This window comes from Agrobacterium sp. CG674, from assembly GCF_053521645.1.
In genome coordinates, this window is sequence record NZ_JBNWDZ010000003.1 from 568,072 (window position 1) to 658,001 (window position 89,930).

Here is an 89,930-nt window from a genome sequence, read left to right on the forward strand (position 1 = left end):
AAAACGCCACGATGGCGCTTAACGAACTCAACAAACGATTCATGGCTGCGATGCTCCAAATTGATGGTCGGGAACAACGCCCCGCCATTGCCCAGGTTGCACGTTCATCTCTCACATTACTGTGCCCATCATTGCCGAAATGTTGCGATGGTTCGTCCGTCAGGATATTCCGCCGGTCCCTTGATTTCCAGCATGTTGCCGAAGGGGTCGTGTATATAGAAGGAGTGGCCCATTCCCCGCGCACCGCCATGCATGGCCTCGCGGTCGATTTTCACACCGTGGTTTTCCAGATGCGTGCGCAGCGCCTTGTGTTCGAATGGCCCCGTGGCAATGCAGATGTGATCGACATTGCGCCCACCTGCGACAGGCGGTGCCGCCTTGTGCCCGCCCGGATGGGTAGTATCCCATAAAACGATGAGTGATGCCCCGCACCAGACCTGCTCCATGCCCAGTGACGGATAGGAATATCCCGGCCTGCACCCCATAACCTCGTGATAGAAGTGCAAGGCCTTGTCCATGTCATCCACCAGCAAAACGACGTGATCTATGCCGACAAGGGAAAATGGTACGCTCACGGACAGCTCCTCCCGATTCTTCACGGAGCAAGCTTCAGCGAATGGGGCAAACAATCAACCCCGAGAGATGATGGAAAAGTTCATCGTCCACAAAACACACGTGTTTCGATGCGTGGTTTAAGCTATATTCAATCATGTGGGGAGGTAAATACACACAAGTGGTACGCCCTAGGGGAGTCGAACCCCTCTTTACAGAATGAAAATCTGTCGTCCTAACCGATAGACGAAGGGCGCGTACACTTGTCGTGTGGCGCCCTTATAGTCAGAGGTTTTCGATATCGCAAGCGAGAAAATGCGTCTTTTGACAAAAAAATGACAGGCCGCGCCAGAAGCCCTGCAAAATAAGGATTTCCTATTCAAAACAGGGGCTTATTTTTTCTGAATGGCGGCATTGATAAGACTGTGAACGACGGATCAGGTGGAAATGGCTGCACGACAGGCACAATGATTGCGCACCACAACACCGATTCAAAGGCCGCTTTGACCCTTGGTCAGACCAAGCGGTTGCGCCATCAGACTATTGGGATCATCTCAACTATTTTGCGCAGAAAGCTGATCCAATCACCGTTCTCTTCGCGTTTTGACACTTTGACTTGTGCAAAGTGCGAGCAAACCGCAAAAACATGATGCAAGCCACGGAATTGCTTCTTTTCGTTGTGTTAGCTTGCGCTGCTATAAAGTGCCCGTCGCCCATAACGAGACAAGGTGAAGAATGCCGACTGAGAAACGACCCTTGATGCCAGCCTTTCGACAATCCCTTATTGCGAAGATTTTCGTCGTTTCGTTTCTGAGCGTTCACGTTCCTCTGATTGCCTTGATCCTCTTTCTCCTGTTCGGACTGGATACGGGCCCTGTGCCGGTTTTCACCCTGATCCTGGTCGCAACCCTTCTGGGCACGGCGTTTTGCCTCTATGCGCTCTGGCGCTTCATTCGTCCGCTGCATCATCTGGCGGGCGCGCTGGAGAGATATCCAGCCGATAAGAGCCTGCTGAAACTGAAATCGGTGGGCAAGGACGAGATTTCCATCGTTACACAAGCCACCCAATCCATGCTGATCCAGGTCGAGGAACTGACCAAACAGCTCAAGCATCAGGCCACAACGGATTTTCTGACCGGGCTTGCAAACCGCCGCTGGCTGACCGAGCAGGTCCCTGCCATCCAGGCCCATGCGGAACGTGCACATGAGCCCATGTCCATCGTTCTGTTCGACCTCGATAATTTTAAGCTCATCAATGATGATTACGGCCATGATGTCGGAGACAAGGTGCTGATGATCGTGGGGGAAATCGTCAAGGATTCGCTGCGGCCCTATGATCTGGCCTCCCGCATCGGCGGAGAGGAATTCTGCATCGTCCTGCCCCGCACATCAGGCACGGATGCCGTGGCCATTGCAGAGCGGTTACGCACAGCCTTTGAATCGTGCCTTCTCGATCCACTGGCCCGAGGCCGCATCACCTGCAGCTTCGGCGTGGTGGAAGCAGGCCCCGGCGAGCGCCTGCAACAGTTGCTCCGCCGCGCAGATAGCGCGCTCTATCGCGCCAAGGATGCCGGTCGCAACCGCGTCATCGGCACCTTTCTTGGCAGCAATGGCTGAGAATTCTCTTTTATGTTCAGGCGGCTTTGAGAGAAAGCGGTTGAAGGCAGATGCGATGTGCTTGCATTTCAGGCTTTCTTCCCGCTATTAGCCAAAGCCATCAACAATTTTGACCAGATGGTAGACGCCCCATGTCCCTTCCCGATAAAGCCTTTCCCGTCTCATGGGATCAATTTCACCGTGATGCCCGTGCTCTGGCCTGGCGTCTTGCCGGTCTGAACCAGGAGTTCAGCGCCATTGTCTGCATCACGCGCGGTGGCCTCGTACCGGCCGCCATCATTTCGCGTGAGCTTAACATCCGCCTCATCGATACCGTCTGCATCGCCACGCGCCATGATTATGTCAATCAGGGCGAGACGATGCTGCTCAAGGGCATCTCTCCCGAACTGCTGGAAAAGGGTGGCGAAGGCATTCTCGTCGTCGATGATCTGACCGATACGGGCAAGACCGCCATCGAAGTGCGTGAAATGCTGCCCAAGGCACATTTCGCCTGCGTGTACGCAAAGCCCAAGGGTGTGCCAACAATCGACACCTTCATCACTGAGGTCAGCCAGGATACGTGGATCTATTTCCCCTGGGATCTCGGCTTCACCTATCAGGAACCGATTGCAAAGGGCTCGCGCGGCTAAGGCCGCCCCCTCTGCCGATTGCTCCATCAAAGCCGCCTCCGGGCGGCTTTTTTGCGTCTACTGCGCAGCGTTTGCGGCCCGTCAAGACCAAAGTGGGAAAGTGGGAAAGTGTGGAAATCACCCCCCTGTTGCTTGTACACAACACCGGAATTTTGCGCATAAAAACTAAAAAGTCGCATTCCGCAACGTAAGGAAGGCGGTTCGGGTATGGTTAAAATCGATCCAAGTTACTGAATTTTATAATGCCTTTTTCTTTCCCCGTTTTCCACAGGAGCCCCACACAATATCTTGTGGTTAACAAAGCCCTTCAAACTAGGCCTTGACGGAATCACCTCATATCCCGCAATGTAAGGTCATGTTGCGGCGGCAATGGAATCGGGTTTCTCACCACAGGTTCTTTCCAGTTTCAGTTCACGCGTTTGCCTTGCGTTCCGACCACAAGGGGGTGGAGCGCAATCGGCTGTTTGTGAGCGGAAACGTGTTGCCAAAACAAAATGCGGGATAAGTGGCGACAGCAAACTGTTAATACTATATATAGTATGCTTGCAGCCGAAATCACCACGATGTAGAGGAACGGCATCCAAGGATGAACGTTTCACCTGAGAGCCATTAACCGGCGGCGCGTACGAGGCGCGACGCTGGAGAGAATTTCTGCGCCCTGGCCAAGGGCGCCCCAAGACGAGGATTAAGACATGCGCATCGAACGCCGCTTCACCAAGCCCGGCCAGTCTCCCTATGCAGAGATTGAATTCCGAAAGGCGGTCAGCGAGATCAAGAACCCGGATGGCTCCATTGTATTCCGTCTGGCGGATATCGACGTTCCTGCGCAGTTCTCCCAGGTTGCGACGGACGTTCTGGCGCAGAAATATTTCCGCAAGGCCGGTGTCCCTGCGCGCCTGAAGAAGGTTGAGGAAAACGACGTTCCTTCCTTCCTCTGGCGCTCTGTTGCCGATGAAAAGGCCATGAAGGATATTCCGGAAGGCGAGCGTTACGGCTCTGAAATCGATGCACGTCAGGTTTTCGACCGTCTGGCTGGCACATGGGCTTACTGGGGCTGGAAGGGCAAGTATTTCTCTTCCGAAGAAGATGCGTCCGCCTTCAAGGATGAGCTGGCTTACATGCTGGCCACCCAGCGCGTTGCGCCAAACTCTCCACAGTGGTTCAACACCGGTCTGCATTGGGCCTATGGCATTGATGGTCCCGGCCAGGGCCACTTCTATGTCGACCCCTTCACCGGCAAGCTGACCAAGTCCAAATCGTCTTACGAACACCCGCAGCCGCATGCCTGCTTCATCCAGTCCGTTGAAGACGATCTGGTCAATGAAGGCGGCATCATGGATCTTTGGGTGCGTGAAGCGCGCCTGTTCAAATACGGCTCCGGCACTGGCTCCAACTTCTCCTACCTGCGTGGCGAAGGCGAAAAGCTGTCTGGCGGCGGTCGCTCCTCCGGCCTCATGAGCTTCCTCAAGATCGGCGACCGCGCAGCTGGCGCCATCAAGTCCGGCGGCACCACCCGTCGTGCAGCCAAGATGGTCGTGGTTGATGCCGATCACCCAGATATCGAAGCCTACATCGACTGGAAGGTGAACGAAGAGCAGAAGGTTGCTGCCCTCGTGACCGGTTCCAAGATCGTTGCCAAGCACCTCAAGGCCATCATGAAGGCCTGCGTCAATTGCGAAGCTGGCTCTGAAGCCACGCGTGGAGATTGCTTCGACCCTGCCAAGAACCCTGCTTTGAAGCGCGAAATCCGCGCTGCCAAGAAGGACATGGTTCCTGAGAACTACGTCAAGCGCGTCATCCAGTTCGCCCAGCAGGGCTACAAGGAAATCGAATTCAAGACCTACGACACCGATTGGGATTCGGAAGCCTACCTCACGGTTTCGGGCCAGAACTCCAACAACTCCGTGTCCCTGAAGGATGACTTCCTGCGCGCCGTGGAAGATGATGGCGACTGGAATCTAACCGCCCGTAAGGACGGCAAGGTCATGAAGACGCTGAAGGCACGCGCCCTCTGGGAAAAGATTTCCCATGCTGCATGGGCATCGGCTGACCCAGGCCTGCACTTCAACACCACCATGAACGACTGGCACACATCGCCAGCCGCTGGCCCCATCCGCGCATCCAACCCTTGCTCGGAATACATGTTCCTGGATGACACAGCCTGCAACCTTGCTTCGCTGAACCTGCTTCAGTTCAAGGACGCCAAGACCAAGAACATCGATATCGCCGATTACGAACACGCTGTCCGCCTGTGGACTGTCGTTCTCGAAGTCTCGGTCATGATGGCGCAGTTCCCATCCAAGGAAATTGCCGAACGCTCTTACGAATACCGCACACTCGGCCTCGGCTACGCCAACATCGGCGGCCTCTTGATGTCGTCGGGCATTCCTTACGATAGCGATGAAGGCCGTGCGATTGCCGGTGCTCTCACCGCCATCATGACGGGCGTTTCCTACGCAACATCCGCCGAAATGGCTGGCGAGCTTGGCCCCTTCCCCGGCTTTGCACCAAACCGTGACAACATGCTGCGCGTCATGCGCAACCATCAGCGCGCAGCTCAAGGTCTGGCCTATGGTTATGAAGGCCTGTCGGTAAACCCTGTTCCGCTCATCCATGCAGATTGCACGGATCAGGACCTCATCACCCACGCGGTTGCCGCATGGGAGAAGGCGCTGGAGCTTGGCGAGAAGAACGGCTACCGCAACGCCCAGACCACCGTTATCGCGCCAACAGGCACAATCGGCCTCGTCATGGATTGCGATACAACGGGCATCGAGCCAGACTTCGCACTGGTGAAGTTCAAGAAGCTGGCCGGTGGCGGCTACTTCAAGATCATCAACCGCGCTGTTCCTGAATCGCTGCGTTCGCTCGGCTATTCGGAAAGCCAGATTGCCGAAATCGAAGCTTACGCAATCGGCCACAGCAATCTCAACCAGGCACCGGCGGTCAACCCATCCACGTTGAAGGCCAAGGGCTTCACCGATGAGAAGATCGAAACTGTCAACGCCGCGCTGAAGTCGGCATTCGACATCAAGTTCGTGTTCAACCAGTGGACACTTGGCGCAGACTTTCTCAAGGAAACCCTGAAGGTTTCCGACGAGCAGCTCTCCGACATGAGCTTCAACCTGCTTGAGCATCTCGGCTTCGCCAAGAAGGACATCGAAGCGGCCAACGTGCATGTTTGCGGCGCGATGACGCTGGAAGGCGCACCGTTCCTCAAGGACGAGCATCTGCCTGTCTTCGATTGCGCCAACCCATGCGGCAAGATCGGCAAGCGTTACCTCTCGGTTGAAAGCCACATCCGCATGATGGCGGCAGCGCAGCCCTTCATCTCGGGTGCGATTTCCAAGACCATCAACATGCCGAATGATGCAACGGTGGAAGATTGCGGCGCAGCCTACATGCTGTCCTGGAAGCTGGCGCTGAAGGCCAACGCCCTTTACCGCGATGGTTCCAAGCTGTCTCAGCCTCTCAACGCCTCGCTCGTCGAAGACGACAATGATGAGGATGCGCTGGAAGATCTGATCGCCCAGCCACAGGCAGCCCAGGCCGTCACCATCACTGAAAAGATCATCGAGCGTGTGGTCGAGCGTGTCAGCCGCGAGCGTGAAAAGCTTCCGAACCGCCGTCAGGGTTACACCCAGAAGGCAGCCGTCGGTGGCCACAAGGTTTACCTGCGCACCGGCGAATTCGGTGATGGCCGCATCGGCGAAATCTTCATCGATATGCACAAGGAAGGCGCCGCTTTCCGTGCGATGATGAACAACTTCGCCATCGCCATCTCGCTTGGCCTGCAATATGGCGTGCCACTGGAAGAATATGTGGAGGCCTTCACCTTCACCAAGTTCGAGCCAGCCGGCATGGTCATCGGCAACGATGCGATCAAGAACGCAACCTCGATCCTCGACTACGTGTTCCGCGAACTCGCCGTCTCCTACCTTGGCCGTCACGATCTGGCCCATGTGGATACGTCGGACTTCTCGCAGACTGCACTCGGCAAGGGCATTGAAGAAGGCAAGACAAACCTCGTTTCCACCGGCTGGACACGCGGTTACAAGCCAACTCTGGTCTCCAACACCCCCGATCGCACTGCTTCCGAGCCGAAGGGTTCGGCCACGGCAGCCCCTGCCCGCGCCTCCGGCACTGTCACGCAGATCTCCGGCAACACGGTCCGCAAGGTAGAGCCAACCGTCGCGATCTCCACCTCGGAAGTCGTCGCTTTCAAGCGCGAATATGAAGAGCGTGCCAAGGAAGCAGTCGAAATCGTCGAAGAAGGTCTGGCCACAGAATCCGAACAGGCCGCAACCGCCCTCTTCTCCGACAAGGCAGCAGCCGACGCCGCATCTGCCAAGACGGAAGCGAAAAAGAAGGAAGCCGAACGCCGCATCCGCTCGATTGCTCAAGGGTATACCGGCAACATGTGCGGCGAGTGCCAGAACTTCACCATGGTTCGGAATGGAACATGTGAGAAGTGCGACACTTGCGGCGCGACAAGCGGTTGCAGCTGATTTAGGCCGCACAATGTCGTCGTAGCGACAGACAGATAACACAACGCCGCCCGAAGTCATTCGGGCGGCGTTTCTCGTTTCGGAGATCGCCTTTCCTCACAAGGAACCATCCGGTATCGATCTCGCTTACCCCACCACTGAAGTTCCAGAGGAAGGCAGCAATCCAGTGGCCAGAGCCAGAATACGCGTCATCGATCTCGAAACGGGCGGCAACGGCCCAAATGATGTATGCGAGATTGGCTGGCAGGATGTGGTTCTGAATGAGAACGGCAGGTGGCAAGTCATCGAAGAGCGCGGAGCCCTCTTCGTCAACCCTGGCCGCCCCATCTCACCAGACACCATGGCCATTCATCACATTCTCGATTCCCAGGTCGCGGATGCACCATACTGGAAAGAAATCGCATCGACCGTTCTTCGCCCACCCTTCCAGATTGATGCCTTGGCAGCGCACCGGGCAGCGTTTGAGCAAAGGTACTGCACGCCGCGGTTTACGGGTGGAACGCCATGGATCTGCACATGGAAATGCGCCCTGCGCGTCTGGCCGCAACTTCCCCGGTTTTCCAATCAGATGCTGCGCTATCAGCGAATGCCGGAAGGGCTGGTGCATGAAACCGGGTTGCCGGCGCACCGAGCCATGCCAGACGCCTATGTCACGGCCCATCACCTCCGCGATATGTTGAACGAGATATCGCTTGCGGATTGCCTCGCATGGAGCAAAGAACCGGGCCTTCTGCCGCGCGTGCCAGCCGGACCAGACCGAGGCAAGTCTTGGGACCGCCTTGGCATCGACATGCTCAACACGTTGATCGCGGACAGGGATGTCGACATACGCTTCAGTGCGCAGACAGAACTCGCCCGTCGCCATCAGGACAAACCGTCGGAAGCCACTGAGCCAGCCCAACGAACGCTCGGGTTCGAATGAGCGACACATATCCCAACACGCCCGATGGCCGCTACTTCGTCGTCAGGGGCAGGCTCTGGCGTCGAAGCAATCCAGACCTCGATGAGATCACGCGAGCGGCGCTGGTGCAGGAGTTGATGGCCGCCCGGAGGGCCGTCCGGAAAGCAAAGAATCCGTCGGAAGAGATGGCGCAGGCCCGCAAAAGAGTGGACGCAGCCAAGGTCGCACTGGGTGAACGGGGTGCCGTCTGGTGGGATGATGGCGCGCCGGATTTCAATCGATATCTCGCCAAGAACACGCCATACGCGGCGTGGTTTACGTCATTGGATGAGACATAACCTGCCACAATCGCCTCATATTGCCACGAAAACGTCAAACTTCATTCAGCACCGGTTCACGACGAGGAACGCTAAATTACGTCACCCTAAACGGAGTGATTTGAGATGCGCAAAATAATCCTAAGCGCGGGAATAGTTCTAGCCAGTCTGGTAGCCAATGTCGCAAACGCGATGCCATCGGCCCAGCCGTCCGTCCCAACGGCATCCCTTGTGCAGAAGGTGGATTACGCGTGCGGCCGTGGTTTTCATCTGTCTCCACGGGGCTACTGCCGTCCAAACGGCCCACCACGCGAATATCGTGATCGGTGGGACAGACGTGATCGCTGGGAAGCCAGACGTGAGTGGCGCGAAAGACAGGAACGTCGTGAATGGCGCGCCCGCCGCGATTTCCACGATCAGCGCGATTGGCGTGGACCGCGTGACTATCGCTGGTAACCCTTTTGCCTAGCAGCCGGGAACCCGAAGCCCTTTGATCCCGTTACCTCTTCATACAACAAGGAGAAAACCAATGGATCATACAAACCATGTTCGCCTGTCGTCAGCGGAACTGACCTCGGAGATTTTGGAGGGTGCAACCGTTTACGGCGCAGATGACCATAAGGTTGGCAAGGTGGATCACGTCCATGGTGCGGGCGCTGGCGGCCAGGTCATCATCGATGTCGGCGGCTTTCTCGGAATTGGCGCCAAGCCAGTCGCGGTCTCCGTCAGTGATCTGGACTTCATGCGAAATGAAGACGGCGATGTTCACGCCGTAACGTCCTGGACGAAAGATCAGCTCAAAGAAATGCCAGAACACCATCACTAAATAGCAAGGGCCCGGTTGAAAACCGGGCCCTTCTTTTGTGGTAAAGCTATTACCTCATTCACTCGGTCGAGACTGATCAGCCGCTGGCCAGTCATTTGCAGGTTCTTCAATAGCCACATCATCTGCCGGATCTGGATCACGCTCACCGGTGTTTTTGAGATTGCCAGCCGCCTCCACCACGGCGTCACAAGCATCGCCATGGCTGATGCCTCTCACCGCAAATTCATCAATGAGCGCTTCGAGCTTGCCTTGAAGTTCGCCTCTCCAATTGTCGGTCATCCGTTTCTCCTTTGTTTGATGGGTTTGTCGCCAAGTTCAATCCACACCGGTGCGTGGTCGCTTGTGTGGTCCCAGCCGCGCACATGCTTATCGACATGTGCCGCCGTCAGCTTTTCTGCGAGGTCAGGGCTGAGCAGGAAATGGTCGAGCCTCAGGCCCGCATCTCGGGCAAAGGCATTTCGAAAATAGGCCCAGAAGGTGTAAATGCGTTCATCCGGGTGCAGCTTGCGCACGGCATCGGTCCAACCTTGGGCCACGAGGTCAGCGTAAGCCGCCCTCACTTCTGGCCGAAACAGGGCATCGTCCAACCAGCGCTCCGGCTTATAGACATCAAGCTCGGTCGGCATGACGTTGAAATCACCCACAAGCGCAATAGGCACGTCTAGCTCCAGCAACTCTGCAGCATAGGATTGCAGCCGCTGGAACCAGTCCAGCTTGTACTGAAACTTTGGCCCCGGCACCGGGTTGCCATTGGGCAGATAAAGGCAGCCAATGATGATGCCATCAACAACGGCTTCAATATAGCGGCTCTGGCTGTCATCCGCGTCGCCGGGCAGTCCGCGCCTCGTCTCCAGCGGCTCGCGACCCCGTGCAAGAATGGCCACACCATTCCATGATTTTTGGCCGTGCCAGATGGCACCGTATCCCGCTCGCTCCAGCTCCTTGCGAGGAAATTTGTTGGACGGTGCCTTCAACTCCTGAAGGCACACCACATCGGGTCTAGCCTCCTCAAGCCAGCGAAGTAGAATGTCGAGGCGGCCATTGATGCCGTTGACATTATAGGTCGCGAGCTTCACCAAAGATGCTCCATTCAACCAACCGCCTTACGGGCCTTGTTCAACCGCTGGATCGCCTCGTTCAATGGCCGGTGGCCCTCAGCGTAATCCTGCCAGGCAGTGCTCTTTTTCAAAAGCTGAGGCACGGTTCTGACAGTGAAACGTGTCGGGTCGAGCTCAGCCTTCACCTGCGTCCAGTTCAGCGGCATCGAGACTGTCGCGCCCGGACGCGCTCGCGGCGATAGCGGCGCGACCGCCGTTGCCATCCGGTCATTGCGCAGGTAGTCGAGAAAAATCCGCCCTTCTCGCTGGTTCTTCGCCATTTTGATGAGGTAAAGGTCTGGATTATCCCGCGCCATATCCTCGCACACATCATGTGCGAAGCTTTTCGCCTCGTCCCAGTTCAGTTTCTTTCCCTTGGGTACGGCAAGTGGTGTCACCACATGGAGACCCTTGCCGCCGGTGGTCTTGCAGAAACTCACAAGACCCAGTTCCTCCAGCCGGTCGCGTATCTCCCGGGCTGCTGTAACAACGGCTGAAAACTCGACCTCCGGCCCGGGATCAAGGTCGAACACCAACCGGCCCGGCACATCTGGCTGGTCCGGCGCACAGTTCCACGGGTGAAGCTCTATCCCGCCAATCTGGGCAATGGCGGCAAGGCCCTCGACGCGGTCGATCTGGAGATAGGGTTTCTTGTCGCCAGAGACCGTCACCAGTTCCAGCAGGTTCGATGTTCCCGGCATGGCGTGGCGTTGGAAGAATTGCTCGCCGCCAATGCCATCGGGGTTGCGAAGAATGGAACATGGACGGCCCTTGATATGCTCGATCAGCCACGGTCCGACAGCTTCGTGGTAGTGCGCAAGGTCAGCCTTGGTCACGGGTTTTCCGTCACCCGCATCCGGCCAGAGCGCCTTGTCTGGGCTGGAAATCATCACGCCCATAACCTCTTCTTTCGCACCCTTGCGAGCGCGCTTTGCAGGCGGCTTGTCCGTTTCGGGGTCGGGAACATCTGCATCATCAGGTGCGGCAGGCTCTTCGGCCTCCACCTCCGCCGCGGGTTTATCTTCGCGCAGACCCTTGAACGCGCCCTGCCGCACCTGCCCGTCAACGGTCCATCCGGCAAACTCGATTTCCGCCACAAGCTCCGGCTTCAGCCAGACAATATCATCAGACGCCTTCGGCGCGCCAATCCCCGTGAAGGGAGATTTGGACGTTTCCATTTCCTCAAGCTTCGGCATCAGTTTCTCGACGGTCTTGGCGCCATATCCGGTGCCAACCCGCCCGACATAAACGAAATGCTTGCCGCTGAAGACACCGACCAGCAGAGACCGGAAATTGCCATTCGTCGTGGCATAAGCGCCGATCACAACCTCATGGCCAGCGCGGCATTTGGATTTCGCCCAGGTCTTGCTGCGGCCAGAATCATAGGGCGCATCTACCTTCTTGGAGACGATACCCTCCAGCGAAAGCCGACAAGCGGATTTCAACACGGCGTCGCCACCGGTCTCGAAATGCTCGACAAACCGCAGGCGCGTATCCTCGCCCGCATCAGACATCAGCGCTTGCAGACGGGACTTGCGCTCCGCAAGCGGAAGCTCTCTCAAATCCTCATCACCGGCAAACAACAGATCAAAGGCAAAATAGACCAGATCGTCTGTCGTCCCCTCAGACAATGCGGCCTGAAGCGCAGCAAAATCAGGCGCGCCCTGCTCGTCAAGCGCACATATTTCACCATCGATGATACAGTCAGGCAGCGCAGACGCCGCCTCCGCGATTGCGGGCCATTTGGTCGTCCAGTCCAGCCCCTTGCGGGTCTTCAGCGTTACCTCGCCGCCCTCAACGCGCAGCTGAACCCGGTAGCCATCGAATTTGATCTCATGAATCCAGCCTTTGCCTGCCGGTGGTCGCGTCAGGCTCTCGCAGAGCTGCGGCGCGATGAAGCCCGGCATCGGAGACGCCGTGCTCGCGGATTTCGTTGGCTTTGTTCGCGTGGTCTTTGCCTTCGCCGGGGTTTTCGTCCCGGCCTTGCGTTCCTCGGCGGCCAGCCCCTCATTGCTGTCCCACACGGCATCCGCCTTAACTGTGTCGCCCTCAGTCATGAACGGCTTCGGTTTCTTGCCCTTGCCAGCGGCAATGGCCTCCATGGTTCGGCCTGAAGCCACGGATGTCTCGTTATCGTCCAGCACTGCGGCACCGTTCTCATCGACGGCATCATCATCCCGGTGCTTGATAAGCAGCCAGTTCGTCCGCCTGCCGCCATCGCGGTCATTGCGCATCCGCACCAGAACGAAACTTCCATGCAGACGCTCGCCTTCCAGCGTAAACTTGAAGTCACCCTTTTTCAGCGCTTCCTCGGGCGTCTTGTTGCCCTCTGGCTCCCAGTAACCGCGATCCCACAGCATGACCGTGCCACCGCCATATTGCCCCTTGGGTATCGTGCCTTCAAAGTCGCCGTAATCCAGCGGATGGTCCTCCACCTCCACAGCAAGCCGCTTGTCGTGTGGATCAAGCGATGGACCCTTCGTCACCGCCCAGGATTTGAACACGCCATCAAGCTCAAGCCGCAGATCATAATGCAGCCGTGTCGCGTCGTGTTTCTGAATCACGAAGCGGCGGCGGTTGGATGCCTTGACCTCAACCTCTCCACTCGGCTCAAGCGTCTGCTTAAAATCGCGTTTGGATCGGTATTTGCTCAGATGGTCGGCCATGGCATCTTTCCTTACTCGCCGCGATCAGCCTCAGGCAGCGCCAGACACACGAAGCGCCCCGGCCTCGCCCAGGCTGCGCTGCACTAGAGCAATCTTGGAAGACGGAATATCTGCGGATACCTCAATCTCCCCTTCAAGCGGAGCATCGGTGCGCACCGCGCCGGTTTTGGAAACATCCCCGCCAGACGCCACCGACCCTGCCGTGTTCTCATCCGTGGCAGACTGAATAAAGATATCCGGCCGCGGGATGCCATGCTGCTGAACAAGATGCTCAACCGCCAGATCAGCCGCCGCGCGCGTATCGAATGTTGCCTTGATGGTGTTGGTGCTGTCGTCAGCCATGGTGTCTCTCCTCATTCGCTGCAGTTACCAACCAAACTCCCTGCTGCGCGGTTTGTTTCCAACAAAATGCCTTCGGCGGCCCGCTTGAGACCGCCAAAGGCAAATATGCTGGTTATCTTGAGGAAAGCGCTGTTAGCTCAAGGCTCATTAAAGGCTGACACACGCAGAGTGATCCGGCCTGTAGGATCATTCTTGAAAATCAGGCCTGCCCGAGCCTTGGATTTGCCCGGAACATAATCCAGCACCGTGCTGGCTTTCTCAACGACATTGGCGCCATCGAGTATTTCACCATCAACCGTGACCTGCGATGCCGTAGCACTTGCGCCATTCGACACTTCGAACGAAACCTGAAACCCGTTGCTGCGCTGTTCAGTCATCAAAACGGTTACGGCAAGGTCGGGTGATGTGTCCTGATCTATAAGGGCATCTTTCGCGATCCAGCCGATCACCGCCAGCACAATCACGGCGGATACCAGTCCGGTCAGCCACTCCACCCAGTGCGGATTTTTTGCCTCGAGATTTTTGTCGCCAATCGTTTTGGTCATGAAACCCTCAGAGGATAAGTCGAGCGGCGGATGCGCCGATAGCGCCGGGAAAACTCAAGATAACAATCGCCATCAACACCTGCGTGGACCCCAGATCGTCGACCCGGTGGAATGTCCACAGGCAGTATGCGCTGATGGAGCCCGCAATCACATAGCCCGGCAGGGTAAAGCGCACAAATGCATGCCAGCTTGGCGTGCCTTCCGCGAGATCGTGGCTCCCATGAAATGACAGGGCGTAGACGAACCCATGCATGACGATCAGCGACGCCGCGATAATGGCGAGGCCATGCCAGGGCGTCATCTTGAAGGATAGCAAGATCATTTCCTCGGTGGGTGCCACATTCAGATTCAAAAACAGCGCACCAACCGCCATCAGAAAAAGCTCGCCGGCATAGGTCGTCTCACGGTTTTGAACCGGGTCCTCGTCACCCTCACCGTCTTCATCGTCGTCAGACTTGCCCCCCAGCTGGCTACGGCCCAGCATGGCACCAATGCTCGCCGGAACCGCCAGTAGAGCAATCATCCCCACCATTTCATGCGGCGTTTGGTCAGCCCGCAGCACGCCAATGGCTGAGAGAATAAGCGCGCTGGCAACCATGCCAAGGGCGTAAGCGATAATGGCATCGCGCACAGATTGCCGCCAACCCGTGGTCTGCTCAAACCCTATGCGGTGAGACAAAACAATCAACAAAGGCAGGTTGATGATGAGCAGAAGCAAAAGCCGCGTGCGATCCATGTAGAAGCCCAGCTCCCACATCTCCATCGTCATGAACATGGGCAGGGCAAACAACAGCGCACCCCCGCCTCCACGTGCTATCCCCGCGAGGAACCTTGGTGTATCGAACCCACGACGCGCGCTGTTTCCCGCTGCCAATTTCGTCCTCCACAGAATGTCGCTCCGCCCACGCGCAGCGGCACCGTCATTCCAATCATCATTCAACCCGCATATCAATCAAGATGCGTCATTGCTCAAGGTGCGCAGTTCGCTAAGCGCGGTGGTTACATAAATAAGTGCGATAGGACCGGTGGAGGACTGAACATCGCGCAGCGCGTGGTCCACGTCGGCGGCAACGAATTCCACAGCAGTCTTCACCGATAATGTCGACGTGGAAAGGTTCTGGAAATCGGCAAGCATCGCTCTCACAGCAAGAAGCGTCTGCTCAGTCTGAAGGATCTGGTTGTCCAGAGTACGAATCTGGCCGAAAACCTCGTTGACCCTGTCATTGGCCTGCGAAAGCAGCACACCCATGGCAATCAGGCCTGGAATGCCAGCCAGCCCTAGAAAACCGTAATATTTCATCTTGTCCTTGATGCTGTCCACCTCACTTTGTGCGGATTGCAACTGCCCCTGCAAACCGGCGCGCTGCGCATCGAGACTGGCCGAAACGGCCGCCAGCGTCTGGCTGCCCGCAGTCACCTTCGTGTAATACTCCGTCGTTGATGCGTCGGCAGCAGCCGTAATCGGCCCGAGATACTTGAGTTCAGCCTGCACGTTGTTCAGCGTCTGAACAATTCCGTCACGGGTCGTTGGGTCTGGATGTCCGTTGCTAGTCACCAGCTTGGCCTGCACATCGGTCATGGCAATGGTCGCAGCGGCTGAAATCGACAGCACCTTGTTCTGCATATCAACAAGTTGCGGCTTCAGGTTCGTTTTGAAATCGATAGCGAGGCTTTTAAGGGCGTTGGCCTCAGGAGGAAGGTTCGTAAGCCCCAGTATGTGGTCGGCAGTGGCCGAGGCCGCATTGATGGTTTGGGTAAGCGGTCCGTTGCTCATGCGAAACATCTCTCCTGCTGAAATGGGTGTGATCGTTCATGGGAAAAGCCCACTGCCCCGCCATCTGCGGAAGGGCAGCGAGCATCCTGGGCCGTTAGGCTGCGTTCTGGCGGGCGACTTCCATGAGGAAGGGGCCGATATTGGTGTTGGCAGGAGCAACCAGATTGATGACGCCGGTCATCTGGCTCTTGATAACGCTGGTATCCTGCAGCACGGTCTGCACGTCACCCTGCGCTTGCGTCAGGAATATCTGGCGCAGCATGCCGGTGTTGATGATGCCCTTTTCAAGGTCCTCGGCCAGATGCCCCAGATCTGCAGACAGGAAGCTCCAGGCATTCTCCATGTCCGATGCCGCCTGCACGGCGCTGCTGGCCTTCGTCTGCAGACCACCAATGGCGCCGCTAATGCCGGCGGTCACCTTGACCTCGTTTTGCAGGTTGACCTTCTGGGTCAGCAACTCGCCCTTGCTGTTGTTCAGATTGGAAAGAATGATCGCTGATGCAACTTCGCCGCCAATACCAGCGGCCATGATGCCGATGCCAGCAGCAACCAGCGGCGTTGAGGTTCCGGCAGTAACAAAGCCTGCAACGCCACCAACAGCTGCCACGAAGGCACCGCCCACAATCGCGATACCGCTGATCACGATACCGGCGATGGCACCATCGATCTTGGACTGGATACTGTCGAGCTGGTTGTCGAGGTCGGCCAAAACGCCTTTGTCACCGCCAACGACCGCGTTCAAACTTGTGGTGGCAGCACTGAAATTGCCCGCATCCATCCCCACCGCCGTGTGGAATTTGGTCAGCGCGGCAACCACATCCTTGGCCTGTTTCTGGTACTCAATGGTTTGATCTTTCATCCCGTTAAGGGTGTCCAGCCATTCCTTTTCCGTGGCAGATGGCGGCATCACAGTCGCAACAGCCTGATACAGATTATAGTAGCTGGAAATATTGGTGATGTTGGTAATGATTTGCGGCTGAATAATCTTGATGTAACTGACCGCATTGTCACGCGCCGAACCGAGATAGCCGTTGATCTGCGTTTCGTTCGGCTTCAACTTGGTCAGCGTGCCGAAATCCACATTGGGCTGCTGCAGAACGCTGTTGCAATAGTTCAGCACGGTCAGCCCTTGCGCGGACTGCTTCTGGTTGGCCTCATTGGCACTGGTATTGTTCGCTTTCAAAGCGGCCAGAAGTGGAAGGTTCTTGGGCGAGGCATATAACATGGAATCATCTCCTATTTTCCCAGGTTTGTTGAGGCAGAATGCGAACAGATCAGGCGATGATCATCTTCTTCATCTCTTGAAGTTCGCTGTTAAGGGCATCCCACAGCGGCTCGGCTCTCAGAGCCTGCTTGGCCAGTGCGGCGGCGGCGGCAGCGTCGGTCACGCTGACAATGGATGCCGAGAAGCCAGTGAGGTTGGCTTCAACCGACAGGTAGGAAATACTGATGTCCTGGCTGGCCGTGGCCGAAAGCGGCACCATGGCGGCAAACAGGTCATTCTGAACTTCAACGGCCTTGGCTACGGCCAGCACAGCCTCGTCCTGCGCCAGTTTTTGATAGGCTGCAGCCAGTTTTTCGTTGTTGGCGTTCAGGTCCTTTTCCGCCTGCGAAAGCTTGGAAGCACCGCTCGCCACCGCCTTGATGGCTAGCACGGCGAATGTGTCGTCATTTGCCGAAGCCTTCAGGACTGGCCCATCCTTCTTCGCGTCCGCCTCATCCTTATTCGGCTCGGGCTCATCCTTTTTCGAGTCAGGATCGTCTTTCTTCGGATCTGGCGCGACGGTAAGCTTGGTGATCTCGGTCAGCATGCCCACCACGAGATTTGTCACCCCACCACCGATTTCCTGCCCACCGGCAACGATGTCGGCGATGTTCTGGTTGATGGCCTTGCGCAACGCATCGATGTCTTCGAGCGTCTTCTTGGCGGCTGCCGTCAGATCGGATTCGACCTGTTTCAAAGCCTCGCGATAGCTGGTCACATATTGCGCCAGCGAGTGGTCGAGCGAGGCGGCCTTGGTCGCCAGTGTCGCCGTTGCGACGGACTGACTATAGGCCTGATCGGAAAGCATGGCGTAGGCTGAGGTTGCAGAAGACCGGGCCTTGTCGTTGGTGGCCGCCAACTCAATCTCACCAGCAGTGACCTTGATGGTAACTGAGGCCAGAGCGCACATGTGGTAGCCGCCAGCAATTGCGGAAATATAACCGTAGCCGCCATTGATGATCTGGTCGTAAAAATACGCGGCCTGCCGTTTCATCCGGCTCTGGAACTCGATGATCTGCGTTTCCAGACCCCTGTCCACGCCACTGAAGTGAAGCGTTTCCTGCATCATCACGGTTTCAGCGTAGAGTTGTCCACGCACGAATTGATCCGTGGCAGCCGTATAGACAGTCTGTAGATTTCCCGCACCAACCGGGTTCACATCGGCATGTCGCGCCGACCTCACAAGTTTCGCTAATCCCACCATGATGCAGCCTTTCCCTGGCAAAAATAAAGAACATCGAAGCAAGCCGCGTCGCCGCGTGGAAAAAGGATGAAAACATCCTAAGGTTGCTTATTTCGTGGAGTGCTCTCTATACGAGCGCGGCAAAGGGCGCAAGTGATTTTCAATTATTTGATGTGGTGGGTTAATAAAATATGCAACCTGTGAGCAAGTCAGGAATAGGGAAAATGGCCGTTCCATTGGTGGCTATTGCGATGTTGCAAGCCGCGTGTCCGACTGCCGGAAGAGAGATATTTCACGTCAATTCAATGGGATAAACCGTAGTGGGTAACGTCGTGGCAATGCTGCCCCCAACATCAAGCCTGAAAAACTTTCATTCAAAATCAGTTACTTACCTAAAAAATGCAAAAACTCGCGAAAAATCGATCCACACTTTCTCAATGGTCCCAAAACTGGGCGCACACTGTGTCCGTTCCGCCCTCGGATACACCGCAAGGCGTTGCGGCGAGGCGGAACCGGCGCTGGTGGTGAAAGGCTACGCAACCTTTCATTATCGGGGTCCGGCAGCGAATCCCCCCGGCGGCAACGGGTGGCGGGCAACACCGGTTTCGGACCGGCTGGTGTTACCCTCCCGAAGTTCGAACCGGATTGACGTGCCTGCCTTGAATGCCCTTGCGGGGTTCGAGATCCAGGTCATGGCAATCCTGTTTGTCCGCCGCCGGGTGTACCGACAGCTCATCGGCACTGGTCGAACGCGACCATCAGGTGCTTGAAGCGAAAGTCAGGCGGTACACAGGAACACGCTGCATCTGCCCCGCGCCAAAAATGGCGCGGACAGATCGATCCTTCAGCCCTGCCGGTGGTGGGGCGGAAGAGTATCGAAGGCAGGTGCGGTTGAACTGGCGGCGGCATTCTTTCAACGGAATGCCGCAACCCGGAGGGTTAAGGGTTGGGCCTTGAAAAAGTCCGACCGTTTCTGCGGCAAGATTTCAACCTTTGCCATCCGGGATTGCCAGCCGTGGCAAGAGGATCGTGGGCGGACATAAACCGCTGAACGGGGCGCTGAAAGGTGCCAATACTAAACTACCCAACGAGGCAACTTCCAGCGCCCCGTCCGAAATACCCATGGCCGCAAAAGGCGATGGTCAGAAAGAAAAGATCAAGCCACGGGCAGATGCTGCCGCGTGAACGGCGAAGCTTGGCCAGAGAGTCGCCGTGTTTTTTGACAGTATGGATGAAGAAACCGGATGAGCAGTGAAGCGCAACCTACCCTCACTCACCTCACCAGAAACGCCCTGAAGTCATTCACATTCGTCCCCGTAGCCCCCGGCACGAACAAATCTCCCGCAAGATCGAAGGCAGACCATGCGTCATGGCCAGACAGAAATGCTCTGGCGTCACCGCCCGCGGCAAGAATACGGGCAACGCTCCTTCCATCGGCAAAAGCCCCCGCATTGTCCTGAGACCCATCAATACCATCGGTATCTGCCGCAAGCGCAGTGAAGCCCTCGAACCCCTGCAGATCGAGCGCGGCAGACAGCAGAAATTCACTGTTGCGCCCGCCCTTGCCATAACCACCGCTCCCGATCGTCACGGTCGTTTCACCGCCGGAAAGCAACACAATCGGCTTTTCAAACGCAGCGTTGCCAGCAAATTCCCGGACCAATGCCGCATGCATGCGGCCAATGTCCCTCGCCTCACCCTCGATGCTGTCGGAAAGGATCAGCGGATTCACACCGTGGCTGCAGGCAAGGTTTGCGGCTGCTTCCAGCGACACCCGGGCCGAGGCTATGACATGGACCTCGTGACCATTAAAGACGGCATCACCGGGCTTTGGAGCCTGCGCACCGCCGATACTTTCAACAATGCGCTGAGGAAGGTCAATGCGGTAATCGCGGATCGCCCGCAGTGCCTCTTGCGCTCCGCTTTCATCCGGCACCGTCGGGCCAGAGGCCACGAAGGCAGGGTTATCACCAGGCACATCCGATACGACGAGGGACACGACACGCGCCGGATAAGCCAGTGCGGCAAGCCTTCCACCCTTGATGCGGGAAAAATGCTTGCGCACCACATTCATGGCCGAGATCGGTGCGCCGGAGGCCAGCAGCGCTTCATTGAGCGCGATCTCATCGGCAAGAGAAAAACCTTCAGGCGGCGCTGGCAACAGCGCCGATCCCCCGCCGGAAATCAGCGCGATCACCAGATCGTCGGCGGTCAGTCCGCTGACTTTGGCCATCAGCGCCTGCGCGGCCACAATCCCGGCTTCATCCGGCACCGGGTGGGCAGATTGCAGAATGGTGGTGCGCTCGCAAGCTGCAATGCTTCCATGGCGCGCCACGACAAGCCCGTCGAACGGGTGCTGCCATGCGCGCTCAAACGCCTGCGCCATCTGGCTTGCTGCCTTGCCCGCACCGATGACCAAGGTCCGGCCTTTCGGCTTCTCGGGCAAATGCCGCAGGATCGCCTCGTAAGGATCAGCCGCCTTCACGGCCTCGGAAAAAAGCGCCTCCAAAAACGCACGCGGATCAGCAATCACCTCGGTCCTCCCCTCGGAATCATCAGGCACAGAATGGGCCGCGCCTTTGCCATCTGCAAGTCGGCAAGTGCCACGCCGGTTCGGTTCGCGTCGGGATTGAACTTCTGCCCGGGTCAAACGTTCGCCAATAGATCCAGAAAAGACATCGGAGGCAACCATGACAAACACCGACAATCTCGGACCGGAATATCACAACAACCCGGATAAGGACCGCTTGAAGGGCCCCCGCTTTGTCTGGTCCCGCAAAAAGTCCAAGCCATGGAGTTTCACCATGTTCGCCATTCTGGCGCTGATCATCGCAGCAGGCGCCATGGCAGTCAGCTATCTTGTGTTGTCGCATCCCGGCAAGCCGGAGCCGAATGTCGGTATCGAAGAGCCAGTTCAGCCTTGATTGTGACGGGTCAGACGAGCAATTGCGCGCCGAACTGTGCATCATGCAATCGGCTATATGGCCCCTTGGATGCCAGCAATTCCTCATGATTGCCGGTCTCGACAATACCGGTCTCATCCACCACCACGATGCGCGTCGCATCTCTGATTGTGGCGAGGCGGTGAGCAATCACCAGCGTGGTGCGGCCCGACGCGAGTTCGCTGAGAGACGCCTGAATCGCTCGCTCCGTCTCGGTATCAAGCGCAGACGTGGCTTCGTCCAGAATCAGAATCGGCGGGTTTTTCAGGAACATGCGCGCAATCGACATGCGCTGTTTCTGCCCACCCGAAAGCTTCACGCCACGCTCGCCGATGACCGTATCCATGCCCTCAGGCATTCCGTCGATAACGCTTTCCAGCCGGGCACGGCGCGCCGCTTCCCATATCTCGGCTTCGCTAGCACCCAGACGACCATATTCGATATTCTCGCGGATCGTACCGCCGAACAGGAACACATCCTGCTGCACGATGCCGATTTGGCTCCGCAGCGATGCCAGCGTCATCTTCCTGATATCGATGCCGTCGATGCAAATCGCACCACCCGTGACCTCATAAAAACGCGGCAGCAGGGAGCAGAGCGTCGTTTTGCCCGCACCGGACGGACCAACGAAAGCGACCGTTTCCCCCGCACGAATACTGAGGTCGATGCCACCAAGCACCTGTTTGCCATCGCTATAACCGAAGCTGACATTGGCATAGGTGATTTCGCCGCGAAGCGCTGGGGCCTCGATGGCGTCAGGCGCATCAGCAATGTCAGGCTCGGTATCGACCAGCTCGGTAAAGCGCCGAAATCCGGCAATGCCCTTGGGATAGGTTTCGATGACGGAATTGATCTTTTCAACCGGGCGGAAGAACACGTTGACGAGAAGCAGAAAACCAACGAACCCGCCAGCGGTCAGGTCGCCCGTCAGCACCAACCACGCGCCGCAAATCATGATGATCATCTGCGTCAGGCGCATGCTCATATAGCTCAGCGACGTGCTTGCCGCCATGATCTTGTAGGCGTTGAGCTTGGTCTGGCGATACCGCTGGTTATCCTCTTCGAACAAAGCGCGCTCATGGTCTTCATTGGCAAAGGCCTGCACGACGCGCATGCCGCCGACATTTTCTTCGATGCGCGCATTGAACGCGCCGACGCGGCCATAGAGAGCCCGGAAATTGTTGGTCATGCGGCTACCATAACGGCTCGTAACCCAAGCCGTAATCGGCACGATGGCAGCCGTAACCAGTGCCAGGGGAACGTTGACCGACATCATCAGCAGGAATGCGCCAAGGAAGGTCATGATGGCGATGAACAGGTCTTCCGGCCCATGATGAGCCACTTCGCCGATTTCCTCGAGGTCCTTCGTCAAACGCCCCACCAGATGCCCGGTCTTCTGATTGTCGAAAAAGCCGAAGGAAAGTTTCTGAAGATGATCGAAGGCGCGGCGGCGCATATCGGTTTCGATATTGATGCCCAGCATATGTCCCCAATAGGTGACGATCGCCATCAGGCCCGTATTGAGGACGTAGATGATCAGAAGGCCGATGGAGGCGAGCAGAATAAGCTGCCAGTCACCCGCTGGCAGAAGCACATCCACAAATGCCTTCACCGCCATCGGAAATCCGAGTTCTAGGATGCCCGACAGCACGGCACAGGAGAAATCCACAATGAACAGGCGCCGGTATGGTTGGTAGAATGAGAAAAAACGGCGAAGCATGGGATATCGTCCACTATGGTGTGGCAGGGCCACTCAATGCTGAAACTTTACCCCAACTCTCATATTTCAATGAGCTGGCCAAGTCTCGTTGCGATATTTTTACGAAATTCGTTCAATAAAGCGTGCGAACAATATAAAAACGAAATGCTGCTAGACTATGTTGTGAACCGAACACCATATAGCGACAGAACCCAATCTGTCCGGGGAATGCGAAAGAGACGTTGTTGAACAAGCCAGACAATCACAAAAAGACCAGCGAACCAAGATGGCTTGGTCCCGCCTCACACGGACGTACCGCGCTGGTGCCGCCCATTTCCGCAGCCCGCTGGCTTCTTGTGCTGGTTGTTCTGGCCGGAATCTACTTCTTCTACGGCTTTCTCGTGCCTGTGCTGGCGGCACTCGTCATCGGTTTTGCCAGCTGGCCTGTCTATCGTGAATTGCTGCGTCGTGTCGGCGGCAACACTTCGGTCGGGGCGACGATCGCGCTTCTGCTCATCATCACATTTCTTATCGTGCCGATTTTCATCGCCGCATCCTATACCGCAAGCGAAATCCGCGAATGGTTCGGCTGGGCGGTGGAGGTCAACAAGGTCGGCGCTCCCGTTCCCCAATGGATCGCTGCGCTGCCAGGCGTCGGCGTATGGATGAGCGAGCAGTGGATCCGTTATGTCGGCACACCCGGCGCCATCGGTGAAGTGATTCAGCTCGTCAGCGGCGCCAATATCGGCAACATCTACCGCGCCATTGTTGCCGCTGGTAACGGTGCCTTCCATCTGATGCTGACGCTGCTGTTCATGCTGATCGCGCTGTTTTTCGTCTATCGAAACGGTGCAAGCTTCGCGCGCCAGATCGATCTGGTCGGTGAACGCATTCTGCCGACCCGCTGGGAACGAATCTCCCGCGTGGTGCCAGCCACCATCAGCTCGACCGTTACCGGGATGACGCTGATTGCGATTGGCGAAGGCATTATTCTCGGCGTGGCCTACTGGATTGCAGGCGTTCCCTCGCCCGTTACACTCGGCGTTCTGACAGGTGTCATGGCGCTCATCCCCGGTGGCGCGCCGCTGTCTTTCACGCTGGTTTCGGTCTATCTGGTTGCCAGCGGCTCTGTGCCTGAAGGCATCGCCCTCTTCGCATGGGGCTCGATTGAACTCTTCATCGTCGACAAGACCATCCGCCCTCGCCTCGTCGGCGGCCCCATCAAGCTGCCGTTTCTGCCGACCTTCTTCGGTCTGGTTGGTGGTGTGAAAACCATGGGCTTCCTTGGCCTCTTCATCGGCCCAGTTTTGATGGCGCTGCTGGTTGCGGTGTGGCGCGAATGGGTGCGCGAAGTGGAAATTGCGGCTATAGAAGCCGAGGCGATTGAAGCCACGCCCGACATCGTAGAGCCGCCGCCGCTGCGAAAAACAGCGACGTGAGGTTACGTCAGTCAGGCCCTTTCTGGCTCAGAGCTTTAATTCCATGAACATGCTGAGCGGATCGGGCTTATAGGGCGCGAAGGGTTCGATTTCGACAAAACCTGCCTTGCGATAAAGGCCGATGGCCTCGGGCTGGCTGATGCCGGTTTCGAGGCGGATGGCGCTGAGGCGCAGCTCTCGCCCGCGAGCAATGATAGCGTCCATCATCAACCGACCGATCTTGAGGCCTCTCGCCTGTGGATCGACAAACATGCGTTTGATTTCGCCCGTGCCGTCCCCGGCCTCGACAAGAGCGCAGCATCCGACGATCTGGCCCTCATTGCGGGCCACGAAGAAGGAAACTGTCGGCTTCTCCAGCGTGTCGATATCCACCATGTGGTTGCTTTCCGCCGGATAAAGCGAGGCCATATAGGCATTCGACAAGTCGATAAGGCGCAGGACTTCTGGCTGGCGCGGCGGTTCAAGCTTGATATCCACTGGCATACGGGTTCCCATTTATTTTTCAACAGCACGATCCTGCGTCGCAATAAGACTGCAATTCCGCTAGATCAGGATGGCTTGTAAGATAATTCATCCGGCAGAGGCAACCGTGACCCCATGAGAACAGCGCTTGTATTGATGACCATTCTCGGCTGCGATGACAGCGCGACCGATTGCCAGCATGTCGCCACCCTTCAGCAGCGCTGGACCAGCATCGAGCTCTGCGATGCCGAATCCGAAACCAAGCTGGGCGACTTCGTCAACGCATCCTATCCGGTGATTGTTGCCGTGTGTCAGACACCGGAGGAGCCGCAGAGCGGGCTGGCCAAAGCCGAACCGCAAACGCCAGATACATCCACCCTGGCACCAGCACTGGCGCCACAGGAAGAACAGACGCTGACGCAAAAAGCGATCACCCGTGTGCGCCGCATTCTGCCTTCGACCGAGGGTGTAAAGGAAGTTCTGGGCAAGCCGGTGCGCATGGTGGAAGACAGCTATTCCTGGATCGCCCGTCGCCTGTCCAACTGATTTTATCAGCGATCTATCAAGCAGCCTCGGCTGTGATGGTGGTGGAGAGAGAGCGGGCGCGGTGGCGTTGTTGGGCCATTTGCAGCTTCTCGACCATATGCAGAAGCTCGCGCATGGTTGCGTCCGCATCGGCATTGGAAAATTTCGAAAGAAGCCCGGACGAGAGTTCTGCGACCGGGTCGGCATAAGGTGCCTCAGCCGCCTCGCGCCACAGACGCGTTGCTTCCATGAAGATATCCAGAACCGGCCCGAAAAGCCCGGTGGATTGAAACAGCGCCTTCAATGCGTGGTGGCGACCTGTGCCGAGGATGGAACGGACCTGACGTTCACCAAGGCCGGACAGGTTGGAAATGGCTTGCGCAAAAAATGCGACCTTGCCCGAACACAAAAGGCTCATGAGGAAGGCTGGCGTCAGGTCGCCCTTCTCTCGCAAATGTTCCACCAGCATAGGCATGGCTTCTGCCGTGACATCGCCAGCGATCTGGACGGTGGCGGCATCGGAGGCATCACGAATGACAGCACCGAGGCGCGTTGGATGCACAGCGTGGCAGACCAGATTGGATGCGGCCAGTGCCGCTCCGATATGACCGACGATGGCGTAGCGCACATCTGCCGGCAAATCGGCTCTGTCTAACAGAAGGTCGCGAATTTCGGCGTCATGGGCATGGCGCTCGGCAATGCGGCGCAAGGTGAACGGCGTGATGCGGGCACTGCTGTTTTCCAGAAGAATGGAAAGCTCCAGCACATCGCTGATTTCAGCAAGGGCACCGCAAGCGCCGGGCTCCAGGAACGGACGCGCCGCAATCATTGCCCGGGTGATGGCTGTGCCATTGCCAATGAGATCCACCAGATCGGTCTCACGCAGCACAGGGGAATGAATGATGACGACGCAGGCGACTTCCGGCTTGTCTTCGGCAAGCGAGACAATGATGGAGCGGGGTGCAAAGGGAGAATATGCCAGCGTTTCTGCAAGCGCCGACCGCACCTTGGGAGATGGGTCATCCAGCAGATAGGTCATCGCATCGAAGGCGCTCTCCTGCCGATCCTGCGGCAGCGACGACTGGAGATAAGCCTCGGCAAGAGCCGTTGCCGCCTTGGATCTGTCGCCAGACCGAGCCTTTTCAGACCAACGTAGAAATGCTTGTACGATCACCCTGCGCCCCACCAACAGACAAATCCGGCTGTCCCGGCAGATAAGGTCGCATGCGACTCGTTTCCGCCTTCTGACTGCCAAACCTAGGGGCAAATGGTTTACGTTTGGTTTACCATATTTCTGAGCAACTTACGCGCTTCGTCACTCACCGGTCAGCGGGGCGTGTGAGTTGGAAAACATCCGTGCCGCCATCGGAATAATCGCGATAACCCATGCGGGCAACGGGCCGTGCGCGGGCCATATCGATGCGCCCGTTTTCGATGACCGCTTCATCGATATGGATGCCCACGACCTGACCAAAGACAATCCACGTCTCCGCTTCCAGACCGTTCACATCGACAGGACGCATGATCTGCGTGACCTGACATTCCAGCGCCGCATAGGCTTCTGCGACGCGGGGCGCATCCACGATCGTTCCCTGCTGCGCCGTCAGCCCGGCAAGCTCGAATTCATCGACACCGTAATCCACCGGGGCGGATGATGTGTTCATCTGCTCCACAAGGTGGCGACTGACGAGATTGGCGGTGAAGACGCCGGTTTCCTCGACATTGCGGACACTGTGCTTATGGCCGCTGGATGCGAACATGATGAGCTTTGGCGTATCCGCCACGGCGTTGAAAAAGGAATAGGGTGCAAGATTGAGCGAACCATCCCTGCCCTTCGAGCCAATCCAGCCAATGGGGCGCGGCGCAACGATGGCCTTGAAAGGATCGTGCGCCAGGCCATGCAGGTTTGTGTCCGCTGCGTAAAACATTAGGCCTCACCCACCCATGTTACCACATCGCCAAGCTGCGGGCGCGGACGCTCGACCGGCGGAAAAGTGGTGGAACCGATATAGATGAAACCGGCAATCTTCTCGCCCGGATTCACACCCAGCGCCGGAAAAATGGCTTCGTCGTAAGCGACCCATTCGGTCAGCCAATTGGCAGCATAGCCATTGGCATTGGCTGCAAACAACATGTTGAGGCAGACGGCACCGGCTGACATGACCTGCTCCCATTCGGGAATTTTAACATGCGGCGCCGCCGTGCTGACAACGGCGATGACGACGGGTGCGCGGGTAAAGCGGGTGCGTTCAACGGCCTGATGATCGGCACTGAGGTCCGGTGTCTTTTCCAGCGCACGGGCCAAAACCGCCTCACCCAGCCGCTCACGCTCGCCACCCCGGTAAACGATGAAGCGCCACGGAGCGATTTTTCCATGGTCCGGCACGCGCACCGTAAGACGCAGGATCTCCTCGATCTCAGCACGCTCAGGGCCGGGCTCGGTCAGCTGTGGTGCAGGCGTTGACCGACGAATATTCAGGTAATCGATAAGGGTGATGTTGTCTTTCATGACAGAACCGTTCCATTGTCATACATGTAAAATTAAGAGCCTTGAAATAGCCACCGCGTTACGTTTGAAGTGGTCCTAGAAAAACAAGAAGTCAATGCGGTCAAGAGAAATGACGTTCATCAAAATTGCGACTGGCCTTTGTGTGGCGCTGGCTTTGAGCGCCGCGCCGATGGGTGTTGCATTCTCGCAGGATGCCTTCAAGGACTTCAAACAGCTGGGCGGCACGCAGAAAATGCCCAAGCTGAACGCATTTACTGCCCCAACCGCGCCCGATGCGGCAAAATCCACCTCTCGTGACATCGTCATGGAAGCCAAGCTGACCAATGACGGCCAACCCATGATGGAAGGGCTGGCATGGCGTGTGTTCAGCCCCATTCCCGGCCCTGATGGAAAGCTGCCCATGCTGGCCAGTTCCGATGGTGGCACGGCCCAGTTTCATTTGTCGCCCGGCGATTACTTCGTCAACGTTTCCTTTGGCCGCGCAGGCGTGACCAAGAAACTGAATGTGCCGACAAGCGGCAAGATCGACAAGCAGGTGCTGATTCTGGATGCCGGCGGCTTCGTTCTCAACGCCGTTGTCGGAGCCGACAAACGGATTTCCGCCAACCAGCTGAAATTTTCGGTCTACTCCTCCGACACACAGGAAGATGGCGAGCGGCGTCTTGTGATGTCCGATGTCAAGCCAAACACAGTGATCCGCCTTAATGCAGGCACCTACCATGTGGTGTCAGAATATGGCGGCATCAACGCCGTTGTGCGCGCCGATATTCAGGTGGAAGCCGGCAAGCTGACGGAAGCAACGCTTCAACACCACGCCGCACAGGTTACGCTGAAGCTCGTATCCGAACATGGCGGCGAAGCGATTGCCGATACCGCATGGTCCGTGCTCACAGGCTCTGGCGATATCGTCAATGAAAGCGTGAGCGCTTTTTCCACCATGGTGCTGGCAGACGGCGAATACACCGCCATCGCCCGCAACAAGGACAAGGTCTACCAACGCAACTTCAAGATCGCCTCGGGTCAGGATTCGGACGTGGAAGTGCTGATGAAGGATCAGGCTCCGGAAGACACGATGGGCGATTACGAGTGAGGTTGGGCGACGCAATCGTCGCCCTCTTTGTTTCACCAAACCGAATTGAACGGCAGTAGATCCTCGGGACGAGCCCGAGGATGACGGCGGTTTCGCTTAGGCAGCTTTTACCTTCGCAGCCTTGGCAGCGCGCTTGCGCTTTACGTCTGGTGGTGTTGCTTCGTCCACGAGGTTCGCGATCGCTTCTTCGAGACCGTAGGATGTCTGGGCCTGGGAGCCGAGTCGGCGGATGTTGACGGTGCGTTCTTCCGCTTCCTTCTTGCCGCAGACGATGATGACCGGGACTTTGGTGACCGAGTGTTCGCGGACCTTGTAGTTGATCTTCTCGTTGCGGAAATCGGTTTCGACGGAAAGACCGGCATCGCGCAGGGCTTCGGCGACTTCGCGACCGTAATCATCCGCATCCGATGTGATCGTCGCAACGACGACCTGCTGCGGCGCGAACCACAGTGGCATGTGACCGGCGAAGTTCTCAATGAGAATGCCGAGGAAGCGTTCCATCGAGCCGCAGATGGCGCGGTGGATCATAACCGGCTGGCGCTTTTCCGACGCCTGATCGATGTAGAATGCGCCAAAGCGTTCCGGCAGGTTGAAGTCCACCTGCGTTGTGCCGCACTGCCATTCACGACCGATGGCATCTTTCAGTGTATATTCGAACTTGGGACCGTAGAACGCGCCCTCGCCCGGCAGAATATCCGTCTTGATGCGTCCATCGGACTGCTCCTCGATGGATTTCAGAACCTCGGTCATCACGCTTTCGGCGCGGTCCCAGACGTCATCGGAACCGACGCGCTTTTCAGGGCGCGTGGACAGCTTCACCACGATTTCCTCAAAGCCGAAGTCCTTGTAGACCGACAGGATGAGTTCGTTGATGCGCAGGCACTCGGCGGCCATCTGCTCTTCCGTGCAGAAAACGTGCGCGTCATCCTGCGTGAAGCCGCGAACGCGCATCAGGCCATGCAGAGCGCCGGATGCTTCGTAACGGTGGACGTTGCCGAATTCTGCAAGGCGAACAGGTAGTTCGCGGTAAGACTTCAAGCCATGCTTGAAGATCTGTACGTGGCCGGGGCAGTTCATGGGCTTCAGGGCGAAGACGCGGTTATCGGCGGCCTCATCCTTGGGATGGGTGAAGGCGTAGGCCGATTTTACGGCAAACATGTTTTCCTGATACCAGCCCCAGTGGCCCGACGTTTCCCACAGGGAAGCATCCAGCACCTGCGGCGCGTTGACTTCCTGATAGGTGCCTTCGAGATTGCGGCGCATATAGGCCGTCAGGGTCTGGAACATGCGCCAGCCCTTGCCGTGCCAGAACACCACGCCCGGGCCTTCTTCCTGGAAGTGGAACAGGTCCATTTCGCGGCCAAGACGGCGGTGGTCGCGCTTTTCAGCTTCGGCCAGGACGTGGAGATACTGATCCAGCTCTTCCTGCGTGGCCCATGCGGTGCCGTAGATGCGTGTCAACATCGGGTTGTTGCTATCGCCACGCCAATAGGCACCGGCAACCTTCATCAGCTTGAAAGCCGTGCCGATCTGCCCTGTGTTGGCCATATGCGGGCCGCGGCAAAGGTCGAACCAGTCACCCTGATAATAGATCTTGAGGTCCTGCCCCTCGGGAATGGCATCAATCAGCTCGATCTTGTAGCTCTCACCCTTGGCGGCAAAGACTTCCTTTGCCTTTTCGCGAGACCAGATTTCGCGCGTGAAGGGCTTGGAGCGGCCGATGATTTCCTTCATCTTCTTTTCGATCTTGGGCAGATCTTCCGGCGTGAAGGGCTCGTTCTTGGCGAAATCGTAATAGAAGCCGTTTTCGATGACGGGGCCGATGGTGACCTGCGTACCGGGCCACAGCTCCTGCACGGCTTCTGCCATGACGTGGGCCGCGTCGTGGCGGATCAGCTCAAGCGCACGCTTGTCATCACGGGTGACGATTTCAATCTTGCCATCGACGATGGTGTCGGAAAGGTCGCGCACAGAGCCATCCAGCGCAATCGCGACGGCCTTCTTTGCAAGCGACTTGGAAATGGATTCGGCAACATCGCGACCGGTTGTACCAACCGGGTACTGGCGAACGGAACCATCGGGAAATGTAAGGGAAACGGCTTCAGACATCATAATTCTCCTGACCAGTCCCGCCAACGAATGCGGGTGGTGTGTTGACCGGCGCGCGCCGGGGTGTGAACGCGCGGGTGATAATGCGGAACGCGTTGTGAGTAAAGAATTTTAAGCGGAAACGGGCATCAGCCAGAAATCCCGGGCTGCCTGCGGCAGTTTGGAAAGCGCCCGATCAAAAACAACGGGATCGATGTTACGGCGCACTGCCTCGGCAACGTCTCGAATCGCAGAATCAGTCGAGAGATTGTGGTTGTAGCGAAGCGACCGCACCTCAGCCATCATCTCGGCTTCCGTGCCAAATTCCCGCATCTCTTCGGTGCTATCCCAATCACTGACGAAGATGGCGCGCAGGACCGGCGGAAGGACATTCGCAAATTCTAGAGCCTGCTGCACCGTCAAACGGCGTCGAAACACCTGAAGCACTGCTTGCAGCATGGTGTAAGCCTGATGCGATGTGCTCAGCATGGAGACCTCTTTCAGGTCCTCCACGAACCGGTCGAAATCCACCGACGCCTGACGATATTCCATCGGCATTGGCATGTCGTCACTCCCCCTCAATCCACCTTGTGGCCCGCCCGCGACCAGTAGGACCACGGCGCCCACCAGACCTGCTTTTTTTGCAAGTTCTCGCAGACGGGATCAAGCCCGCTTGTGCCGCCAGGACCACACCGGGCGACGCGAAACAGCGTCAACCAGCCACCAGCCCAGAAGCCGTGGCGGGCGATGGCCTCATATCCATATTCGGAACAGGTGGGAATGTGGCGGCAGGAGTTTCCGACGAAACCGGAAAGGGACAGCTGATAGAGCCGGATGAAGCCCATGCCCAGCAGGCGGCCGGGCGTTTTGCGGTAAGCACCGGCCCAGTTGCGCGAGCGTGACTTTCCGTGGTCGCAATCCGGTGCGTTACACATGGGTCAGGCCGGGACCTGATTCTCGGCTTCGATCTGGTCAAGACAGTCACAGACGGCATCGAAGGTTAGCAAGGTGGAGGCGTGGCGGGCTTTGTAATCCTTAACCGGTTTCAACACACGCATGTCTTCGAAACGGCCAGCAGGCCCCTCGCCGCCTTCTGTCAGCATGGCGACCATCTCATCGCGTGCGGTGCGGATTTCCGCGCTGCTTGCGCCGATGACGTGATGGGCCATGATGGATGATGATGCCTGACCAAGCGCACAGGCACGCACTTCATGGGAGAAGTCCGTCACCACGCCATCCGCCAGCTTGATATAGACCTTGACTTTGGAGCCGCACAATTTGGAGTGCTTCTGCGCGCTTGCATCCGCATCCGCCATGGCGCCTGCGAGCGGAATATTGCCTGCAAATTCGAGAATCCGGTTGCTGTAAATATCGTCCATGACCATTGTCCAATCGCGCAAGCTTGATGTTTCAAACGCTGCGTCATCTCCAGGCAAAGCTTTTCTGCCATCCATCGCCACTATATGCTATCGGACACTGACGTCATCAAGGTGCATTGATTTTAAACCATCAAACATCGATTTCATGTTGGCAGACTTGCCAAATTGACTAAAAACAACCAGATAGCAGGCGCGGCATCGCAATGATCTAGCCGCATGCTATATTCGGGAGCGGACGTTAGACCGTACCGGGAGACCAAAAGATGGATGCTATCGTGAAGAATTTTCCCGGTACTGGCACACAGAGTGGTGCAGTTGATACACGTCCGACACAGGCCGAAGCGGAAGATGCCGTGCGGGTTCTGCTACGCTGGGCGGGTGACAATCCCGAACGCGAAGGCCTGCTTGACACGCCGAAACGTGTTGCAAAATCTTACCGCGAACTGTTCAGCGGCTATCAGCTTGATGCCAGCGACGTTCTTGGGACGACATTTGAGGAAGTCGGCGGTTACGACGACATGATTCTCGTGCGCGACATTCCGTTCCATTCCCATTGCGAACACCACATGGTTCCGATCATCGGTAAGGCACATGTCGCCTATCTGCCTTCGGGCCGCGTGCTGGGCCTTTCCAAGATTGCCCGTGTCGTCGAAATCTACGGTCGCCGTTTGCAGACCCAGGAAACGATGACCGCGCAGATCTCTCAGGCTCTTGAAACATCTCTCAAGCCACGCGGCGTCGCTGTGATGATCGATGCCGAGCATATGTGCATGTCCATGCGCGGTGTGCAAAAGCAGGGTTCCACAACGTTGACCACAAGCTTCACCGGCGAGTTCAAGTCTGAACCGACCAACCAGGCCCGGTTCATGACCATGGTCTATAGCCGCTAATACGGCACTGAAGGACGGCGCGTGGCGGGCAACCGCCTCGCCGCCCTAGAGCCTTTCCGGTGAACACGAGTTCACCTTCAACGCTCTATCTGTTTGTTTTTACGCAATTCCGGACGCAAAACCGGTTCCCACTTTTGCTGGACTTGCTCTAGCATGGAGGTTCTGATGTCATCGACATTTCCGCCCGCCCCTACAGACAAGGCGAAGCTCGAAGCTGCCGGTGCGTTTTCGCCGAAATTCGATGCCAATGGCCTCGTCACCGCTGTCGTGACGGATGCGAGGGACGGTGAGCTGCTGATGGTGGCGCACATGAATGCGCAGGCACTGTCGCTGACGCTCGAAACCGGCATTGCCCACTATTACAGCCGCTCCAGAGACAAAATCTGGAAAAAGGGCGAGACGTCAGGCAATCTCCAGACCGTTCAGGAATTCCGCACCGATTGTGACCAGGATGCCGTATGGCTGAAAGTTTCCGTTGCCGGTCACGATGCGACCTGCCACACCGGACGACGCTCCTGCTTCTACAGAACCGTTACCCTCGAGAATGGCGAGGCGGTGACGACCGTTACCGATGACACGCGCCATTTCGACCCGGCGGACACCTACGGGAAGTAGACCCGTCCGCATTCTCAATCGCGTGCCTTGAGCCTTGGCGACCGGCAGGTGAACCAGACGCCAAAGGCGCTTAACAACAGAACCACTGCCACAAAAATCATCACGGCGAAGAAGCCAAGGTCGAAAGCGGCGCGGGCGGCATCTCGAATGGTCTGCCCCAACGCTGGTGTCGCAGTTGCCGCCACGACAAGCGCCTGATCCAGCCCATCAAACACCTCAGCTGGTATACCCGCCTGTCGGGGCAGATCGATATTCATGCCGTAGACAGCCGCAAGAGCGGACCCCAGCACGGCTATGCCTATGGCACCCCCAAGTTCAAAAGAAACTTCTTCGATTGATGCGGCCATGCCAGCCTGTTCTGCAGGCACATTGGCCATAATCAGCGTAGAAGCAGCTGTCATGGCTGCGCCAAGACCGAAGCCGAGCACGGCGAAGCTCGAAATCTGCGAGAGCTGCGAGAGATCCTGAAACAGAAGCGACAGGCTAAGCCCGACGCTTGCGATCAACAATCCGATCCACAGCACGTTTGTGGTGCCAAGGCGGGCCGCTAACAGCCCAGCGATGGGACCCGCAAGAAATGCGCCGAGTGGAATGGGCAGCAGTGTCAGCGCCGCCTGGAGTGGCGTGAGATCGAGGACCAATTGCAGACGTTGCGAAAGAACGAGTTGCAAACCGACAAGCGCCAACACCGTAACCATGGCCGCAGCCACGCCGGACGCAAATTGACGATCACGAAACAGGGTGAAGTCAATGAGCTTGTGGACCCGCTTATCCTGCCGGCGCTTGAAGAACGCCAGTGCAACAACGCCGAGCAGAGCTGAGAAAACCAGCGCTGACCATGAGGGTGCCTGTTTGGCGAGCTCCTTCACGGCATAGGTCAATGCGACCAGACCGACAAGGATTTGCAAAGAGCCCACTGCGTCCCACGGCTTTGAGCGGTTGCCGGGAACGGGCGGGATGACCCAAATGGTCGCCAGAAGCGCAACCACCACCACCGGGACGTTGATGAGAAACACCGATCCCCACCAGAAATATTCGAGCAACACGCCGCCCAGCACTGGTCCGAAGGCCGCACCGCCTGACGCGACCGCCGCCCAGATACCAATCGCCACAGACCGCTCATGGGCATCATCGAAGATCAGGCGGATCAGCGACAGTGTCGCGGGCATCATGCCAGCTGCGCCAACGGCCAGCAAAGCGCGAGCGGCAATGAGGACAGCGGGGTTGGGAGCAAAGGCAGCAACCAGAGAGGCTACACCGAACACGACGAGACCAACGAGGAAGAGACTTCTGTGTCCGACACGATCGCCCAGGGTTCCCGCACCCAGCAGCAGCCCCGCCATGACCAGTGGATAGGCGTTGACGATCCACAGCTTCTCAGATGCGCTGGCACCCAGTTCCGCCGTCAGCCTCGGCAATGCCGTGTAGAGGACCGTCACGTCAATCGTGATCAGAAACAGTGCGCTCGACAGGATTGAAAGGACGAACCAGCGATTGGCCGTTTGTGCCACAGGCATTTTTCTTCTCCGGGATTAAATTGTTGATCCAAAGGCAGACTTAATTTAAATACATACGTATGGAAAGTAAAAAATCGAGTCCTGACATGACCAAGCTTGGCCGACCACGTAAAATTGACAGGCAGCAACTGCTTGATGAGGCTGAGGCGATCATCGCGCAGAACGGGGCATCTGCCTTGACCATCGACGCACTCGCCAAGCGGTTGGGTATCACCAAGGGTGGCGTGCAATATGCCTTCGGGACCAAAGAGGCACTGCTCCACGCCCTCTTTGAGCGCTGGAACAATTGGTACGATCAACAGGTTGCTCTGATCGCCGGGGAGAACCCGACAGTGACGCAATATCTGCGCGCCCATGCAGACATTACCTTCAAATCCGGCCATGCGGATAACAGCAAGGCTGCGGCGATGCTGGCCTCGCTGGTGCAATCTCCAGAACATCTGGAGCCGACACGGCAATGGTACCGCAATCGCCTAAGTCAGATTGAGTCGCAATGCGATGAAAGCAGTAATGCGCGTCTTGCCTTCCTCGCCATCGAAGGCGCGTTCACGCTTCGATATTTCGGCTTCTGTCAGCTGACGGAAGAAGAATGGGAAAAAATGTACGCCGACATTTTGCACCTCCTCTGACGCGAAGTGGACGCTACGCGAGCCTTATTTCTTTCTCCTTTCCTTGCTTTTGTTACGAGAATTATAGGAGTTGGCGCATAGACTGGTAGCTGGGTGCCTCTGGCGTGGGAGTTTAGTGGATGTTGGGTTGGGGTCTGAACCGCGAAAATGCAGCCGCAATGGCGGCTTTGGACAAGGTCGAGCAGCAAGCGCCAACGCCTACCCTGCCTAAAATTCCGACGAACCGAATTGCACTGGCCCTGGGTGGCGGCGCTGCACGCGGATGGGCACATATCGGCGTGTTGCGCGCCCTGGATGAAGCGGGCGTACAGATCGGCATGATTGCCGGCACATCTATCGGCGCTCTCGTCGGTGGCTGCTATCTGGCGGGCAAGCTGGATGAACTCGAAGATTTCGCCCGCTCGCTGACAGTGCGCCGGATTGCCGGACTGCTGGACCTGACCATTGGCGGCGGCGGCCTGTTTGGCGGCATGCGGCTGACCAAGCGCATGCAGGAGCATCTCGTCGGGCTCAACATCGAAGATCTCGAACACCCGTTCATTGCCGTGGCGACGGAACTGAAGACCGGCCACGAAGTGTGGATCCATCAGGGCAATCTGATCACGGCGCTGCGCGCCTCCTACGCCCTGCCCGGTATTTTCGAGCCGGTGCGCTGCAATGGCCGAACGCTGATCGATGGCGCGCTGGTCAACCCGGTGCCGGTTTCCGTCTGCCGTGCCTACGAACAGAATCTGGTGGTTGCGGTGAACCTAAACTATGACATCTTCGGCCGCTCGGCGGTGGTCAAGCACAGCGCCGGACCCAGCAACGCTGAACCTGAAGCCAAACCGGCAGCAGAACCCCGTTCGGTCGGATTGCCGGGCGTGATGGTGCAGGCCTTCAACATCATTCAGGACCGGATTTCCCGTTCCCGTCTGGCTGGCGATCCGCCGGACCTGACGCTGCACCCGCGCATCAACACAATCGGCCTTTCGGAATTTCACCGGGCGGCGGAATCGATTGACCGTGGATATGAAGAAGCGCGCGCACGCATACCGGAACTGCAACGCATGCAGCAGGTTTTCCAGCGTTGATGATTGGGGGCAGATGCCCCCCCTGCACTACCCGGCGATATAAGCCTTGATATGCTCGGCTTCCGCTTCGATCTCGCTCATGCGGGCTTTGACCACGTCACCAATCGAGATGATGCCGACCAGCTGGCCATTGGCTTCGACGGGGACATGGCGAAAGCGGCCACCGGTCATCAGTTCCATGACATCATCGGAGGTTGACCCCTCATGACAGCGCGTCACATTCTTCGTCATAACTTTGGAGACCGGTGATTTGAGTGCGTCTGACGCCTGTGTGGCAATGGCCTTGACCATATCGCGTTCCGTAAAAATGCCGAGGATGGCGCCCTTCTCATCCGTGACCACGACGGCACCGATGCGATGCTCATTCAACGTGATGGCCGCATCGCCCAACGACATATCAGGCCTGACGGTAACGACGTTACGGCCCTTCAAATCGAGAAGTTCTTTTACGAATACAGGCATATTTCCCTCCTTGTCCAAACGGCTTTCATAACCGCACGGTGCGTCTCCTCCACAAGCGCACGGTCAAGCTGGACGTGGATGGTGCGCCAGCGCACCACGGAAAGCAATATGTTTAACGAGGCGGAAACATATCAATCGATTGTATGTCTCAGGCCAATTCGTGGCGAATGACGGGCTTTCGATCAAACATGGCAAAGAACAGGAAGCCCAGCAGGAAGCCGAAAATATGCGCATCCCAGGCCACCTCTCCACCTGCATCTCCCATCAAGGGAATGCCGACGGCAATCAGCAGATTGCCGAACAGCCACATGAGCGTGAAGATGAGAACCGTGCGGTTGGACAGGGCCTGCAGGATGCTCTGACGCGGCAAGCGGTGGCCGATGGCCGGGTGGTAGCGCCCGCCATTGGCGGGAAAGACGAAGCGGCATGCGGCACCCATCAGCGCCGAAACCACGCCGGACGCCCCGATGAGCACGGTGACGTCACCCCAATGCAGAAAAGCGTGGCCGAAGGCGGAAACGGCTGCGGATATGCACCAGAGCAGAATGAAACGGGCTGTGCCGATACGGCGCAAGACCGGCGCACCAAACGCCATGAGCCATAGACCGTTGAAAAGGATATGCTCGATGCCACCATGCAAAAATGAATAGGTAATCGGTGTCCAGAGCCATTCCAGTCCCTGTTGGGAAAGTTCCGTGGCGTAGCGCAGGGGAATGAAGCCGAAGGTGAAAATGAACCATCCATATCCGTCTTCAGACAGCACATAGAACGAAACGAGATGGACCGCGATCAGCACAGCCATGATGGCCACAAGCGCGCCGGGAAGGTTGAAAACCGGGGCTTTGGGCGGTGTGCCGCTCTGTGCCGTCTCATCCGCTTCCGGCAATCCACCTTCATTATGCGTCATCAGGCCGTCTTCCTTCGCGTCATGTTCTGTGTGATCTCTCATGCAGCAATATAGGAAGGTTTCGAGAAAAAGAAGCATCACCGTGGGGTGGTGCCTGCAACTATCAGCGACGTCGCGGATTGTGATAGCCACACGCGTGGCATGGAATTCGCTTCACCATCTCCAGCACCGCAAATGAAGGCGGTATGCGTCTCATAACGAGACATATGCCCCGCGGCCTGGAGACCGTGTCATGAAGACAAATGCAAGCCTTGATATCTTCGCCTATTGGGATGAACTGCGCGGTGTTCGCGCGGCACCTCTGCGCAGCGAGATAGACCCTGCGCCCATACGCCATCTGTTGCCCGACCTCTTCCTGCTGACAGAAACCGCAGATGCGGCGCCCGTGTTTCGTCTGACGGGAACGCGCCTGTACAATCTGTTCGGCAGAGAACTCAGCGACACGCCATTTTCGGGCATATGGCAACCGGATGCCGCACATGATGCCTGTCGCATCGCCAACGGCGTGCTTGAGCATCAACGACCCGTCGTTTTCGAAATCCTGTCCGAGACCGTGACCGGTTTGGCGGCGCGTAGCTTCGAAATGCTGCTTTTGCCGCTGGCGGTGGAGCCATACTTCCCGGCCCGGCTGCTGGGCTGCCTGATATCCGAACCACCACTGGCCGATTTCGGACAGCCCTTCAAGCCATTATCCCTGACGAAAAGCCGTTTGCTGGATGTTTCATCGTCGCAATTGATGGCGCAAAGGTCGGACTTTGGCTATGCCCTCAACCGGGCCGTATCTTTATGAGAAAATTGCTAATGTTTGCCGTCCGAAGCAGAACCTTCTGTTAACTCGGCAACTGGTATTAAGGGCGATCATTCCTCAATACCGTGCCTCACATGTTCTCATCTCGCTCAACCACCGTCGCATTTGCAGCCCGCTCTGTGGAGACACCCTCCGCGGAAGTGCTTCCTGTGGCGCTGACGGGGCGGTTGATGGTGCCTTCTCAGGATGAATTCGATTGCACCGCCCATGAGATGACGGCTGAGGCAGCGCGCATTACCTGTTTCGTGCGTCCGAGAAACGGCGACAGAATTATCGCCTACCTTCAGCACATTGGTCGCATCGAAGGCATCGTAAAGGCGCTGACGGCGGATGGCTTCACCATCGCCATCATGGGCACCGAGCGCAAACGCGAGAAGCTGGCGGCACAGCTGGCATGGATTGCCAAGCGCCACGCACTGGGCTTGCCGGAAGACCGTCGCCATGACCGTCTAACACCCCGCAACCCGCATGCGGACCTGATGTTAAACGATGGCACTATCGCAGCTTGCCGCATCATCGACCTTTCGCTTTCGGGCGCGGCTGTCGAAACCGACGTGCGTCCCCAGATGGGCACCAATGTCCGCCTCGGAAACATGTCTGGCCGTATCGTGCGCCATTTCATGGAAGGCGTCGCCATCGAATTCGATGCTGTCCAGTCCCGCGATGCGCTGATCGAGTTTCTCTAAACAAGCATTTCAGCTCGCCCCATCAACCGGCTACGCCTCGCGTCAGCCGGTTTTTTTGTGCCATCGGATGGGACAGATTGGCCTTCAACGAGCGCGGCAAAGACCGAAAACTGGCGAAAATCGACACAGCCATCGAAAACAATCCGATATTGGCGCAATAATTGGCCAGAAAATGAAGCTCAAACGACGATTTTCAATGAAAATCTGGGGCTGAAATGGGCGTTTTGAGGCTGAAAACCACCCTCTCAAGCACTCAACTATAGTAACGAAACAGTTTAGATTTGCGCCAGGCGTGGACGGGCTCGTTGAACGATTAACCAGGACCCCCTACATGCCAATATATTTCAATGCATTAGGACTGCTTCCGGATTCAAAAACTAAGCCGATCGGAACAATTTTAATCAAATTTTCCTCAAATATAAATCAAATATAGATCGGGTTTTCATAAATATAGCGTCGAATTTGAGCACCGTTATTTGCAGCCAATCAAAATATAGCTGGCATTGTTCTCCTCACAACGGGGAGACAAGAAATGAAAAAAATCAGCCGTTTCGGAATTTTGATCGCAGCTATGATCGCAGGTGCATTCGCCACACAGGCCCAAGCATCGCCAGCCGCTGCCATGCGCGTTATGGGCAAAGCCAATCCGCCGATTGGTCACTATGAATTCTGCCAGACCTACCAGAGCGAATGTCAGTCGACCTCGGCTGACAGGGGCCCGCTCAAGCTGACGGAAGAAAGCTGGAAGGCTATCCTCGACGTCAACTATACCGTCAATACCACAATCACGCCGATGACGGATTTGGAGATCTACGGCGTTGAAGAACGCTGGGCTTACCCGACCACGGTTGGCGACTGTGAAGACTACGTGCTTTTGAAGCGCAAGATGCTAATGGGAAAAGGCATCTCTGCTTCCGACCTGCTGATTACTGTCGTGCTGCAGCCGAACGGTTCCGGACATGCGGTGCTGACCGTGCGCACCGACCGGGGCGACTTCGTTCTCGACAATCTGCGAAACAAGGTGATGGAGTGGTCTGAGACGGAATATACCTATCTCAAGCGTCAGGACTCGACCAATGCCGGTCGGTGGGTAAAAATTCAGGATGGCCGCGCTGTGAATGCAGTTGCTGGCATCAAATGAATGAAGCGAGCGGGGTGCTATGGCACCCTCTCGTCGCATGAGTGGGCTCGGTCAAGTCACCCCCGTTGACGAGACCGTGCCTAGAGCCGGTTCTGTTGCCCCGGAACCGGCTCTTTCTTTTCACTATTACAGAAGGCCGAGCTCGGCAAGCTCACGACGAAGATCGGACGGCATATCTTCAGACAGGCCCGCCCCGCCCAGATCGCGCGGCGCTTCCTCGGCTTTGAGATAACGCCAGCCCTGAAACGGCCTTTTGGGCGCTGGTGAGGTTTCGATGACCTCTGGCCCGAGGATCAGATCGCAGCGAGTGATCCCGTCCTCTCCCTTGAAGGAGCGGATGTCCAGCAACATCTGACGTGCCTGGACCTGCCCCTTGATGACCCAATAGAGCGAGCCGCCATCCAGCAACTCCTCGACCCGTTTTGGAAACATGCGGGTGGTGTGAACGCTGTGCGGTTCCAGACCCGCCGCAATTGCGGTCAACGCCCGGTGCGAAACCCATTCGCGCAGGTCGTCAATCGAGTCGGCACCGACGCAAAGCTTGATAAGATGAAGAGCCATGCCGCTATCAATGCGGTTTTGATGGCACCGTCAAGCGACCACAGCGCGAAGGGCGCAGCTTCGCATCAACATTCCACGACATTCACGGCAAGGCCACCTGTCGATGTTTCCTTGTATTTCTCGCTCATGTCATTGCCGGTCTGGCGCATGGTTTCGATACAGGCATCCAGCGGCACGAAATGCTCGCCATCACCCTTCAGGGCCAGAGAGGCCGCCGTGACGGCCTTGACCGCGCCAAGCGCGTTTCGCTCGATGCAGGGAATTTGAACCAAACCAGCGATAGGATCGCAGGTCATGCCGAGGTGATGTTCCAGCGCAATCTCGGCAGCGTTTTCGACCTGTGCCGGAGACCCACCCATGACGGCGGCGAGACCGGCAGCGGCCATGGCGGCAGCGGAACCCACCTCCCCCTGACAGCCAACCTCTGCACCAGAGATGGACGCATTGTGCTTGATGATGCCGCCAATGGCCGCAGCAGTCAGCAGAAAGTCCCTGACATCATCGACACTCGCATCTTCATGGAAGTGGCGGAAATATTTGACCGTGGCAGGCACGACGCCCGCAGCGCCATTGGTGGGTGCCGTGACGACACGCCCGCCTGACGCATTCTCTTCATTTACGGCCATGGCGTAAACGCTGAGCCAATCATTCGCGAGCAGCGGATTGAGCCGGTTGCTGCGCCATTCGGCATTAAGCTTGTCGTGAATGGAGCGTGCCCGGCGCTTGACCTTCAGGCCGCCCGGCATGATGCCTTCGCCCTTCAAGCCGCGCTCGATGCAGCCATTCATCGCCTCCCAGATCTGGTCGAGGCGGCTGTCCAACTCGTCACGGCTGATGACCGTTTCTTCGTTGGCGCGTTTCATTTGCGCGATGGTGCGACCCGAACGTTCCGCCATCTCCAGCATCTGCTTGGCCGTTGCGAAGGGATAAGGCACTTTCGGTCCGTTATCCACAGTCTTGCCACGCTGGCGCATGGCTTCAAGCTCGGTATCGGTCACCACAAAGCCACCGCCGACAGAATAATAGATCCGCTTGAGCAGCATGCGTCCCTGCGTATCAAAGGCAGAGAAGGTCATGCCATTGGCGTGGCCGGGCAGCGGGTTCTTCTTGTCGAAGATGAGATCTTCCGCAGGACGGAAAACATAAGGGGGGTGACCGGCGGGTGACACACGGCCTGTGGCTTCGATCTGCGCAATCATGGCATCCATGGCATCTGGATCGACCCTGTCAGGGCGCTCTCCCATTAGGCCCAGCAGAACGGCGCGGCCGGAGCCATGGCCGATGCCGGTAAAGGCTAGCGATCCGTGCAGGCTGACCTTGATGGCGGACACGACAGCACCTGAAGGGCGCGGCCATTCATCCGACAGCACCGTTTCCAGAAAACGGTTGGCAGCCGACATCGGCCCCATGGTGTGTGAACTGGACGGCCCGATACCGATCTTGAAAACGTCGAAGACCGAGAGAAACATGTGCACCTGCCCTATGTATAGACTTATTGATCCAGTCTATCCGAACGGAAACAATCCGCCACCACAAAATAGGCGTTGAATGCGCTGACTGCGACATCGGCCAAGCACAAATGAAAACAGCACGGCTTCGATGAAGGCCGTGCTGCTCAACTGAAATTCTTTAAGAGAGATTATTACGGGCTGCCAAAAACATATGTCAAAGCGAGAAAAGCGGCAAAGCCTGCAAGTGCGCGTAGTGTTACGGCCCAGCAGGATTTCTGTGCGGTTTCTTCCATGGTTACTCCAGCGTGTCACTCTCGGGCTGCGCATTTTCCGCGGCCCAGTGGCGATGCATTTATTAAATAATTGTGACAAACGCAATTGCAAAAAACGGCTAAAGCAAGGCGCATTTGACCATCTGCCATTCACTCAGCGCATAGGTACATGAAATAACAATAGCTTACCTGTCCGCATCGAGACAGCGCATGAGAAACACCTGTCTCAATTTGGACCAAAGTGTAAATGGCGAAAGCTTTTCCCTTACCGTGATAAAGTGAGGTGTGTATAAACTCGTGCTACACAAGACTTTCTCCACATGAGACGTCTCAGCCAGCTTGAACCTATGCTGCATCTGGATTATCGGGCAAAGTATAGTGCGAACATTTCAGAAAGCGGTGACAGATCATGCAGGCCACTCCTTCTTCCTTTCCCGATCGTGAGACGGTCGCATCCAAAATCGCATCCATGAGCACGGAAGATGAAGCCTGGCTCAAATTGCTGTTGGAAAACGCGCTGCAGGACGAAAATCTGCTGGAAGGCCTGCGCCTTTTCATCGACCAGCAATCGCAGGCACGCTTTCTCAACTCGCTGAAACTGGAAAAATGCGGCGAATGGTTTGGCAACAACGCCCCGGCCCGCCTGCAGATCCGCCTTCACGAGCTCGCAAAGAGCAGCCAGCACGCCGCCTTCACTGCATTCCGCGCAGGCCTGACAAAATCCGGCGGTCTGGAAAAGTCCTACCCAAAAGCCCCCGTCTGAGGCCGGGCGTTTAATCAGGCACCCGCTCCACCACGGCGATGATCGGTCCCATCGGGTACCACCGGTCACGCCGCTGTGCAGCGGGTATATCGACGCTGGATATGCTGCCATCAAGGTAGAGCGCGTTGGGCGAATTCAACCTGTCGCGAAACAGGGTGGCAAAATCGTAGAAACGCACGGCAGTTTCCGAGATGGCAAAATGCACCATGCCGTCTTCGGATACGCCAACGCCGTTGCGGGTGTTCAGGCTGTCGCTTTCCGGCAGAAAGCGCGGATGAAGCTTACCATCGATGACCAGCATCGGACCTGATTGCGTCGCGAATTCAGGCTTTCTGTTGGCGTTGAGATAGGCGCTGGTTTCCAGCACGCCTGCACTCGTGCCTTCCATAAAGAACACGCCATTGGGCTGCATGTGGAAATTGCCCCAGCCGCCCGCAGTGCTGATTTGAGATACTTCCACGCCGTTTTCAATGTGCAGCCCCACCGGCGAAAGATCCCGGTGATACATGCCGCCATTCATGGCGAAGGTGACGAAGCTGTGCTGACGCCAAAGTGCTGATGAGAGTGCTTCAAAGGAGCCATAGGGCTTTCCCGCAACGTGATCCCATTGATAGAGCCGGATATTGCTTTGCGCGGGGTCGAAACTGCAGACGGTGTAACGCCCGCCCATATGCTCCATAGCCTTGCAGTTGTCAGGAAGATCCGCAGCATTGGCCAATGCCGCAAACAGGAACGGCAGGATAAATCGCGCAAGCTTCCTCATAGGTCCTCATCAACAAAAAGCATCTTCATCGGCACGCTTAGCAGAGGGAGGAAGACCAGAGTATGGCGCTGGCAAAACAAAAAAGGCTGGCAAATGCGCCAGCCTTTTCAAAAATATGCAGTATTGGATTAACGGCTTGCTGCGCGATCAACGCTGCGGCCTGCGGCCTGCGTGCCATCAACAGTACCGGCTACATCCTGGCCAACGCCGCGGATTGTGTTGCCGCAAGAGCTCAAAGTCACGAGGGCTACGAGAACGGCAGCGGTAGTGGCGGCGAAACGTTTGGACATATTAAAACTCCCCTGGATGTCTGCGCATAAGCGACAAAACGATTGAATTAGCGGGCAGATAACGCGACGTAGACAATCCGGTTCCAACGCGTCGATAAAAATATTTCAACAATTAGAGAGGCTGCGCGAGATCCTTGAAAGCGTTGCGGATGCTATCGGCCACAGCCTGCACAGGACGCGTTGGTTTCTCGGCAACAATCAGGCGGATATCGAAACAGCCAAGCTCGGGCATTCCATCCTTCTCACCCAGAATGACCATGTTGTTTTGCACATAGGAGCGCGGCAAAGGCGCGACCGCAAGATCAGCTTCAATCGCCGCTTTCTGGGCCATCGTATGTCCGCTGAGATAGGCAATGCGGTAGGCACGGTTTTGCCGCTCAAGTGAGGATGTGGCCTCGGACCGCCAGATGCAGCCATCTTCCCAGATCGAAATCGGGATCGGTTCGCGCAGATGGGCTGTGCCGCATTTAGCGCCCGCCCACACAAGCCGCTCGCGCATCAGGACTTCGCCGGTATCGCGAAGTGGCAGCGACGCGCAATTGACGAGCGCGATATCCAGCCGCTGCTCATCCATGCGCCGATAAAGCTGCGAACTGGAATCAATCACCACATCCACCATGATAGCCGGAAAGGCTTCGGCGAAACGCTTGAGAATGCCGGGCAACAACCCGCGCTCTCCGATATCCTCCGGCGCGCCGAGGCGCACGACACCTGACAGTTCCGGCATGACGAAACGGGCAACGGCCTCGTTGGACAGCGCAATCATGCGCCGGGCATAGGTCAGCAATGTTTCGCCATGAGCCGTGAGCGTGACCGAGCGCGCATCCCGCAGGAACAGCGTGGTCTTGAGTTGCTCTTCCAGTTTCTTGATCTGCATGGACACGGCAGAGGGCGTTCGAAACACAGCTTCGGCGGCAGTTGAGAAATTGCCGGTTTCCGCAATGGCGACGAATGTTCGTAGAATGTCGTTGTCGAGCAGTGGCAATGGCTGGCGGAAGGAAACTGTCATGACATACGCCTTCAATTTTTCTGATCGATAGATCGATATCATTTCGTTTGATTGAATGTCAATAAATTCGGATTGTCAAAAACGAAGGCGAAAACATCTACCGCTATCAATAATAGAAGCATCACGATTTACGATCATTCACATCATAATCATTCAATTGTTTGATGGAAAATTGAGGCGCATATCGGTGATGTCGAAATGTGAAGCAAGAAAGGATCTTCGAAATGACCATGATCATCCACCACAGCCCAAGCCCATCAAGGGCAAGGCTGTTCATACGCAGCACGCTGGCACGCCTAACCGAGCTTATTCGGGAACTGGACAACACATGGAGCCGCGTGCAGTCGCGCCGCGCCCTGGAAGCCCTGCCCGCAGACACACTCAAGGATATTGGATGGCCAGCAACAGACGCCAAGCAGACGCGGATTATCAGTCGATAATATCCGTTTTCAACGATGAATGAATGGCTCGCGGGAATGATCTCGGCGAGCCATTTTTTTGCGGTGCGGAACAAATACCAGACCACCACATTCTCCTCGGCCCCAAACAAGCACGAGGATATCAATGGCACAGTTCGGCTCCACCATTTTGCCTGGCGATTTTACCCGCCTTGGCGCGACTTTCGACGGCGATGGTGTCAATTTCGCAATTTTCAGCGCCCACGCTGAACGAGTAGAGCTTTGCCTCTTCGACGCCGATGGGAAAAACGAGATTGAGCGCATTACCCTGCCGGAATTCACAAATGAAATCTGGCACGGCTACATTCCCGGCCTGAAGCCCGGCGCGCTCTACGGTTATCGTGTGCATGGCCCATACGACCCCGAGAATGGCCACCGCTTCAACGCCAACAAGCTTCTAGTTGACCCATACGCGCGCGAACTCGTTGGCGATATTGAATGGGGTCCTGAGCAGTTCGGCTATATTCTGGATGCGGAAGACAAGGACCTGTCCTTCAACGACAGCGACAGCGCATCAAAAATGCCGAAGTGCCGCGTCATCGATCCCCAGGATTATGATTGGGCAGGTGACACGAAGCCAAACGTGCCGTGGTCGAAGACGATTTTCTACGAGACGCACGTCAAAGGCTTTACCCAGCTTCACCCCGGTATCTCCGAGAAGCTGCGCGGCACCTATGAAGGTCTGGGCGACAAGCAGATCGTTGATTACATCAAGAGCCTCGGCATCACGTCCGTCGAACTTCTCCCGATCCATTCCTTCCCCGATGATTCCCACCTGCTGGACAAGGGCCTGAAGAATTTCTGGGGCTATAACTCGCTCGGCTTCTTCTCCCCCGCGTCGCGCTATTACGGCCCCAAGGGCATGGCTGGCTTCCGCGATATGGTTCGTGCATTCCACGATGGCGGCATCGAGGTCATTCTGGACGTGGTCTACAACCACACCGCAGAAGGCAACGAGCTTGGGCCAACCCTGTCCTTCAAGGGCATCGACAACTTCTCCTACTACCGCACCATGCCGGACCAGCCGCGCTACTACATCAACGATACCGGCACCGGAAACACCGTCAACACCTCCCATCCCCGCGTGTTGCAGATGGTGACCGACTCGCTGCGCTATTGGGCAGACGACATGCACATCGATGGCTTCCGCTTCGATCTCGGCACCATTCTCGGTCGCGAGCCAGAGGGCTTTGACCAGCGCAGTGGCTTCTTCGACGCTGTGGGCCAAGACCCTGTCCTGTCGCGTCTGAAACTGGTGGGCGAGCCCTGGGACATCGGCCCCGGCGGCTATCAGGTCGGCGGCTTCCCTCCCGGTTGGGCGGAATGGAACGACAAATATCGCGACACCGTTCGTGAATACTGGAAAGACGAGGACGGCACCGCTGGCGATTTTGCAGCACGCGTCATGGGTTCCGGCGACGTCTATGACCTGCGTGGCCGCAGGCCGTGGTCCAGCGTCAACTTCATCACCGCGCATGACGGCTTCACGCTGAACGATGTTGTTTCGTACAATGAGAAACACAATGAAGCGAATGGCGAGGACAACAAGGACGGCCACGACCACAACAGAAGCTTCAACTACGGCGTTGAAGGTCCAACGGATGACGAGAACATCATCGCTGTGCGTGACCGCCAGAAGCGCAACTTCCTCGCCACGCTTTTCCTCTCTCACGGCACCCCCATGCTTCTGGCCGGTGACGAGTTTGGCCGCAGCCAGATGGGCAACAACAATGGTTATTGCCAGGACAGCGAACTGAGCTGGGTGCATTGGGAAAATCTGCCTGATAGCGCCGAGGCCCTGCGGAAGTTCACAGCCCGTTTGATCGAGCTTCGTCAGACGCACTCTATTCTGCGACGCGACAACTGGCGGGATGGCATGATCGTGACCTGGCTGAACCCGGTGGGCGGCGAGCAGACGGAAGAGCAGTGGAACGACGCAGGTTCAACCACTCTTGGCCTGCGCCTATCCCGCGACGCGGTCGAGTCAGAGGATGAATGGGATGATGTGCTGGTTCTCTTCAACCCGCATGATGGCTCAGTCGAGTTCAACCTGCCGGATGCTGAAAATGGCTGGATGACGGAACTGACAACAGCGGACCCGGATGCGGACACGAACAGCATTGCAAACGGGCAGACCTACACGATTGAAGCCCGCAGCATCGTGCTCTTGCGCGCCGCCTGATCTTTGAAATCGAAGACGCCGTTGGGAACAGCGGCGTCTTTTTTATGGCTGGCCGAACTGCAATCCGCTCCAGCGAACGCCAAGGTTGGTTCTGCTCTTTGCCTTCGCAGCAATGGTTGCGCGCAGCGCAAGCACAATGTCTTCGAGATTGTAGGGCTTGCTGAAGAAACAAGTGTTTTCAGGCAGGTCGAGCGCCTCAAGCGCATGCCCCCCAGAGGTGACAATAACGGGAATCTGGGTCTGACAGTTGTTGACCATCTGCAACAGATCAATGCCTGAAAGGCCGCCCGGCATATCGATATCGGTCACGATGGCGCAAATATCCGTCACCTTGCCAATGGTGGCGACAGCCTCCAACACGTTTGAGGCTTCAAGAACCCTGTAGCCCGCCTCCTCCAGCGCATCGGCAAGGGTCATACGAATGATCGGTTCGTCGTCTACGACCAGAATGGTCAAGTCAGCTTCTGACATACGCAATACTCCGTTCAAAGCACCGGACGGGAGCAGCAACGCTGCCCATGATCATCCTTTTCACGTCATCAGAACGCGCGACGTGGAGATAGTGTTGAAAGGCTGCGCCCCAAAATTGAAAACAATATTAATAAAATACAAAATTCTTCTTTAGCACTAGTTAAATTATGAGGCCAAAGAGGCCGTTTGCCCGCCCCGTTCATGGATCCACCGCAGCTTATTTTGGTCGCATGACATCTGCGTCGTATCTTGTTTCTACAGTGTCGCAAATGCGATATACTGCGAACGAATTCCCAGCGAGGAATTGTGTTTCCACAAATGGAGCATGGTATTGATGAGCAAAACGCCTCAAAAGAAACGCAGGGTCGTCTTTTTTCTGGTGCCTCAATTTACCATGCTGCCTTTTACGGCTGCGGTAGAAACGTTGCGCATCGCCAACCGCATGTTGGGCTATGCGGCATATGAGTGGCGGCTTGCATCAAGCGACGGGCAAAAGGTCGCCTCCTCCAGCGGTATTGCGCTGGAAGCGAACACCTCGCTGGCCGAAGAACGCAAGTCCATCAGCGGCGAAAATCGCCCCAACATGGTGCTGCTCTGTTCCGGCATCGATATCGAGCAATACTCCAATAAATCGGTGAATGCCTGGCTACGCGAGGCGCATAATCGCGGCATTGCCGTGGGCAGTCTCTGTACCGGCGCGCATGTGCTTGCCCAGGCCGGGTTGCTGAATGGCAAGCGATGCGCGATCCACTGGGAAAACCTTCCCGGCTTTTCCGAAGCTTTTCCGCAGGTGGAGGTCTATGCCGATCTCTACGAGGTGGATGGCAATATCTACACCTGTGCGGGTGGCACGGCATCTCTGGACATGATGCTGAACCTCATCGGTCAGGATTTCGGTGAGAACCTTGTGAACCGGGTCTGCGAGCAGCAATTGACAGACCGGGTGCGCAACCCGCATGACCGCCAGCGCCTGCCGCTGCGCGCCCGCCTTGGCGTACAGAATGACAAGGTTCTGTCGATCATCGAGCTGATGGAAAGCAACCTGTCTGAGCCGCTATCCCTCTTGGATATCGCCGAGGATGCCGACCTTTCCCGCAGGCAGGTGGAGCGGCTGTTCCGGCAGGAAATGGGGCGTTCCCCTGCCCGCTACTATCTGGAGATACGGCTGGACCGCGCGCGCCATCTGCTGGTGCAATCTGCCATGCCGGTGGTGGAAGTCGCGGTTGCGTGCGGCTTCGTCTCCGCATCGCATTTTTCCAAGTGTTATCGCGAAATCTACAATCGCACGCCGCAACAGGAGCGCGCCGAGCGCAAGCTGGTGGTCAGCGCATCACGAATGGCGACGCTTGCCAGCCAGGCCAAGCCGGTTCACTGAAACGGACGCACGGCGGAAGCCAGATCTTCCGCCGTCAGGCCCGGACCCAGACGCTGCGCGGCCTCGCCGTGCAACCACACAGAAGCAGCCGCTGCCTCGAAGGCCGGAACCTGCTGTGCCAGCAAGCCGCCCGCAATGCCGGCCAGCACATCTCCTGACCCAGCTGTCGCGAGATAGGATGGTGCGTTGGTATTGACGGCAGCACGACCATTCGGCGCTGCGATGACCGTATCGGCCCCCTTGTAGACAATGACGGCGTTGCTGAGTGCGCTTGCCGCCTGCGCCTTCTCGATCTTGCTCAACGCCGCATCAGCGGCAATAGCGGGAAACAACCGGCCGAACTCACCTTCGTGCGGCGTCAAAATGCGCGGCGCATCTGTTGCGAAAAGACCGAAGAGTGTTTCAGGCGCTTGCTTGAACGCCGTGATGCCATCGGCATCCAGAACCAGCGCCTTGTCTTTCAACAGAGCAACGAAGCGGCGCGCGCGTTCCAGATCGCCAAAGCCGGGGCCCAGAATATAGGTGGTATGGCGTTTGTCGCTCATCCACGCCTCAAGTTCCTCATCGGTCTCGACAGGTGACAGCATGACGGCTGTCAGCGTTGCGGAGAGAACGCCACACGCATCGTGTGGTGCGGCGATACTGACAATGCCGGCACCGGCCCGAAAGCCCGCCAAGGCCGACATGCGGGCGGCACCGGTGGCATGGGCAGGGCCGGAGAAGACCGTCAGATGCCCGCGTTTGAACTTGTGCGTATCATCATCAAGCCTCGTCAGGGCGCTGGCCCATAGTGCCGGGTGGTTTTCAACGACGGATGTGGAATGGGCCTCTACGATGCGGTGGGGAATGCCAATGTCGAAGACCTCGACATCTCCGCAGAGCGACCGACCGGGCATCAGAACATGACCCGGCTTGCGTGCCACGAAGGTGATTGTGCGCGCTGCCTGAAACGCCCGACCAAGGGCAACGCCGCGCCGCCCACACAGGCCGGAGGGAAGATCAACCGCAATGACAGGAATGGATGCCTGCGCGACGGCATCAATGACAGAGGCGACCTCGGCTGGCACATCCCGCGACAGGCCAGCGCCGAAGATCGCATCGATCACCACATCGCCTGCAATGGGCTGGTAAGCGTGAAGCGGCAGCGATGACATATCCAGCGCATCAAACGCCTGCCTCGCCGCATCATTCAGTTTGCCGACATCACGCAAGACGTGAAGCACGACATCTGCACCTGAGGCCTTCAGGGCGCGTGCGGCCACAAACCCGTCACCGCCATTGTTGCCAATGCCACAAAGCGCGACGAAACGCTGCGCTTGCGGGTAGTGTTTCAAGGCGCAAGCGGCGACGGCCTGCCCGGCCCGCTCCATCAGCGCATAGATGGGAATGCCGCTGTCTATCGCACTCGCATCGATCTGCGACATGGCGGCGGGGTCGATCAAATTATGGGTGGGTGAAAACTTCATGGAGGCATATTCGCGTCAAAATTCGGGAAAAGGCAACCGGCGCAAAAATGAGCACATTGATGCGCATAAAAAATAAGCAAAAGACTATTATTTATGCTGAACCTATGGTGCATTTACCCATAAGTAACAGGTGTGAAATTTGACAAATTCATGAAAAAATCTCGATTTTTGTTCGAGCCGACGGCATTTTCACCCAAGAAAACAGCGAGCAAGGGCAGATTTTCGCCTTGCACACGCATTTTTTGAAGATTTTTTATTCAAACCGACTTCCGATCTGGCACGATACGTGCATTCTTATCGCAGAGCGGAAAGACCGCTTTAACGGAAGAAGCGGAGAGATATTTTCTCATGAAAAAGATCGAAGCGATCATTAAGCCTTTCAAGCTCGACGAAGTGAAGGAAGCCCTTCAGGAAGTCGGACTTCAGGGAATAACGGTTACAGAAGCCAAGGGCTTTGGTCGTCAAAAAGGCCATACCGAACTCTATCGCGGAGCGGAATACGTCGTCGACTTTTTGCCGAAGGTAAAGGTCGAAGTCGTGCTTGCGGATGAAAATGCGGATGCCGTGATTGAGGCTATTCGCAACGCCGCGCAGACCGGACGCATTGGCGACGGAAAGATTTTCGTATCCAATATCGAAGAAGTCATTCGTATCCGCACAGGCGAGACAGGCGTAGACGCCATATAAAAAGACTGAACCCGGAAAGCCGGGACTTCACCTTGTTATCCAAACACTCAAGGAAAAGTTTTCAATGACGACCCCAAACGATATTCTTAAGCAAATCAAGGACAACGACGTAAAATTCGTCGACTTGCGCTTCACCGACCCAAAGGGCAAGCTGCACCACGTCACAATGGACATTGCCTGTGTAGACGAAGACATGTTCGCCGATGGCGTCATGTTCGACGGCTCCTCGATCGGTGGCTGGAAGGCCATCAACGAGTCCGACATGGTGTTGATGCCTGACACCGGAACGGTTCACATGGACCCGTTCTTCGCGCAGTCCACAATGGTCATCATCTGCGACATTCTCGACCCGGTCTCTGGCGAATCCTACAACCGCGACCCACGCGGCACAGCCAAAAAAGCCGAAGCCTACCTCAAGGCTTCCGGTATCGGCGACACCGTTTTCGTTGGTCCTGAGCCTGAATTCTTCGTGTTCGACGACGTGAAGTACAAGGCAGATCCTTACAACACAGGCTTCAAGCTTGATTCGTCCGAGCTGCCTTCCAACGACGACACCGACTATGAGACCGGCAACCTGGGCCACCGTCCGCGCGTCAAGGGTGGCTACTTCCCGGTTCCTCCAGTCGACAGCCTTCAGGACATGCGTTCTGAAATGCTGACCGTTCTCGGCGAAATGGGCGTGGTCGTTGAAAAGCACCACCACGAAGTTGCGTCCGCGCAGCACGAGCTGGGTGTGAAGTTCGACACCATGGTTTCCAGCGCCGACAAGATGCAGATCTACAAGTATGTCGTCCATCAGGTCGCCAATGCTTACGGCAAGACGGCAACCTTCATGCCTAAGCCAATCTTCGGCGACAATGGCTCCGGCATGCACGTTCACCAGTCCATCTGGAAGGGTGGCAAGCCGACCTTTGCTGGCGACGAATATGCGGGTCTGTCTGAGACTTGCCTGTATTACATCGGCGGCATCATCAAGCATGCCAAGGCCATCAACGCCTTCACCAACCCTACGACCAACTCCTACAAGCGTCTGGTTCCCGGTTATGAAGCACCGGTTCTGCTGGCCTATTCCGCCCGCAACCGTTCCGCTTCCTGCCGCATCCCTTTCGGCTCCAACCCGAAGGCAAAGCGCGTCGAAGTTCGCTTCCCTGACCCTGCCCAGAACCCATATCTCGGCTTTGCCGCGATGCTGATGGCTGGTCTCGATGGCATCAAGAACAAGATCCATCCCGGCAAGCCAATGGACAAGGACCTCTACGACCTGCCAGCCAAGGAACTGAAGAAGATTCCGACGGTTTGCGGCTCGCTGCGTGAAGCTCTCGACAGCCTCGACAAGGATCGCAAGTTCCTGACCGCCGGCGGCGTGTTCGATGACGACCAGATCGATGCCTTCATCGAACTGAAGATGCACGAAGTCATGCGTTTCGAAATGACCCCTCACCCGGTCGAATTCGACATGTACTACTCGGCTTAATCAGCCGATCAGAAAGGCGCCTCCCGGGGCGCCTTTTTCTTTTCATGCGTTGCAGATGAAGGGCTGGCGTCTGCGAACGAGGATATTGCCATGACAAGCTTTGCAATACAGACCGATGACGAAGAGGATCTGGGCTTCATCCTTTTTGCCCGTCACGATGGGGACTGGCCACCAGCTGGCAAAAACGAATGCATCTTCAACGGCTTTCCCTATGATGCTGCACTTCTGGATGATCCGCGCGGCAGGTTTGTCATGGAGCAGAAAGGCCAGGAATGGATAGCCGATGTGAGCTATTCGGCGACCGAGATGCTGGTGCGCATTGACCTGAGCACGGGTTGGGTGTTTGAACTTCGCAGCACCGAATCTGGCAACATTTGGACAGCAGTGCGTGCTGGGACCACCATCCGGGGCACCGGACAATTTCTCTAGGCGCCGACAAAAACCATGACATCCACAGACAAAACCCCTCGCCTGCGTGACTGGCTGATTTTCCTCGCGGTGCCCTTCTTCTTTTCCAGCAATGTGATTTTCGGTCGTGGCGTGATTGGCGAAGTCTCGCCCTTCGTGACGGCCTTCCTCCGCTGGTCTTTGTCCCTGCTCTGCGTGGCGCCCTTCATCGCGAGCGACTGGCGGGCCTGCGCACGCTTCATCCGTCAGAAAACCGCCCTGTGGCTCATTCTCGGCATTCTGGGCATGGGCATATGCGGTGGCGTTGTTTATTGGGGCCTGACCTTGACCTCGGCTGCCAATGGAACGCTGATCTACACAACGTCATCCCTGTTCATCATCCTTTTTCAGCGCGTACTTTATGGCCGAAGCATCAGACGGCTGGAAGTTGTAGGCATGGCCATCGCCTTTGCGGGCGTTGCAGCCATTGTCCTGAAGGGCGATGCGGGCGCGCTTCTTCACCTGAAATTCAATCTTGGCGATATCGCGATTCTCATCGCGGCGGTCTCGTTTGCGGTCTATTCGCTGCTGTTGCGAGATCCGGCGGCACGAGACATGGCCTCTCTCAGCCTTTTCGGATTGATTGCGTTCTCGGGCGCGCTTGTTCTTTTACCGCCGGCTGCGATTGAGCTTGCCCATGGCGGCATGCTGCCCCACACACCGTTGGCATGGGCCAAGATCGGTGGAATCATCCTGTTCGCCTCCATCTTCGCATTCTATTGCTTCACCCACACCGTGCGCGTGTTCGGCGCTTCCACGGCGGGAATCACCCTCTACATGATGCCGCCGGTCTCGATTGTCATGGCCGTGGTGTTTCTTGGCGAGAGCTTTGAGACCTATCATGCGCTCGGCATCGTGCTGGTCACGGGCGGAGTGGTGCTCGCAACAGCACCCATCGGACGCCGGTAACAATTTGAAGATCAGGCAAACATTAACTTGATATTTTGCATTCTAACCCCAAATTGTATTGGGAAAGGATGTGCATGCCATGAAACAAAGAGACGCTAAGTTTACGATTGGCGAGATTGTTCGCCACAAGATGTTTCCGTTCCGCGGCGTGGTATTCGATGTTGATCCAGAATATGCGAATACCGAGGAATGGTGGAACGCAATTCCCGCTGAGATACGCCCGGAGCGCGACCAGCCCTTCTATCATCTGTTGGCTGAGAACGATGAGACAGAATATGTCGCATACGTATCCGAGCAAAACCTGGTGCATGATGAAAGCGACCAGCCGCTGCGCAACCCGAATATCTCTCGCATATTCGACACCGCTCCCAATGGTGAGTTGCGGGCAAAGTCAGCCATGACGCACTGAATATTCTTCAAAAACCTGAGCAACAAAAAACCGGCCTGAAATCTCAGGCCGGTTTTTTTATGGTTCGATATCTTAGTTCGCAGGCTTGGTCTTGGCAGCATCCTGAGCGGCTTCGAGCTTCTTGCGCGCTTCTTCAGCCTTCTTCTGCATGCCTTCCTGCAGCGAACGCTGGCTTTCAGCAAGCTGAGACTGCGTGATGGGCTGGCCGTCATAAGCGCCGGTAAAGCCGCTCAAGGCGATCTTGATAGGGTTTGGTGCGCGACGGAAGTTGATCGACGTGAAGACGATCTCCGTGCCCTTCTTCATGCTGGCAATCATCGCATCCGTCAAAGGCACTTCTGCGGTGCACTTGTCTGGAAGGCAGACTGCGTAATCCAGCTTCTGGCCCTTGGCACCATCGATCTGCATCATGACGCCGGGAGGCAACAGACGCGCTGTTGGTACGGAAACCTGAAGCAGCTTGCGGTTGACCTTGCCTTCAACGCTGATGAGGCCAACAGCCGTAATCATCTGGCCGTTCTGCGCCAGAACAACGTTCTGAACAACGCAAACATCATTGTCTTCCTGCTTGCTGCATGTCTTGAACCAGCCAAGTGGCGGTGCGCCGGCCGGAGCGGCAGCCTGCTGCGCCTGCGACACAGCCGGTGCGGACACTGCACCCAGCGAAAGAACGAGGGCAGACAGGGCTGCGCGGCTGAATGTGTTTGCGTTATGCATCATAAGAGTTCCGTCTCCTGAATTTTCTTAGACGAAGCAGAACGGTACGAACTGCTTGGCATCACCGGTAACCGTCTGCCCGTTCAACTGTCGTTTAAATGAGGCAAATGCGTGACCCGAGTGTTTCGGCAAACCTGTTACATCCCGTTGAGGACGATATCCAGCACTTCTTTGAGTTTTTAGAGAAGCCCGACAAGTTTTCTCTCGCCGGATGCCTGCCATAGTTGGGTGTGATACATTTGCGCGGGAATCAATACAAGACGGGTTGCCCGCATCAATGCAGGGATCACACAGCCGGAATGCGACAGGACATTAATATGCGAAGCCTTTTGGCGTTCATCCCCGCCCTTCTTTTTTCAGGTCTGGCGCTTGCGGAACCACTCCACGGGATTTCGATGCATGGCACCGTTGCTCTGCCCGCAGACTACAAGAACTTTCCCTATGTGAACCCTGACGTCAAAAAAGGCGGCCGCATGTCCTATGGCGTCGTCGGCACCTTCGACAGCCTCAACCCCTTTGTGTTGAAGGGCATGCGCACGACAGCGCGCGGCGTGTGGGACCCGGAATTCGGCAATCTTCTGTATGAGCCGCTGATGCAACGCTCTGGCGACGAGCCGTTTTCGCTTTACGGCCTTTTGGCGGAAAGCGCCGAGTGGGATGACGATAGAACCTACATTCAGTTCAACATGAACCCGAAGGCAAAGTGGCAGGATGGCCAACCGGTTACGCCTGATGACGTGATCTTCACTTTCAATCTACTGAAGGAAAAAGGCCGCCCGCCCTTCAACAGCCGCCTGAATGGCGTGGCAAAAATGGAAAAGGTTGGAGAGCACGGCGTGCGCTTCACCTTCAACGAGAATGCGAACCGCGAAACACCGCTGATTCTCGCCTCCTCCACGCCCATCCTGCCGAAACACGCCATCGACCAGGCAACATTCGAACAGGGCGGCCTTGGCCCGGTGGTCGGTTCCGGCCCTTACACCATCAAGACCTTAAAGCCCGGCGAACGTGTGGTCTGGCAGCGAGACCCGAATTACTGGGGCAAGGATATTCCCGCCAAGGTGGGCTTCGACAATTACGACGAAATCAGCATTCTCTACTTCCTGCAGGTTACGACCATGTTCGAAGCCTTCAAAAAGGGTGATATCGACATCTACCCTGAGGGCGATGCCATCAATGGCACGTCCGATACCTCCCATTGGGGGCAGGCATACAACTTCCCGGCGGTTCAACGCGGCGAGATTGCCAGAGACGTTTTCGAAACCCGGATGCCATCGGGTATGTTCGGTTTGGTCTTCAACACCCGCCGCCCGCTGTTTGCCGATCAAAACGTGCGCGAAGGACTTTCCTATGTCCTCGATTTCGAGTGGATGAACCGCAACATTCTCGGCGGCGCCTTCAAGCGCACGCAGAGCTACTGGCAGAATTCCACCCTCGGCGCATTCGGCAACGCGGCGGATGATCGTGAGCTGGCGCTATTGGGCGACGCCGCCAAAAGACTGCCGCCAGCACTTCTTGCCGGAACCTACGCCATGCCTGAGACGGACGGATCGGGCGCTGACCGTACCGTGCTGAAACTGGCCGTCGACCGGCTGAAAGACGCTGGTTACACGATCAAGAACGGCAAGATGTCTGATGCCTCGGGCCGCCAGCTTTCATTTGAACTCATGACGCAAAATCCGGCGCAGGAGCGCATCGCGCTAGCCTATCAGCGCTCGCTGCGTCTCATCGGTGTCGATATGGCGATTCGGTCTGTCGATGACGGGCAGTATCAGGCACGCTCGAACAGTTTCGATTACGACATGATTATCCGCTCGCTTCCCTCCTCGCTTTCGCCGGGGGCCGAGCAGTTGAACCGCTGGGGCTCCGCCTCCCGCGATGCCAATGGCAGCTTCAATTATGCAGGCGTCGCCGACCCCGATGTGGACCGCATGCTGGAGGCGCTGTTGCAGGCCCGGTCCACCGAGGATTTTCAGGCTGCCGTGCGTGCCTATGACCGGCTTTTAACGGCAGGGCATTACGTCATTCCGCTCTATTATATCGGTGCGCAATGGGTGGCGCGCTGGAAATACATCGAGCGGCCAGACGGCATACCGCTTCTCGGCGCACAGAAAACGACTTGGTGGGATGCCCGCGCCCAGAAGAGCCCGTGACATGGTTCTCTTGAGGTAACGCCTTGCGCACGCCTCGCAACGCTCCTAGATGGAGCGGATATTTTTCAAGTCCGAAAGGGAAGCACCATGCAACGCATTGTTATCGACGTCGTCTCGGACATGGTCTGCCCCTGGTGCTATGTCGGCAAGGCCCGACTTGATCTGGCCATTGCGGAAATCCTCGACGAAGTCAGCGTTGACATCAATTGGCGGCCCTACCGCCTCAACCCGGACTACCCGCCTGAGGGTGTGGACCAGAAGGCCGAGCTGGAAAAGAAGCTGGGTGGCAAGGACAAGGTCGAGCAGGCCCACGAGATGCTGACACAGCTTGGCAAGGAAGTCGGCATTGCCTTTGATTTCGATGCGATCAAAATTGGTCCCAACACGCTGGACGCCCATCGCCTTTCGCTTTGGGCGCATGCCGAGGGACGCGAGTTTCAGGACAAGGTCGTCAACGAACTGTTCCGCGCGAATTTCGAACAGGGCCTCAACATTGGCGACCACACCGTGCTGGCCGACATTGGCGAAAAGGCCGGGATGAACCGCGAGGTCGTGACCAAGCTGCTGGCCTCCGATGCCGACAAGGATACGATCGTGGCCGAGATCGACGCTGCCCAGCAGATGGGTGTATCCGGCGTACCCTTCTTCATTCTCGACCAGAAATATGCGGTCAGCGGCGCGCAGAGCAAGGAAGTGCTGATTAATGCGCTGAGGGATATTGCCAGAATGAAGCTGGAAGAGCATAGGGCAATGAACTGATCGTCAGCGCCTCGCTCGCGATTCCCGGCCCCTCCCTTTTTCTGGTGTCTCCGTGTCCGATAACACGCTGAAGGGCATTCTGCTCGCATTTGCAGCCTTTGCGGCCTACGCCTGGAGCGATGCGAGCGTGAAGCTCATCGAAGGGCAATTATCGCCCATTCAGTCCGCCTTCTTCGGCGCATTGTTCGGGCTCTGCGCCCTGCCCTTCATCCGCAAGCGACATGATGACTGGCGCGATATCGTCCGCACCACAAACCGGCCCTTGTGGCTGTTGCGGTTTCTGTCATCAGGCGTCGGCGCCATCACTTCGGTCACGGCCTTCACCCATTTGTCGATGGCCGAAGCCTTCGCGCTGATCTTCCTGCTGCCAGCCTTCGTCACCATCATGTCGGTCCTGTTCCTGAAAGAACAGGTCGGGTTCAAACGCTGGTCAGCCGTCATCATCGGCTTTGCCGGGGTGCTGGTTATCTTGAGGCCCGGTTTCCGAGAACTTTCGACCGGGCATATCGCGGCCATCATCGCTGGTCTCTGCGGGGCGATTTCCATCGTGGTTCTCCGCGCCATGGGGCCATCGGAAAAGAACATCTCGCTTTATGGGGCGGGGCTGATCGGCACGTTGGCGATTTGCGGAATTGCGATGATTTCGACCTTCACACCGCCCAATGCCGAGCAATGGATGTATCTGGCCGGTTATGGCCTTCTCGGCGCTCTCGCCAATGTGCTCGTGATGTATGCCGCCCAATACGCGCCTGCAGCCATGATCGGGCCCACGCAATACAGCCAGATGCTGTGGGCAATCCTGTTCGGCTATTTGATTTTCGGTGACCATGTGGATGGCTGGATGCTGGTGGGCATTGCGCTTATCATCGGCTCAGGGCTGATTACTCTGATCCGTGAGCGGCAGAGGCATGTGCCCCTGCCAACGTCCGTTGCGGCGGCGGATCAGAATGTCAACGTCGCCATGACGCCTGATGAGGATGACCCGACAGGGCAGTCTCGCCCGGACTGATCCTGATCAGTCACAGACCCTGGCGCGGTACATATCGCCGTAGCCATCCTGTCTCCATGCAACATGGCAGCGGGGGTAAACGGGCTGATAGACGACCGGTGGGCCATAGACAGGCTGGCTGTAGACCGGAGTGGCGGCATAGGCGGGACCACTATTATAATTGTGCGATGCGCTGTTGATCAACGCACCCCCGACAACCGTGCCGGCGATACCGGCAAGCAATCCGCGTCCGAAATTGTTATGTGCTTCAGCCTGGCTGGCGGTGGCAATTGTGGTGCCCGCAATTGTCAAGGCAACCAGACCAGCGGTGACGAACCTGTTCATGGTGGTCAACATAGTCTTGCTCCTTCATCTGACGGCGTGTGGCGAAAAATGCCGTGCCGATGAGCTGAGACTATGCCTCCAGACCATACCGCTTCATGTCCGTTTGATTAAATCGCCGTAAGGAACGGCGATTTAATACGGGTCAGTTTTTCGCCAGTTCCGCGAGCTGCGTCATGACCATGGCTGCGCCGGACAGACGCTTTTCTGGCGTTGGCAGATCGCGGGTCAGGAACACGCTGTGGTCTGGCCTGATCTTGGCCATGGAGCCCTGCTTGGCGATATAGCCGACCAGCGCAGCGGGGTTCGGGAATTGCTTGTTGCGGAACTGCACGACGACGCCCTTTGGACCCGCATCCAGCTTTTCGACATTGGCCGTGCGGCACAGCGACTTGACGTAGACGATCTTGAGCAGGTGCTGCACTTCCTTCGGAAGCGAACCGAAGCGGTCGATCATCTCGGCACCGAAGCCATCGATCTCGTTGAGGTCGGTCAACTCGCCCAGGCGGCGATAAAGACCCATACGCAGATGCAGATCCGGCACGTAGGCTTCCGGTATCATGACAGATGTGCCGACCGAGATTTGCGGCGACCAGCCGGTATCGAGAACCTCGTCCTCACCCTTCACCTCGGCCACGGCTTCTTCCAGCATCTGCTGGTAGAGCTCGAAACCGACTTCCTTGATGTGGCCGGACTGTTCTTCGCCGAGCAGATTGCCCGCGCCGCGAATATCCAGATCGTGGCTGGCAAGCTGGAAGCCTGCGCCGAGCGTATCGAGAGACTGCAGAACCTTGAGGCGGCGCTCCGCCATGGTCGTCAACACCTTGTTGACCGGCAGGGTGAAGAGGGCAAAGGCGCGAACCTTGGAGCGTCCCACGCGACCGCGAAGCTGGTAAAGCTGCGCAAGGCCGAACATATCCGCACGGTGCACGATCAGCGTATTGGCTGTCGGCACATCGAGGCCCGATTCGACGATGGTGGTGGAGAGAAGCACATCATATTTGCCGTCATAAAAGGCATTCATGATGTCTTCCAGCTCGCCCGCCCCCATCTGCCCATGCGCAACGGCAACCTTCAGTTCCGGCACGTCAGATTGCAGGAAAGCGTGCATATCGGCAAGGTCCGCCAGACGCGGGCAGACATAGAAGCTCTGGCCACCACGGTAATGCTCGCGCATCAGCGTTTCGCGGATGACCAGCGCATCGAAGGGCGAGATGAAGGTGCGCACCGCCATGCGGTCCACGGGTGCTGTGGTAATCAACGACAGTTCCCGCACACCGGTCATGGCCAGTTGCAGCGTGCGCGGAATAGGCGTTGCAGAAAGCGTGAGCACATGCACATCGCTCTTCAGCTCTTTCAGCCGTTCCTTGTGCTTCACGCCGAAATGCTGCTCCTCATCGATGATGAGAAGGCCGAGATTGGCGAAGTTGATGCCAGCGCCCAGAAGCGCATGAGTGCCAACGACGATATCCGTCTTGCCCTCGGCCACTTCCTTCTTCGTCAGCGTCAGTTCCTTCGTCCCGACAAGGCGAGACGCCTGCTGGATGCGAATGGGAAGCCCACGGAAACGCTCCGTGAAGGTGCGGAAATGCTGGCGCGCCAGAAGCGTGGTTGGCACGACGACAGCAACCTGCACGCCATTCATGGCCGCAAGGAAAGCGGCACGAAGCGCCACTTCTGTCTTGCCGAAACCGACATCGCCGCAGATCAGGCGATCCATCGGGCGACCGGCGCCCAGATCTTCACGCACCGATTCGATGGCGTTGAGCTGGTCTTCCGTTTCATCATAGGGGAAACGGGCGGCGAACTCATCATAGAGACCATCGGGTGCCGCCAGCACCGGTGCGTGGCGAACCATGCGGGCTGCGGCAATGCGGATAAGATCGCCCGCCATATCCAGCAGGCGCTTCTTGAGCTTGGCCTTGCGCATTTGCCATGCGCCACCACCCAGCTTGTCAAGGCTGGCTTCCGCCGAATCAGAACCGTAACGCGAGAGAAGATCGATGTTTTCGACCGGCAGAAAAAGCTTGGCCTCATCGGCATAATGCAGCTCAAGGCAATCACGCGGTGAACCCGCCGCCTCGATGGTGCGTAGGCCGACAAAGCGGCCAATGCCGTGTTCGGCGTGAACGACCAGAGAGCCCTCGTCCAACCCGGCGACTTCCGAGATGAAATCGGCCCCGCGCTTGCGGCGCTTGGAGCGACGCACCATGCGGTCGCCCAGAATATCCTGCTCGCCGATGACGGCCAGATTGCCGGTTTCGAAACCCGCCTCAAGGCTTAAGACCGCAGCGGCGGCCTCGCCCTTGCCGAGCTTATCGACCTCTTTGAACGACAGCACCGTCTTGATATTTTCAAGACCATGCTCGTTCAGCACCTGCAACATGCGGTCCAGCGAGCCTTCCGACCAGCCTGTTATCAGAACCTTCCAGCCCTTGGAGCGGCGCTCGGCAATGTGCTTGACGGCAAGGGTGAAAACGTTGACGCGGTCTTCGCTTTCGCTCTCCGTCTGGGATTTGGCCCAGCGCGGCCCGACATGGGCATCCAGCAAGGCAACCGGCTTGTCTTTCGTGTCCTGCTCGTTGAACGGCGTCAGGCGAACGGCATTGACGGCATCCAGCGCCGTCTCAAAGCTTTTCGCTCCCAAATAAATCTGGCTTGGCGCGACCGGCTTATAGGGTGCGCCCTGCGTGGAGCCCTTTTTCTCGCCCGACGTCTGGCGTGCATCATAATAATCATTCACCAGCTTGGCACGCTCGACAGCGGCTTCACGCGCGGTGTGGTCGGTAACGATGCGGAAGCCCTTGAGATAGTCGAAGGCCGTTTCCAGCTCTTCGTAAAACAGTGGCAGCCAATGTTCCATGCCAGCGTAACGGCGGCCTTCGGAAACGGCCTGGTAGAGCGCGTCATCCCGGGTGGCGGCGCCAAACATGGTCAGGTAGTTCTTGCGGAAACGACCAATCGTATCCGGCGTCAGCGTCACTTCGCTCATGGGGTTGAGATCGAGCGAGCGAGCCTGGCCGATGGTGCGCTGGCTGGCGGGGTCGAAACTACGGATGCTTTCCAGCGTATCGCCGAAGAAATCCAGCCGCACCGGCTCTTCCGTGCCGGGCACGAACACATCGAGAATACCGCCGCGCACAGCGAATTCGCCCACTTCGCGCACTGTCGCCACACGGTCGAAACCATTGCGCTCCAGCCGCGCGGCAATTTCTTCCATGCGGATCTGGTTGCCGGGCTTGGCCGAGAAAGCCAGACTCTCGATCACATCCCGAGGCGCCATCTTCTGCAACATGGCATTGACGGTGACGAGAACGATGGCCGGATGCGGTTTTTTCTGGTGGTGGATCAGACCCGACAGTGTAGCCAGTCGACGCGCCGACACATGGGCGCTGGGCGAAACGCGGTCATAGGGCAAGCAATCCCATGCGGGCAGTGACAGAACGGGAATATCAGGCGCAATGAAGCCGAGCATCTGCTCCAGATCAGCCACACGCTGGCCATCGGACAGAACATAGGCAACGGGCGTGCCTTGGCGGGCCATATCGGCCAGCAGAAAGGCTTCCGTGCCTGTGGGCACATTGCCAATGGTCAACGGCGTGTTGGCCGATGCCACCAGCCTGACATCGAATCCAGCTATCATTGAGGGCTATTTCCGTTCTGGGCGGTGACCAGATCAAAATCCGGGCGGTAGGAAATGATTTTCATGAACAGAGGCGTCTGGAACTTCTCCGGAATGGCTTGCGCGCCCGTCACGAACTGCACGAGATCCTGATCTTCCTCATCCATGATGATTTCCAGCTCATCCAGCTGCTCTTCGGAAAGATCGGAGATGTTTTCTTCCGCGAACTGGCCGAGAACCAGGTCCATTTCACGGATGCCGCGGTGCCAGCACCGATAAAGAATTCGCCTGCGCCTCGGATCGAGGTCAGCGCTTGTGCGCACCAGTCCTGTCATGGCATTCACCCGTTTGTTGACGTGGCCTTTCCTATAGAACAGGACAGGAACGGTTGGGAACCGGTTTTTTAGGAAAATATTGCCGGACCTCGCAAAACTGCCGGTGATAAACTGACTTTATCAACGAGGCACCCTTGCATTGCGCCCGCCCTTCCACGATTTTGCTCGCCATGCGCCCCGCCCTCCTCGATCCGCTGTTTGCTACTGTCGCCACGCTTGCAGGCGTAGGGCCGAAACTTGCCGATTTGCTGGCAAAGCTTCTGGGCCGGGAAAATGCGTTGGAAAGCCGGGTCATCGATCTTATCTTCCACGCGCCTTACAACATCATTGACCGGCGCAACCGCCCCGGCATCGCGCACGCGCCGCAGGGCGCAATCGTAACCATTCAGGGCCGCATAGACCGCCACCAGCCAGCACCGCCGGGCAACCGCGCAGCGCCCTACCGCGTGTTTCTGCATGACGAGACCGGCGAACTGGCGCTGACCTTTTTCCGCGCAAAGGGAGATTGGCTCTCCAAGGCTCTGCCTGTGGATGAAGAGGTCATGGTCAGCGGCAAGATCGACTGGTTCAACGGCCGCGCCTCCATGGTGCACCCGGATTTTATGGTGAAGGTTTCCGAGGCCGAGAACCTGCCACTGGTCGAGCCGGTCTATCCGCTGACGGCGGGGCTTTCGCCCAAGGTTCTAAGACGGGCCATCGATGGCGCGCTGTCCAAAATGCCGGTCTTTCCGGAATGGATCGATGAGGCGCTGGCGCGGCGTGAGAGCTTTCCCGATGTGGCAACCGCTTTTCGTGATCTCCACGACCCCCGCGATGAAACCGACATCGACCCGCAAGCGCCAGCACGGCGCAGGCTGGCCTATGACGAATTTCTGGCTGGTCAGCTATCTCTCGCGCTGGTGCGCCAAAGGCTTCGCAAGGTTACGGGCCAACCGATTCGTGCCAAGGGCGAATATGCTGCGAAGATTCTGGCAAATCTGCCGTTTTCGCTAACGGCAAGCCAGAGCGCTGCGGTGAAGGACATTCTGACTGACATGGCGGGCGAAGACCGCATGTTACGGCTGTTGCAGGGTGATGTCGGCGCGGGCAAGACGCTGGTTGCACTGATGGCGATGGCCACGGCGGTTGAAGCCGGTGGACAGGCCGTGCTGATGGCACCGACGGAAATTCTCGCTCGCCAGCACTTTGCGACCATCTCGAAATTCGCTGCCACGGCTGGCATTTCCTGCGTGGTGCTGACAGGGCGCACGAAGGGCAAAGAGCGCCGGGAAATAGAAGAAAAGATCGCGTCCGGCGAGGCGCAGATCGTGATCGGCACCCATGCGCTGTTTCAGGATAGCGTGACCTATAAGAGCCTCGTGCTCGCGGTGGTGGATGAGCAGCATCGCTTTGGCGTGCACCAGCGCTTGCGACTGACCGCCAAGGGCATCTCGCCACACATGCTGGTCATGACCGCGACACCCATTCCCCGCACGCTGGTTCTGGCTGCGTTCGGAGACATGGATGTTTCCAAGCTGACGGAAAAACCGGCAGGCCGCAAACCGATCCAGACCGTGACGATTTCCACCGAGCGGATTGGCGATATTGTTGCACGACTGAAAAGTGCGCTTGCCGACGGCAAGAAGGCCTACTGGATCTGCCCGCTGGTGGAGGAATCGGAGGAATCCGATCTCATGTCGGCGGAGGAGCGCCACGCGGTTCTCTCAAAGTCACTGAGCGCAGACATCGGCCTCATCCATGGCCGCATGACCGGGCCGGAAAAAGACGCGGCCATGCTTGCCTTCAAGAGCGGCGAAACGCGCTTGCTGGTGGCAACAACGGTTGTTGAAGTGGGCGTGGACGTGCCGGATGCAACGATCATGGTCATCGAACACGCCGAGAATTTCGGCCTTGCCCAGCTGCACCAGTTGCGCGGCCGGGTGGGGCGTGGCGATGAAGCTTCCACCTGCATCCTGCTCTATAAGGGGCCACTCAGCGAAACGGGCAAAGCGCGCCTTTCGATTCTGCGCGACAGTGAGGATGGCTTTCTGATTGCTGAAGAGGATTTGAAGCTGCGCGGTGAAGGTGAGCTTCTGGGCACCCGCCAGTCCGGCACGCCGGGCTTCCGCATCGCCAGTCTTGAGGCCCATGCCGACCTTCTGGAAATTGCCCGCAAGGATGCCGCCTACATCATAGAACGCGACGCGGAACTGATGAGCGACCGTGGCCGCAACTTGAGAACGCTGCTCTATCTCCATCGCCGCGACGAAGCGATCCGTTTCCTCCATGCAGGCTGACCGCAATGAATGACATGCCCCTTCCACCGCCAGCCTTTTCCAAGGGCTACGCGCTTTGCTCTCCGGCCAATCTCATTCAGCCGGAAACCTTCGCACAGACCGAGAAGAAAGCCATAGCCAAAAGCTTCAAGAAACCCGGACGCAAGAAAGCATGGGCCAAGGCGCAGGAGGAAGGCTGGAGCGTGAAGTTCGTCTATATGCGCGTCTTCGTGCCGGTCTTTCATTCGACCGCAACGTCGAGCGAAGTTTACGACGACGATTGATCCACGACGGGCTGGTCAGCCGTCTTGGCAATGAAATCCGGAGCGACCAGACCGCCTGAAATCAGCAGCTTCGCGCCATCTTCCGGCGACATATTCAGCATGATGATCTTGTCTTTCGGCACAAACAGCAGAAAGCCCGCCGTCGGTACCGGCGTTGGCGGCAGAAAGACCGCGACCATCTCCTGCCCCATCTCGTTGAAGCGGTGCGCCATCTCGCCTGTCGCATCCGATGCCACAAACACCATGGCCCATGTGCCGGGCGACGGAAACTCGATCAGGCCGACCTTCTTGAACGAGCTGGAATGCTCCTTCAAAACAGATTCGAACAGCTGTTTGATGCTTTTGTAGATGGGCCTGACAAAGGGCATGTGGTTGAGGATCGACTCGCCAACCCCGACGATCCATTTGCCGATGAGATTGTTGCCGAGAAAGCCGATCAGCGTGATGCCGATGACAGCCACCAGAAGACCGAAGCCGGGAATGGCGACATCGAAATATTGCTCCGGGTCGTAGCGTGCCGGAATATAGGGTTTGACCCAACTATCCACCCATTGCAGGAACGTCCAGACCAGCCACATGGTGATCGTGACCGGCGCAAGAATGAGAATGCCAGTCAGGAAATTGTTGCGCAAACGCGTCGCAAACGAAACTTTGAGGGGGTGATCTGTCATACAATCCGCAGGGCTGTTATTCGGCATCACCAAGGCAAGCCATAATGACAACGGATCATGCCGGAGGCTGTTCCCTGCTGCAAGCAAAGGATTGTGAAATCTTTGTTAGGGAGACGCCAGCCAAGCCGACGGCGTCCCCTGAATGCCGTTACTCCACAGTGACCGATTTCGCCAGATTGCGGGGCTGGTCCACGTCCGTCCCCATGAAGACAGCCGTATGATAGGCCAAAAGCTGGATCGGTAGCGAGAAGACCATCGGCGCGATGATTTCATCCACATTCGGCAGAACGATGGTTGCCATGGTTTCCAGCTTTGAGGCGGCGGCGCCCTTTTCATCGGTGATGAAGATGATCTTGCCGCCGCGAGCTGCGACTTCCTGCATGTTGGACACGGTCTTTTCAAAGAACCGGTCATGCGGAGCGATAACGATGACAGGCATGTTCTCATCAATAAGCGCGATAGGCCCGTGCTTCAGCTCGCCAGCGGCGTAACCTTCGGCGTGGATGTAGGAGATTTCCTTGAGCTTCAGCGCGCCTTCCAGCGCCAGCGGATAGCTGGTGCCACGACCGAGATAGAGCACATCCTTGAAACGCGAGAGATCTCGCGACAGGGTTTCGATCTGCGGCTGGATGGCGTTCAAGACTTCGCTCATTACTCGCGGCATTTCGATCAGGTGACGAACAAGTTCTGTTTCCTGCTCAGCCGTTAGCGTACCACGGGCCTTGCCTGCCGAAATGGCAAGCGATGCGAGAACCGCGAGCTGGCAGGTGAAGGCCTTTGTCGAGGCCACGCCGATTTCAGGCCCGGCGAGAATCGGGAACACCGCATCGGACTCACGCGCCATGGTCGATTCGCGGACATTGACCACGGTGCCGATCTTCAGACCGTTTTCCTGGCAATAGCGCAGTGAGGCCAGCGTATCTGCCGTTTCACCAGACTGCGAAATGAACAGCGCCGCCTGCGTCGGCAGCAGCGGCATTTCCCGGTAGCGGAATTCGGAGGCGACATCGATTTCCACGGGCAAGCGCGCATAACGCTCGAACCAGTATTTGCCGATGAGGCCGGACAAATAGGCAGTGCCGCAGGCAGAAATCGCAAGGCCCGTGAGCTTGGAGAAATCAATGGCAGGATCGGCTGGCTTCACGCGCTTTTCAGCGAAATCTACGTAGTGGCTGAGCGCGTGGGAGATGACCTCCGGCTGCTCGTAGATTTCCTTTTCCATGAAGTGGCGGTGGTTGCCCTTATCCACGACATAGGCGGTGGCCTGCGAAATCTGGCGCGGGCGCTGCACCGGCTTGCCGGAAAAATCGATGATCTCAACACTGTCACGGGTGAGAATGGCGCAGTCGCCATCAACCAGATAGGTGATTTCGTTGGTGAAGGGCGAAAGCGCGATGGCGTCTGAACCCAGAAACATTTCGCCGCGCCCGTAACCGATGGCGAGCGGCGGGCCGGAACGAGCCGACAGAAGTGTGTCGGGGTCATCCTGAAAGATCACGCCCAGCGCATAGGCACCGGTCACGCGGTTGAGCATGGCCAGCATGGCCGCACGGTGGTCCAAACCATCGCGGGTGAACTTTGCCAGAAGCTGTGCCACGACTTCCGTATCCGTCTGCGTGGTGAAGACAGCGCCTTGCGCCGCCAACTCATCACGCAATTCCGAAAAGTTCTCGATGATGCCGTTATGGACCACGGCGACGCCATCCACAAAATGCGGGTGTGCGTTGGTTTCGTTGGGAACGCCATGGGTGGCCCAGCGGGTGTGGGCAATGCCGGTCAAACCTGCCAGCGGTTCATCGAACAGCTTCTTTTCAAGATTGAACAGCTTGCCTTCTGCACGGCGGCGGGCAAGCGCGCCCTCATGGATTGTTGCAACGCCAGCGGAGTCATAACCCCGATATTCCAGACGCTTCAGCGCTTCCACAAGGCGCCCCGCAACCGGTTGCGTTCCAACAATTCCAACTATTCCGCACATGCACTTCTCCAAAACGTTCTCGCTAGCCGAAGTCCTAGCGATTTCCGCGAAATCCGCAATCGCGGTCGCGGTCACTTTCGATGTCTATTCGTTACGATATTGACGACGGAATTCAGGTCTTTTTCTTGGCGTCCTTGATGGCCTGGGCGCGAGCGCGAAGAGCACTAGCGCGCCCCTCCTTGATCTCCTGACGCGCCCGACCGAAGGCCAGCGCATCGGCAGGCACATCATCCGTAATCACGCTGCCGGAGGCCACATAGGCATCGTCACCGATGGTCACAGGCGCAACCAGCGAGGAATTGGAGCCGACAAAGGCGTTCTTGCCGATTCGCGTCTCGTGCTTGTTGATGCCATCATAATTGCAGGTGATGGTCCCTGCCCCGATATTGCTGCCAGCGCCTACGAAAGCATCGCCAATATAGGTGAGGTGATTGACCTTAGCACCCTCGCCGATCTCGGCCTTCTTGACCTCGCAGAAATTGCCAACCTTGGAATTTGCCGCGAGATTGGCACCGGGACGCAGCCGCGCATAAGGGCCAACAGTGGCGCCGCCGCTGACATGCGCGCCTTCCAGATGGGAAAATGCGTGGATCACGGCACCCGATTCGATCGTGACACCCGGCCCGATAACGACATTGGGCTCGATCAACGCATCCTGACCGATCTTGGTATCCCAGGAGAGGAACACCGTTTCCGGTGCAATCATGGACACACCATCAATCATGAACTGATGGCGGGCACGCTCCTGCCAGAGCTTTTCGATGTAAGCGAGTTCGGCGCGGTTGTTGCAGCCGGTTAGTTCGCTTTCCGGCGCATCGATGGCGATGGCCTTGCCACCCAGCGAACGGGCGATCTCGACAATATCAGTCAGATAATATTCGCCCTTGGCGTTTTGGTTGCCAATTCGCGTCAGAAGATCAAGCGCGCGACGGCCATTGACCGCCATCAGGCCGCTATTGCACCAGGTAACCTTGCGCTCTTCCTCGGTCGCATCCTTTTCCTCGCGGATGGCGACAAGCTCACCATTTTTCACCAGCAGACGGCCATAGCCGGTGGGCTTATCCGTGTGAAAACCGATGACGACAACATCGACATTATCCGCCAGCGCCTGACGTGCCTTGTTCAGTGTCTCAGATGTCAAAAGCGGTACATCGCCATAGGCGATCAGAATATCGTCGTAGCCAGCTTCGATGGCGGCCCGTGCGGCGAGAACCGCATTGCCGGTGCCCAGCCGCTCTTTCTGGAGATAGGGCTCAACGCTCACACCTGCACCGCGCGCGGCTTCCGCAACCTTTTCCGCATCGCGTCCGACCACGAGTGCTGCCGCATTCACGCCCGCACCGGCCACCGCCTGCATCACATGCGCAATCATCGCCCGGCCAGCAACGGGGTGAAGCACCTTCGACATGGAGGACTTCATGCGTGTGCTTTCACCAGCGGCGAGAATGACAGCAAGGCAACTGCGTTCCATTGAAATCTCCGACTCAACCAATCCATCTGGCCGCCAAATCATTGGGCAGGCTCATAGCACCCGCTATAAACACTCAAGAATAAAGAAACCATGGAAATTGCGTGAACGTTGGAAACCTGCCGTGAGCGAGGGCCGAAAAAAAGCCGCGTCTGTTTCCAGACGCGGCTTTTTTATTGAAGCTTCAATACCGTCACGCTCTGGCTTGTGCCGAACATGACGATGGAGAGGCAACAAACAGCTTATTGCGGCAGCTTGTCGTCTACGCCTGCGACGTAGAAGTTCAGGCCGAGAAGAACCTTGTCTTCAGCCTTTTCGCCAGCCTTCAGCCACTCGGAGCCGTCCTGCTTCTTGATCGGGCCGGTGAAGGGGTGCAATTCGCCGGACTTGATCTTGGCTTCGGTTTCCTCAGCCATTTTCTTCACGTCGTCAGGCATGTTTGTGTAAGGCGCCATGGTCAGGATACCGTCTTTCAGGCCATCCCAGACCGATTCGGACTTCCATGTGCCATCGAGAAGGGCCTGTGTGCGCTTGATGTAGTAAGCGCCCCAGGTATCGACGATAGCCGTCAGCTGCGTGTTTGGACCAGCCTTGATCATGTCGGATGCCTGACCGAAAGCCTTGATGCCACGCTCTGCTGCAACCTGCATCGGTGCTGTCGTGTCCGTGTGCTGGGTCAGGATATCGACGCCCTGATCGATCAGCGCCTTGGCGGCATCGGCTTCCTTGCCGGGGTCAAACCATGTGTTGGCCCATACGACCTTGACCTTGAATTCTGGGTTGACCGACTGCGCGCCCAGAACGAAGGCGTCGATGCCCATCACAACTTCAGGAATCGGGAAGGAAGCGATGTAACCGGCAAGACCCTTCTGGGACATCTTGGCAGCGATCTGGCCCTGAATGTAGCGGCCTTCGTAGAAACGCGAATTGTAGGTCGCGAGGTTTGCTGCACCCTTGAAGCCAGTTGCGTGCTCGAACTTCACCTTCGGGAATTTCTGGGCGACCTTGACTGTCGCATCCATGAAGCCGAACGACGTCGTGTAGATCAATTCACAGCCGGAACGGGCCATGCGCTCGATTGCGCGCTCGGCGTCCGGGCCTTCAGGAACGCTTTCGAGGAAAGGCGTTTCGATCTTGTCGCCGAAATGCTTCTGCAGTTCCTGACGGCCAATATCGTGCGCCTGCGTCCAGCCGCCATCGGTCTTGGTGCCGACGTAAACGAAGCAGACCTTCTTGGCATCTGCGGCTTGCGCGGACGGAACAATACCGACAACTGCGGCGGCAGATGCGGCCAGTGCGATGATGAGTTTTCTCATTGTTACCCCTGTTGGTTAGGCTTGATCTTGGTTCTGGTGGTGGCGTTAACGATCCGGCACGAAGGATTTTCCGAGCGAAGCCGGCGTATTGATGAGCGTTGTGCGGCGATTATGGGAGATGATGATGAGGACCACAATCGTCGCTATGTAAGGCATTGCGGAGAGAAGCTGGGACGGCACACCGATGCCGAAAGCCTGCGCATGCAACTGCCCGATGGTGACGGCGCCGAACAGATATCCACCTGCCAGCACGCGCAGCGGCCGCCATGATGCAAACACCACCAGCGCCAGCGCGATCCAGCCGCGCCCGGCAGACATGTTTTCCACCCATTGCGGCGTGTAGACCAGCGACAATTGCGCGCCAGCAAGGCCTGCACATGCGCCGCCGAACATGACAGCCAGATAGCGCGTGCGGATAACGTTGATGCCCAGCGCATGGGCCGAGCCATGATTATCGCCAATAGCGCGCAGCTTCAGGCCCGTGCGGCTTTTGAACAGGAACCAGCCGATGCCGACGACGAGCGCAATCGACATGTAGAAAATCAGATCCTGCTCGAACAGGGCCGGTCCAATCACCGGAATATCGGAGAGAACCGGAAAGACGATCTGCGGCAGCTTCACGCCGGGAAGGCCGACGAAGCTTTCTCCCAGCATGCCTGATACGCCAAGCCCGAGGATCGTCAAGGCAAGGCCCGTTGCGACCTGGTTGGTGACCAGCGTGAGCGTGAGAAAACCAAACAGCAAGGAGAAGGAAGCACCGGACACGATGCCAGCGACGATGCCGAGATAGGGATTGCCGCTGATATGCGCCACGGCGAAGGCGCAGACTGCGCCAATGATCATCATGCCCTCGACACCGAGGTTCAGCACGCCAGCGCGCTCAGTCACCAGCTCGCCAAGGGCTGCAATAACCAAAGGGGTGGCAGCCGTGATGACCGTCAGAAGGATGGCCTGAAACATATCCATCATGCAGCTCCTTCAGCGCCGGTGCCGCGACCGAAGCTGACGCGGATTTTGTAGATGATGAGTGTATCGCATGACAGCACGAAGAACAGCATCAGCCCCTGAAACACGCGAGTGACCTTGTCCGAAATACCGATGGAAAGCTGCGCGGCTTCGCCACCGAGATAGGTCAGCGCCAGCACGAAACCGGAGGCGATGATGCCAAGCGGATTGAGCCGCCCTAGAAATGCAACGATGATGGCCGTGAAACCGTAACCGGGAGAAATGGACGGCTGCAAATGGCCGATGGAGCCGGAGACTTCGGAAATTCCCGCCAATCCCGCCAATCCACCCGATACCAGCAGCGAGAACCAAACCATGCCGCGTGAGGAAAACCCGGCAAAGCGCCCTGCCCGTGGTGATTGGCCCAGCACCGTGACCTGAAATCCCTTCAACATGTAGCGCATCATGAACCACAGCGCGACGGCGGCGATGATGGCAAAGACGATGCCCCAATGCGCCCGGCCCGATTCCAGGATTTCCGGCAGCACGGCACTTTCATTGAAAGGCGTGCTCTGCGGAAAATTATAACCCGCAGGGTCGCGCCACATGCCGCGCACCAGCCAATCGAGAAACAGTTGCGCCACATAGACCAGCATGAGGCTGGTCAGGATTTCGTTGGTGTTGAAACGTGTTTTCAGCAATGCGGGAATACCGGCATAAAGCGCACCGCCCACGGCACCCATGACCAGCATCAGCGGCAGGATCATGGGCGACTGCCATTGCGGGTAAAGCACCGGCAGGATGGAGCCGGTAATCGCACCAATGGTGAACTGCCCCTCCGCACCGATATTCCATGTGTTGGAGCGGTAACATACCGACAAGCCCACCGCGATGAGAATAAGCGGTGCGGCCTTGATCGCTAGCTCATGCAACGACCAGACTTCCAGCAGTGGATCGATGAAGAAGCTGTAGAGTGCATCGACGGGATTTTTGCCCAGCAGCGCGAACATGATCGCGCCAGATATCAACGTCAGCACAAGCGCCAGCAAGGGGGAAAGAACGGCAAAGACATTCGAGACGCCGGTGCGTTTTTCAAGCTCAATGCGCATGGGCAGAGGCCTCCGTGGGTTCGCCATGGATGCCGCCCATCAACAGGCCGATTTTCTCTCGTGTCATGCTGTTGGCCGGATAGGCTTGCGACAGGCGACCATCGGAAATGACCGCGATGCTGGAAGCAACTTCAAATATCTCATCCAGATCCTGACTGATGACGATGACTGCGCCGCCAGCTTTAGCGAGATCCACCAGCGCCTGGCGGATTCTGCGAGCGGCGCCGGCATCGACACCCCATGTCGGCTGATTAACGACGAGAATGGAGGGCTGACGGTCAAGCTCCCGCCCGACGATGAATTTTTGCAAATTGCCGCCGGAAAGCGATCCAGCAAGCGGATCCTCGCCGCTCTTGCGCACATCCATGGCATCTGAAATCCGCTTGGCGGCGTTCTTCACGGTCGCGTTGCGGATGACATTTAGAAAGCCACCGGCAAGGAACGCCTTGGCGTCGGAGCGATAGCGGGCAAGGAGAAGGTTTTCAGACAGCGTCATCGCAGGCACGGCCGCATGGCCATGGCGCTCTTCCGGCACGAAACCGGCACCAAGCAGGCGGCGGCCATTGATGCCCATTCGCCCGACAGGCTTGCCGCGCAAAACAATGGTTTCATCCTGCGCAACAGGATATTCGCCGGAAAGAGCATCAAACAATTCGCCCTGCCCGTTACCGGCTACACCGGCAATGGCCAGAACCTCGCCGGAACGAACCTGCATGGAAATGTTCTTGAGGGACACAGCGAAGGGTGTGCGCGCGGGAACGGAGAGAGCGCTGATTTCCACGCTCATATCACCAATGGTGCATTCGTCATCGCGCTGAATACCGGCGACATCCGAACCCACCATCATGCGCGCCAACGATGCTGTGGTTTCCGCCCGCGGGTCACATGACCCCGTCACCGCGCCATGGCGCAGAACGGTTGCACGGTCGCAGATCCGCTGGACCTCTTCCAGCCGGTGGCTGATGTAAAGGACGGATCGTCCTTCGGCCTTGAGCTTCGCCAGCGTTTCAAACAGCCGGTCCGCCTCCTGCGGTGTCAGAACCGAGGTGGGCTCGTCTAGAATAATGAGTTTGGGGTTCTGCAACAGTGCCCGCACAATCTCGATGCGCTGGCGCTCACCCACCGAAAGATCGGCCACATGGGCATAGGGATCGAGCGGCAAGCCATAGGCCTTGGACAAGGCTTCAGCTTCGCGTGCGATTTCCTTGAGGGAAATCTTGGGGTCGAGTGAAAGAGCGATATTCTCGGCAACCGTCAGGGCTTCAAACAGCGAAAAATGCTGGAAGACCATGCCGATGCCAAGCTTGCGCGCCTCGCTGGGCGAGCCAATACGAACAGCCTCACCGTTCCAGATAATCTCGCCCGCCGATGGCGCCAGCACACCGAACAGCATTTTGACCAGCGTGGATTTGCCAGCACCATTCTCGCCCAGAAGAGCGTGAATTTCACCGGGTGCAATATCCAGATCGATCGCATTGCAAGCGCCGAATGTTCCAAACAGCTTGGTCAGCTGGCGAACGGATAGAAGCAGAGCCTCAGACGTCACCGATCCCGTCACCTGTTCCCCTTTTCCAATCCGCCGCCGCACTTTCTTCGAAGTGTTGAACAAGCGGATCGATCATCATGCACGAAAATTGGGCACTGCCCGTTATCGGTACTAAATACCGGTTTTATTGCCGTGCACAACTCAAAATGACGAATAGGCTAAGGTTTTGAACGACTGAATTTAACGCGCGCCGAGCGAGGGGAAAACTTGCATGACTGCGCCGATGCAATAGAGGTAGATGCCGGTGATCACCACACCCGCCACCACCCAGTCCGGCGTGGCGAAATGCGACAGGAGCGAGTAGCCTCCCAGCGCGCACCACACAAAAAACACAGCCAGATTAAACGGGCGCAAACGCTTGACCCGCACCGGATGCAGGAAGTTGATGTTCAGGAATGTGAGAATGACCGATACCGTGACGACAATCATGGCTGTTGTCGCGCTGGCGTCGATCACGAACAGGGTGAACACCACCATGTTCCACACCACGGGAAAGCCCGAGAAGAAGTATTCGTCGGTCTTCATGCCCATATCGGCATAATAAATCGCGCTGGAAACCACGATCATGCCTGCTGCCACGAAGGACCATGGCTCACCGATCATCCCGCTCTGATAAAGAGCAAAGGCTGGTAACAGCACGTAGGTCACATAGTCGATGATGTTATCGAGCGTATCACCAGACCAGTTTGGCAACACTTCCTTGACCCGAACCTTGCGGGCGATAGGTCCATCGATACCATCGACGGCAAGAGCTAGACCAAGCCACCAGAACATATCGACGAAACGATGCTCTGCTGCGGCCACAACACCCAGAAATGCGAGGAATGAACCGGAAGCGGTGAGAATGTGGACCGAAAACGCCCGCATCTCTGCATAGGGGACGCGCTTATATTTGAATATCTTCATATCAGCGCAGTGGCCTCGTTTCCGTTCGCTTTGTCAAGTCGGGTATGCGACCATTCATCGCTGTTTGCAACCATTCCCCAATTCTTATCCGGGGACTAAAGTTCTTTTTCCATGGGTAGCATGACATCGATGCCATGTCAGTCTTCTGGATTTGGCCATGTAAACTCACTATGTTGAAGTTAGTTGCGCGCGCTGAATTGGAGCGGAAAAATGAAGAACGTTGAGATCGCCGTTGTTGGGGCAGGCCTTGCAGGACAGATCACCGCGCTTGCGCTTGGGCGCGCAGGCCGCAGCGTAGCTTTGATTGCGCCGAAAACCGACAGGGTGGACAAGCGCACCACAGCGTTGATGGATCAATCCATCCGCTTCCTGAGCCGTCTTGGCCTCTGGTCACAGATAGAGCCGTCAGCCGCCAAATTATCCACCATGCAGATTATCGATGGCACGGATCGGCTTTTGCGCGCGCCGACCGTTGCCTTTCGCTCGTCCGAAATCGGCCTTTCCGCCTTTGGGTGGAATATGTCCAACGAGACGCTCAATCACGCGCTCGGTGAGGCGATTTCCAAAGAGAGCAACATCGAGCTTATCGACGCCTCTGCGCAAGAGATCGAGATTGACGAAAACGAAGCCCGCATCACGCTTGAGGATGGCGAGCAGATTGCGGCAAGCTTTCTGATCGGCGCGGACGGACGGCAATCGAAGGTGCGCGAAAGTGCGGGCATTCGTGCGCGCTCCTGGACTTACCCGCAAACAGCTGTGGTTCTCAACTTTTCGCACACGCGGCCCCACGGCAATGTCTCAACCGAATTTCACACGCCGACCGGGCCTTTTACGCAGGTCCCGCTGACGGGCGATCGCTCGAGCCTTGTCTGGGTCGTCACGCCGGAACAGGCGCGGGAGCTCTCAGCGCTGTCATTGGAGGATATCAGCCGCCGCGTGGAAGAACGCATGCACTCCATGCTTGGTACCGTGACTGTGGAAGACAATGTCCAGACATGGCCGCTATCGAGCATGACGGCCAGCCGCTTCGGCAAGGGCCGGGTGGCGCTGGTTGGTGAGGCAGGCCACGGCTTTCCGCCCATCGGCGCACAGGGCCTGAACCTTAGCCTGCGGGATATTATTGTGCTGGCAGAGCTAGTGGCCACGCTGACCGGCGGGCCTATTCCCGCCGATGCCGGTGCCAGTTTCGACCTCCGCCGCCGTGGCGATGTCGTCAGCCGTACTTTGAGCGTCGATCTGCTCAACCGCTCGCTGCTTTCAAGCTTCCTGCCCATGCAGGTGGCGCGCGCGGCAGGTCTTCACATCCTGTCCAATGTCGGCCCGTTGCGCGGCCTTGTCATGCGGGAAGGCATCGAGCCCGGACGTGGATTGAAGGCCCTGCCCTCACTTCTGGCCAGCAGCTTCAAACGCTCACGGAACGGATGAAATAGAGCACCAGCGTTACGGTGAAAACGGACAGTACGGTTGAAATCAGGATCGTCGCGGATGCCCGCTCCTGCCAGACCTGATATTGCTGGCCGATGACAAAGACATTGGTTGCCGTCGGCAAGGCCGCCAACAAAACTGCCGTGGATACCCACATTGGATCAAACGACCCAAATGATGAGAGGATGACGTAAGCCAGCAGCGGGTGCAGCAAAAGCTTGGCTGGCACGATATAGCTGATTTCCACGGGAACCCGCTTTAAGGGGCGGAGCGCAAGCGTGACGCCCATGGCAAACAGCGCGCAGGGTGCCGCCGATTGCGCCAGATAATCCACCAGTTGCTGCACAGGCTGCGGCGGGTGCCAGCCGATGAAGGCGGCAATAAAGCCTGCGATAACCGACAGGATGAAGGGATGCGTCAGCACCTTTTTTGCCACGTCTGCGGCAAGCTTCAAGGGTGAGCGCTTGTCTCCACCCGCCACCGCCATAAGCGCCGGTGCCGTGATAAAGTGCATGGCATTTTCCAGACAAACAATCAGCGCCACAGGCACCGCAGCCCGGTCTCCAAAGGCCAACAAAGCCAGCCCTGGCCCCATATAGCCAATATTGCCATAGCTTCCCGCAAAGCTCTGAATGGTGGAATCAGACAGGCTGTTGCGCCTGACGACGTAGCCAATCACAAACAGCAGCGCGAACACGCTATAGGTCGCCAGAAGGCTCAGACCAACGAAATCCATGCGCGCCAGTTGATCGATAGGCGTCTTGGCGACGAGCTTGAAAAACAGCGCAGGCAGAGCCGCATAAATAATGAAGGTGTTGAGCCAGCCCAGCGCCTCCGCTGGCTGTTTCGTTATGCGTCCGGCCAGATAGCCGATGAAGATCAATCCGAAAAACGGAAACAGCAGTCCGGCGATATCAGCCATGGCAACCCCTCGCCGTCTATGATGCCCGAAAGGGTCTAGCCGATTTGCATCAGGATTGGAAAGCTCTCCTGAAACCAGATTGCGACATCCGTGATGAAGCCCGACATGAAGGCGATGCCCGTGAGGACAAGAAGCACGCCCATGGCCTTTTCAACAATGCCGAGGTGACGGCGGAAGCGGGCCAGAAAGCGCATGAAAGTGCCTGAAAAGGCCGCGGCAATCCAGAAAGGAATGGCAAGACCGGCGGAATAGACGGCGAGCAGCATCGCGCCCTCACCCACCGTTTCCCTCGACGCGGCGACGCCGAGGATCGCGCCCAGCACCGGGCCGATGCAGGGGGTCCAGCCGAAAGCAAAGGCAAGTCCCATAATATAGGCGCCGGACAGCGTGGCGGGTTTGCCACCGCTATGGAACCGCGCTTCACGAGAGAAGACACCGATTCGGAACACGCCAAGGAAGTTAAGGCCCATCAGAATGATGATGAAACCACCGATCTTGGCGAGAATATCGAGATTCTGCCTCAACACCATGCCGATGCTGGACGCTCCCGCACCCAATGCGACGAAAACGGTGGCGAACCCCAGCGTGAAGAACAGGGCCGCCAAAAGTACGGCTTTGCGTACCTGCGGCTTGGCCTCGTAGCGCTCATCGCGGAATTGCTCGACCGAAATGCCCGCCATATAGCAAAGATAGGGCGGCACCAATGGCAGCACACAGGGTGATAAAAATGAGAGAGCACCGGCAAGAAGGGCTGTCAAAAGGGAGATATCGGCAATGAACAAGTAAGGACTCCAACAGATCAGGAGCTGCTTGTAACGCCGCCAACCCCTTACGACCAATCACCTTTTTGCGCCCGTGACAAAAAAACGCGGGAAGTCGAATGATTTCTGTTTTTATGGGTTGACCGCAGACCCGCCTCTACCTATGTTCCGCCCACTTCCGAGGGGCGCTTCGCCGCCACCGGGGAAGCGCAATTCCGCTTTCGAAGCGATTGAACTTTAACACATTGTTCGTGTTGATATGTCATTGAAATGCGCAAGACCAAATGGTGAGAGAGGCTAGCTCAGCTGGTAGAGCAGCGCACTTTTAATGCGCGGGTCGTGGGTTCGAGTCCCACGCCTCTCACCAATTTTCCAAAACCCCAGCATTATCCGAAATAGAAATCCAAGCTTCGATTGCTTGCCGATGTTGATTCGGCAGCCGACAGTTTTGTTGGTGAATAGCCCCTCCAATTGCAACCAATCACGCTGATACCACATTGTTATGTGGTCATCCGGCATGCCGATTAGCGGCACATTGGTGATTTGGAGGAAACATTCATGAACAATCGTACTTTGACCATTGTCATCGCAGGTATCGTCGTCGTTCTGGCGCTCGCTTTCTTTATGATGGGATCAAACACACCGGCCACCGCACCCGCAACGCCGCCAGCAGCGACAACATCGCAGCCAAGCACCCCGGCGCCTGCACCGGCAACCCCTGCCCCGGCGACACCGGATACCGCGCCATCCACACCGGCACCAGCACCTGCAACACCGGCTCCAGCAACTCCAACAGCACCATAATCCTGCTTGATGCCAGGGCTAGCAGAGGCTTCCCGGCAAGATAGCGTTAAAACTCAACGCGCCGTCACACAGTGTCGGGGCGTTGAGCGTTTGAGAGGGTATTTCGAGAGTAAATTAGGATCTAGAGGCTGCTCTGCGTGCGGCGGCAGCGCCAGTTCCAGTCACGTGGCTCTCCAAGATCCATGTGGACGGATTCGGTGTGGCAGTAGGTGCCGACACCACCCCGATCTGGAATTGAGCGCAGATAATTGGCCAGTTCCCATCTCGAAACGCCGTTAACCTGAATATCCGCAGCATCACATGTATAATGTTTGGAGCCCTGCGTCGTTGACTTGGCTGGCCTGTAACCTGAGGTCACCATGGCGGGCCGACCGAAATGCGCTTCGACCTCTTTGATTCTCCGGATCATTTCCGGCTTGAAACAGCCGACATTCACGTCCTGCGTCTGCAGCAGCAAACCGTTTGGCGCAACGCGGCTGAGGCCCGACAGCGAAGCAAGCTTCATCAGGCCCGCTGGCTTGTTATCGTCACCAGTATGCGTGTCATCAAACTCATCCGTCATCGACGTGCTACCGGGCAGTGCCATGCCTTGCCTTGCCGTTGCCGATAGCGGCAGAGCGGCGACTTGAGTGCCGCCTGCGGAACCCGAACCGCGCTTCTTGGGCAATCCCGCGAGGAAAGCTGCGGCGGGGACACCCGTCTGTTCAGCAGGAACAGTTCCCTTCGGCGACCCGCCAAGTGCTGCGAGAGCCTGCGTGGGCTCGGCGGCGTTCATTGGTACGGTTGTAGCCGAGTGCTGCTGGCCCGATGGCACGGGCGCGGCAGGCATGGGCTGTACTGCCGCAGGCGCTGAATAAACGCTGTTCAAGGCGGGTGAGACCTTCGGCAGCGGCGCATAAGCCGGAATGCTGGTAGGCGCTGGGGCAGGCTGAGCTGCAGCCACCGAAGCGCCAGGGGCTGCGTTCACCATTCCCGGCGCTGAGTTTGCATAAATACTGAGAGAGCTCGCCGAAATGCCGGTGGGCTGGGTGGAAAGACCCGAAATTTGCGGAGCCTGTCCGTAAACAGGGTCGGCGACCTGCGCCTGCTGCGCCATCACGGGCTGATTCGATTCGACGGGGGAAGCGGACCTCGATGTCGCAGATACCATCGCCGGGTCAACATAGCTGCCCACAGCACCTTGCTGCGCGACATTTCCCTGCGCGTTGGCCGGACCGGCAACCAGCGCCGAGTTTGCCGCCGGTGTCGGCGTGGCGGATGCGTCGTTCTGTTCAGGAACCGCAGAGACACAGCCAGACAGCGCCAAAATAAAAACGGCGGCAAGACAACTTTGGGCCGGAGAGACCGGCTTGCGGTTGATGATTTTCAAGGCAAAACCTCCGCAGATGCGTTTCAACGTGCCCGACCCACTGTCGCTGCGCATCCGGGTTGAGCGGGCACGCCGTACGAAGACGAGCATGCCCTGCCCCGGAAACGCAAGCGTGATGTTTGCGATGTCCTTAAAAAGGAATCATATCACCAGGCGCCGGTATTCTCCATTGATATCCATGGTTCTGCTGGTGCAAGGCTTGCGCCTTTCTGCAATATTTCGATAGAGATACCGTCCGGCGAGCGCACAAACGCCATATGACCATCGCGCGGCGGGCGGTTTATCGTCACGCCACTGGCATGAAGCTTGGCGCAGGTCTCATAGATATCGTCCACCTCATAGGCGAGATGGCCGAAATTACGCCCGCCAGTGTAATCCTCAGCGTCCCAGTTGTAAGTCAACTCCAGACATGGAGCTTTATTATCCCGTGCAGAGACAACGTCTTCAGGCGCTGCCAGAAACACGAGTGTAAACCGCCCCTTCTCGTTCTCGATTCGGCGGACTTCTTCCAGACCGAAGACAGAACCATAAAAATTAAGGGATTTTTCGAGGTCTTTTACCCGAACCATTGTGTGCAGATAGCGCATGTACTTCTCCTTCACATTTTAAACTTGCCGTAACGGCAGGTAAGTCAGCCCTGAGCAAGCCCAGAGACATAAAAGCAGGTGGATAAATCAAAAACTAGGGCTTGCGCGACACGGTTACCAAGATGTTAATCTATCTTTAGGGAATCAGTAACCGGTAGTGGTAAGTGCGTAGAGGGGCTGGGTGGAAATGGCTGACAGGATATCGACGAAAAATGTAATCGATTTCGAAGACCTCTCGAGCGAGGCGGTAGACCTGGTCGAGATCACCGGCGTTGTCAAATGGTTCGATGTTGCCAAGGGGTTCGGCTTCATCGTTCCGGATAACGGCATGCAGGATGTTCTTCTACACGTTTCCTGCCTGAGACGCGACGGATATCAGACAATTCTCGAGGGAACGCGCATCGTTGCCCTCATTCAGCGCAGAGATCGCGGCTATCAGACATTCCGCATTCTCTCGATGGATCAATCGACAGCCGTTCACCCTTCACAGCTTCCCCCTGTTCGCACTCATGTGCAGGTAACAGCCTCAAGCGGGCTGGAACGCGCTATCGTCAAGTGGTTCAACCGCACCAAGGGTTTCGGATTTCTGACGCGCGGCGAAGGCACTGAGGACATTTTCGTTCACATGGAAACGCTGCGCCGCTATGGCCTCGCGGAACTTCGTCCCGGCCAAGTCGTTCTCGTTCGCTTCGGTGACGGAGACAAAGGTCTTATGGCCGCAGAAATTCACCCGGATAATCCGGCGCCTGTGGGAATGTCGCATTGATAAACAAACTATCTTTTTCGAAATACAAAGTGGGTATCGTAGCGATACTCACTTTTTTCGTTTTGACGACCGCTTCATCAAACGCTCAGGAGAGCTTTGCAAAAGAGCCGCTGACAATCGAGACATCGAGCGGGAAAAAGCTGGAATTTTCGGTTGAACTGGCGACCACCGACGGACAGCGACAGCAGGGTCTCATGTTCCGCAAGAGCATGGCACCCACGGATGGAATGCTGTTCGATTTCAAGATTGATCGCGACGTGACGATGTGGATGCGCAATACGCTGATACCACTCGACATGGTGTTTATCTCAAAGGATGGAAAGGTTACGCATGTCCATGCGAATGCAGTTCCTCACTCGGAAGATATCATCAGCTCACGCGGTCCGGTGCGCTTCGTGCTGGAGCTAAATGGCGGAACCGCCAAACAGCTTGGAATTGATCGCGGCGATACTGTTCGCAGCAAACAGATTGGCAACATGCAATAAATGCATGCGATGCCGGGCGTGACCGCCCGGCGCATCCGCCTTGGCTCAGTAGCAAGGCTCGATGTGGCTCAGGATCCGGCAGTTGGAAATCGACGATGCGAGATTGATAGCGATGTCGATCGCCTCAACTGAGTCAGCCGTGCCTTCAAGGTAAATCATATCATTGTCGGCAGAAGCGGAGATATTGGATTTCTCCAGCCCGGACTCGAACGCCAGCGCCGATGTAATTGCCTGGCAGACACCGGCCATACGTTCGCCGAAAAAGCTTTCCTGCATTCCAGATAGGTTGAACATGATCGGGCCTCCTTCATGTGGGCATATGGTCTATAACGCCCTTGTGGTGATTTCGTTCATCTTCAGTTCATTCATTTTCCATTCATCTTGGAAAAAAGATACCCCTTTAGCGTTCACTTTTTTCGTGAACAGGAACTAATATGTGAAATCGCTGTTCGTGAGAGTATATTAGAAAGGACTTTCACAATGCTCATCCAACGAACAGAACCCTGCCACCATGCGCAGTGGGCAACGCCCGTTCACGTGCACCTGCCCCGTTGCGCGGCGCTTGAAATTTACAGCCCACTCGTCGCGCTTGATATGCTGATGTATCGGTGGCCAGACGACCATGGTCCGGAATACGACGCGGCACGGCGCACATGTCTGGCCGCTATCTCCGGCCAAGGCGAACTCGAAACTGCACGTGAATCCTTCCTGCTGGCCAGCAGCCATGCGCATGTGTTGAACGTTAATTAAGCTTGACGGTTGATGTGAGCGAGGTTGGCTTTTTCCCCGCACGGGCGGAGGACTTGTAAAATGCTGAACCGGCCTGAAACTCGGCTGTCTTCGGGTAGAAGCCGTGCGCGCTGACTCGACTCTTGATTGAAGTTCTGCTTGATATCTCCCTGTTAAATGGGGGTAATCATGAAAAACATTCTAGCAGTCGGCTTGATCGCCGTCGGAGCTGTGTCGTGCGCGTCAAAGGCCGACACCATATCGGCGTCCTATGGTTCTCCGACGCTTTACAACAACCTGTCTTGCGCCCAACTGGCGGACGAAGCTCAAGCGGTGTCCAGCCGCGCAGCGATCGCTGCAGGTGTACAAGACAAGAAGGCTGGGCAAGACGCAGCCCTCACAACCGTCGGGATCGTCCTCTTCTGGCCTGCGCTGTTCTTCAACAGCGGCGATGGAGCCTCCGCCGCTGAAGTCGCCAGATTGAAGGGCGAAATGCAGGCCGTGGAAGACGCCTCCAGAAGAAAAGGCTGCGGCCTTAAGTTCTCATCTGCTCCTGCAAAGCAGGCTACGCCAAAAAAATAGCAGTGATCGTCCTGGCCCATCAATCCATGGCGAATCGCATCGTACACAATGAGCACTCCATGATTCTTGATGGCGTCATGGGGTGCAACATTTTGAGAGCATCTTGTAGGCACCTGTAATTGGCAGACCGTCACCGGACCGAATCAACGACGCCGTTGTTTTCAGTTTGAATGAAGTCGTGAGGAAAATTGGCAACAGCGAGCGAAATGACTGTGCAGCCTGGTTCGAACAATTCGAAAGGGTCTGAAGTAGCAGCCCCTGTCAAAGTCAATCAGCAATCTTGATGATAAGCTTCCCGAAGTTGCCGCCTGTCAGCATGCTGATGAAGGCTTCCGGTGCGTTTTCAAGACCATCAACGATGTCCTCACGGTAGCGGATGTCTCCGGAAGCTATGCGAGGCCCGATTTCGCTCAAGAACTCGTTGAAATGTCCAGCCGCGAATTCCGTCTGAATAAATCCACGGACGAGAATGCTTTTGCGGAGGATCGCAGACATGGCCGCGGGGAGCCGATCGGTATCGGCCGCACCCGAACCATTGTAGTGGGCAACGAGACCGCAAACCGGGACACGAGCGAATTGATTGAGGAGTGGCAGCACGCCGTCCCAGACTTGTCCGCCCACGTTTTCAAAATAGACATCCACACCATCCGGGCATGCGGCTTGCAGGTCAGACGAGAACCGGTCCGATCGGTGATCGACAACGGCGTCGAAACCGAGTTCGTTCTTCACGAACGCGCATTTGTCTGCTCCGCCAGCGATGCCAACCGCGCGGGCTCCTGCGAGCTTGGCGAGTTGACCCACCATTGATCCGACTGGGCCAGATGCCGCTGCAACGGCGACCGTTTCCCCTGCCTTCGGCTGTCCGATGAACTTCAGTCCTGCCCAGGCCGTGAAGCCGGGCATTCCCAGCGAACCGAGCGATGTCGTAATCGGGGCGCCGTGCGTCTCGACGACACGCAGCTCGTCGCCTTTGATCACAGCGTTACTGCTCCAACCAGTCCTTCCCCGGACAAGATCGCCCGGCGAAAAACCGTTGTGTCGTGACTTGACCACTTCGGAAATCGCCTCGCCTTCCATGACGCCGCCAATGGGCACTGGTGCAGCATAGGACTTCGCATCGCTCATGCGACCACGCATGTAAGGATCGAGCGAAAGATACAGAGACCTGACAGTGACCTCCCCCTCATTTGCCTCTGGCAATTCAAAGTCTTCAATACGGAAATTGTCCTGTCCAGGCTGACCTGTTGGTCTGCTTGCCAGAAGGATACGACGCGCGGAAATCATGTCCTGCTCCTTGGTGATGCGTGGGACTCCTTATTTAGGATCATCTACAACAAATCCAAGGCAAGTCTGAGGAAGCTTGGCATCCGCACAGCGACCTTTCGACCCTTCAGTTCGATGCGTGCATATTATCACCGGAAAAATCATAGCAACAGCAGCGTCGAGGTCGTGCGCACAGATGGGGCCTGATCGCTGTCTTACCCGTCTTGTCAGTCGTCATGTTTAAGTGGCAGAAGGCATAAATCGTTGGCGACTGATCTCAAAGCGCTACCTCTACGTCAGCATCGCGTGTATTCACTTCGTGCAGTCTTCACCCATATTCCCTCTTGCCATAAGAGCTTAAACGGAAAACGATGACAGTCGTCGCATCCTATCTATACCGCAACGGTAAGCGCACTGATGAGGTCACACTCTCCTCGCAGCCTTTCGACACGAACGCAGGCGACTTTGTCTGGATCGGGCTGACAGATCCGACCGTCGAAGAGATGGCATGTTTGAAGGCGATGTTCAGCCTTCATTCCCTTGCTGTCGAGGACGCGCTGAATGGCAAACAGGTCCCGAAGGTCGATATCTATGGCGACCAGCTATTCGTCGTCGCCAAGACCGCGTATCTCGAAAACGACAGGATCGCCTATGGCGAAACCTGTATCTTTGTCGGCCAGAACCATGTCATCACTGTGCGACATGGGTCGGCACGATCACACCAGAAACTCCGCGAACAACTCGAGCAGGCACCACAGCTTCTCTCGCATGGTCCCGACTACGTCCTCCATGGCATCCTCGATTTCATCGTCGATGGCTATCTTCCCTTGGTCGAAACGATAGAAGACCGGGTTCTGGAGATTGAGAAACACGTTCTCATATCTTTCCTTGAACCGGAGCAGATCCGCAGGATCTTCCGAATGCGTAGGCAGGTCATCAAGTTCCAGAGGGTGATGGGTCCGATGGCGGAAGTTGCCAGCAAGCTTGCCCACCTTGAACTGCCATGCGTCGACAACAATGCCAGGCCGTTCTTCAAGGACGTCCACGATCATGTTCGGCGTGTCGAAAACATGGTGATCGGGCTGCGTGAAATCGTGACATCCGTATTCGAGGCCGCAAATCTTCTGGAGCAACAGCGGCAAGGCGCGATTACGCGACAGCTCGCTGCATGGGCGGCGATCCTGGCGGTGCCAACGGCAATTGCGGGCATCTATGGAATGAACTTCGAAAACATGCCTGAACTGAAGGCGCAATACGGGTACTACGTCGTCCTAGCCGTTATCCTCGTTCTCTGCGGCATTCTGTATTACCGCTTCAAACGAGCCCGGTGGCTCTAGTCCAGATGGCCTACAGCCGTCCGCTATGTTAAGGCGCCGCCATTGTCTAGCTCCCCGGCGCTGCGGCTGATCCAGCAAGAATACCGCCGTCGATGGTCAATTCAGCACCAGTCATGTAAGCCGCCTCGTCCGAAGCCAGCAACACAGCCAGTGCAGCGACTTCCTCCGGCCTTCCAAACCGGCGCATCGGTGTGTCCCTGACCAACGCGGCCTCGCGGTCTGGACGATCCGGGCCTGTGCCCAGCATCGGCTCCCACATGGGAGTCATCACCGCGGCCGGATGGATCGAATTGCAACGGATGTTCAAGCCTTGACTAGCGCAATAGAGAGCGACGCTCTTGGTGTGGTTGCGCACTCCCGCCTTGGATGAGGCGTAGGCCGCAGCCATCGGAATTCCAACCAAGCCTGAGCGAGACGAGATATTGATGATCGAGCCCGCACCATTTTGGCGCATGGCCCTGATGGCATAGCGGCAACCGAGGAAAGTCCCATCCAAATTCACGGCATGGACGTCGCGCCAATCGGAAAGTTGAGCGTTTTCCGGATCATGAGCAAGCGGAGTGCTGTCGACTGGCCCCTCGAACCCCGTGATCCCGGCATTGTTGACAACCACGTCAATCCTTGGGAACTCACGGGCAATTTCCATCCAATCGCTTTCCGAGGACACATCAAGTCGGACGAAGGTTGCTCCAATGGCCTTTGCTGTATCTCGGCCGCCTTCCACGTCGATGTCAGTGACAATGACGTTCGCCGCTTCGTCAGCGAAAGCGCGGCAAATAGCTGCGCCAATGCCGCGCGCAGCCCCGGTTACGAGTGCGGTTTTCCCCTCAAGTCTGGGCATGAGTAGATCCTTAAAGTGCGAATGAGAACTCAAGATGCGCGATGTTCTGACACGCGACATCAATGGTGCTGGTCCGGACTACCGGTGAGCAATGTCCATGGTCATAGACTCCTGTGAGCCCATCTTTTCTACCCGCGCCCGGATAACCAGTCAAGAAATGGAGGCCGAACCTACATCCGATTGCTACCGGCATGCCGTCATTTGAAACGGTCGCGAAGGAAGTTGGCGGCTTCCCGCGTAAAAGAAGAGGAAGAGACACATACACCTCCAGTTCCTAATTCGCGCACTGAAGACAATACGTCGATCAAAAGAAGTTGCAGGTTCGTCACCATTTGCTTCGACTCTAAAAATTACAACAAAACTGAGTACGACAGACAGCTATCAATGCAGGAGAATGGCATCAACGCTATGACCCCAACGAAATGGCTTGCCAATCGCACGAAGTTTGAGCTCCCTGGACAGCCTGCGGCACAACGTCGAGCATCTTTACCTTTTCAAAAGTAAGCGGCAAGCTGAGGCCGTTCAGGCCCTGTAGCTCCACGGCATAAGGGTATGGATTTCGCTGCTAGGCCAGCCATTTGCAAGGCGCTCAAGCGTCT

The 89,930-nt window shown here is 57.0% G+C and carries 91 protein-coding genes and 2 tRNA genes (1 of these 93 running past the window's edge); 42 read left to right on the forward strand and 51 right to left on the reverse strand.

Annotation, left to right across the window (positions count from 1 at the left end):
- From ACQZ51_RS11945 to ACQZ51_RS11955, 3 genes are all read right to left on the reverse strand, one after another.
- Positions 1-43, reverse strand: the 5' portion of a protein-coding gene (locus ACQZ51_RS11945; protein ID WP_448777417.1) for a lipocalin family protein. The gene continues 488 nt to the left of window position 1, outside the view; only the first 43 of its 531 coding nucleotides appear in the window; the start codon lies at positions 41-43; the stop codon falls past the left edge of the window.
- A gap of 85 nt (positions 44-128) precedes the next feature.
- Entirely contained in the window at positions 129-575 is a 447-nt protein-coding gene (locus ACQZ51_RS11950; protein WP_448777419.1) for a VOC family protein, read from the reverse strand.
- 159 nt (positions 576-734) lie between these two features.
- Positions 735-809, reverse strand: a tRNA-Glu gene (locus ACQZ51_RS11955).
- Positions 810-1,287: 478 nt separating this feature from the next.
- On the opposite strand from ACQZ51_RS11955, the gene ACQZ51_RS11960 reads away from it, so the two are divergent.
- From ACQZ51_RS11960 to ACQZ51_RS11990, 7 genes are all read left to right on the forward strand, one after another.
- On the forward strand, positions 1,288-2,169 hold the full coding sequence (locus ACQZ51_RS11960; protein WP_448777421.1) for a GGDEF domain-containing protein: 882 nt from the start codon (positions 1,288-1,290) through the stop codon (positions 2,167-2,169).
- A gap of 131 nt (positions 2,170-2,300) precedes the next feature.
- Positions 2,301-2,798, forward strand: a complete 498-nt coding sequence (gene gpt / locus ACQZ51_RS11965) for a xanthine phosphoribosyltransferase (RefSeq protein ID WP_042619272.1) — start codon at positions 2,301-2,303, stop codon at positions 2,796-2,798.
- 692 nt (positions 2,799-3,490) lie between these two features.
- Positions 3,491-7,306, forward strand: coding sequence for a vitamin B12-dependent ribonucleotide reductase (locus ACQZ51_RS11970; protein WP_448777423.1), 3,816 nt, complete (start codon positions 3,491-3,493; stop codon positions 7,304-7,306).
- A 166-nt stretch (positions 7,307-7,472) separates the two neighbouring features.
- On the forward strand, positions 7,473-8,228 hold the full coding sequence (locus ACQZ51_RS11975) for an exonuclease domain-containing protein (protein WP_448777425.1): 756 nt from the start codon (positions 7,473-7,475) through the stop codon (positions 8,226-8,228).
- The gene (locus ACQZ51_RS11980; RefSeq protein ID WP_448777427.1) at positions 8,225-8,545 is read left to right on the forward strand and encodes a hypothetical protein; all 321 of its coding nucleotides are present in this window, start codon (positions 8,225-8,227) and stop codon (positions 8,543-8,545) included. The genes ACQZ51_RS11975 and ACQZ51_RS11980 overlap by 4 nt, the downstream gene beginning before the upstream one ends.
- A 105-nt stretch (positions 8,546-8,650) precedes the next feature.
- On the forward strand, positions 8,651-8,980 hold the full coding sequence (locus ACQZ51_RS11985) for a GCG_CRPN prefix-to-repeats domain-containing protein (RefSeq protein WP_448777429.1): 330 nt from the start codon (positions 8,651-8,653) through the stop codon (positions 8,978-8,980).
- 73 nt (positions 8,981-9,053) lie between these two features.
- Positions 9,054-9,350, forward strand: coding sequence for a PRC-barrel domain-containing protein (locus ACQZ51_RS11990; RefSeq protein ID WP_448777431.1), 297 nt, complete (start codon positions 9,054-9,056; stop codon positions 9,348-9,350).
- A 54-nt stretch (positions 9,351-9,404) separates the two neighbouring features.
- Here ACQZ51_RS11990 and ACQZ51_RS11995 read toward each other — a convergent pair whose 3' ends face one another.
- The 9 genes from ACQZ51_RS11995 to ACQZ51_RS12035 form a co-directional block, all read right to left on the reverse strand.
- On the reverse strand, positions 9,405-9,629 hold the full coding sequence (locus ACQZ51_RS11995; RefSeq protein WP_042619266.1) for a hypothetical protein: 225 nt from the start codon (positions 9,627-9,629) through the stop codon (positions 9,405-9,407).
- A complete protein-coding gene (gene xth / locus ACQZ51_RS12000; RefSeq protein ID WP_448777433.1) occupies positions 9,626-10,426 on the reverse strand; it encodes an exodeoxyribonuclease III in 801 nt (266 codons plus the stop codon). Before xth ends, ACQZ51_RS11995 begins: the two co-directional genes overlap by 4 nt.
- A 14-nt stretch (positions 10,427-10,440) precedes the next feature.
- On the reverse strand, positions 10,441-13,113 hold the full coding sequence (ligD, locus tag ACQZ51_RS12005; protein WP_448777435.1) for a DNA ligase D: 2,673 nt from the start codon (positions 13,111-13,113) through the stop codon (positions 10,441-10,443).
- A 30-nt stretch (positions 13,114-13,143) separates the two neighbouring features.
- Positions 13,144-13,455, reverse strand: coding sequence for a hypothetical protein (locus ACQZ51_RS12010; RefSeq protein ID WP_448777436.1), 312 nt, complete (start codon positions 13,453-13,455; stop codon positions 13,144-13,146).
- 137 nt (positions 13,456-13,592) lie between these two features.
- Complete coding sequence (locus ACQZ51_RS12015) at positions 13,593-14,000, reverse strand: hypothetical protein (protein ID WP_448777438.1); 408 nt, start codon at positions 13,998-14,000, stop codon at positions 13,593-13,595.
- Between the two features lie 7 nt (positions 14,001-14,007).
- Entirely contained in the window at positions 14,008-14,874 is an 867-nt protein-coding gene (locus tag ACQZ51_RS12020; RefSeq protein ID WP_448777440.1) for a TIGR02587 family membrane protein, read from the reverse strand.
- 78 nt (positions 14,875-14,952) lie between these two features.
- On the reverse strand, positions 14,953-15,774 hold the full coding sequence (locus ACQZ51_RS12025; protein WP_448777441.1) for a hypothetical protein: 822 nt from the start codon (positions 15,772-15,774) through the stop codon (positions 14,953-14,955).
- 94 nt (positions 15,775-15,868) lie between these two features.
- Complete coding sequence (locus tag ACQZ51_RS12030; protein ID WP_448777442.1) at positions 15,869-16,999, reverse strand: HBL/NHE enterotoxin family protein; 1,131 nt, start codon at positions 16,997-16,999, stop codon at positions 15,869-15,871.
- Positions 17,000-17,048: 49 nt separating this feature from the next.
- A complete protein-coding gene (locus ACQZ51_RS12035) occupies positions 17,049-18,242 on the reverse strand; it encodes a hypothetical protein (RefSeq protein WP_448777444.1) in 1,194 nt (397 codons plus the stop codon).
- Between the two features lie 299 nt (positions 18,243-18,541).
- Between ACQZ51_RS12035 and ACQZ51_RS12040 the strand changes: the two genes are divergently transcribed.
- Positions 18,542-18,991, forward strand: coding sequence for a hypothetical protein (locus tag ACQZ51_RS12040; protein ID WP_448777446.1), 450 nt, complete (start codon positions 18,542-18,544; stop codon positions 18,989-18,991).
- A 503-nt stretch (positions 18,992-19,494) separates the two neighbouring features.
- Here the strand turns inward: ACQZ51_RS12040 and ACQZ51_RS12045 are convergent.
- Complete coding sequence (locus ACQZ51_RS12045; RefSeq protein WP_448777448.1) at positions 19,495-20,754, reverse strand: glycerate kinase type-2 family protein; 1,260 nt, start codon at positions 20,752-20,754, stop codon at positions 19,495-19,497.
- A gap of 157 nt (positions 20,755-20,911) precedes the next feature.
- Here ACQZ51_RS12045 and ACQZ51_RS12050 point away from each other — a divergent pair, with 157 nt between their 5' ends.
- Entirely contained in the window at positions 20,912-21,145 is a 234-nt protein-coding gene (locus tag ACQZ51_RS12050) for a hypothetical protein (protein ID WP_448777450.1), read from the forward strand.
- Positions 21,146-21,155: 10 nt separating this feature from the next.
- On the opposite strand, the gene ACQZ51_RS12055 is transcribed toward ACQZ51_RS12050, so the two are convergent.
- Entirely contained in the window at positions 21,156-22,883 is a 1,728-nt protein-coding gene (locus ACQZ51_RS12055) for an ABC transporter ATP-binding protein (RefSeq protein ID WP_448777452.1), read from the reverse strand.
- 224 nt (positions 22,884-23,107) lie between these two features.
- Here ACQZ51_RS12055 and ACQZ51_RS12060 point away from each other — a divergent pair, with 224 nt between their 5' ends.
- The gene (locus ACQZ51_RS12060) at positions 23,108-24,301 is read left to right on the forward strand and encodes an AI-2E family transporter (protein ID WP_448777453.1); all 1,194 of its coding nucleotides are present in this window, start codon (positions 23,108-23,110) and stop codon (positions 24,299-24,301) included.
- A 27-nt stretch (positions 24,302-24,328) separates the two neighbouring features.
- Here ACQZ51_RS12060 and ACQZ51_RS12065 read toward each other — a convergent pair whose 3' ends face one another.
- Complete coding sequence (locus ACQZ51_RS12065) at positions 24,329-24,784, reverse strand: GNAT family N-acetyltransferase (RefSeq protein ID WP_448777455.1); 456 nt, start codon at positions 24,782-24,784, stop codon at positions 24,329-24,331.
- Positions 24,785-24,898: 114 nt separating this feature from the next.
- On the opposite strand from ACQZ51_RS12065, the gene ACQZ51_RS12070 reads away from it, so the two are divergent.
- Positions 24,899-25,309 carry a hypothetical protein gene (locus ACQZ51_RS12070; RefSeq protein WP_042619257.1) on the forward strand — a complete coding sequence of 137 codons (411 nt, stop codon included), beginning with the start codon at positions 24,899-24,901 and terminating at the stop codon, positions 25,307-25,309.
- Between the two features lie 16 nt (positions 25,310-25,325).
- Here the strand turns inward: ACQZ51_RS12070 and ACQZ51_RS12075 are convergent, their stop codons facing one another.
- The 3 genes from ACQZ51_RS12075 to ACQZ51_RS12085 form a co-directional block, all read right to left on the reverse strand.
- The gene (locus tag ACQZ51_RS12075) at positions 25,326-26,477 is read right to left on the reverse strand and encodes a DUF2336 domain-containing protein (protein WP_448777457.1); all 1,152 of its coding nucleotides are present in this window, start codon (positions 26,475-26,477) and stop codon (positions 25,326-25,328) included.
- A 130-nt stretch (positions 26,478-26,607) separates the two neighbouring features.
- Complete coding sequence (locus tag ACQZ51_RS12080) at positions 26,608-27,216, reverse strand: flavin reductase family protein (protein WP_448777459.1); 609 nt, start codon at positions 27,214-27,216, stop codon at positions 26,608-26,610.
- A complete protein-coding gene (locus ACQZ51_RS12085) occupies positions 27,216-27,797 on the reverse strand; it encodes a nitroreductase family protein (protein WP_448777460.1) in 582 nt (193 codons plus the stop codon). Before ACQZ51_RS12085 ends, ACQZ51_RS12080 begins: the two co-directional genes overlap by 1 nt.
- 109 nt (positions 27,798-27,906) lie before the next feature.
- Between ACQZ51_RS12085 and ACQZ51_RS12090 the strand changes: the two genes are divergently transcribed.
- A complete protein-coding gene (locus ACQZ51_RS12090; RefSeq protein WP_448777462.1) occupies positions 27,907-28,887 on the forward strand; it encodes a hypothetical protein in 981 nt (326 codons plus the stop codon).
- A gap of 96 nt (positions 28,888-28,983) precedes the next feature.
- On the opposite strand, the gene thrS is transcribed toward ACQZ51_RS12090, so the two are convergent.
- From thrS to ACQZ51_RS12110, 4 genes are all read right to left on the reverse strand, one after another.
- The gene (thrS, locus tag ACQZ51_RS12095) at positions 28,984-30,996 is read right to left on the reverse strand and encodes a threonine--tRNA ligase (RefSeq protein ID WP_448777463.1); all 2,013 of its coding nucleotides are present in this window, start codon (positions 30,994-30,996) and stop codon (positions 28,984-28,986) included.
- 111 nt (positions 30,997-31,107) lie between these two features.
- Positions 31,108-31,539 carry a DUF2267 domain-containing protein gene (locus ACQZ51_RS12100; RefSeq protein WP_448777465.1) on the reverse strand — a complete coding sequence of 144 codons (432 nt, stop codon included), beginning with the start codon at positions 31,537-31,539 and terminating at the stop codon, positions 31,108-31,110.
- 14 nt (positions 31,540-31,553) lie between these two features.
- Positions 31,554-31,910 (reverse strand): membrane protein insertion efficiency factor YidD, encoded by a 357-nt coding sequence (gene yidD, locus ACQZ51_RS12105; protein WP_448777467.1) that lies wholly within the window; start codon positions 31,908-31,910, stop codon positions 31,554-31,556.
- A gap of 3 nt (positions 31,911-31,913) precedes the next feature.
- On the reverse strand, positions 31,914-32,354 hold the full coding sequence (locus ACQZ51_RS12110) for an iron-sulfur cluster assembly scaffold protein (RefSeq protein ID WP_448777469.1): 441 nt from the start codon (positions 32,352-32,354) through the stop codon (positions 31,914-31,916).
- A gap of 263 nt (positions 32,355-32,617) precedes the next feature.
- Here ACQZ51_RS12110 and folE point away from each other — a divergent pair, with 263 nt between their 5' ends.
- Complete coding sequence (folE, locus tag ACQZ51_RS12115; RefSeq protein WP_448777470.1) at positions 32,618-33,244, forward strand: GTP cyclohydrolase I FolE; 627 nt, start codon at positions 32,618-32,620, stop codon at positions 33,242-33,244.
- Positions 33,245-33,409: 165 nt separating this feature from the next.
- On the forward strand, positions 33,410-33,859 hold the full coding sequence (gene hisI / locus ACQZ51_RS12120; RefSeq protein ID WP_448777472.1) for a phosphoribosyl-AMP cyclohydrolase: 450 nt from the start codon (positions 33,410-33,412) through the stop codon (positions 33,857-33,859).
- Positions 33,860-33,873: 14 nt separating this feature from the next.
- Here the strand turns inward: hisI and ACQZ51_RS12125 are convergent, their stop codons facing one another.
- The gene (locus ACQZ51_RS12125) at positions 33,874-35,376 is read right to left on the reverse strand and encodes an MFS transporter (protein ID WP_448777474.1); all 1,503 of its coding nucleotides are present in this window, start codon (positions 35,374-35,376) and stop codon (positions 33,874-33,876) included.
- Between the two features lie 86 nt (positions 35,377-35,462).
- Between ACQZ51_RS12125 and ACQZ51_RS12130 the strand changes: the two genes are divergently transcribed.
- Both ACQZ51_RS12130 and ACQZ51_RS12135 read left to right on the forward strand, forming a co-directional pair.
- The gene (locus ACQZ51_RS12130) at positions 35,463-36,005 is read left to right on the forward strand and encodes a TetR family transcriptional regulator (protein WP_448777476.1); all 543 of its coding nucleotides are present in this window, start codon (positions 35,463-35,465) and stop codon (positions 36,003-36,005) included.
- A 158-nt stretch (positions 36,006-36,163) separates the two neighbouring features.
- Complete coding sequence (locus tag ACQZ51_RS12135) at positions 36,164-37,078, forward strand: patatin-like phospholipase family protein (RefSeq protein ID WP_448777594.1); 915 nt, start codon at positions 36,164-36,166, stop codon at positions 37,076-37,078.
- 27 nt (positions 37,079-37,105) lie between these two features.
- On the opposite strand, the gene ACQZ51_RS12140 is transcribed toward ACQZ51_RS12135, so the two are convergent.
- Together ACQZ51_RS12140 and ACQZ51_RS12145 are read right to left on the reverse strand one after the other, a co-directional pair.
- Positions 37,106-37,540: a CBS domain-containing protein gene (locus tag ACQZ51_RS12140; RefSeq protein WP_448777478.1), complete on the reverse strand. Its 435-nt coding sequence runs from the start codon at positions 37,538-37,540 to the stop codon at positions 37,106-37,108.
- Positions 37,541-37,688: 148 nt separating this feature from the next.
- On the reverse strand, positions 37,689-38,447 hold the full coding sequence (locus tag ACQZ51_RS12145) for a rhomboid family intramembrane serine protease (protein ID WP_448777480.1): 759 nt from the start codon (positions 38,445-38,447) through the stop codon (positions 37,689-37,691).
- A 232-nt stretch (positions 38,448-38,679) separates the two neighbouring features.
- Between ACQZ51_RS12145 and ACQZ51_RS12150 the strand changes: the two genes are divergently transcribed.
- From ACQZ51_RS12150 to ACQZ51_RS12160, 3 genes are all read left to right on the forward strand, one after another.
- The gene (locus tag ACQZ51_RS12150) at positions 38,680-39,237 is read left to right on the forward strand and encodes a PAS domain-containing protein (protein WP_448777482.1); all 558 of its coding nucleotides are present in this window, start codon (positions 38,680-38,682) and stop codon (positions 39,235-39,237) included.
- Between the two features lie 92 nt (positions 39,238-39,329).
- Entirely contained in the window at positions 39,330-39,941 is a 612-nt protein-coding gene (locus tag ACQZ51_RS12155; RefSeq protein WP_448777484.1) for a PilZ domain-containing protein, read from the forward strand.
- Positions 39,942-40,473: 532 nt separating this feature from the next.
- The gene (locus ACQZ51_RS12160) at positions 40,474-41,082 is read left to right on the forward strand and encodes a transglutaminase-like cysteine peptidase (protein WP_192063969.1); all 609 of its coding nucleotides are present in this window, start codon (positions 40,474-40,476) and stop codon (positions 41,080-41,082) included.
- Positions 41,083-41,208: 126 nt separating this feature from the next.
- Here the strand turns inward: ACQZ51_RS12160 and ACQZ51_RS12165 are convergent, their stop codons facing one another.
- Both ACQZ51_RS12165 and ACQZ51_RS12170 read right to left on the reverse strand, forming a co-directional pair.
- Entirely contained in the window at positions 41,209-41,643 is a 435-nt protein-coding gene (locus ACQZ51_RS12165; RefSeq protein ID WP_192063970.1) for a DUF1489 family protein, read from the reverse strand.
- Between the two features lie 65 nt (positions 41,644-41,708).
- Positions 41,709-43,112 (reverse strand): L-serine ammonia-lyase, encoded by a 1,404-nt coding sequence (locus ACQZ51_RS12170; protein ID WP_448777486.1) that lies wholly within the window; start codon positions 43,110-43,112, stop codon positions 41,709-41,711.
- Between the two features lie 663 nt (positions 43,113-43,775).
- Here ACQZ51_RS12170 and ACQZ51_RS12175 point away from each other — a divergent pair.
- Positions 43,776-44,129 carry a hypothetical protein gene (locus ACQZ51_RS12175; protein ID WP_042619053.1) on the forward strand — a complete coding sequence of 118 codons (354 nt, stop codon included), beginning with the start codon at positions 43,776-43,778 and terminating at the stop codon, positions 44,127-44,129.
- 10 nt (positions 44,130-44,139) lie between these two features.
- Here ACQZ51_RS12175 and ACQZ51_RS12180 read toward each other — a convergent pair whose 3' ends face one another.
- The 3 genes from ACQZ51_RS12180 to ACQZ51_RS12190 all read right to left on the reverse strand — a co-directional run bounded on the left by ACQZ51_RS12180 (position 44,140) and on the right by ACQZ51_RS12190 (position 46,233).
- The gene (locus ACQZ51_RS12180) at positions 44,140-44,892 is read right to left on the reverse strand and encodes a phosphodiester glycosidase family protein (RefSeq protein WP_448777488.1); all 753 of its coding nucleotides are present in this window, start codon (positions 44,890-44,892) and stop codon (positions 44,140-44,142) included.
- A 128-nt stretch (positions 44,893-45,020) separates the two neighbouring features.
- Positions 45,021-45,182: an entericidin domain-containing protein gene (locus tag ACQZ51_RS12185; RefSeq protein ID WP_448777489.1), complete on the reverse strand. Its 162-nt coding sequence runs from the start codon at positions 45,180-45,182 to the stop codon at positions 45,021-45,023.
- Positions 45,183-45,294: 112 nt separating this feature from the next.
- On the reverse strand, positions 45,295-46,233 hold the full coding sequence (locus tag ACQZ51_RS12190) for a LysR family transcriptional regulator (protein WP_192063973.1): 939 nt from the start codon (positions 46,231-46,233) through the stop codon (positions 45,295-45,297).
- A 182-nt stretch (positions 46,234-46,415) separates the two neighbouring features.
- Between ACQZ51_RS12190 and ACQZ51_RS12195 the strand changes: the two genes are divergently transcribed.
- Both ACQZ51_RS12195 and glgX read left to right on the forward strand, forming a co-directional pair.
- A complete protein-coding gene (locus ACQZ51_RS12195; RefSeq protein ID WP_448777491.1) occupies positions 46,416-46,631 on the forward strand; it encodes a hypothetical protein in 216 nt (71 codons plus the stop codon).
- Between the two features lie 124 nt (positions 46,632-46,755).
- Positions 46,756-48,831, forward strand: coding sequence for a glycogen debranching protein GlgX (glgX, locus tag ACQZ51_RS12200; protein ID WP_448777492.1), 2,076 nt, complete (start codon positions 46,756-46,758; stop codon positions 48,829-48,831).
- 42 nt (positions 48,832-48,873) lie between these two features.
- On the opposite strand, the gene ACQZ51_RS12205 is transcribed toward glgX, so the two are convergent.
- Positions 48,874-49,302: a response regulator gene (locus ACQZ51_RS12205; protein WP_448777494.1), complete on the reverse strand. Its 429-nt coding sequence runs from the start codon at positions 49,300-49,302 to the stop codon at positions 48,874-48,876.
- 334 nt (positions 49,303-49,636) lie between these two features.
- Here ACQZ51_RS12205 and ACQZ51_RS12210 point away from each other — a divergent pair, with 334 nt between their 5' ends.
- The gene (locus ACQZ51_RS12210; protein ID WP_448777496.1) at positions 49,637-50,677 is read left to right on the forward strand and encodes a GlxA family transcriptional regulator; all 1,041 of its coding nucleotides are present in this window, start codon (positions 49,637-49,639) and stop codon (positions 50,675-50,677) included.
- Here the strand turns inward: ACQZ51_RS12210 and ACQZ51_RS12215 are convergent.
- The gene (locus tag ACQZ51_RS12215; RefSeq protein ID WP_448777498.1) at positions 50,671-52,143 is read right to left on the reverse strand and encodes an NAD(P)H-hydrate dehydratase; all 1,473 of its coding nucleotides are present in this window, start codon (positions 52,141-52,143) and stop codon (positions 50,671-50,673) included. The two genes, ACQZ51_RS12210 and ACQZ51_RS12215, sit on opposite strands and share 7 nt — an antisense overlap.
- Before the next feature lie 348 nt (positions 52,144-52,491).
- Here ACQZ51_RS12215 and ACQZ51_RS12220 point away from each other — a divergent pair, with 348 nt between their 5' ends.
- From ACQZ51_RS12220 to hspQ, 5 genes are all read left to right on the forward strand, one after another.
- Positions 52,492-52,830: a P-II family nitrogen regulator gene (locus ACQZ51_RS12220; protein WP_038542987.1), complete on the forward strand. Its 339-nt coding sequence runs from the start codon at positions 52,492-52,494 to the stop codon at positions 52,828-52,830.
- A 64-nt stretch (positions 52,831-52,894) separates the two neighbouring features.
- On the forward strand, positions 52,895-54,304 hold the full coding sequence (glnA, locus tag ACQZ51_RS12225; RefSeq protein ID WP_042619045.1) for a type I glutamate--ammonia ligase: 1,410 nt from the start codon (positions 52,895-52,897) through the stop codon (positions 54,302-54,304).
- A 90-nt stretch (positions 54,305-54,394) separates the two neighbouring features.
- On the forward strand, positions 54,395-54,733 hold the full coding sequence (locus ACQZ51_RS12230) for a hypothetical protein (RefSeq protein ID WP_448777500.1): 339 nt from the start codon (positions 54,395-54,397) through the stop codon (positions 54,731-54,733).
- Between the two features lie 15 nt (positions 54,734-54,748).
- A complete protein-coding gene (locus ACQZ51_RS12235; RefSeq protein WP_448777502.1) occupies positions 54,749-55,660 on the forward strand; it encodes a DMT family transporter in 912 nt (303 codons plus the stop codon).
- Between the two features lie 79 nt (positions 55,661-55,739).
- Complete coding sequence (hspQ, locus tag ACQZ51_RS12240; protein ID WP_448777504.1) at positions 55,740-56,069, forward strand: heat shock protein HspQ; 330 nt, start codon at positions 55,740-55,742, stop codon at positions 56,067-56,069.
- A gap of 72 nt (positions 56,070-56,141) precedes the next feature.
- Here the strand turns inward: hspQ and ACQZ51_RS12245 are convergent, their stop codons facing one another.
- On the reverse strand, positions 56,142-56,789 hold the full coding sequence (locus ACQZ51_RS12245) for an invasion associated locus B family protein (protein ID WP_448777506.1): 648 nt from the start codon (positions 56,787-56,789) through the stop codon (positions 56,142-56,144).
- 314 nt (positions 56,790-57,103) lie between these two features.
- Here ACQZ51_RS12245 and ACQZ51_RS12250 point away from each other — a divergent pair, with 314 nt between their 5' ends.
- The 3 genes from ACQZ51_RS12250 (at position 57,104) to ACQZ51_RS12260 (ending at position 60,707) form a co-directional block, all read left to right on the forward strand.
- Entirely contained in the window at positions 57,104-58,939 is a 1,836-nt protein-coding gene (locus ACQZ51_RS12250; RefSeq protein WP_448777508.1) for an extracellular solute-binding protein, read from the forward strand.
- An 87-nt stretch (positions 58,940-59,026) separates the two neighbouring features.
- Complete coding sequence (locus ACQZ51_RS12255) at positions 59,027-59,698, forward strand: DsbA family oxidoreductase (protein ID WP_448777510.1); 672 nt, start codon at positions 59,027-59,029, stop codon at positions 59,696-59,698.
- A 52-nt stretch (positions 59,699-59,750) separates the two neighbouring features.
- The gene (locus ACQZ51_RS12260; RefSeq protein WP_448777512.1) at positions 59,751-60,707 is read left to right on the forward strand and encodes a DMT family transporter; all 957 of its coding nucleotides are present in this window, start codon (positions 59,751-59,753) and stop codon (positions 60,705-60,707) included.
- Positions 60,708-60,713: 6 nt separating this feature from the next.
- On the opposite strand, the gene ACQZ51_RS12265 is transcribed toward ACQZ51_RS12260, so the two are convergent.
- From ACQZ51_RS12265 to ACQZ51_RS12275, 3 genes are all read right to left on the reverse strand, one after another.
- Positions 60,714-61,043, reverse strand: a complete 330-nt coding sequence (locus tag ACQZ51_RS12265) for a hypothetical protein (RefSeq protein ID WP_448777514.1) — start codon at positions 61,041-61,043, stop codon at positions 60,714-60,716.
- Between the two features lie 130 nt (positions 61,044-61,173).
- Entirely contained in the window at positions 61,174-64,671 is a 3,498-nt protein-coding gene (gene mfd, locus ACQZ51_RS12270; RefSeq protein ID WP_448777515.1) for a transcription-repair coupling factor, read from the reverse strand.
- The gene (locus ACQZ51_RS12275) at positions 64,668-64,985 is read right to left on the reverse strand and encodes a succinate dehydrogenase assembly factor 2 (protein WP_042619037.1); all 318 of its coding nucleotides are present in this window, start codon (positions 64,983-64,985) and stop codon (positions 64,668-64,670) included. Before ACQZ51_RS12275 ends, mfd begins: the two co-directional genes overlap by 4 nt.
- A gap of 170 nt (positions 64,986-65,155) precedes the next feature.
- Between ACQZ51_RS12275 and recG the strand changes: the two genes are divergently transcribed.
- Together recG and ACQZ51_RS12285 are read left to right on the forward strand one after the other, a co-directional pair.
- Positions 65,156-67,261, forward strand: a complete 2,106-nt coding sequence (gene recG / locus ACQZ51_RS12280; RefSeq protein ID WP_448777518.1) for an ATP-dependent DNA helicase RecG — start codon at positions 65,156-65,158, stop codon at positions 67,259-67,261.
- 5 nt (positions 67,262-67,266) lie between these two features.
- Positions 67,267-67,524: a hypothetical protein gene (locus ACQZ51_RS12285; protein WP_448777520.1), complete on the forward strand. Its 258-nt coding sequence runs from the start codon at positions 67,267-67,269 to the stop codon at positions 67,522-67,524.
- Here the strand turns inward: ACQZ51_RS12285 and ACQZ51_RS12290 are convergent.
- The 8 genes from ACQZ51_RS12290 to pcsA form a co-directional block, all read right to left on the reverse strand.
- Positions 67,509-68,195: a DUF502 domain-containing protein gene (locus ACQZ51_RS12290; protein ID WP_448777522.1), complete on the reverse strand. Its 687-nt coding sequence runs from the start codon at positions 68,193-68,195 to the stop codon at positions 67,509-67,511. The two genes, ACQZ51_RS12285 and ACQZ51_RS12290, sit on opposite strands and share 16 nt — an antisense overlap.
- 148 nt (positions 68,196-68,343) lie before the next feature.
- Positions 68,344-70,170, reverse strand: a complete 1,827-nt coding sequence (glmS, locus tag ACQZ51_RS12295; RefSeq protein WP_448777524.1) for a glutamine--fructose-6-phosphate transaminase (isomerizing) — start codon at positions 70,168-70,170, stop codon at positions 68,344-68,346.
- Between the two features lie 112 nt (positions 70,171-70,282).
- Positions 70,283-71,641, reverse strand: a complete 1,359-nt coding sequence (gene glmU / locus ACQZ51_RS12300; RefSeq protein WP_448777526.1) for a bifunctional UDP-N-acetylglucosamine diphosphorylase/glucosamine-1-phosphate N-acetyltransferase GlmU — start codon at positions 71,639-71,641, stop codon at positions 70,283-70,285.
- Between the two features lie 239 nt (positions 71,642-71,880).
- Positions 71,881-72,954: a BMP family ABC transporter substrate-binding protein gene (locus tag ACQZ51_RS12305; protein WP_042619032.1), complete on the reverse strand. Its 1,074-nt coding sequence runs from the start codon at positions 72,952-72,954 to the stop codon at positions 71,881-71,883.
- Positions 72,955-72,999: 45 nt separating this feature from the next.
- Positions 73,000-73,920 (reverse strand): ABC transporter permease, encoded by a 921-nt coding sequence (locus ACQZ51_RS12310; protein WP_448777595.1) that lies wholly within the window; start codon positions 73,918-73,920, stop codon positions 73,000-73,002.
- The gene (locus ACQZ51_RS12315) at positions 73,920-75,008 is read right to left on the reverse strand and encodes an ABC transporter permease (RefSeq protein WP_448777528.1); all 1,089 of its coding nucleotides are present in this window, start codon (positions 75,006-75,008) and stop codon (positions 73,920-73,922) included. The genes ACQZ51_RS12310 and ACQZ51_RS12315 overlap by 1 nt, the downstream gene beginning before the upstream one ends.
- Positions 74,998-76,554: an ABC transporter ATP-binding protein gene (locus ACQZ51_RS12320; RefSeq protein WP_448777530.1), complete on the reverse strand. Its 1,557-nt coding sequence runs from the start codon at positions 76,552-76,554 to the stop codon at positions 74,998-75,000. The genes ACQZ51_RS12315 and ACQZ51_RS12320 overlap by 11 nt, the downstream gene beginning before the upstream one ends.
- Before the next feature lie 180 nt (positions 76,555-76,734).
- Entirely contained in the window at positions 76,735-77,460 is a 726-nt protein-coding gene (pcsA, locus tag ACQZ51_RS12325; RefSeq protein ID WP_448777532.1) for a phosphatidylcholine synthase, read from the reverse strand.
- A gap of 210 nt (positions 77,461-77,670) precedes the next feature.
- Between pcsA and ACQZ51_RS12330 the strand changes: the two genes are divergently transcribed.
- Positions 77,671-78,885 (forward strand): UbiH/UbiF family hydroxylase, encoded by a 1,215-nt coding sequence (locus ACQZ51_RS12330; RefSeq protein WP_448777534.1) that lies wholly within the window; start codon positions 77,671-77,673, stop codon positions 78,883-78,885.
- On the opposite strand, the gene ACQZ51_RS12335 is transcribed toward ACQZ51_RS12330, so the two are convergent.
- Together ACQZ51_RS12335 and ACQZ51_RS12340 are read right to left on the reverse strand one after the other, a co-directional pair.
- Positions 78,863-79,807: an AEC family transporter gene (locus ACQZ51_RS12335; protein ID WP_448777536.1), complete on the reverse strand. Its 945-nt coding sequence runs from the start codon at positions 79,805-79,807 to the stop codon at positions 78,863-78,865. The genes ACQZ51_RS12330 and ACQZ51_RS12335 overlap by 23 nt on opposite strands.
- 35 nt (positions 79,808-79,842) lie before the next feature.
- A complete protein-coding gene (locus tag ACQZ51_RS12340; RefSeq protein WP_448777538.1) occupies positions 79,843-80,589 on the reverse strand; it encodes a cytochrome c biogenesis CcdA family protein in 747 nt (248 codons plus the stop codon).
- 270 nt (positions 80,590-80,859) lie between these two features.
- On the opposite strand from ACQZ51_RS12340, the gene ACQZ51_RS12345 reads away from it, so the two are divergent.
- Positions 80,860-80,935: transfer RNA gene (locus ACQZ51_RS12345), tRNA-Lys, on the forward strand.
- A 191-nt stretch (positions 80,936-81,126) separates the two neighbouring features.
- On the forward strand, positions 81,127-81,372 hold the full coding sequence (locus ACQZ51_RS12350; RefSeq protein ID WP_082249940.1) for a hypothetical protein: 246 nt from the start codon (positions 81,127-81,129) through the stop codon (positions 81,370-81,372).
- A 121-nt stretch (positions 81,373-81,493) separates the two neighbouring features.
- On the opposite strand, the gene ACQZ51_RS12355 is transcribed toward ACQZ51_RS12350, so the two are convergent.
- Both ACQZ51_RS12355 and gloA read right to left on the reverse strand, forming a co-directional pair.
- Positions 81,494-82,831, reverse strand: coding sequence for a D-Ala-D-Ala carboxypeptidase family metallohydrolase (locus ACQZ51_RS12355; RefSeq protein ID WP_448777540.1), 1,338 nt, complete (start codon positions 82,829-82,831; stop codon positions 81,494-81,496).
- Positions 82,832-82,887: 56 nt separating this feature from the next.
- Positions 82,888-83,328, reverse strand: coding sequence for a lactoylglutathione lyase (gene gloA, locus ACQZ51_RS12360; protein ID WP_448777542.1), 441 nt, complete (start codon positions 83,326-83,328; stop codon positions 82,888-82,890).
- A gap of 187 nt (positions 83,329-83,515) precedes the next feature.
- On the opposite strand from gloA, the gene ACQZ51_RS12365 reads away from it, so the two are divergent.
- Together ACQZ51_RS12365 and ACQZ51_RS12370 are read left to right on the forward strand one after the other, a co-directional pair.
- Positions 83,516-84,094: a cold-shock protein gene (locus ACQZ51_RS12365; RefSeq protein ID WP_042619022.1), complete on the forward strand. Its 579-nt coding sequence runs from the start codon at positions 83,516-83,518 to the stop codon at positions 84,092-84,094.
- Between the two features lie 35 nt (positions 84,095-84,129).
- The gene (locus tag ACQZ51_RS12370) at positions 84,130-84,579 is read left to right on the forward strand and encodes a DUF192 domain-containing protein (protein WP_448777597.1); all 450 of its coding nucleotides are present in this window, start codon (positions 84,130-84,132) and stop codon (positions 84,577-84,579) included.
- 45 nt (positions 84,580-84,624) lie between these two features.
- Here ACQZ51_RS12370 and ACQZ51_RS12375 read toward each other — a convergent pair whose 3' ends face one another.
- The gene (locus ACQZ51_RS12375) at positions 84,625-84,873 is read right to left on the reverse strand and encodes a BON domain-containing protein (protein ID WP_042619021.1); all 249 of its coding nucleotides are present in this window, start codon (positions 84,871-84,873) and stop codon (positions 84,625-84,627) included.
- 186 nt (positions 84,874-85,059) lie between these two features.
- Here ACQZ51_RS12375 and ACQZ51_RS12380 point away from each other — a divergent pair, with 186 nt between their 5' ends.
- Together ACQZ51_RS12380 and ACQZ51_RS12385 are read left to right on the forward strand one after the other, a co-directional pair.
- Positions 85,060-85,329 (forward strand): DUF982 domain-containing protein, encoded by a 270-nt coding sequence (locus ACQZ51_RS12380; RefSeq protein ID WP_448777545.1) that lies wholly within the window; start codon positions 85,060-85,062, stop codon positions 85,327-85,329.
- 168 nt (positions 85,330-85,497) lie between these two features.
- Positions 85,498-85,890, forward strand: coding sequence for a hypothetical protein (locus ACQZ51_RS12385; RefSeq protein ID WP_448777547.1), 393 nt, complete (start codon positions 85,498-85,500; stop codon positions 85,888-85,890).
- Between the two features lie 267 nt (positions 85,891-86,157).
- Here the strand turns inward: ACQZ51_RS12385 and ACQZ51_RS12390 are convergent, their stop codons facing one another.
- Entirely contained in the window at positions 86,158-87,174 is a 1,017-nt protein-coding gene (locus ACQZ51_RS12390; RefSeq protein ID WP_448777549.1) for an NADP-dependent oxidoreductase, read from the reverse strand.
- A 350-nt stretch (positions 87,175-87,524) separates the two neighbouring features.
- Between ACQZ51_RS12390 and corA the strand changes: the two genes are divergently transcribed.
- Positions 87,525-88,490, forward strand: a complete 966-nt coding sequence (gene corA, locus ACQZ51_RS12395) for a magnesium/cobalt transporter CorA (protein ID WP_448777550.1) — start codon at positions 87,525-87,527, stop codon at positions 88,488-88,490.
- 46 nt (positions 88,491-88,536) lie between these two features.
- Here corA and ACQZ51_RS12400 read toward each other — a convergent pair whose 3' ends face one another.
- A complete protein-coding gene (locus tag ACQZ51_RS12400) occupies positions 88,537-89,331 on the reverse strand; it encodes an SDR family oxidoreductase (protein ID WP_448777552.1) in 795 nt (264 codons plus the stop codon).
- A gap of 222 nt (positions 89,332-89,553) precedes the next feature.
- Between ACQZ51_RS12400 and ACQZ51_RS12405 the strand changes: the two genes are divergently transcribed.
- Entirely contained in the window at positions 89,554-89,835 is a 282-nt protein-coding gene (locus ACQZ51_RS12405) for a polymorphic toxin type 15 domain-containing protein (RefSeq protein ID WP_448777554.1), read from the forward strand.
- Positions 89,836-89,930: the final 95 nt, after the last annotated feature.

Coding starts and splice junctions, on each gene's coding strand:
- ACQZ51_RS12350 (WP_082249940.1), top strand. CDS start 81,127: ATGAACAATCGTACTTTGACCATTGTCATCGCAGGTATCGTCGTCGTT.
- glgX (WP_448777492.1), top strand. CDS start 46,756: ATGGCACAGTTCGGCTCCACCATTTTGCCTGGCGATTTTACCCGCCTT.
- ACQZ51_RS12135 (WP_448777594.1), top strand. CDS start 36,164: ATGGCGGCTTTGGACAAGGTCGAGCAGCAAGCGCCAACGCCTACCCTG.
- ACQZ51_RS12215 (WP_448777498.1), bottom strand. CDS start 52,143: ATGAAGTTTTCACCCACCCATAATTTGATCGACCCCGCCGCCATGTCG.
- mfd (WP_448777515.1), bottom strand. CDS start 64,671: ATGATAGCTGGATTCGATGTCAGGCTGGTGGCATCGGCCAACACGCCG.
- ACQZ51_RS12400 (WP_448777552.1), bottom strand. CDS start 89,331: ATGCCCAGACTTGAGGGGAAAACCGCACTCGTAACCGGGGCTGCGCGC.
- ACQZ51_RS12080 (WP_448777459.1), bottom strand. CDS start 27,216: ATGTTTTACGCAGCGGACACAAACCTGCATGGCCTGGCGCACGATCCT.
- ACQZ51_RS12125 (WP_448777474.1), bottom strand. CDS start 35,376: ATGCCTGTGGCACAAACGGCCAATCGCTGGTTCGTCCTTTCAATCCTG.
- gpt (WP_042619272.1), top strand. CDS start 2,301: ATGTCCCTTCCCGATAAAGCCTTTCCCGTCTCATGGGATCAATTTCAC.
- ACQZ51_RS12235 (WP_448777502.1), top strand. CDS start 54,749: ATGACATCCACAGACAAAACCCCTCGCCTGCGTGACTGGCTGATTTTC.
- ACQZ51_RS12160 (WP_192063969.1), top strand. CDS start 40,474: ATGAAAAAAATCAGCCGTTTCGGAATTTTGATCGCAGCTATGATCGCA.
- ACQZ51_RS12090 (WP_448777462.1), top strand. CDS start 27,907: ATGACGTTCATCAAAATTGCGACTGGCCTTTGTGTGGCGCTGGCTTTG.
- hspQ (WP_448777504.1), top strand. CDS start 55,740: ATGAAACAAAGAGACGCTAAGTTTACGATTGGCGAGATTGTTCGCCAC.
- folE (WP_448777470.1), top strand. CDS start 32,618: ATGGATGCTATCGTGAAGAATTTTCCCGGTACTGGCACACAGAGTGGT.
- ACQZ51_RS11970 (WP_448777423.1), top strand. CDS start 3,491: ATGCGCATCGAACGCCGCTTCACCAAGCCCGGCCAGTCTCCCTATGCA.
- ACQZ51_RS12250 (WP_448777508.1), top strand. CDS start 57,104: ATGCGAAGCCTTTTGGCGTTCATCCCCGCCCTTCTTTTTTCAGGTCTG.
- ACQZ51_RS12155 (WP_448777484.1), top strand. CDS start 39,330: ATGTTCTCATCTCGCTCAACCACCGTCGCATTTGCAGCCCGCTCTGTG.
- ACQZ51_RS12195 (WP_448777491.1), top strand. CDS start 46,416: ATGACCATGATCATCCACCACAGCCCAAGCCCATCAAGGGCAAGGCTG.
- ACQZ51_RS12150 (WP_448777482.1), top strand. CDS start 38,680: ATGAAGACAAATGCAAGCCTTGATATCTTCGCCTATTGGGATGAACTG.
- ACQZ51_RS12145 (WP_448777480.1), bottom strand. CDS start 38,447: ATGACGCATAATGAAGGTGGATTGCCGGAAGCGGATGAGACGGCACAG.
- ACQZ51_RS12175 (WP_042619053.1), top strand. CDS start 43,776: ATGCAGGCCACTCCTTCTTCCTTTCCCGATCGTGAGACGGTCGCATCC.
- ACQZ51_RS12310 (WP_448777595.1), bottom strand. CDS start 73,920: ATGGATATGTTTCAGGCCATCCTTCTGACGGTCATCACGGCTGCCACC.
- ACQZ51_RS12285 (WP_448777520.1), top strand. CDS start 67,267: ATGAATGACATGCCCCTTCCACCGCCAGCCTTTTCCAAGGGCTACGCG.
- ACQZ51_RS12355 (WP_448777540.1), bottom strand. CDS start 82,831: ATGCTCGTCTTCGTACGGCGTGCCCGCTCAACCCGGATGCGCAGCGAC.
- thrS (WP_448777463.1), bottom strand. CDS start 30,996: ATGTCTGAAGCCGTTTCCCTTACATTTCCCGATGGTTCCGTTCGCCAG.
- ligD (WP_448777435.1), bottom strand. CDS start 13,113: ATGGCCGACCATCTGAGCAAATACCGATCCAAACGCGATTTTAAGCAG.
- ACQZ51_RS12275 (WP_042619037.1), bottom strand. CDS start 64,985: ATGACAGGACTGGTGCGCACAAGCGCTGACCTCGATCCGAGGCGCAGG.
- ACQZ51_RS12390 (WP_448777549.1), bottom strand. CDS start 87,174: ATGATTTCCGCGCGTCGTATCCTTCTGGCAAGCAGACCAACAGGTCAG.
- ACQZ51_RS12375 (WP_042619021.1), bottom strand. CDS start 84,873: ATGTTCAACCTATCTGGAATGCAGGAAAGCTTTTTCGGCGAACGTATG.
- ACQZ51_RS12210 (WP_448777496.1), top strand. CDS start 49,637: ATGAGCAAAACGCCTCAAAAGAAACGCAGGGTCGTCTTTTTTCTGGTG.
- pcsA (WP_448777532.1), bottom strand. CDS start 77,460: ATGAAGATATTCAAATATAAGCGCGTCCCCTATGCAGAGATGCGGGCG.
- ACQZ51_RS12265 (WP_448777514.1), bottom strand. CDS start 61,043: ATGTTGACCACCATGAACAGGTTCGTCACCGCTGGTCTGGTTGCCTTG.
- ACQZ51_RS12290 (WP_448777522.1), bottom strand. CDS start 68,195: ATGACAGATCACCCCCTCAAAGTTTCGTTTGCGACGCGTTTGCGCAAC.
- ACQZ51_RS12205 (WP_448777494.1), bottom strand. CDS start 49,302: ATGTCAGAAGCTGACTTGACCATTCTGGTCGTAGACGACGAACCGATC.
- glmU (WP_448777526.1), bottom strand. CDS start 71,641: ATGGAACGCAGTTGCCTTGCTGTCATTCTCGCCGCTGGTGAAAGCACA.
- ACQZ51_RS11960 (WP_448777421.1), top strand. CDS start 1,288: ATGCCGACTGAGAAACGACCCTTGATGCCAGCCTTTCGACAATCCCTT.
- corA (WP_448777550.1), top strand. CDS start 87,525: ATGACAGTCGTCGCATCCTATCTATACCGCAACGGTAAGCGCACTGAT.
- ACQZ51_RS12230 (WP_448777500.1), top strand. CDS start 54,395: ATGACAAGCTTTGCAATACAGACCGATGACGAAGAGGATCTGGGCTTC.
- ACQZ51_RS12100 (WP_448777465.1), bottom strand. CDS start 31,539: ATGCCAATGCCGATGGAATATCGTCAGGCGTCGGTGGATTTCGACCGG.
- ACQZ51_RS12335 (WP_448777536.1), bottom strand. CDS start 79,807: ATGGCTGATATCGCCGGACTGCTGTTTCCGTTTTTCGGATTGATCTTC.
- ACQZ51_RS11990 (WP_448777431.1), top strand. CDS start 9,054: ATGGATCATACAAACCATGTTCGCCTGTCGTCAGCGGAACTGACCTCG.
- ACQZ51_RS12180 (WP_448777488.1), bottom strand. CDS start 44,892: ATGAGGAAGCTTGCGCGATTTATCCTGCCGTTCCTGTTTGCGGCATTG.
- ACQZ51_RS12030 (WP_448777442.1), bottom strand. CDS start 16,999: ATGTTATATGCCTCGCCCAAGAACCTTCCACTTCTGGCCGCTTTGAAA.
- ACQZ51_RS12170 (WP_448777486.1), bottom strand. CDS start 43,112: ATGTTTCTCTCGGTCTTCGACGTTTTCAAGATCGGTATCGGGCCGTCC.
- ACQZ51_RS12245 (WP_448777506.1), bottom strand. CDS start 56,789: ATGATGCATAACGCAAACACATTCAGCCGCGCAGCCCTGTCTGCCCTC.
- ACQZ51_RS12165 (WP_192063970.1), bottom strand. CDS start 41,643: ATGGCTCTTCATCTTATCAAGCTTTGCGTCGGTGCCGACTCGATTGAC.
- ACQZ51_RS12140 (WP_448777478.1), bottom strand. CDS start 37,540: ATGCCTGTATTCGTAAAAGAACTTCTCGATTTGAAGGGCCGTAACGTC.
- yidD (WP_448777467.1), bottom strand. CDS start 31,910: ATGTGTAACGCACCGGATTGCGACCACGGAAAGTCACGCTCGCGCAAC.
- ACQZ51_RS12255 (WP_448777510.1), top strand. CDS start 59,027: ATGCAACGCATTGTTATCGACGTCGTCTCGGACATGGTCTGCCCCTGG.
- ACQZ51_RS12025 (WP_448777441.1), bottom strand. CDS start 15,774: ATGAGCAACGGACCGCTTACCCAAACCATCAATGCGGCCTCGGCCACT.
- gloA (WP_448777542.1), bottom strand. CDS start 83,328: ATGCGCTATCTGCACACAATGGTTCGGGTAAAAGACCTCGAAAAATCC.
- ACQZ51_RS11995 (WP_042619266.1), bottom strand. CDS start 9,629: ATGACCGACAATTGGAGAGGCGAACTTCAAGGCAAGCTCGAAGCGCTC.
- ACQZ51_RS12130 (WP_448777476.1), top strand. CDS start 35,463: ATGACCAAGCTTGGCCGACCACGTAAAATTGACAGGCAGCAACTGCTT.
- ACQZ51_RS12015 (WP_448777438.1), bottom strand. CDS start 14,000: ATGACCAAAACGATTGGCGACAAAAATCTCGAGGCAAAAAATCCGCAC.
- ACQZ51_RS12330 (WP_448777534.1), top strand. CDS start 77,671: ATGAAGAACGTTGAGATCGCCGTTGTTGGGGCAGGCCTTGCAGGACAG.
- ACQZ51_RS12190 (WP_192063973.1), bottom strand. CDS start 46,233: ATGATATCGATCTATCGATCAGAAAAATTGAAGGCGTATGTCATGACA.
- ACQZ51_RS12315 (WP_448777528.1), bottom strand. CDS start 75,008: ATGCGCATTGAGCTTGAAAAACGCACCGGCGTCTCGAATGTCTTTGCC.
- ACQZ51_RS12085 (WP_448777460.1), bottom strand. CDS start 27,797: ATGAAAGACAACATCACCCTTATCGATTACCTGAATATTCGTCGGTCA.
- ACQZ51_RS12070 (WP_042619257.1), top strand. CDS start 24,899: ATGAGAACAGCGCTTGTATTGATGACCATTCTCGGCTGCGATGACAGC.
- ACQZ51_RS12385 (WP_448777547.1), top strand. CDS start 85,498: ATGAAAAACATTCTAGCAGTCGGCTTGATCGCCGTCGGAGCTGTGTCG.
- ACQZ51_RS12035 (WP_448777444.1), bottom strand. CDS start 18,242: ATGGTGGGATTAGCGAAACTTGTGAGGTCGGCGCGACATGCCGATGTG.
- glmS (WP_448777524.1), bottom strand. CDS start 70,170: ATGTGCGGAATAGTTGGAATTGTTGGAACGCAACCGGTTGCGGGGCGC.
- ACQZ51_RS12065 (WP_448777455.1), bottom strand. CDS start 24,784: ATGCCAGTGGATATCAAGCTTGAACCGCCGCGCCAGCCAGAAGTCCTG.
- ACQZ51_RS12220 (WP_038542987.1), top strand. CDS start 52,492: ATGAAAAAGATCGAAGCGATCATTAAGCCTTTCAAGCTCGACGAAGTG.
- ACQZ51_RS12185 (WP_448777489.1), bottom strand. CDS start 45,182: ATGTCCAAACGTTTCGCCGCCACTACCGCTGCCGTTCTCGTAGCCCTC.
- glnA (WP_042619045.1), top strand. CDS start 52,895: ATGACGACCCCAAACGATATTCTTAAGCAAATCAAGGACAACGACGTA.
- hisI (WP_448777472.1), top strand. CDS start 33,410: ATGTCATCGACATTTCCGCCCGCCCCTACAGACAAGGCGAAGCTCGAA.
- ACQZ51_RS12055 (WP_448777452.1), bottom strand. CDS start 22,883: ATGCTTCGCCGTTTTTTCTCATTCTACCAACCATACCGGCGCCTGTTC.
- ACQZ51_RS12305 (WP_042619032.1), bottom strand. CDS start 72,954: ATGAGAAAACTCATCATCGCACTGGCCGCATCTGCCGCCGCAGTTGTC.
- ACQZ51_RS12050 (WP_448777450.1), top strand. CDS start 20,912: ATGACAAACACCGACAATCTCGGACCGGAATATCACAACAACCCGGAT.
- ACQZ51_RS12110 (WP_448777469.1), bottom strand. CDS start 32,354: ATGGACGATATTTACAGCAACCGGATTCTCGAATTTGCAGGCAATATT.
- ACQZ51_RS12010 (WP_448777436.1), bottom strand. CDS start 13,455: ATGGCTGACGACAGCACCAACACCATCAAGGCAACATTCGATACGCGC.
- ACQZ51_RS11980 (WP_448777427.1), top strand. CDS start 8,225: ATGAGCGACACATATCCCAACACGCCCGATGGCCGCTACTTCGTCGTC.
- ACQZ51_RS12380 (WP_448777545.1), top strand. CDS start 85,060: ATGCTCATCCAACGAACAGAACCCTGCCACCATGCGCAGTGGGCAACG.
- ACQZ51_RS12365 (WP_042619022.1), top strand. CDS start 83,516: ATGGCTGACAGGATATCGACGAAAAATGTAATCGATTTCGAAGACCTC.
- recG (WP_448777518.1), top strand. CDS start 65,156: ATGCGCCCCGCCCTCCTCGATCCGCTGTTTGCTACTGTCGCCACGCTT.
- ACQZ51_RS11985 (WP_448777429.1), top strand. CDS start 8,651: ATGCGCAAAATAATCCTAAGCGCGGGAATAGTTCTAGCCAGTCTGGTA.